Genomic DNA, 115343 nt, shown 5'->3' with positions numbered 1-115343 from the left:
GTGACCAGCGTGCACTCGCCTTTTTCCACGCGATCGCGCACCTCGCCCAGCAGGTCATCGATCTGCCCATCCGTCGGCCGCACAAAAATTTCTGGATCAAGCACCCCCGTCGGGCGAATTACCTGCTCCACCACCCGCCCGGTTCCGCGAAGGTAAACACTCGATGCGTCTTTGCCTTCGCCCGTTGTTTCAAATACGCCATCCGACACCTGCAACTCCCAGTCGCCCGGTGTGGCTGATACGAAAATGCACTGATTCACTTTTTGCCAGAATTCTTCGTCCTTAAGGGGGCGGTTGTCGGCAGCGCTGGGCAGACGAAACCCATGTTCGATCAGGACGGTTTTGCGAGCGCGATCGCCGTTATACATGCCCTTCAACTGCGGCAGCGTAACGTGCGATTCGTCAATCACCAGCAGCCAGTCCTTGGGGAAATAGTCCAGCAAACACTCCGGCGGCGACCCGGCCGGGCGACCTGCCAAGTGTCGCGCATAGTTTTCCACGCCGTTGCAATAGCCCACTTCCCGCAGCATTTCCAAGTCGTAGCGGGTGCGCTGCTCTAGCCGCTGGGCTTCCAATAACTTATTTTCGCTTTCCAATTCCGCCAGCCGCTCCTTGAGTTCATCCTGAATGGCAATGCAGGCCGCCTCCAGCCGATCCTCCGGCGTGACAAAGTGTTTGGCAGGGTAAATGTTCACCGATTCCATGCTTTGCAGCGTCGCACCCGTAATCGGATCGATATAGCGAATGGCATCGATTTCGTCCCCAAAAAACTCAATCCGAATGATTCGATCTTCATAGGCCGGGCCAATCTCCAGGACATCGCCTTTGACCCGGAATCGGCCCCGCCCCACGTCCAGGTCATTGCGCTCATATTGCACGGTGGAGAGATCGCGCAAGATCTGCCGCTGATCCGTCTCCATGCCCACGGCAAAGCGAACCGATGCGTTCAAATACTCTGCCGGAATTCCCAGTCCGTAAATGCAGCTAATGGAGGCCACTACGATCACGTCTTTGCGCTCAAACAGCGATCGCGTTGCAGAATGGCGCAGCATGTCGATTTCTTCGTTAATCGACGCGGTTTTGGCAATGTAAGTATCCGTCACCGGAATATAGGCTTCCGGCTGGTAATAATCGTAATAGCTAATGAAATATTCCACTGCGTTGTCAGGGAAAAACTCCCGCAGCTCATTGCACAACTGCGCCGCCAGCGTTTTGTTGTGGGCCAGCACCAGCGTCGGCTTGCCCACGTTCTGAATCACACGAGCGATGCTGTGGGTTTTGCCCGTGCCCGTTGCACCCAGCAGGGTTTGGTAGCGGTGTCCCTGCTGCACGTAGTCGGTGAGTTGAGCGATCGCCCTTGGTTGGTCGCCCTTTGGCTCAAACGGTGCCTGAATGTTGAACGATGACATACCCGTTGTTAAATTGCTGAGAACAAGCAGCCCTCTTACATCATGCCGGATTTGACCCTTTTCGGGGTTAGATGGGAACAATATATCTGGGCGATCGCTGAGAATAATTACCCATCCAGGGGGCCCTAAAATCCCACCCTCTGGGTTATATTAAAAAGAATTACAGAAACGCAAGCATGAATTGACAAAAGTGCAGGTTTCCCCATTTACTTTGTTAACCTTAGTTGCGAGTGTGAGGACAGTTCGGTGACGTTTCAGCCTTCTTTGACCACAACCGCAGGCGATTCCCAAATTGCCGAATTCTTTCAGCAGTCTGCTGGCGAATGGCGCTCTGAGCGGCGCTACTACACCCTGCCCGACGGCGAAACCAAGGAAATGGTCAGCCAGATTCAAGTCCGCTTTTTGTCCCAGGGCTGCGACGAACTGCGCCACCTCGCCCGCCTGCACAAACTGGAAGATGACACCTGCCTCACCTGCGGCACGGAGGTCGTCTGGAATAGTGCCGAGGCGCTATCAGGACGCACCCAGTCCAGAGGCTCTACCCTCTTCGGCGCAATGGGAAGTCTACTGTACCGCGATCGCGGCTTTGCCACCACCAAGCCTGTCACCGCGCTCTACTACTTCACCAACCCCCAAACCCTCTGCCTCCGCACCGAATACAAAGGCTCCTCCTTCGAGGAGGAAATCAAGCTCATCGGGCAACTCTACCGCACCCGCCAGACCATCATTACCCGCGAAGGCGAACAGCAGATGATTGGGCAATATCTGGAAAAGCGAATTGTTTAGAGACTGGGAATAGGGGCAGCTTTGAAGCAACCCTGGCCTATCTAGCTGCCAAGTTCACGCAGAATTGCACGTAGAGAACTAGCCGCTATATGGCTCAATACCCTGCTTATTCGAGAGAGGCTTCGAGCTGAGCAATAAGCGATGGCAAATTGTAGGTCACTGTATTCCAAACAATATTAAAGTTGACATCGAAGTAGGCATGAACGACGCGATTTCTCATGCCTATAATTTCACTCCAGGGAATATCTTGAAACTCTTCCCGACGCTCTGGAGATACGTTTGCTGCGGCTTCGCCAACAATTTCAATCAGCCGAACGATTGCCAGTGTTAGCACTTCGTTTGACTCCAAATCAGCTTGAGTTTTACCCTGTGTAAATTCGCAGGCTTTTCTGGAATAGTCCAGCATATGTTGCAGGCGAGTTGTATCGTCAATTTTGGTCATGTTCGCGCATATTGAGTAACAGCTTCATCAATTACTTCTTGCCGAAAATAACGGCTGAGTTCCTGAGGTGTTCTGAGATCCGCTTTTCTACCAATCATGGTAGATAGCTCATTTTCGATACGAACGATTTCAAAATATCCAATGCGAGCTTCTGGCAAAAATTCCACTAGGAAATCGACATCGCTGCGATCTGGATCAAAGTCGTCGCGCAGGATGGAGCCAAATAGCGAGAGTTTACGAATGCGGTGCTTCTGGCAAAAATCTGCAAGCTTGGCGCGATCGAGCTTGATGTACGTCAGGTTTGCTGCAAGGGCTGGAGCAATACGATCCGGCAACAAAGGAGAAGATGTCATAGGGCGAGATCTGGTGACAGTGGGGAGCGTGGAGAAATCGTCTGGGTTTTGGACTTACTTCTCATTTTCGCTGAGTCTTGCGCTTTGATGATGGCACCTCCGGCTTGCAATGGCTGCTAATCCTGAACCCCAGACTTGAAGTAATTTAGAGCGAATTAAAGCGAAAGCTTCTCAGTTGCGTTTCTTAACTCTGCCCTCCAACTCCGCTAGCGCCTGAGCTATCGTTGGGAAGAAACACTTCCTGGGAGTCGGAGCGATGGGACGGCTGTGGTGGATTGGGCTGTTTTTGGCGGGGCTGATCTTGGCGCTGGGTCATGTGCCAGGGCTGGGCAGTCGGGGCGAGTATGAGTCGATTGTGCTGGACTTTCGGGATGACCTGACGGCGGCAGAAGTGGAGCAGCAGCTAGGGGCGATCGCCCAACAGTTCAGCATCACACCCCAACTCAACAGCGCCTTTTCTCAGGCTGAGCAGGTTTACATTTTGCCAGGAGATCAGCGAACCCTGCGATCGCTCCGCCGCTCTGACCTGCGCCGCTATACAGAATCCATCGACCCCAACTATATCTATCGCACACTGGACGTGCCCAACGACCCCGACTATCCCAAACAGTGGAATCTCCAGACCCTTCAGATGGAATCTGCCTGGAACGAGAGCAAGGGCGCGGGCACGACCATTGCCGTCATCGACACGGGCATTGCGCCTGTGCCCGATTTGCAGCAGACCAAGTTTGTCCCCGGCTACGACTTTGTAAACGACCGGGAAGAGGCGATCGACGACAACGGCCACGGCACCCACGTCGCCGGGACAATCGCCCAATCCACGAACAACAATCTCGGCGTAGCGGGCATTGCCTACGAAGCCAGCCTGATGCCGCTGAAGGTGCTGGGCGCGGAGGGCGGCGGCACGGTGACGGACATTGCTGAGGCGATTCGCTTTGCTGCCGACCACGGGGCGGACGTAATTAACCTCAGCCTGGGTGGGGGTGGCGACGCGGGCGTGATGCGGGATGCCATCGACTATGCCCACGGCAAAGGCGTGGTGATTGTGGCAGCGGCAGGCAACGCCAACACCAACGCTGCCGGATTTCCCGCCCGCTATGGCAACGTGATTGCCGTGTCGGCCGTGGATGCCACGGGAGCCAAAGCGCCCTATTCCAACTTCGGCGCGGGCGTGGACATTGCCGCACCGGGCGGCGCGTTTGAGGGCGAAAACGACGCAGGCGGCATTTTGCAGCAAACTATCGATCCGGAGACGGGCGAACCCGTGTTTCGTGCCTTCCAGGGCACCAGCATGGCCGCGCCCCACGTTGCCGCCGTTGCTGCGCTGGTGAAATCCGTAGGCATTACGGAACCGGAGGCGATCGCCCAAATCCTCAAATCCTCCGCTCGCCAGGTTACGGAAGACCCGCTCAACCACTTCGGCGCAGGCCGGCTGGATGCCAACGCTGCTGTACGGTTAGCCCAGCAGGAAAATCTGGACGTGAAAGACTTCCTGCGCTGGCTGCACGACAATGGCTATCTCAACCTGCGCTTCTGGTTTGATGGCGGCGCGGTGGCGCTGTTGCCCAAGCTGGGCATGGTGCTGGGGTCATACCTGCTGGCGTGGCTGCTGCGGCGCTATGTGCCCGTGCTGAGCCTGTCGCTGGGGCTGGGCCTAGTCGCAGGCAGCAGCGGCTTTTTCCCGTTCCGGGGTTTCTATATTTACGACCTGCCGCAATATCCCTTCCGACTTTTGGGTAGCTCGATTCCTGAACTGGGCGGCGCAATATCCGGCAGCGCAGCACTGAACCCGCTCTTCGCCAGCGTGCTGATTCCGTTTGGGCTAGTGGCGCTGCTGCTGGGCCATGCCTGGGGCAAGTGGGTGGCCATCGGCGCAACGCTGGGTGTGGCGGCCTGTTTGGGCATTAGCGCGGTGGTCGATCCGCAGGTGATGGGATTGGGCGCAGGGGCGATCGCCCGTGGATACTTGGCGTTAAACGCGCTGCTCTGTGTGGGTCTGGCAACTCTGGCGGCCAAGGCGGCTGCCCGCGCCTAGTTCCCCACCTCCCTCTTTAGAATCCCTCTAGCGACTTACGCAGGGGGACGATTTCTCGCGGATGCAGCCCGTGAGAAATCGTCCAAAATCCAGAAAGCTTATTGCCAGCGTGTAAGTCCTGTCCCTCTTTGGAAAGGGATGGCAGCGACTGCCGACTGTTAATTTTCTTTCCTCAGATAGACCCTGCCAGGGTAGGCATCTGCGATGCTATAAACACTCGAAGTCAATCTGTCGATTGACTGGGTTTGCACTACGGATTTACACGGATTTACATAGGTTTACACGAACTTACAAGGGTTCTATGGCTGGGATCAATCAGTTCAAAACGCTGGCGCTGCTGGCCTTGCTCAGCGGCTTGATTGTGCTGGCGGGCTATTTGCTGGTGCGCGATGAAACGGGTCTGTATTACGGGCTGGCATTTGCAGCGCTGAGCAGCTTCGGCTCCTGGTACTATTCCGACCAGGCAGCACTGGCGGCGTTTCAGGCCAAGCCCACGCCGCGAGAAGAGGCTCCAGCGCTGTACGACCGCATTGAAAAACTGTGCGATCGCGCTGGGCTTCCTATGCCTGCGGTGTATATCGTGCCGTCAGAGTCGCCCAATGCCTTCGCCACCGGCCGCGACCCCAATCACGCGGCGATCGCCCTCACCAAAGGCCTCATCAAGCTGCTGCCGCCAGACGAGCTGGATGCCGTTATCGCTCATGAACTCACCCACGTCCGCAACCGCGATACGCTGACGCAAGCTGTGGCGGGAACCCTGGCCGGATCGCTCACCTACCTAGGGCGCATCCTGACGCTGGGCGCACTCTATTTTCCAGTGTCGCGGGCGGGGCGACGCGGCAACAATCCCCTGGCAATCTTGTTTTTGCTGGTGGTGGGGCCGCTGGCAGCGGGGCTGATCCAGATGGCGATTTCTCGCACGCGGGAGTTTGCCGCCGATGCCGGAGCCGCCGAGATCACGGGCGATCCCCTGGCGCTGGTTCGCGCTCTGGAGGCCCTGGAAGCGACAGGACAGAAGGTTCCCATCCACGGCAATCCTGCCTTTGCGCCGCTATTCGTCGTGAATCCTCTATCGCGGGAAGGGCTGATGACGCTGTTCATGACGCACCCGCCTGTTGAAGAACGGATTAAGCGGCTAAAGGAAATGGCCGCACGAGCCGCGAGTTCAGAGACGAATCCGCCGACCGCGTTGAGTCCGTCGGTTTAGGAAGGGGGAAGAGGGAAGAGGGAAGAACGAAGAGGGAATAACGAAAAACGAAGGACGAAGAGGGAAGGGTGACGGGCAATCCAAAATCACCAATCTAAAATCTAAAATCGACATCAGCCCAGACACTAGGATCGTTGATGCTGCTCAGATCAGCGCTTCCGCAGGCGAGAACACCCGACGTTCTGCCAGCACTTCGTGATAGAGCGCCACAATCTGTTCTGCCTTGTGTTCCCACTCAAACTGGCGGGCATGGGCGATCGCCCCTTGCGACAGGCGCAATCGCAGCGCCTCGTCTTCCACTAGCCGTTGAATTTTTTCTGCTAGCGTAGACACCAGATGCTCGCGGGAATGCAGCGGAAGGGTAAAGCCCGTGTTGGGGGTCATGTATTCGGCGATGCCGCCATTGTCGGCAACGATGCAGGGCAGTCCCGCTGCCATCGCCTCCAGCACCACCGCTCCGCCAAATTCCCGAATCGACGGGAAGCAGAAGATGTCCGCCTGACTGTAGTACCGATGTGTTTCTGAATGAGGAACCCAGCCTGCGAATTCTACAATGTCTTGCAGGTCAAGCCGCTGCGTTAGCGCTTCTAAATATTCCCGCTCGGCCCCATCCCCGACGATGGTTAGCTGAGTTTTCGATAATGCAAGGGGCTTAATCTTTGCCAGCGCTTCTAGCAAAATGTCTGCACCTTTGTAGGGCACCAAACGACCGACAAATAGCAGGTTGATGCGATCGCCCTTCTCTCGTTTTGCACCCCGCCCAAAGAACTCCGTCGGAATTCCATTTTCGTAAAACAATCGGAGGCGATCGCCCAATTGAAACCGCTTTTGCAGCATTCCAAAGGTATAGGATGACCCGGCTAAAACGCGATCGGCTTTTTGATAGGTTGCTCGATATCCTGGCAGCAGCAGACCCAGCCCCCGCAGAAAGTTAAAGTACGAAAATTCCCGGCGGGCGATCGCGCCGAACCCTCTGGGAAAAGGAACGCCGCCATTCACCGGGCCCAGAATAAACGGCGTTTGTCCGCAGGCCTGCGCCAGCTTCACCGGATAGCGCGGCATCATCGGCGTAATGGCGTGAACCAGGTCATATTTTCCCCGCCGGACATCGGTGTGAAACAGCCGATAAACTCGATGATTAAATTCCTCGTATAGCAAGTAAGCCAGCACGTTATGCAGCGGCCAATTCACTCGGCCGTTGATCACGGTCAGACGATCAACCAAGTGATAATATCGCCGCATCAAGCGGCTTTCGGAAATGTAGAAAATCTTCTGATCTGGCGCAACTCGCTCCAGCGCATCTCGGTTGCGGTCGTGAGTGATTAATGTCGCATCAACTCGGTCACAAATTGTCCTGAAATATTGATACCCCACGCTGGGCACAGACGGTAGATCCGGATTGCACTGCTCAATCAACAACAGAACTCGAAGCCGATCCGCTGACATACATTGCTCCCTGATCTGGTGGTCTTTGGGTTGATTGCTGGATAGTCATTTGCCCGCTGAATCTTTTTGAAATATTCCTGCGAGTCGCTGCCGAACCGTTTCTAGAGTTATTTAAGAGGGAAGCGCACGGTTGGCATAGTAGTGTGCAAAACGTTTTGTAGCCGTCTGTAACCATCTGAAACTCGGCTTGACGGGAGGGCGATCGCCCCAAAACTGGCTCCAAAATTAGGGCAGATGGGCGATCGCTCTTTCCGCGCTGTGCCTCCAATTCATCTCTACTTTATGAGGCTTCATTAAATCTTTACGAAAAAGCTGCCGAGACAGACCGGGAAATCCCTGAGAATCTAGCCAGAGAAAAGTCTTTAGAAGACTTTACATTGCCTCTTGGGTCAATGTTTTGTGTGGATGCTTTTCTGAGCTAATAAGCAGAAAAGCCATCTTGTTGCAAACTTTTCAAACACCATCATGACGCTGCTCAAACTCACTGCTGCCCAGCCCAACCAGGGTTCTCTCGTGCTGTTTCCCCAAACCATCAGCACGGGCACAGGCTTTTCCGTCAGCTTTGACCTCTACGCCTATGGCAGCAGTGGCGGCGATGGCATTAGCTTCTTTCTGGTGGATGGCAACGCCACGCCGACCCAGGCCGGCGGGTTTGGCGGCTCCTTGGGCTACGCGCCGCGAAACGCCGAGCCGGGTCTGGTCGGTGGTTACTTGGGCATTGGGTTCGACACGGTGGGCAATTTCTCGATTGCCTCAGAAGGGCGCGTGGGGGGACGGCGACCGCCGCTGCAAGATTCGGTCGGGGTGCGCGGCAGTGAGGCAAATAACTATCGCTACCTCACGGGCAGTCGGACGCTGCCCATCAGCCTAGACAATCCGGGGGGGAATCGCACCCAGGCGCGGCGGGCTGTGCAGATTGAACTGTCGCCGGCCGGATTGCTGTCAGTGTTTGACGATCTGAACGGCGATCGCGACTTTAATGATCCTGGCGAAGTGGTGGTTGATCGATTCAACGTGGTGCAGGCGGGCAATGGCCCCGTCCCTGCGACGTTCAAAATTGGCTTTGCGGCGGCGACGGGGGCGCTGACCAACAACCACGAAATCGACAACCTTACGATTCTTTCGTTTAATAAGCGGCCGCTGCCGGGGTTTTCGGTCGGCGGCGCAAACATCATCGGGGGCGATCGCAACGACGTGCTGACGGGCGGCCGGGGCAACGACACCATCGACGGGCGCGGCGGCAACGACACCCTGCGCGGCGAGGCGGGCAACGATACGCTGCTAGGCGGCCCGGGGCGGGACGTGCTGATCGGCGGCCCCGGAGCCGACGTGCTGACGGGCGATGCGGGAGCTGATCGCTTTGTATTTTCGGGACGCAACCGCACCCAGGCACTCCGAACCTCGTTGCTGCGGGCCCCCGACCGGATAACCGACTTTAACCCCACCGAGGGCGATCGCATTCAGCTTGATTTTGACAATCGGCTGAAAACGCGGGAATTGCCCAGAGCCTTGTTTAACGTCGGCGTAATCAACCAACCAGGCATCACCACGCTGGCCCAGGCCGTCAGTACTGCCTACGCCGACACGCGCCCCAGCCAGCCCGGAAATCAGCGGCTTAGGGCAAACCAGGCGCTATTCTTCGAGTTTCAGGGTCAGACCTACCTCTCGGTCAACGACAACAGAGCCGCCTTTCGCCCGAACAACGACCTGCTGGTAGAGGTGACGGGCATTCAGTTCCGTCCGGGGGATGAGCAGCCGGGTGTTCTGTCTGCAAGAAACTATTTTGCATGACGCTGCGTAATTCCTAGATAGATAGCCACGAGATAGATAGTCAGGGCTGTATCAATTCTCGAGCTTGGATTTGCGATTTGGATTGCCAGTCGAGCATCTGCGGGGCTTCTGGCAGCTTCCTTCGTAGCGCCACTTAGGGCATGGAAATGAGGCGCGGCATCGGGTGATCTGTTCTATGCGTAATTCAATCCATTTTTAGTGAAGACCTATAGGTATGGGGCAGATCAGTATCCCCAAACCCAAAGACTCTCCCCAGATTCCACAGGAGCAACGTGCCATATGTCTAACCCGTTCTGCCAAGATGGGCGCGATGAAACGCCCGCTCCCAGCGACCCGACTGAGGCGGCCTGTATGGCGATCGCCTGCCTGCTGCACGAATGGCTGCAAGAGGACATCATCGATGCCCAGGAATTTATCAGCGCGGTGGGACATCTGCCCGTCAGTCTGGCGGTGTTATTTCCTCCACATTTATTTGATGCAGAGCCGTTTGATGCAGAGCCGTTTGATGCAGAGCCGTTCGATGCAGAGCCGTTTGATGCAGAGCTGTTTGATGCAGAGCTGTTTGATGCAGAGCCGCTAGAGTCCGACGATCCACCCTTCGATAGACCCTAGAAGCCCTCCTTTTTACAGAAGCAAATGCCCAGAAATTCGGTGACAATCCCCTTACGCTGATCGACATCAGCCCTGTTGCCTAAACCTTTGCTTCATGGATTGGGAGGGTTCCTGTGTTTAATCTGGTCGAAGCGACGGTCACGCCCCTAGTGCTTAATCACCAGGTTTTGGAAGTGGCCTATGAGCTATATCTGCAAGCGGCGGAAAGCAGCCATCCGGTGATTAATCTGCGTGAGCTTTCTCGAAAGACGGGCAAGAGCGCCCTGACGTGTCGCAACGCGATTGTGGAAGCCAATCAATTAGGGCGATTCCCCAACTGCACACTGGAATCTTGAGGTCTGATCGGCCAGACGCGGGGGACAGCACATCGGGTATATCCCACTTTTGTAACCCTCACCCTAAATCCCCTCCCAAAGGGGGAGAGGGACTTCCAATCTGGCTTCCCTTCTCCCGTTTTGGGAGAAGGGGCTGGGGGATGAGGGTAAACTTGCATAACTGGGATGCGCCCGATAGTTACAGCACATCCCTCTCTTGCTGAGATTGGCAAGACTTGTAGATTAGCGACTCTTTAGACGCGCAACTCTAGACGCGCAACTCTAGACGCACAACTTTTCAGAGTGGCAGACTTTATAGCGCTCGGTAAAGCATAATCGCATCAACGCTTGCTCCGTCGGGTAGCCGAGCGGCTTGGGGAACGCGACCAAGAGTGGAAAAGCCGAGCGATCGCCACAGGTTGAGCGATGGCTCGTTGGTGGCAAAGACCAGGTTGAACATGACGGCGGTGTAGCCCTTGGTGGGGGCGATCGCCAGCATGGTTTCTGCCATCCAGCGGCCAATTCCCTGACCTCGCATGGCAGGTTGTACAATGAAGCCAGCATTGCAGATATGACTGCACCAACCGGGAAAGTTGGGCTTTAGGTAAAAAGCTCCCAAGACTTCCCCAAGCGCAGGCTTAGTAGGCGATGCGCGGTTTGGTGAAGTATCGGTTGAGGTCTTGTCTAACGATAGATTCTGTGGCAACGGGTCTTTGAGCGACATTTCTTGCGATATCGCTTCGACTAACATCTCTTTGGGTGACGTATCCTGAGATACAGGCGGCGGTGCATCCCCCACAGCCCGCACCACATATGCATCCCGGCTCAGCCAATAGGCCGCAAACTCTGACGGAGAGAGGGGCTGAGCATGGGGATAGGTTAATCCTTCGGTTCCTGATGACGTTACAAAATAGTTCAGCAGCGCCCGAACGACTTCGGTTTCTTCTGAGCGCAGGGTATCCAGTTCGGCGATCGCCCCATTGGGCAAGGTTTTCCGAATCGGCAGCGCTAGGGGTAGGGGTGAACCAAGCTCAGATTGCGCCTCTGGCTGCATTTCAATCCATGTCTCAGTCCTTGTCTCAATCTTCCCAGTTTCAGGCTTTCCCGCGTCTTGTCCAGCATTTTGTCCCAGTTCAGCACTGCTCATTGCATCGTTCTCCGCTCGCATGGCAATCTTACACGGTAGCTGGCTATTTCAGCCCCAGGTTTCCTCTCCAAACACCTCAGAATCCGGCAAATCATCAGCGCAGTCCGCAGGCGGGCAATTTTTGATCTGGGGTGAAACCTGGCGGCGGGTCGAAACGAATCGCCTTGGGGAGGGAGATACAGCCCGCAGTATTCTGCGCCACCCCTTTGCGCTGTCGCGGGCGGAGTTGTTGGATTTGTTGCGATCGCTCGACCAATCCCATCGGCTTACTTGGCCAGTCGCCGATGTGCCCTTGGCAGAACCCGTCCCCTCCGCTAGGGGGCGAGGACGCAAGCGCACCGCCACGCTAGAGCCGTCGCCCGCGATTCTCAAAGTCCGCTGGCAAACCCTGCGCCTCTTCTTGCCGACCTACGTGAACGAGAGCGAGGGCGAAACGTCTCGCCTGCCGCAGTATTCCGTTGCACTGCCCGATGGCGAAACAGACAGAACCGAGCGATCGCCCTCGCTGGAACTGCACCCTTGGCAAATCGAGGGGCTGCTGCTGTCGCCGCTAGAAGCGTTTCAATTGCTGAATTCGCTACCCCTATCTACGGTGGGCGATGCAGACTCTTTCATCAGCGGGGATTTGCGCTTTTGGTCGCACGCAGCACGATGGAGCCTGGATCTGCTGGCGCGGGCCAAGTTTTTGCCAGGGCTGCGGCTGCAAGATGGAGCGGCGATCGCCACCTGGCAAGTGCTGCTGGACAGCGAGGTCGATCAGACGCGCCTCCAGCAGTTCTCCCGCCGGATGCCGCCCGCCTGCCGCACCTACCAGCTTCCCCATAGCGCCCCAGACGATGCAGACGATGCAGAATCCCCCTTTCCGGCGGCGCGGCTGGTGCTACTGGATTTTCTCAACCGGGTGACGGAGGCGCAAATTCGAGAGGCGATCGCCGCTCAGCCCCTCCCTGCTGCACCCCTACCCAAAGACATTGCCCTGCGAGAATGGCTGCAAGCGCTGGGCGATGAGAAAGGGGCGATCGCCGCCGAGCCTGCCCGCATCGAGCGTCTGCAATCTGCGCTGACCCAGTGGACTGCACCCATCGCCCCGGTGCTAAACCAGCAAATCGCCGCCTTCCGCACCTGCTTCTACCTGCATCCCCCCGCCGCCGGACAAACGGACTGGACGCTGGAATACTTCCTGCAAGCCACCGATGACCCCGAATTCCTCCTCAGCGCCCGCACGATCTGGAGCAACCCGGTGGATCGGCTGGTCTATCTGGAGCGCACCATTCCCCATCCCCAGGAAACGCTGCTGGCCGGGCTGGGCCTGGCTTCCCGCCTCTATCCCGTCCTCGAACCCAGCCTGCAAACCTCCCAGCCACAGTCTTGCCGACTGAATCCCCTGCAAGTTTACGAATTCATCCGCTCGACCGCGTGGCGCTTGCAAGATAGCGGCTTTGGCGTGGTGCTGCCGCCGAGCCTGTCGCAGGAGCAGGGCTGGGCAAACCGTCTGGGACTAAGCGTCCGTGCCGAAGCCCCCAAAGGCAGCGCGGGCATGGGGCTAAAAAGTCTGCTGAATTTCAAATGGGAACTGACCATCGGCGGACAGCGCATTTCCAAGGCAGAATTTGATCGGCTGGTGGCGCTGAACACGCCGCTGGTGGAGATCAACGGCGAATGGGTGGAACTGCGCCCGCAGGACATCCGCGCCGCTCAGGACTTTTTTGCCAGCCGCAAAGACCAAATGGCGCTGTCTCTAGAAGACGCGCTCCGCATCAGCACGGGCGACACGCAGACCATCGAAAAGCTGCCCGTGGTGAGCTTTGAAGCCTCAGGCGCACTGCAAGATCTGATCAGCACCCTTACTACGGGCAACCAAAACCTATCGCTAATTCCTACGCCGAAAGGCTTTCAGGGCGAGTTGCGGCCTTACCAGCTTCGCGGCACATCCTGGCTGGCATTTTTAGAGCAGTGGGGTTTGGGCGCGTGCCTCGCGGACGACATGGGTCTGGGCAAAACCATTCAGCTCATTGCTCTACTGCTGCACTTGCAGGAAACGGAACAGTTGGAAAAGCCTGTCTTGCTTGTTTGTCCAACCTCTGTGCTAGGCAACTGGGAGCGAGAAGTGAAGCGGTTTGGCCCCAGCCTGCGCGTGTGGGTGCAGCATGGCGACAAGCGTCCCCAGGGCGCGGAGTTTGCCCGCACTGCCCAACGTTATCATCTGGTGATCACCAGCTATGCCCTGGTCTACCGCGATGAAAAAGACCTGAAGCGCGTTTCCTGGCAGGGCGTGGTGCTGGACGAGGCGCAGAATATTAAAAACCCGGAAGCCAAACAATCCCAGGCGGTGCGTCAGTTGGATGCTCAGTTTCGGATTGCCCTGACGGGGACTCCGGTAGAAAACCGCCTGTCGGAGCTATGGTCAATTCTGGATTTCCTCAATCCGGGCTACTTGGGCCCACGCAACTTCTTTCAGCGGCGGTTCAGCGTGCCGATTGAGCGCTATGGCGACACAGATTCGCTAAAAATCCTGCGATCGCTCGTCCAGCCCTTCATCCTGCGCCGCCTCAAGACCGACCGCGACATCATCCAGGATTTGCCCGAAAAGCAGGAAATGACCGTCTTTTGCGGCCTCACGGCGGAGCAAGCGGCGATCTATCAGCGCCTTGTCGATCGGTCTTTGGAACAGATCGAGTCTGCCGACGGCATCCAGCGCCACGGCATGATTCTGGCGCTCCTGACCCGGCTGAAACAGGTCTGCAACCATCCCGTGCTGCTGCAAATAGAAGAGGACGAAGATGATGGCGGGGTTCCCCCAGAGATGGAATCCCCCACGGCGTTTTTGGCTGGGTCGGGTAAGCTGCAACGGCTGACGGAAATGCTGGAGGAACTGCTGGCGGAGGGCGATCGCACGCTGATCTTTACCCAGTTTGCCAAGTGGGGCAAGCAGCTTCAGGCGTATCTAGAACAGCAGTTCAAACGGGAAGTGATCTTCCTCTACGGCGGCAGTTCCAAGAAGCAGCGCGAGGAAATGGTCGATCGCTTCCAGAACGACCCCCAGGGCCCGCGCATCTTCATCCTGTCGCTAAAGGCAGGCGGCGTGGGTTTAAACCTGACTCGCGCCAACCACGTCTTTCACTATGACCGCTGGTGGAACCCCGCCGTGGAAAATCAGGCCACCGACCGCGCCTTTCGCATCGGGCAAACCCGCAATGTCCAGGTTCACAAGTTCGTCTGCACGGGCACGCTGGAAGAGCGCATCCACGACCTAATTGAAAGCAAAAAAGCCCTCTCGGAACAGGTCGTCGGCACGGGCGAAAACTGGCTCACCGAACTCGACACCGATCAGTTGCGGCAACTCCTCCTGCTAGATCGGAGCGCCATTATTGATGAGTAGCCGTTTGGTTAGCGATTTTGGATTGGCGATTTTGGATTTTGGATTGCCAGTCCAGCGTTAATGGAACCTTCAGCACGCTCTTGGGATTTTCGGTTTTCGATTTTCGATCTTCAATTTTTGATTCCCATTCCAGGGTACGCGGGACTTTCAGCACACTCTTTGAATTTTCGATCTTCAATTTTCGATTTTCGATTTCCAGTCCAGGGTGCGCGGGGCTTTCAGCACGCTCATTCGGAGTGTGACTCAGGGGAATCGGGCCCACCGGACGCGCAGGCTACTGAGGCGATTTGGCTGCCTGCTGCCATTGGCACTTCCGCTACCAGCCGCACCTGCCCGCTGTCGTTGCGAATCCAGCCTTGGGCCTCGGTGAGGGGCGTTGGGGAGGGGAGAGTTTGGGCTGGGTTGGAGGGTCGGAGCGGTCGATTAGCGGAATAACCTGGTGATCCTGGATCAGCCCAATTTGCGGCGATCGCCCCACTTCCTTGCAAGTCCCCCGGTGCAGCAGGTAGCCCGCCCCACCCAGAGACGACAAATTCCCGCTGGGACAGGGCGATCGCTGTGCCTGCTGTACCGCACCCTCTGGCGATCAGCCGCGAGGCATCTACAGGTTGGGCGGGCAGTTCGACTAGACCCTGGCTGGGGTCAACCACTAACCCGTTGATCGTGACTGTGCCATCCGTCCCGAATCTGGAGTTAACAGTGATATCGCTGCGATCAGTTGGCGCTGGGCGAAAGACGATACCAAAGAGACCCTGAGTGGTTAAATCAACCGATCCACCCCGCCCATCGACAGCACTGGCATCAATGTCGCTGTTTTCCGAGGCCACCGCTGCAATCACATCCGCATTGATAAAAATATTCCCTCCATTGCTACCGCCAAGGCGTTCATCAATGTCAGCCCTGCTGGAGATTCTGCTGCCATTTCTGAGGAGGAGCGATCGCCCTTCTACAATCACATTTCCCCCCTGTCCTTGGGGAACAGAAACAACAGTCGTAATTTTACTTTTCTGATCAAGCAGAATATGGCTTGCTTGCAAACGGACATTACCTGCATTGCCAAAAAGACCAGGCTGGCGAGTATTTGCAAAGGAAGAGCTGTCGATTTGAGACATCCCGCGCATCACAATCGAGCCTGTTGCCTGCACTACTACATCGCCTGCGCTTCCGCTTCCCCCAGTCTGGGCTGAGAGGCGGCTCTGGTTGTCCAGCGTTAAATCCCCGCCGCTAAAGACTTCAATGTTGCCAAATTGACCATCGCCAGTGAACAAGTCAATGGCAGTGTTGTTGTCAATCTCTAGATAGCGTCCAGCCCGCAAAATGATGCTGCCAGAGTTTCCCCTGCTGCTTGACTGACAAAACTAAGAAGCTGGAATACGGCTGAGGACAGTGAATTCACGCTTTAGGGAGTCATCGTGTTGTCGCCTTGATGCGATGGCAGGTTGAGGGTCAGGTGAACAGGAGAGGAACTGATAAACGTGAATCTTCCACTGGTGAGTGATAGCCAGCCGAATCCAATTCCAGCCCAGCTTGAGATAACTCATGCCGCGCTTCCAGTGAGCATCGACTTGGCGACGCTTGCCGGATGCGACCACTTGCACCCCTTGGAGAACTAAGAACAGCATCGTCAAGGCGATTACCCCACACAACTGGGAAAGGGCAACCTTGTCTCTGAGTCTGGAGGCTTCGAGATTAAACCCGTTGGACTTCAAATCCAAAAACGACTCCTCCACCTGAAATCTCAGTCGATATTGGGCAAACGTCTGCAAGTTCGTCGGCTCATCACTCACAATTGTCCAATTCTCGCTGCTGAGTTTGTCGTGGGCAAAGGCAAGGTAAACATTGTCGTAGGGCTTTGTTCTACCCACCGACACTGCAGGCGTAAAGTAAGCTTGTCCTGGTTGCAATTGAACCGACGATACCTGGCGCCACTGCCCTTGGTGCTGAAATTGGAAGGAGCGTTTGATGCGGATGCGGAAATGCCAACCCAGATTCTCCCGGAGGTATTTCATCAACTTGCCATCGGCAAACCCTCGGTCTGCCAAAAGGACAATCGCGACACCCTCGGGCATCAGCCGTTGCGCTTGCCGCAGTACCCGTTGAATCGTCCACAACCTGACGGTGCTGCTTGATTGCGCCACCACTTTCCAAGCGACCGGAACCGTTCTTCCTCGGTACACCACTGCGACCCAGACGATGCAGAAACAATTCCATACGACCGTTGTATCGAGGCTTAAGTAGAGTCGTTGGGTCTGCCAGTTGGACAGAGCCTGCCCAATCAGCGCATGATGAGCGGACGCGACATTGATCCGCCGATTCGACAACCAGCGGCGAAACCGGCGTTGGTGGGATTGAGCCATTTGAGCGCGACTCCTCACATACACCCCAAATCCATTGAGATGAACGTTTTGGCTTCCAATCATGCCAATGATCATCCAGCACAGTGTTTGCAGATGGCGAGCATCCTGCCACTGAATGTCGCATTGACGCAGAAAATCATTCAACGCATCATAAAGACGGGAAGTCGGTGACATTGATTTGACTGGTTTGTGTGGTTACTTCTCAGCCTAAATCATGCTCTGCTTCCCGCATGGCTTTCGTTCCAGCTTTAACCTGTTTTGTCAGTCAAGCAGGTTTCCCCTGCCATCAACTTCACTGCGGAGTTGCGTTGAGTTGCGAAGAATTAGGGTATCGCTAGCTTGAATTCGCAGCGTTCCGGCGTTCCCTTCAATTTGTGTGTTGAAGAAAACGTAAGTGTTTGACAGGGTAATGTTTGGTGCTGAGAAGGTGATGTCTCCAGAGTTTCCGTTTGTGGCCTCCGTTGCAATGGCAGAAATATTTTGCAGATCAAGCCGCTCACTGGCAATCAGCGAAATTACGCCTGCATTGGCTCCGCTGCTGCCTGCTAAAAACTGTGCATTTCGAGCGGTTAATCGACGGGCAGCGATCGCAATTCCTCCCGGCTCCTTTATTGCTGGATTTAGCACCGTAGTCACAATTTGCCCATCATTCACCACGCGGACATCGGCTAGGCTGGCATCAGGACTCCATCGCAGGCGCGGCCTTGCAGAAAACGACTGTCCCGCCCGCTGCCACTGCAAGCCGACCTGCCCTGGCTGGCTTAGCCCGCCTATCTCAACTGCTCCCCCTAACGTGCTGAGAATGCCGCCGTCTAATATAACTCCTCCTCCTGCCAGCAACAGGCTTTGCGCTTCTCCAGTTTGCAAGCCTGTGAAACTGAAAAAGGGCGGATCTTCAAAACTTCTGGGATGGCGACTATAGACCTCGATAGGCGCAGGCGCAATCTGGCGATATAGCAGCGCTGAAGGGTTGATCGTCAAATCGGCAGGCACTTCTGTCGGTAGCGCGCTGAACAAGCCCTGATCACCAAATGCGATCGCATCTGCCGTCGTGCCCACAAACGACCCGGCTATGTTTAGCCGCGCATTGCGCCCAAACAGAATGCCGTTGGGATTCATTAAAATCAGATTGGCATCTCCCACAACCCCCAGTGTGCCGCGAATATTTGAGCGGCGATCGCCCGTCACACGAGTCAAAATCGTCCGCACCCCTGCATCGGGCACGAAGAACACGCTACCGCCCCGCTCGACATCCAGCCGCTGCAAGCTGTGAAATAAGTTGCGCCCCCGCTGTGCCCCGCCGTGAATCTGAAAATTCATCCCAGACACAGGCTCCACCCGTGAAGACTCTGTGCCGAGGCTGTTGTCGGCGATGGGGCGACCGAAAGCGCGATCGCCCAGCACCCATCCCCAAAAGACAAGGGCGATCGCGCTGCTCAGAGACTTGCGACTCAAAAGCCAGCGCAATTTCCAGAAGGGCATAGTCTGCTTCACCGGTTTTCCCCTTATTGGTTCTTATTGGTTGTTTAGAACCAACCGCCACAAACGCTTTTACTGCGGAATGTTTTCTTCTGGCGGCTTTTGATCGGTGTCATCATCTTCATCGTCATCCGACGGCACAAACAGCCGATTGCCAGGGTCAATAATCAGGCGAATCAGGCTGCCAGCAGCTTTAGAAAGTGTGATTAACAGACCCACGACCAGATCAACCAGGAAAAAGACAGGACGCAACAAGTAGCGAACAGGGCCCGGAGCAGAAAACGGCACAACCTGCTGGACATCGTATTCCACACGTGGCTTAATTCTATTTCCTGCTGTTGAAGGATTCACTGGGTTAAACCGCGCCACCTGACTGCCTGACACAAGTGGTTGAAAGAGTTGAGACCTCGTCAACAGAGGGAAAAGGTGAGCTGACATGAGACGCTGAAATTTGCGTCATCTCAGGGTCTGTATCATGCCAGCCACCACCTGCCTCTATGATCAAGTGCTGTCGTTATTGCGTCAATCCAGTAATGCCCGCGACCTGCGCCACCTCAAAGCGCTGGCGTGGATGGTGACGGCCCTGGTGTGCAGCGGTCGGTTGAGCCTGCCGCAGTGGGAAGCCTATGTGCCCAGTCGGGCCCGTCAGGCGCAAAGCACCGAACGCCGGTGGCAGCGCTTCCTAGGCAATCGCCGGGTGCGGGTCAAAAGTCTGTACGTGCCGCTGGTGCTAGCCGCCATCCATCGCTGGCAAGGTCGGCGGCTTTACCTGGCGCTCGATACGACGGTGTTGTGGAATCGCTACTGCAGGATTCACCTGACGGTTACCTGTTGCGGACGAGCGGTGCCGCTGCTGTGGCGGGTTTTGGAGCATCCCAGTGCCACCGTCAGCACGAAGCGATACCTCCCCATGCTGCGGTTAGCCCATCGGCTGTTGCAGTCGTACCCCGATGTGATGGTGTTAGCCGACCGCGGGTTTGCTAACCATGACCTGCTGGAGTGGCTAAGCCAAAGTCGCTGGCACTATTGTTTACGCTTGCCCAGTGACGTAGTGGTGCAGGGTCCGCGCCGTCATCCTGTTAAGGTAGGCTATCTGTGGCCTCCCAAAGGTGAAGCTCGACTCTATGAAGGGGTGGGAATCTGGAGCGAGGGGCGCTGGCGCTGCAATTTGGTGCTGGCTCATGTCAAAGGCGTCGAGGAACCCTGGGCGGTCATCACTGATGAGTCTCCCTCCCTCAATACCCTGTGGCAATATGCTCTCCGCTTTCGAGTCGAGGAGCTTTTCCTCGATTCTAAATCTGGTGTCTTTGAGTTAGAAGCTTCCGGCATCCGCTCCGCTCCGGCTCTCGAACGCCTCTATCTGGTCGCGGCGATCGCTATCCTTGATGGCACGACCCAGGGCATGGCGGTGCAACTCGATGGGCTACGCTGCCAGGTTGACCCGCACTGGAGGCGAGGGATTAGCTATCTCAACATAGGTTTGCGCTGGCTCAAGGGTGCCGTCAATAAAGGGCGAACACTGCTTCAGCTGATTGCCCTATTTACCGTTGACCCTGAACCCTGTTTTGCCTCTAAAAAAGCTGAAGCCCACTATTATGACCGCATTTGGTTTTCTAGAATTCAATCCTTGTGCTGCCAGCCGACACCCGGGCAGTCCGCATAAAAAGATGTGTCAGGCAGTCAGGGATTTGGCAGCAGATGCACGACCAACTCCGAGCAGACCTGCGGCAGAAAATGGGCAGAACCATAGACTCCAGTGTGGCAATTGCTGATTCCCAATCGGTCAAGACCACCGAAAAAAGGGGGGGCATCTACGGTTTCGACGGTGGCAAAAAGGTTAAGGGGCGTAAGCGCCACCTCGTTGTAGACTCCCAAGGGCTTTTAATTGGGGTATTAGTCACCGAAGCGAATGCCTCAGAACGGCTTGGAGCCGTGGTCACGCTCGATGAAGCCAGCGATAAACTCTCCCGGCTTGAGGTGGTGTGGGTAGACCAGGGGTATAGCGGCAAGAAGTTTGCCCATGCAGTCCAACAGGTCTGTGGGGAACCTGTCCGCGTAGAAGTCATCAAACGAACCTCCAAGTCGTTTGAAATTCTGCCTAAGCGCTGGATTGTGGAGCGAACTTTTGGCTGGTTGAATCGCTATCGACGCTTGAGCAAAGACTACGAATTGTATTGCGAAATGAGTGAAGCCATGATCTACGGTGCCATGATTCAATTGATGCTCAAGCGCTTGGCAGCTTAGCTACTTTATAAATCAGCTCTAATATCTCTTCAGTCGTTACTCCCTTCAGAAGATTCATAACCTTTCCTGCGATAAGGTTACGAGTCCTCTCAACCGCATCATGGTTTGAAGCAGATGGGCGATCGCAGCGAGTGGTTTGCGGTTTTGTTGCGATCGCGCCATATCTTCATGCAAAGCTGAAAACGACGCTGCTCCAATACAATGCCCCATAATCCTTCAGAAAGCTCGGCAAAGCTGAAACTACTCGTGTGTATAGGTTCTGGATTTTGGACTGACGAAATGATATGAAATCCTATGGCGATCGCCGAAAATGATGAAATCGTTTCAGAATAAAGATTCCACGCGATGACTTACAAGGCGATCTTGATTTCCTCGATGGTTATACTGATTTCTTCGCCTGTGAATATACGACATGGACGCAGACGCTCCTAATCCATCTATCACGCTTAGCAAAAAAGAGTTTTGGGCGCTCTGGCTGACGTTGTTTCTGATTGCCTACAACATCAGCGTCATTTCGCCCGTCATGCCCCTCCTGGTGCGGGAGTTGAACACCAGCATCGGCTATATCCAGAGTGCGCTGGTGCTGTTTTCCCTGGTCACTGCATCCTTTGCGCCGACGAGTGAAAACCTGTGTCGGTTCTATGGGCGAGAGCGAATCTTTTTGGGTGGACTGTTGCTCTATGGCCTCGGCATTGTGGCCATGGCCCTCAGCCCCACGATTGGGTTCTGGGTGGTCAGCTTTTCGCTGCTGACGGGGCTGGCGGCGACCCCCTTGGTCAGCGCTCCCTGGAGCATTATGGACTTTGCCTACGACGGCAAACAGGAGGAGCAGGCCACCGTTGCATTCATCCTGGCCTCGGTAATCGGCGGTCTGTCGGGGAGCTTGCTGGGCGGTTTCATCGCGTCTCATTTTGGCTGGCGCTGGTCGTTTACCCCGTCGCTGATTGTCTTTGTGCTGGTGATGGTGATGGGCAGAACCTTGCCCTCTACCTCGGTTCCCCGCAAGGTTCCGATCGATTGGGTGGGCGGTTTGGTGTCCTTTTTGGGCTTTGGCAGTATTTTGCTGGGCGTGGGGCTGGCGGGGGAGTATGGCTGGTGGAAGCCCAAGCAGGTCTTTTCGATTGCGGGGCTGGTGATTCCGCCCTTTGCGGTGTCGATTGTGCCGACGCTGATTTCGGTGGGGGTGATTTGCCTTGGCTTTTTTGCTGTCTGGCAGCGACAGCAGCAGCAGCCCGCTGGCATTCCGCTGATGCGCGTGGGGCTGCTGCGAAACGCTGTGTTTGTGAACGGTTTGCTGACGGCGATGCTGCATACGCTGGTCACGTCTGGCATTCAGTTCAACCTATATCAATCGCTGCCGATCATTCTGCCGCTCAACCCCTTTCAGACGGCGATCGCCGTTTTGCCCTACACCCTGACGATGGTGGTGGTCGTGGTGCTGCTGCTCAAGCGGTTGAAAATCGATCAGCAATTGTTTCCCAAATATCTGGTGCATATTGGGCTATCGCTGCTGATTGTGGGATTGCTGGCGATGTATTGGGCGATCGCCCCCGACATGACAACCCTCAGCATCCTGCCCGCGCTGATGCTCATGGGCATGGGGTCGGGACTATTTTCGGTCTATATTGGTAGGCTCACCTACGCCACCACCTCAAAGCGGGAAAAACCCGAAGGAACCGGGATCTATAACCCGTGCCAGCAGTTGGGCAGTTCTCTGGGGCGCGGCATTTTGGGCACGATTTTGATTACCTCGGCCTCTATTGATGTGGTGGATCAGGTCGCGCAACTCATGGGGCTGAGCCTTTCGAGCGAGCAGCGACTAAACGCCATTACCGCTTTGCAGCGGATGGTGCAGACCTTTTCCAAGCAGGAACGCCGAGAGGCGCTGGCTAGAGTGCTGCCCGAACCCGTGATGGCGCAGCTTCCCGAAGTGGCCCGCCTGGCCGCCGTCGAAGGCATGAAGATTGCGCTACTCGTCGCCATTGCCGTCAGCGTGGTCTGCCTGCTGCTTTCCACCCAACTCCCCAAGCGGGGCCGCCGCCGTCCCTGATTCTACGTCCCTCAGGCAACGTAGGTGAACTGGCTGCTCGTGAGGTTGAGCCGTGCGCCTTGCACAATGGCAATGAGTTCGTCGGGGCCGCTGCTTTGCCGCAGGAAAATTTGCGTGCTGATGCCCAGGTTTTGTAGGCGATAGTCGGCGGCTTTGCCCTTCAGTTGGAGGCGATCGCCCGTGCCAAATTCCGTAATCAGCGCGTAATCGTTTAGCCCTGCTTGGTTGGGGTTGCCGTCATCATAAAACACGCCCCTGGCGTTGCCCAGCAGGGATACATCGGGGCCGTTGCCGCCATTGAGAACATCCACCTCGCCCCGCCCGGGCCGCTGCGAGTCTGGGTTCACGCCAATCAGCGTATCGGCTCCGTTGCCGCCAATCAGCGTATCCCTGCCTGCGCCGCCGACCAGTTGATCGGCTCCGTTGCCGCCATTCAGCGAGTCGTTGCCATTGTTGCCCAGCAAGGTGTCGTTGCCCGCCCCGCCGAAGATCGTGTCGTTGCCTGCGCCGCCTTGCATCAGGTCGTTGCCGCCGTTGCCAAAGATTTGGTCATTGCCGCCTGCGCCGTTGGCCGTGTTGTCGGCATCGTCGCCCACCAAAAAGTTATCTTGCTCTGGAGCCAGGGCCGCCCGTGCGCCCAGCACCAGCCCCAAAAAGGAGAAGTTGGGCGAGATGCGGAGGGCTTCCACGCTGGCACGAGACACCAGTTGAGCCGCCAGCCCCGGATTGACAAAATTGAGCGCTGCCAGAAACTCGTTGAAATCGGAATCGCCAATGAAGCTAAACGTAGGGCTGCTGAGTTCGGCAATGGAGAGTTCTGTCGTGGTGTAACCTTCGGGCGGCGTGCTGAGCAGGCGGCGGATTTGACCATGCTTGTCGAGCAGGGTGATGGGGTTAATCGCAGGGTCGGTGTAGGCCTGCAAGACCACCTTGCCGTTGATAAACGCCTGCCCGCCCAGCGACACAAAATCGCCTTTGACCACGTAATGGGTGACGGTCTTGTCTGTGCCACCTGCGGCAAGGAACTGAGCGGCGATCGCCCCGCTGGTTCCTGGCGAGTTAAACGTGACGATTTCCCCCACCAAATCCGTTAGCTCAGCGGCCGCAATTTGGGCAATGCCGCCGCCCAAGCTGTGGCCGATAATATCGGGACGCACGCCCGTCGCCGCAAAGGTGGCTAGCAGCCCGTCTTCCAGGTCGTCTTGATTTGCTTGAAACTGGGCAAACCCAACCCCATTGGGATCTCGGTTGGCCAAATCGTCTAACAGTTCGTTCGTCTGCCGAAACACCAGCACGGGCGGCTTCCCCGGCGTGGTGGACTTCAGCCCCAATGCCTGAAAGCCCGTCGTGGGGTCGTTGAAAATTTGGTCAATGGTGTAGCCTGCCTGAGCTAGAGATGCATCAACCTGCGGCTGAAACTGGGGGTTGTCGGATACCGCGACGATTTCTTTAGCCAGAATTTCGTAAATCGGATGGAGAGGGTTCATGGTGTCGTGTGGTTGTAAAAGAGCCTAGGGCTGAGTTTTGAGGCTGAGTTTTGAGGCTGAGTTTTGAGGCTGGGTGATGAGGCTGGGTGATGGGGCTGGGTGATCGCCCGTCTGCCATCTGTGCTGCCATCTGTGCTGCCATCCGTTCTGCTATCTATAGCGCTGATTCTGGGCAGGTTTATTTTTTCTTTCACCCCGCCATGACCGATGAGACACGCACTGGGTTCCACTTTGTTACAAAATAGCCTGTGAGAATTAATTCATCCGGTTATCTGGCGAACTGTCTGAAATGGCAGACTAAAATAGCAAATTGCTCAGAGACATCCAGATGTCTGACTTTCAAGTTCTGGCGTTCAGCCTGCGAAATCCCCAGTTTTCTGTCTCCTTCGCCCCCCTAGCTTCCTCCCATGAGTCTTGTTAATCTTCTAATCATCTTTTTCCTGATTTCTTCCATTTCCCCTTTAATTCAGCGGTTTTTAACCGAGCAGCGGCGGCTGATGACGATCCAGGCGTTCGAGCGCAGTCGCGGCAGTCGGGTCATTTTGCTCATCCACCGCCAGGAATCCATCAGTTTTCTGGGCGTTCCCGTTTCTCGCTTCATCAGCATCGAAGACTCTGAGCAGGTGCTACGGGCGATCCGGCTGACCCCACCCAATGTGCCCATCGACCTGATCTTGCATACCCCAGGGGGACTGGTGCTGGCGACCGAGCAAATTGCCCGCGCCCTAGTGCGCCATCCGGCCAAGGTGACGGTGTTTGTGCCCCACTACGCCATGAGCGGCGGCACGATGCTGGCGATGGCTGCCGATGAAATCGTGATGGACGAAAACGCAGTGCTGGGCCCGGTCGATCCGCAGTTGGGCAGCACGCCCGCTGCCAGCGTGTTGAAGGTGCTGGAAGACAAGCCCATCAGCGATATCGATGACCAGACCATCGTGACCGCCGACATCGCCCGCAAAGCCATTCGCCAAGTGCAAAAGTTTGTCCGCACGCTGCTCGAAGACTGCGTGCCCAAGCGTAAAATCGAGCCTGAAAGAATTGACCGCATTATCGAAGCGCTGACGACGGGGCAGGTGACGCACGACTACCCGATTTCGGTAGAAGAAGCGCAGGAACTTGGGCTACACGTCGTTGTTGGGCTACCCAAGATTATCTACAGCCTGATGGATCTGTATCCGCAGCCGTCGATGGGCCGCCCCACCGTGCAATACATTCCGCTGCCCTACGAAAACCGCCCGATGCTGCCGGAGTCTATTAAGGAGTAGGGATTAAGACCGATACATCTGGGTGACTTCTCGCAGTTTTAGTCCAGGCGGGATGATTAGAGCTTAGGGAGATTGCTGCAAGCGTGTTAGTCCTGAGCGTAGGGATTGGTCGGGTCTTTCTGGAATTTCTGGAATTTTAAGGATGCGATAAAGCCCTTGAGAACTGGCGCGGATTGAGTCCCCGTGCGGATTAAGCTGGATTTCAGGTCGGTTTTCCAACTGACCTCTCACTCTGGCAAACAATCGCTAAAATAGTGGAAAGAATAGCCAAGAGCTATACTTAGTAACTTCGCCCTCTTCACAAGTGCAGACGTTCAGGCTTTAATTTGCATTAACGAGACCTGGCCTTGGGCATTGGTAAAGTTTAATGGTCTACCCCAACTCAAAAACCTTCTGGACTGGGCAAGTTCTCCATCCTCCTTTGCTTCCAAAGAATTTAAGCTCTTCGCGGCTGTTCTTTTTGCAAAACCGCATCGAGATTAACAGACAGCCCGTGATCAAAAGTTTTCAGATGGTAGGAATATCTAGCTGGGGTCTGCCCTTGGGTTCAAGTTTGAGGCTGTGCCTGCTTGACCTGCCAGCTTGATGTAGGGGCTGTGACCTAGAGATGAGGTCGCAGCAGGGTTACGGTTTGATTGTTATCAGTTCAGGAGAAGCAATTCATGCTACACCGCAAGATCTATCAACTCTGTTGTGATGGTCGGGAAGTCTGGATTTTCTTGCGGGATCAGCAGCGATGGATTGAGCGAGCGCGAATTCTCGACATCGAAGGCGATCTGGTGACGCTGCGCTACGAAACGGAAGAAGAAGACGAGATGTGTTCGTGGGAAGAGATGATTCGACTGGAAAGCATTGGCTCGGTGATGCAAAAGTTGGCGACGGTGCCGCGAGGCGATTCGGAACCGCTGGTGTCGGAAGATTGCCCTGAGGCGGAGCAAATCCGCAACCATCATCCAGAGTCAAACCCTGAGTAGAGCTTTGGGGGTTCTGGGCGATCGCCCCCAAATTGCCCCCAAATTGCCCCCAAATTGCCCCCAAATTGCCCCCAAATTGCCCCGAATGCACCTGAATCGCCCTGAGCAGAGGTTCGCAGTGTTGCCGTTGACTGGGCTAAAGTCCAGCACGCTGGGGCAGACTCCGTAGAACAGACTCAATAGAAAAGGTGCCGAATGGCGATCGCCCTGAGAGTTGCTCTTGGGGCGATGTCGTTTTGGGCAATGCCAGCTTAATTAGAGTTTAATTAGAGCGAAGCAAGTTTAAATGTCTTAATCTAAGTGGGATGCGGTATTCTGAATGATGTTTTAGCAAGTCCGTCGCTCAGCCTGTCTCTCGACCTTCTCAATGAGGGCGATCGCCCTCACCTGCCCTAACCTCACTTAGCCTCTAACCTCACCTAGCCTCTAACCTCACCTAATCAGTGCGTCCTGGCGGCGTTCACTCGAAAGTTTTTTGATACGCCCAGTTTTGGGGTACAACATTGCGTAGGTTAACCATAAGTCCTTTTGCACTTCGCCTCCCAAACTTCAGATGCCGCCTTATATTCACTATCATCTGATCGCGTTTCTCGTCGCTGTCGCGGTTGTTCTTGTTTCAACGCCGATCGTCAAAAACTTGGGCATCCGCAGCGGGCGAGTCGATATGCCAGGTGGCCGCAAGGTTCACAAGCGCCCGATGGTGCGGCTTGGCGGCGTGTCCATTTTTCTGGGGACCGTCGCCGCGCTGGTGGTGGTTTGGCTGATGGGCGGGTTTGGCGTGCTGCCGCCCGATAAAGAATACGAAGTATGGGGCGTGGTCATCGGCGGACTAGCCTTTTTCCTAATTGGGCTGGCGGATGACCTGTTCTGCCTGTCGCCCAGCGTGCGCCTGGTGCTGCAAGCGGTTTTTGCCACGGCAGCCTGGTTTGCAGGCGTGCAGATTGATTTCCTCTCGGTTCCCTTCGATGGGCTGGTAGGGCTAGCGCCGTGGGTGAGTCTGCCGATTACCGTCCTCTGGCTGGTGGGCATGGCCAATGCGATTAACTGGATCGACGGGCTGGATGGACTGGCGGCCGGTGTGGCGGGCATTGCCTCGATGGTGATGCTGGTGGTGTGTTTATTCATGAACCAGCCTGCGGCAGCGCTGATTGTGGCGGCTCTCGGCGGCGCGAGTTTCGCATTTCTCCGCTACAACTTCAATCCAGCGCAGATTTTTATGGGCGATGGTGGTGCGTATTTTATCGGCTTTACGCTGGCTGGCGTTGGCGTGATTGGGCTGGTCAAGAGCGTGACCACAGCGGCGGTGCTGCTGCCTTACATTATTTTGGCCGTGCCGATTCTGGATATGTCGGCGGTCATTTTGGATCGCATCCGCAGCGGCAAGTCGCCCTTTAAGGCTGACAAGCGCCACCTGCATCACCGCCTGCTGAAGGCTGGACTGCCTCACCGCATGACGGTATTGGTGATCTACGCGCTGACGTTTTGGGTGGGCAGTCTGGCGCTGGCGTTTTCTGGAATCCCCAGCGGTCTGGCCTATGCCATCGTGGCCACGCTGCTGCTTACCTATGCAGCGTGGCAGGCTCGCAAACACGCCCGCTCCCAAGGATAGTGTGGTTAAGGACGGTTCATGATTGACCTTTCGGCTGGTGCGGCGCATCCTGCCCAGAGTTTTGGGGCAGAGGTGATTTGCGTTGGCACAGAGCTACTGCTCGGCGAAATTCTTAACAGCAATGCCCAGTTTTTGGCTCAAGAACTGGCGGCGCTGGGCATTCCGCATTATTACCAGACCGTGGTGGGGGACAATGTTCGGCGGCTCCAGGCGGCGATCGCCATTGCCTGTGAGCGATCGCGCTTGCTGATTTTCACGGGGGGATTGGGCCCCACACCGGATGATTTGACCACCGAGGCGATCGCCGATTTTTTTCAGGCCCCCTTGGTGGAACGGCCAGAAGTCTTGGACGACATCACGCAAAAATACGCCGCCCGTGGCCGCGTGATGACCGACAACAACCGCAAACAGGCCCTGCTTCCCCAAGGGGCGGCGGTGCTGGCAAACCGCACGGGCACGGCCCCCGGCATGATTTGGGAGGCGCGTCCGGGGCTAATCATTCTCACCTTTCCTGGCGTGCCCAGTGAAATGCAGGCCATGTGGCGCGAAGTGGCGGTGCCGTTCCTCCGCAGTCGTGGCTTTGGGCAAGCGCCGATCTACAGCCGCACGCTGCGCTTTTGGGGCATTACGGAATCGGCGCTGGCGGAGAAAGTCGCCCCCCTGTTTGACCTCACCCATCCCACCGTTGCGCCCTACGCGGGCAAAGGCGAGGTGCGGCTGCGCGTCTCTGCCAAGGCCGAGTCTGAGGCGGCGGCAATGGCGGCGATCGCCCCCGTCGTTGAGCAAATCCAGCAAATTGCTGGGGCCGACTACTACGGTCAGGACGACGACACCCTAGCCTCGGTGGTGGGGCAGCGTTTGCAAAGGGCCGGCCAAACGCTCTCGATCGCAGAATCCTGCACAGGCGGCGGGCTGGGCAGCTTTTTGACCACGGTTCCCGGCAGTTCCCGCTACTTTTGGGGCGGCGTTGTTTCCTACGACAACTCGGTCAAAGAATCCCTACTGGGGGTCAATCCCGACGATCTGGCGAACTCTGGAGCCGTCAGCGCGACGGTGGCTGAACAAATGGCCCAGGGCGTGCGATCGCGTCTGGGCACCACCTGGGGCCTCAGCATCACAGGCATCGCCGGGCCAGACGGAGGCAGCACCGACAAGCCCGTCGGCCTGGTCTACATCGGCCTCGCCGGGCCCAAAAACCAAGTCACCAGCCACCGCTTCCTCTTCGGCGCGAGCCGCGGCCGCGAATGGATTCGTTGGCTAAGCGTATGCAGCGCCCTAGATCTACTGCGACGGCAGCTACAAGAGCCATAAAGAAGATAACCATCCCTTTTTATCTTTTCGTTCTTCGCTCTTCCCTCTTCGCTCTTCGTTTTTCGCTCTTCGTTCTTCCCTCTTCCTGCCATAGCCGAAACACCCGCGAGTCACAAAGATCTCGTAAAATAAGGATTCGCGCTGTTTGGAAAGTTGCATGTCTTCATTGTCCAAGTCCGCTGCCTCGGAGTCGCTGTCGCACCAAATTGAACAACTGCTCCACGACCTACCTTCTCTGGAGCATGGAGATTTGATCCAGCAGGCGCTCTCGACCATTGTGCAACTGTCCCGCACCGATGCCGATCGCCTCGATTGGAAGATCCTCAGCGCGGCGCTGCAAGACATGGGGCGAGCGTTTGAACTGTTTCACCCCTATCGCCACGTCCGCAAAATTTCTATCTTTGGCTCTGCCCGCATTAAGCCCAGCAGCCCGACCTATCAAATGGCGATGGACTTTGCTCGCTGCGTGACGCTCCACGGCTTTATGGTAATCACGGGCGGCGGGCCGGGCATTATGCAGGCCGGCAACGAGGGCGCAGGCACAGACAAGTCCTTTGGGCTAAATATCCAGCTTCCATTTGAGCAGGGGTCGAACCCAATTTTAGAAGGCGGCGACAAGCTGGTGAATTTCAAATACTTCTTCACCCGCAAGCTGTTTTTCCTGCGGGAAAGCGATGCGCTGGCGCTGTTTCCTGGCGGATTTGGCACGCAGGATGAGGCGTTTGAGTGCCTGACGCTGATGCAAACGGGCAAGTCGGGCTTGCTGCCGCTGGTGCTGTTGGAAACGCCGGGAGATGATTATTGGCAAAGCTGGGAAAGCTACATCAAAGATCAACTGCTGGAGGCAGGGCTGATCAGCGCCGACGACCTGCATCTGTATACGATTACCGACCGGGTGGATGCCGCCTGTGAGGCGATCGCCAGCTTTTATCGGGTCTATCACTCCAGCCGCTACGTCGGCCCCAACCTAGTGCTGCGGCTGAATCAGGCGCTTTCAGAAGAAGAACTGGACTATCTCAACGCAAACTTCAGCGATATCCTGGTGCGTGGCAAAATTGCCCAAATGTCTGCACTGCCCCAAGAAGCCGACGCAGTAGAAATTTCCCACTTGCCCCGACTGGTGTTTGAATTTAACCAGCGCGACTTAGGGCGGTTGTACCAGATGATCCGCACTATCAACCGCCTCGGCGCAACCCCACCCGAAAAAGCCCACCCAGAGCAAAAGTAACACCACCAGTGATGTTTAAGTAGATAGAAAGAACAGATCCTGAACCCTGTGCCGCCCGCTGCGCAGGCGGCACAGGGTCTTTGAGTTTTATATTTATTAATGTCCACCTACTTACCATTGGCTGGAGACTGCGCCCGAACAGTTCACCGCGCTATGCAAAAGGTTTGTATGGTCTAGCGCAAGCTGTCCTTCAAAGCGTCTGCAAAGCCTGTAGTTTTTCCTTGCACGGGGCGATCGCACTCACTGGGGTAGCGGGGTTCTCCGCAGCGGCGGCCTGCACCTGTAGTTTTTCCTTGCACGGGGCGATCGCACTCCTGTTCTTACTCGTTTGCGCTGGGGTTGCTGCGGATTTCGCGGTGGAGGTAGCGCAGCACTTCGCCGGGGCGACCGTCGAGGACGATGCCGTTGGGCAGGAGGTCGAGGGCGTGCGTCCACTCGAAGCGTTCGGCGTAGCGGAGCAGGTGCAAACGGTCAATCGCCAGTTGCGCGTCTTCGGGCAGGCCGATGATGCAGTGGCGCAGGCGGCGACGGTGGGGCAGTTCGCAGGTGAGCGGGGGCAGCGAAAACTGGGTCGCCTCCGAGAATGGGGACGACCAAGTGTATTGAATTGTCAGCATTTGGAGCTTCCTCCAGGAAACGAGGTAGGGAAACCCCGAAATGTTGGCCGCCCACGGACGTGAAGCGCTAGGACAGGGCGGCCTACAATGAACGCAGCCCTGAGACAGCCGTTACCTGTCAAGGGGTCAGGCGTTGGTGGGTGTTGGACGCACCTGCCAATACCGTAGGTGACTAAACGACCAAAATTTCGGGGGAAAGGCAAGCTGCACTGATAGGAATCGAATTGCAGCCTGATGGACGTTTGTACTGGATGCGATCGCCCTCGTCAATTGTCCTGCGCCAGGAGTCAGCACCTCGGCGATATTTGCAGTAGCGGCGGCCATCGGAGCTTGCTATTATCGAGCCGGACTGCATTTTCCAGAGCCAAGTTTCTGGGGCCCTCTCTATGGTGATTTCAACATTGCGAACGGCAACACCGGATGCAAGGCGGGCTATGACTGGAGGCGATCGCCCTTCTGGTCGGGCAAGACCATCTCGCCGCGGCGTTTGGGCCAGTGGACTGGCGATCGCCCTCCTCACCACAGGCTGTAGCGAAAGCAAGCTGGCTCAGTGCAATCGGCTATCGCAGGTGGTGAACGGCACAGTCGCGGAGGTGCAGGCGGTGGTGCAAGCCAATAGCCAACCCAATGACCAGGCATTCTCCGCCGTTGCCGACCGCTTCGAGCAGGGTAAGGCTGCCGTATCTGCTGTAGACCTCAGCGATGCCCAATTGAATGACTATAAGGGACAACTGCTGACCCTCTACGACCAGATCATCACCGCCGCCCGCAAAGTCTCCACCGCGCTTCAGCAGGAAAACTTTGAGGCTGCCAGAGCCGCCCATCAGGAGTTTCTCACCGCCGCCAATCAGGAAAGCCCGCTGGTGGATGAGGTCAACACCTATTGCCAGGTTTCGCCCTAGATGCGCCTTTGGGTCGTCAGCCACACCTACATCGTGGATCTGAATTGCGACAAGCTGAAGGTGATGGCGGCGCTGGCGGTTGATGGGGGCAAACCCTTGGATATTACTGTGATCGTGCCGCGCACCTGGAAACCGGGCGGCGTGGTGGGCGGCACGATTCGTCCCCAGGGCTATGACCAGGGCAACTTCCGCGTCGTGCCCGTGGGCAACTTTAGCCAGACGCATCAGGGCTTGCTCTGCTTTCGCACCGAATTGGTGTCCCTGCTGCGGCAGCATCCACCGGACGTGATTCAGGTGGAGCAGGGGACAAAGTCCCTGGCCTATGCCCAGTTGATTGCGCTGAATCGGCTGCTAAAGCTGGGCGCAAAGCGGGTGCTGTTTACCTGGTGGAATTTGCCCTACAGACTGCGGCCGCCGCTGCTCTGGCTGGAGCGTTATAACCTGCACCACACCGACGGGGCGATCGCCGGAAATCGGGATGCGGCGGCGATTCTGCGACAGCGCGGCTACTGTGGCCCAGTCACCGTGCTGCCCCAGCTTGGGGTAAATGAGCAGCAGTTTTGCCCCCGTCCCCAGCCGGAGTGGGCGGCGGCACTTGGCCTTTTGCCCAAAGACTGTCCCGAAGAATTTACCGTGGGCTATATCGGGCGCTTTGTGCCAGAAAAGGGACTGCGAACCCTGGCAGAGGCGCTGGCGGGGCTGCCTGAGTTGCCCTGGCGCTGGCTGTTGGTGGGGCGGGGCCCGCTGCGGGCAGAGGTGGTGGCGCGGATGCAGCAGGCGGGGTTGGGCGATCGCCTCCGATGGGTTGAGTCTGTGCCCCATGCCGACATTCCGCGCTATCTCAACGTCATGAATGCGCTGGTGCTGCCGTCGGAAACCACGCCCCACTGGAAGGAGCAGTTTGGCCATGTGCTGATCGAGGCAATGGCCTGTGGGGTTCCGGTAATCGGCTCCGACTCTGGCGAAATTCCCCACGTCATTGGCGATGCGGGGCTGGTGTTTCCTGAAGGCCAGGTGGCCGCCTTGCGCGATCGCCTCCAGTCCCTCATGCAGCGCCCTGCCCTGGCCGACGACCTGGCCGCCCGTGGCCACCAGCGGGCGATCGCCCACTTTACCAATCGCGTCCTAGCGGAAAAGCAGCTTGCGTTCTATGACCAAGTAATGATCGAGTAATGACCAAGTAATGATCGAGTAATAATCAAATAATGACCAGGTAATGATCGAGTAATAACCAGATAATGACCAAGTAATGACTAAGTGATGTTATCTGCATGACGTGATTTCATAATGTGATCTTGTGATGTGATTTCATGATGTGACCCGATTCCCCCATCCCTTAATGCGCCTTGTCCACATCATTCCTGCCATTTCTCCCGTCTACGGCGGCCCTAGCCAGATGATCGCAGGCTTATCGAAGGCGCTGGCGGCGGCCGGGGTGGCGGTGACGATCCTGACGACGGATGCCAATGGGGATTCAGGACAAGCGCCGCTGGCGGTGCCGCTGGGCGTGCCTATGGCGCAGGATGGGTATGAGATTCGCTACTTTCGGCGGACGGGCTGGCGGCGCTACAAGTTTTCGGCGGGGCTGCTGGGGTGGCTGGCAACCCAGACGGCGGCGTTTGACCTGGCCCATATCCACGCGCTGTTTTCGCCCGTCAGCTCGACCGCAGCGGCGATCGCCCGCACGCGACACCTGCCCTATGTCCTGCGGCCGCTGGGCACGCTCGACCCCATCGATCTGCAAAAAAAGCGGCGGCTGAAGCAGCTTTATGCCACGCTCATCGAGCGGCAAAACCTGGCGGGGGCGGCGGCAGTTCACTTTACCAGTCGCCAGGAGGCGGCTACTGCCGAGCGGTTTGGGCTAACCTTGCGGGACTGGATTTTGCCACTGGGGGTAGATCTGGCGGAGTTTGCCGCTGCGCCTGCCGAACGACGGGCGATTCGCGAAGCAATCTCTACGGGAATCGCCCAGACCGTGCGCGATCGCCTCGCCATTCCGCCCGATCGCCCAGTGGTGCTGTTTCTTTCGCGGCTCGACCCCAAAAAAGGGCTAGATCTGCTGATACCCGCGCTAGAGCAGGTGCAGGCAGCGGGCATCCCGTTTCACTGGATTCTGGCAGGCGGCAACCCCCAGAATCCCGATTACGAAAAGCAAGTGGGCGATCGCCTAAATGCCTCTCCGCTGCGGGCTTGCACCACCCAGACCGGGTTCGTGTCCGCCCAGGCACGGCGCGATCTGCTGCTGGCGGCAGATCTGTTTGTGCTGCCGTCCTACTACGAGAACTTTGGGATTGCCGTTGCCGAAGCGATGGCGGCGGGGCTGCCCGTGGTGGTGTCCGACGCAGTGCCGCTGCACGAAGACGTGACCCAGGCGCAGGCGGGCTGGGTTGTGCCCTGCGAACCTCGTGCCCTGGCCCACACGCTGGCGATCGCCCTGCAAGCCGCCGACCGCCCACAGCGCGGCATCGCCGCCCAGCACTGGGCCCGCGATCATTACGACTGGCGGGCGATCGCCCACCGTGCGATTCAAAAATACGAGGAAACTTTGCAGCAGGTTCGGTAGCGGGTGCAATGCCTTTAGGACTTACGCAGTTGGGCGATTTCGCGCAGGCTGTGGCCACGAGAAGTCGTCCGAAATCCAGAAAACTTATTGCAAGTGCGTAAGCCCTGGCGTTATTGACTTAGGGAATAGACAACGGGAATAGACAACTGGCGCGGCTAGTAGCGGGTGCCGCGCTTGCGGAGTGCGTCTAGCATTTGCTGGCGAACGGCGATCGCCCACTGGTCAAAATCAACTGGATCAACATCAACTGGACTGGTAACAGAATCGGGCTTTTGCTCTAACTTAACTCCGGTAGGCGGAGTGTCAACGCGCTTCGTGTCGGGCTGAGTGCTGTTCATGAGTCGAGCCGATAATGCCTCGGTTAGGTGACCTGCAATTTCTTTCTCATAGTTAACGTAAATAGCAGGGATTTGCCAGATCTGCTATGCAAAAAACGCATTGAAAAGTTGCGCTTTTTGCATAATCCCTCTTGCCATCGTTCAACAATTCCCCTTAGCCGCGATTGCTACAGCAGAATCAAACCCCATCGTCTACCGAGGATAACCGCTTCCGTTCAGCCAGACACCTGGAGCTGGGCGAAGAGGCAGATGACATGAAATTTAACAGTGTGTTTAGCAGGTGTTCCGACAGGTAGAGGCGCTGGGCGATCGCCATAACCCATCCACGCCTTGCGGGGCAGAGGACACAGCTCCGCCTGACAATTCCCTGCAAGGCTCCCAAGCATCTAATTTCCAAACACCTCTGCGGGGTCGGCCGATTGCACCTTGCGAATGGCGATCGCCCCCGAAATTAGGCACATCACCACTGTCGCCAGTAAGGTATTCAGCCCGCGCCCCAGCGTCATCTGCATCAGCAGCCCTGTGGCGTTGGCCGTGAGCCGATACAGCACCAGCGCAATCAGATAGCCAGGAATAAAGCCCATCACGCCCAGCAAGAGCGCCTGTTGAAACACCACACCCAGCAGATAACGATTGGAATAGCCGATCGCCTTCAGGGTGGCGTACTGCGTCCAGTGGTCGGCGACATCGGTGTAGAGAATCTGGTAGACCAGGATGATGCCGACGACGAAGCTCATGATGGTTAGCAGCGTGAACACAAAGCCGATGGCGGTGTTGTTGCGCCAGTAATCCAACTCCATGTCTACGAACTCTGGCTTGGTCAACACGGCCACGTCTTTGGGCAACTGGTCGCGCAGAGTGCGGGCGATCGCATCCACATCCGCCCCGGGCCGCACCCTCAGCAGCCCGATGTCCACCGTGTTCAGGTCGCGGCTCTGCTCCTCCGGCCCCAGGCTGGCAAAATAGCGCAAAAAGTTCTGATCGCTCATGATCACATTGCCATTGGCAGAGGCAAAGTCCGTTCCCAGCGCGTAGGTTCCCACAACCTGTACCTGCTGCTCCGCCAGTTCCGTCACTGTGCCCGTCGTTACGGTTCCCACCTCTGCGCGCGATTTCTCGTCCACAATCACCGTCCAAGGCAACTTCAGCGCCTCCTGGCTGGCCAACACTTCGGGAATCGTCAGCACGGGGTCATTGGGGTTAAACGCCAACACCCGCAGCGGCCGTACCGCCTTGGTTTCGGGATTCTTCCAGGCAGCGCCATCGCGGACATAGAGCGGATAGGCCGCCTCCACGCCGTCAAAGGCCTGCGCCTGATATAGCCGTCGCCGGGCAAACTGTGCCGGAATAAACATGGTGTATTTCAGCCGATTCACCACGATAATTTCGCCGTTTAGCACCTTGAGCAACTGCACTTGGCTGTCGTAGAGTGCGTTCTCAAATCCGCGAAACATGAACATCAGCAGCACCGCAAATGCCACTCCGGCGATCGCCGTTAGCAGGCGGCGACGTTCATAGGTCAGGTTTGACCAGGCAAGGGGTGTTCGCATGGGCCAGGGTGCAAGTGGGCAAGTCAGCCAGTCGGCAAATGAGCCAACTCAGGGAAACGCCGACTCTTTCCTAGGGCATGTTTTAAAACCCTTCTAAAACCCTCGATCCCCCCTAGCCCCCCCCTTAAAAAGGGGGGAACCGAGCCGAACCACTCCGGAAGTCCCCCTTATTTCTAGCGAAGCGGCGCGTAAGCGCGGGGATTTAGGGGGATCGACTCAAGGCAATCAACGACCTAGAAAGTTTTAAGACACTGCCTAGTCTTTTTAGTCTACAGACACTAGTGTGCGGCAGCGTGATGCAGCCGTTCATTCAGTCGCAACCGAACCATAAGCAAATTTAATTGTGAATATTGCTGTCTTTTTGTCTGAAAGGCTAGACAGAATGAAAAAGTTTTGGTACACCTGTTCTTTAAGGGTGTAGCTCCAAATCACTCCTCATCAATTCGCCTTTCTCCAAAGCGCTATGGAACCCTTAACCGAAGTCCAGCAGGAACTCTACGACTGGTTGGTGGAATACATCCGCGAAAATCAGCACGCCCCCTCTATCCGCCAGATGATGCAGGCAATGGGGTTGCGATCGCCCGCGCCGATTCAGAGCCGCCTGGAACATCTGCAAAACAAGGGCTATATCGACTGGACGCGGGGCAAGGCCCGGACGCTGCGCCTGCTCCACGGGGTTACCCAAGGCGTACCGATTCGGGGTGAGGTGTTTGCAGGGGGAGCGCTGGAACCCGCGACGGGCGATACAGAGTTCCTCGACATTTCTGGTATGCAGCTTAAGCCGCAGGATTATGCGCTGCGGGTGACGGGCGACAGCATGATCGAGGCCCTAATTGCCGATGGCGATGTGGTGATTATGCGTCCGGTGAAAGAACCAGACAAGCTCAAGAACGGCACGATTGTTGCAGCGCGGGTTGAAGGAGAAGGCAATACCCTGAAGTATTTCTATCGGCGCGGCAACAAGGTCACGCTGAAGCCCGCCAACTCCAAGTACGACCCCATCGAAAGACCCGCTTCAGATGTGCAAATCCAGGGAATGCTGATTGGCGTTTGGCGAGATTTTGGTGCTGGGGTTGGCTAAGACCTACTGCCTTCCTGAAGATTTCTGGATCAGCGCCGCGCTGCCAGTCGATGTGATAGAGAATCGAAAATGCATAGGACTTACGTAGTTGGATAATCGCAGTTGGACAATTTCTCGCGGGCTGCGCTCGCGAGAGAGGCTTTGCTCGAGAGAAATTGTCTAAAACCCAGAAAGCTTATTGCAAGTGCGTAAGTCCTAAAGCGAATAATCAGGCTGAAGGCTATCCATCGATTCTATGCAGACACGTTGGGACTGGTTCCTTATGAAAACCCGTAATTTTGGAGCGCCCTTTGGGTTGCCTAACCAGGCTAGGCTGGGGCCAGCTTCCCAGATCTGTGCCAAAGCGGGGCGAATGGCAGTGCATATAGGGGCGATCGCCCTCTCTCTCCTGCTCCTCAGCAGTTGCGCCAGCCCCGACCCCCAGGCTCGCCTTGCTGACACCAAAGAATGTATCGAGTGCGATTTGCAGGGCAAGGCGCTGGCCAATGCGGATCTCAAAAGTGCCAAGCTAAATCGCGCCAATCTCAGCGGCGCTGACCTAAACGGTGCCAATCTCAGCGAGGCGCTGCTCGACACCGCCAACCTCAGCGGCGCAAATCTGAGCAACGCAGACCTCAACCGTGCTGCGCTGCCCTCTGCAAACCTCAGCGGTGCAAATCTCTCCGGTGCCAGTTTGAAGAATACTTTCTTGCGGAACGCAGACTTTACCAATGCCAATCTCAGCAATGCCGACTTTAGCGGCAGCGACCTCAGCGGGGCCAAGCTAGACGGCGCAACCCAGGACGGCGCTGTTTTTCAGGGCGCGATTCTGCCCGATGGGACAGTGCAGCCGTAGTTGGGGCCCGCAGCAGCGTTCCTTGCTTGGATTCTAAAATGGAGCGATCGCCCCGCAGTGCTGACGCACAAACATAGGAAATTTCAGGCATGGGGTAAAATCCTGACAATGCTTTGCACTATCTGGACTAATGGTCTGGACTATCTGGACTAATGGTCTTGGCTATAGAGTCTGGGTTATAGAGTCTGGACTAACACTCTGGGCTATTAGTCTGAACCAATAGCCTGGACGCAGACTCGTAAGGGGTTCCAGCAGGAGGTTCCAGCAGGAGGTTCCAGAACGACGCACTTGAGCGGGTGATGCTATGCCTCCCAGGTTGCACATTAAATTGCTCGGAGACTTTGCCATCACCGATGAGCGACAGGTTTCGTTGGGTATTGGCAGCGATCGCCAGCAGGCTCTCCTGGCGTATTTGTTGCTGCATCGCCACACGCCGCAGCCTCGCCAGCGCCTTGCCTTTCACCTCTGGCCCGATTCCACCGAATCCCAGTCTCGCTCTAACCTGCGAAAGGCCCTTTCCCACCTGCGGCAAGCCCTACCAGAACCAGATACGGTGCTGCTGGCAGATGCCAAAACGCTGCAATGGTCGCCCAGCGCTCCCATTTTTCTGGATGTGGCGGAATTTGAGAATGCGGTAAAGCTTGCTGCCCAAGCGACCGAACCCGACATCGCGCGATCGCACTTAGAAGCTGCCCTATCTCTATACCAGGGCGACCTGCTACCTGGCTGCACAGATGAGTGGATTGAGCCAAAGCGCGATCGCCTCCAGCAAACTCACAGGCGGGCATTGCAGCAGACTATCGCGCTGTTCAAAGCGCGGCAAGACTATGGCACGGCGATCGCCTATGCTCAGCAGGTACTGCGGAGCGACCCGCTCAACGAAGCCGCCCACGCGACGCTGATGCATCTGCACTGGCTGAATGGCGATCGCGCCAACGCACTCCAGGTCTATCATCACTGTATGACGCTGCTGCGGGAGGAATTGGGCGTTGACCCTGGCCCCACCCTCCGCAAGCTGTATGACCAAATCCTCAATGCAGACGATGAGCCAGTTAGCAGTCTTGCAGGCAGTCTTGCAGGCAGTATCGCAACGGCTTCTGGGGGCGATCGCCCGCTGGACAGCGCCGCCCTGCTGTCTCCTGCATCGGCAGCGCAGCAGCCTAGCCCGCTGATTGGGCGAACCCACGAATGGGCCACCATCCAGCAGTGGATAAGGGCAGAGAATTCGCCGGATAATGTAGCTTTGGACACCCTGGGCGATCGCCCGGTACTGCTGCTGACGGGGGAGCCGGGCATTGGCAAAACGCGCCTGCTGCAAGCAATCCAGGAGCAGTTTCAGCAGCGGAATCAGTGCGTTCTGTGGGGGCGTGGCTTTGAAGCGGAAATCGTGCGTCCCTATGGCGTATGGATTGATGCGCTGCGTGCGTTTGTGACGAATGCCAACGTGCAAATACCAGAAGATTTGACTTACCTACTCAGTGAGTCGAGTCCTTCATCGCAAAGTTCCGATCGCAGTCCGTCGGATCGCAGCTATCTATTCGACAGCGTGGTTCAGTTTATTTCCACGCTCTGTTCCAGCCAGCGTTCCGTTCTGATTGTTTTGGACGATATTCAATGGATCGATGAAGCATCGTCATCGTTGTTGCACTATGCCATTCGGCTGCTGAGTCAGCATTCTGTCTTTTTTGCCTGCACCGCCCGCTCTAAAGAGCTAGACGACAATGCAGTCGTACTTCGGGGATTGCAGGCGCTGCGGCGAGAACGGCGCCTGCTGACGTTGGCGCTGCAACCGCTAGAGCCAAAGCAAACGGCGGCGCTGATTCGCAGTGTTTACGCGCTTCCAGATCTGGACTGGTCGCCAGAGAAAATGCAGCAGGTGTTTATCGACAGCGGCGGCAATCCGCTGTTTGCGCTGGAAATTGCGCGGGCGCTGTCTGTGGGCGAGGCGACCCACGCCGATAGTTTGGAACTGCTGATTGGCGATCGCCTGCAACGGCTGGACGACTATGCTCGCGAACTGATTCCCTGGGCGGCCGCACTGGGCAGAACCTTTGACCCCACCACGCTGTCTGAGATTGCCGATGCGCCGCTGTCTAAGCTGCTGACGGGTATCGAGCAGCTAGAGCGGGAAAGCCTGATTCGAGCTAGCGCGTCCCACGGGAAGGAAATGCGATACGACTTTGCCCATGACATCGTGCGGCAGGTGGCCTATCGGCAACTGTCGGAGCCCCGTCGTCGCTTGCTGCATCTCCAGATTTCCCAAAAGCTGCACCAGCGGGCAGGTCAAGACCCGGCTCTGGCGGCAGAAATCGCACATCACGCCGCATTGGGGGGCGATCGCGCTTTGGCGGCGGCGGCCTGTTTGGCGGCGGCCAATTATTCGCTCAAGCTGTTTGCCTATGCCGAAGCCGCAGAACTTGCTCTACGCGGAATTCAGCATTGTCAGGTGCTAGATCAGCGCACCCGCGTTCGGCTGCATATCGAACTGCTGCAAGTGCTGATGTTTGCTGGAGTTCCCGCTGATCGGGTAGCGCCCCTGGAGGCAGAAGTTCAAGAACTGGTGCAAGAAGCCCATCGGCTGGGCCTCTCGGAAGCGGAGATGGCGGGGCTGGAAGTGCTTATGATTCTGAACTTTCAGTACAGCAATTTTGCCCATGTGCAGCAGCATTCTGAGCGAGTCGTAGAAATTGGGCGGTTGGCCAGTCCCCTGATGACGGCCCGCGCCCTGGCATCCAGCGGTTCCTGTTTGGCGGAAGTGGGGCGGGAGATGGCGCGGGCAGAGGCGCTGCTGGAAGAGGCGCGATCGCTGGCGGCGCGAGTGGGGCAGGAGTCGGCGGATTTGTACGGCGGGCTGGGGCGCGTGCGGCTGCACACGGGCAGCTATGACGAAGGGCGGGAACTGCTGCAACGGGCCTACGAGATCGCGCAGCAGGAGCAGGATCATTGGCGCGAATGCTGGGTGCTGAGCTATCTGGCCATCACCGAACTGGAAGCGGGAGACCCAGCGGCAGCCCTGGCCTACAGTCAGGCGATCGCCTCCGTTGCTTCGCAGATCCAGGGGCAGGGCAGCGAGTCCGCCGTGGCAGATGCGCTTACCGCGCTAGCCCAATATCATTTGCAGGAACCGAATGCCGAAGCTGCAATCGAGCGGGCGATCATCGCCCTGCGACAGCTAGACAACCGACGAACGCTGTCTTATCTGCTGAGCAGCGCCGCCGAAGTGGATCTAGCGGGCGATCGCCCCGCCCAAGCCATTGAGAGAGCAGCCGTGGCGCTGTCCGAAGCCCAGGCAATTGATCAACCAGTCGATTTGGCACTGGCGTGGGCGCTGCTGGTGCAGGGCTGGCTGCGAGTTGCCGAAATTGCCCCCGACCCCAACGCCGTCGGCGCGGCTCAGCAGCAGGCAATGGATCTGTTCCAGCAGTTCTATCCGCAAATCAGCGTCGCCGATCTCAGCCGCCGCGCCCGCGCCGCCGTTGCCCAAACCCGACACCAGATGTCCCTGATGCATCCCCATGCCGTTGCTCTGAAAAAAGCGCCATGACCCTCATTATTGTTGAAACCGATCGCCCCGCTCCCATCACGCCAGAGGTTCTGGCAGACGAAGGAAATCGAGTGTTTCCCTGTTTGGCAGCGCGAAAGGCAACCTGGCGATATTCCCTGCTGTCAGGCGATCGCCGCCGCATGATTTGCAGCTTTGAGGCTCCTGATGCCGAAGCCGTCCGCATGTCCTACCGCACGGCTTATCTTCCCTTTGAAAAGATGTGGGTTGACCATCTCCGCGAACCGGAGGGTATTCCGCCTGTGGGGAACGAGTCTGCGCTGGTGGTGGCTGAGATCGCCTATCCAGCGGGACTTTCGGAGCCAGAGCAGCAGGCGCAGTGGCAAGTTATCACCCAGCGCTTGCTGCCTTGTTATGCAGAGCGGGGCGTGGAATGGGTGCGATCGCACGTTTCGCCAGACCAAACCCTGATCCTGTCGGAACTCAATGCGCCCGATCCGGCACTCATCGAGGCGGCCCATCGCCAAGTCGGTCTACCCCTTTCCCGCTTGTGGTCAGCCACGCTGCTGAAGCCCTAGTCCGGTTTCTATGGGGGCAATGCACTAAAAAGTGTGAATCCCCGCAAGGTTTTACCCAGCAGGGATTCTAAATCAGAGACAAAGATGAGAGACGAACCTGGCTTACAGACAGATTAGGATGCAAGGCGCTGCTGTTGCCATACCGTGTTGGGCACACGAGTAAAGCGGGTCTGCTGCTTTTGCGCGGGCTGCTCTGCTTTCAGGTTTTCCATCTGAGCCATCATTTGCTTCAGATGATTCAGCAAGTCGTCGATCTGAGCGGGGCTGTCCGCACCCTTTAGCGCCTGAGACACACTTTCGACCGTCGCTTCGAGAGAAGCAGGCTGAGCCGCTTCGGCAGAAATCGCATGGCGCTTGATTGGCTCAAGGCTGACTAATTCTGCTTGCTTGCTAACCGCAACCGTGGCTCGCTGTTCCACTTCGACCTGCGCCAGCGAGTGCTGAAGTAGTTCAGCCGCAGGAGAAACAGTCTCCACCTCATCCAGGAAAGACTCCAGACCTGCCGAAGCCAGCCGCGTCTCCGAAAATCGCAGGCTTTCCAATTCGTTTTCCTTATCTTTTAGCTGCTGACGTAGGTCAGACACTTCATCCTCTGCCTTGCTTAGCTTCCGAGAAGAATTGCTCCAGCTCATCAGCGCCAGAGCCGTCACACCAGCACCCAGACTGACTGCCGTTGCAAGCCCCAGGTAGGGCCCCGATAGCTCCTTAAGTTGCCCTGCGAAAATGGGCTGGTTCTCTAAATGAACCGTTAGGGGCTGAGAACCCATTGCAGCCATAGGAAGCGTAGCTGCCGAAAACACAACACCTGCGAGCAGTGACGAGGACAGTAAAGTACGTGGAAAGCTCATAGTTCAGGAACCAAAAAACAACAGAAATATAGAAGCGGCTAACTACGTGAAATCGTCATCCCTGTTAGACATGCCCACTTTCAAGTCGTGGTACAACCCGTGCTGCGTAACGATACCCTGGTGGCTAGAGTTTGGGAAGACATCTGCTTACTTACAAAACTAACCCGTAGACCAAGGGGCTTGGGTATGCCTTTCGTAAAGAGCACAGTCTTGCGTTTAAAGCTCAAGTAAACTTTCATATCGCGCTCTATATAAACACTCATTTCGCCACCTGAGACAGAAATGATCTAGAGCAAAGAACAGGCGCTTTAGTTAACTTATATCCGTACGTCTTTTGCTAGAGGCAGAGGTTTCTATGGAACAGATCCTTAACTGATATAGAGAGCTAACTATACGTAGCTATCCATAGAGTGACTGTAAACCTGATCATTTCGAGAAAAACTGTATAAGATTGGACAAAATACGGTTTTGAAGAACTTTCAATTTCCTGGCAAGAGGGGCGATCGTCCATCAATAAATGCTGGAACAATACCAGAATCGAAAATCCCATCTCTTGAATATTAACGCTTCAATTTGCTGGAGGCTTTTCGGATTCTTTTCCAATACTTTTCCAAAGCTTTATCAAATACATGAAAAATAAAGCAGGCATGAAGCACTAATTTTCAGAGAATTATTCGGCTCACCTTCAATCTCCACATCAGCCTTCAAAGCAATTGAGATTTCTGGATAAATACATGCCGCACAGAGAATTCTCCGAGATTCTTCCAAAGTATTTTCTGTGATGAAACCATCCGAAAAATCACCGAATTAGGTTTCTTTATCAAAACTTGAATCTTGCTTTAGGAAGAATTCAAGCTTCCCGGAGTTTTGCGGAAACCTATGTAGAGGAAAGAGGTCATTTTTGAATCAGGTGGTACATCTTCTGAGTGTCTTGCACTCTCCAATACGTCTTTCGATGGAGGACTTAACAACCATGAGCAGAAAACTCACGCAGATCTTTCGAGGTGGGTTTATCGATCGGGGAGGACGACGCCAGAGGGGACATCAAGACGCAGACGGTTTTTTGACCAAACGGCAATGGAGACTCGGCAAAGGCCTGAAAGGCTTCCTGCTGTTTGGTTTGTCACTGTTGCTCACCGTTGGCTTCACGCTCCGCCTGTTGCCGTCGGGGTTGTCGGGTTCACCCGTGGCGATCGCCTCTACAGTCGTGCAAACTCCGCTCTCGACCCGTGGCTCACAGATTCTCGACGCTTCGGGCAAAACGCTCCTGCTGCGCGGGGTGAACTGGTTTGGCATCGAGACAGAAACACACGCGCCGCATGGACTTTGGGCCCGCGACTATAAGCAAATGCTGGCGCAGATTCGCAGCCTGGGCTACAACGTGATTCGCCTGCCATTCTCGATTCAATCGCTGCGATCGCAAACCATCAGCGGTGTGGATTTTTCTATCGGCAGCAACCGCGAATTGCAGGGCAAAACGCCCCTTGAAGTTATGGATCTGGTGATTCAAGAAGCCCAGCGCCAGGGCCTGATGATCGTATTGGATTGCCACCGCCTAAACGACCAGCGCATTCCTGAACTGTGGTATGGCGATGGCTTTACAGAGCAGGACTGGATTAGCACCTGGACAATGCTGGCCAACCGTTATCGAAACCAAGCGAACGTCATCGGAGCCGACCTCAAGAACGAACCACACGGTCGAGCAAGCTGGGGTACAGGTGACCTGGCAACTGACTGGCGATTGGCCGCTGAGCGAGCCGGAAACAGCATCTTGAACGTGAACCCCAACTGGCTGATTGTGGTCGAAGGCGTGGAGAACAACGTGCCAGGTCAGCGGCTTGCAGTTCACTGGTGGGGCGGCAACCTGGAGGGCGTGCGAAACTTTCCTGTGCGCCTGACCCGTCCCAATAAGTTGGTGTATTCTCCCCATGAGTACGGGGCAGGGGTTTACAACCAGAGCTGGTTCAATGAACCCAGCTTTCCCCAAAATCTGTATGAGCGCTGGGAGATCGGGTTCAACTATATTGCCCGCGAAGGTATCGCGCCGATTTTTGTGGGCGAATTCGGCGGCAGACAGGTCGATACTCGTTCCAAAGAAGGGATCTGGCAGCGCCAGTTTGTCAATTTCATTGGGCAAAATCAGCTTCATTTCGCCTATTGGAGTTGGAACCCAAATAGCGGCGACACAGGCGGCATCTTGCAAGACAACTGGCAGACGATTCATGCAGACAAGCAGCAACTCTTGAACCAATTGCTGCCTGTGCCGGGGGTTGCGCCGGGGACGAGTCCGTCGCCTAGTCCCAGCCCCAGCCCGACTCCGAAGCCGAGTCCGTCACCCAGTCCGTCGCCGAGTCCCAGTCCGTCACCCAGTCCGTCGCCGAGTCCCAGTCCGTCGCCGAGTCCCAGTCCGTCACCGAGTCCCAGTCCGTCACCCAGTCCGTCGCCAAGTCCGTCGCCAAGTCCCAGTCCCTCATCTGGACTCAGCACTAGCTTGACGATGCAGTCAGACTGGCAAACTGGTTTCTGTACTGCCATTCGGGTGGCAAACCAGGGACGCAGCGCAGTGAACAACTGGCGACTGACGTTTGACATGAATCAGGCAACGATCAACCAGAGTTGGAACGGCACCTTTAGCCGCCAGGGTTCGCGGTATACCGTTGTGCCACCCAGTTGGGGACAGCGGTTGCAGCCGGGACAGTCGGTTGATTTGGGATTCTGTGCAAACAAGCAGGGATCGGATTATCGACCGAGAAATGCGATCGCCACTGCGATTTAGGCGATTTTGGATTTTAGATTTTGGATTGAAGCTCTGAGCTGAAAAGCCTTGATTGGTCGGGAAATTAGCCGCTTCCAAAATCAAAAATCAGCCTTCTAAAATCGACTCTCTTTGGGCGGCTTGATGCGAGGCTTTGCTGCATCAGCCGTCTATTTTTTGTGCCTGTTTTTGTGCCTGTCAGAACCTACTTTAGTTTGGACTAATGGTGAAGAGGAAGGCAGTCAATGAGAAGCACCGACTGCCGTAAGGTCAATGAAGTACAACCAACATTGACCCCATGATTTTCAACGAACTTCAGCAATTTCGCCAAACGTTGTATGCCAGCTTGGGAAACGCCAGAGATGCCCTGTTTGATCTGATGGATGCCGTGTTAGTGAGTGCGTGCATCGTGTCGTTTGTGAGGCTATCGCAGAGTCCTGTCTTTCGTCGCCAGTGGTCGAGCACCTATGAAGCGTTGCGCGATAGCCGCCTACCCCGATCAAAGGTGCTGAAGCTGTTGGTGCAGCAGATACCGACTCAGCAGCAACCGTTGTTGGCAGGTGATGCGAGTCGGTGGAACCGTCCTGCTGCCAGGCGTTTGAAAGACCGCACCTTATCAGGCAGAACAGGACATGCCCCGATAGCCGGACAAAACTACAGTACCTTAGCCTGGATTGCTGAAGACAGGGGCAGTTGGGCATTACCATTGCGGCATGAGCGCATCACCAGCTTTGAAACACCCGCCAGTAAAGCGGCATTCCAACTCAAACAAGTGACTCGGCAGTTAGCGGTGCGTCCGTTGGCGATCTACGACCGAGGGTACGGCAATGCCAGTTTTGTCAACCAAACGGCAGGGATTGAGGCAGACTTGCTGCTGCGGGTTACATCCAATCGATGTGTCTATGGCGCGCCCCCAGCGTATCGAGGGCGAGGCGCACCTGCCAAGCATGGACATAAGATGAAACTCAATGACCCTGACACTTGGAGTGTCCCGGTCGAAACCGTTGAAGTCGATGATCCCAACTGGGGACGAGTGCGGGTCAGTCGTTGGAGTGCATACCATTTCCGCAAATCCCCCAAACGGGCAATGGAAGTGTTGCGCGTGGAGGTGCTGGAGACACAGAGCAGCACGCGACGCTTGGCTCCTTTGTGGTTAGTTTGGCTGGGTGAGCAGATGCCTCCGTTAGAAACCCTGTGGTTGCACTACCTCCGTCGCTTTGCCATTGAACACTGGTATCGCTTTGCCAAGCAGAGGCTATATTGGACACATCCCCAGTTCAGTTCTGTATCGGCAACCGAACAGTGGAGCAGCCTGATGCCGTTGCTCAGTTGGCAGTTGTGGTTAGCGCGAAAGGACTGTACTGACCACCCCTTGCCCTGGCAGGCACCGCAAGAAACGTTGACTCCGGGTCGGGTCGCACAAGCGTTTGCAGGCATTTTGGCAGCGATTGGCACCCCTGCTCCTGCGCCTAAACCTCGTGGTAAATCGCCAGGACGAGGCAAGGGGCACAAGCCAACTCCTCGTCCCTGCTATCCGATGGTCAAAAAACGAGCCTCGAAACGCAAGACATCCGAACAATCCCTGAACAGTCCGGTTGCAACAGCAGCTTAACTGCGAGCAGGATTGTATCCAATTCCTTAAGTTCAACTGTTATGAACGGTTGAGCAGATTCTTTATGGCATCCTGTTGAGCATTATTGTGATGCCAGTTAGTCCAAACTAAAGGTCTAGTGGAACCGCTGAGCGGTGCATCGTGGATAGTCGAGTTTTCTCATCTCGACAGTTCCTGTTTTGAGGCGTTTTTGCACAGCTTTGCGGCTCAGTTCCCCGATGATTTACATCTGATTCAGGTGGATAATGCCGCAGCCCATACGGCTCAGACCCTGACGATACCGGACAATGTCATCTTGGTGTTTCAGCCGCCTTATTGCCCTGAGGTCAATCCCATTGAGCGGGTCTGGCGGGAACTCAAGCGGGAGCTAGCTTGGGTTCACTTTGATGATGTTTGCCAACTCCAGCACGCCATCAGCCAGTGGGTTTGTCGCCTTTCGGCGGAGTCGCTGCGATCGCTGACTCAGTGGGATTGGATTGTCGATGCTCTATGTGTAGTGGGTATTTAGAGAATTGATATTACGCACTTGCGATAAGCTTTTTGGGCTTTGAACGATTTCTCGCGGGCGCAGCCCGCGAGAAATCGTTCAACTGCGTAAGTCCTAATGTTGATAGATGTGTTGCCTAACCCGGTCTTTCCTCAGCGACCGCTGCGAACCAGCACTTCATAGCCACAGTCCAATTCCAGATCGGCAATTTTCTGCATCTGCTGGGGCGACATGACCGGGCCGCTGTGCCCATCTACCGATTCCCAAAAACAAAATAGATCTGTCCGTGCGCCCATCTTCTGTAGCTCTCTTAGCGCCTCAGACCGGGGTGCCAACTGCTGCAAAATCCAGTCGATGTGATGGCGCGAATCGTTGGAATCGACCGCATCTTTGGACGACAGAAACCAGCCGTTGAGCGAAGCAATGTGGGCCGGCTTGCCGGGGTGACGCAGTTTGCCCTGCCACTGGCACAGCGTCGGCTGAATGCCCAAACGTTCCGTGACTTCGGTAGGGTCTAGATCGCCGGGATAAATCCGTAGAATTGCGTAGGTTCGCTTACAGGGGGTAGGGGGAGCAGCATACATGGAGGAGGCTCAAAAAGGTCAAGGATGGGCTGAAGATCAACTGCATCGTAGATGTCCCTGAAGAGCGCCGGAGAACCGTTGCGGAAAAATGCAGGGGCTATATCTTTAATATTCTGCTAGATCTCTCCGTATTATTGCGGGGAAACGGGCGATCGCCATCAAATCGCAACAAAATAATTAAGAATCTGTAAAGAAGCGATCGCCCTTCCCGCCTGCGCTCATCGATTTGCCCCGATTCCTGCTCATAGCGGAGTTCCCAGCGCGATCGCGCTAGGGGTTCAGAAAAATGGAAAAACGAAGAACGAAGAACGAAAAACGAATGCAGAAGGTCTACAATCCAGAGCGCACTGGGGGTTATGCCAGAGGTATAGAGACGTGGCTCCAGACCGCGAAATCTCTGCCCTTTCACTACCCTTTCAAAAAGTCCACCAGTGCCTCGACCTTGGCCCAAGCGGCTCCGCTGCTGAGAATGTCCTTTGCTTGCACGATACCCAGTCGCAGCGTGTGATCGAGGTCGTCGGTTGCGTCAGCGATCGCATTGCCTACCTTCAGCGCCAAGGCTGCGTTTAGCGCCACCACATCCTGCTGTGCCGCAGTGCCTTTGCCCTGAAGCACGTTCCGCAAAATTTCTAGATTCTCCGCCACTTCGCCGCCGCGCAGGGCACTGGTGGGCGCAGATGTAAGGCCCAGCGCTTCGGGATTAACGGCGTGCGATCGCACGGTTCCACCCGACAGCACCGCCATGTCCGTCCAGTCTGCCAGCCCTGCCTCGTCTAGCTTTTCGCGCCCGTGCAGCACGATCGCCTCTTCCCGTCCAAGCTGCTGCAACGCCTGTGCCGCCGTTTCCACCAACTGCGGGCTGAACACACCCATCACCTGCCCCGTCGGCTGGAGCGGGTTTACCAGCGGCCCCAGCAGGTTGAACACGGTTCGTACCTTCAGCGTCTTGCGGATGGGCGCGACGGCCTTCATCGCCGGATGCCAGCCGGGGGCAAAGAGGAACGTAATGCCGACTTCCCGCAAGGCCGCCCGAATTCGCTCTGGCGGTGCGCCCAGGTTCACGCCCAGCCCTTCCAACACATCCGCCGACCCGACACGACTGGAGGCCGCCCGGTTGCCATGCTTAGCCACGGCCACCCCTGCCGCCGCCGCCACAAAGGCCACGCAGGTTGAGATATTAAACGTAGATGCACCATCGCCCCCGGTGCCGCAGGTGTCGATCAATGGCGCGGGCAAGCCTCCATCCACCGTCTTGCCGAGGGACTGCGCCTGAAGCACCCGCGCCATGCCGGCCAGTTCGCCTGCCGACACGCCCTTCGCCTGGATTGCCGCCAGAATCGCTCCGGACAGCGCGGGCGCAATCGACTCCGATAGCCAGCCCTCCATCAGGTCTGCGGCCTGGTCTGCATCGAGCGATCGCCCGTCGAGCAGTTGTTGCAGCAGGGGCGACCAGTCGCGGTCTGTGGCCAAGGGACTAGAGGAAGCATCGGTCGTGCTGGTTGAGGAGGGGGATGCAGCGTTGCTCATAAGTATCGTTCGGCGGTTGTCCTTGTGCAAACTAGATTACTTTACACCGTCATCCCAGGGGCGATCGCGGCTAATTTGTGGTGCAGCTTCGCAATACCGCAGCTTCGCGATGTAGACCCAATATAAGGAAGCTCAACCTTGAGAGAACAGTTTCCACATAGTGGCTTGTCTTACACTTATGGCACTTATGGCAAGTTCAAAATAACCAGTTCAAAATAACTAGTTCAGGACTTACGCACTTGCAATGAGTTTTCTGGGGTTTGGATGATTTCTCGCGGGCACCGCCCGCGAGAAATCATCCAACTGCGTAAGTCCTACAGTTCACAAAAGTAAAAATTCCTGGCGCTGTGATTCTGGCAAGACTTTGCTGGGTCTTATACGCTTCAAGATACGCTTCAAGATACATTGATATGCTTTGGGAGAAGCCTTTATGAGTGTATTTGTATTAGTTCACGGGGCCGGATCTGGCGCGTGGGTGTGGTACAAGGTAAAGCCGTTGCTGGAGCAGCACAGCCACACGGTGATTGCACCCGATCTGCCGGGACATGGCAAAGATAAAACGCCCCTTGCTGACGTGACGCTAGCCGCCTACGTGGAGCGAGTTTGCCAGATCCTGAACGAACAGCCAGAACCCGTGGTGCTGGGAGGGCACAGCATGGGCGGCGGGATTATTACTCAGGCAGCAGAATATTGTCCCGACCGGATTCGCACGCTGGTATATCTGGCGGGCTACTTGCCAGAGAATGGGCAGACTATGCTGGGTATTAGCCAGGAAGATACTGAAACGCTGCTTCTGGCAAATGCCGTCTTTTCAGAAGATCAGCTTGCGGTGTCGTTTCGTCCAGAGGCGCTGAAACAGGTCGGCTATGGCGATTGCTCCGACGAAGATATGGCGCTGGTTCAGGCGCTGCTAATTCCTCAGGCAGCGGCTCCCATGACCATACCGATATCCACCACGCCTGAACGGTTTGGGCAGGTGCCCCGTGTTTATATTGAATGTCTGCAAGACTATACGATCGGCCCGTCCACCCAGAAGCGGCTCTATACAGCGCTTCCCTGTAAAAAGGTGATCTCGATGGACACTAGCCACAATCCTTACCTGTCTGCCCCCCAGACGCTTGCTGAACACTTGCTTGCCCTGGCATAAGTTCGCGCTAACATACATTTGCAATAGCATACGTTTGCGCTGGAAGACACTGCCTCACCGCCATTGTGCATTGGTTGGGCGATCGCTCTGGAGATCGCTCTACTGTGCCTGCTTGTTTATCCCCTCAACCCTTCAACGAGTTGAGCAATTTCAGAAACAAATTAAGAGCTAATTTGTAAAGGAGCCTGAAAGCCTTGTTAATCAAGGATTTCCGAGAAACCGCTTTTCCTGGGCAAACATGACCTCAAAGCCACACATGCCAAGAGTTTCAGGCTTCTTAAGATTTGCTTCATAAATTAGCTCTAATGCCAATCCCGCGGCACTGGCTGACCATCTCTAGATGAAAAATCACCTAGACCCTGAAGAATAAAAGCGACAAGTTTCAACTTAGGCGAGGTTTAGAACCCGTACTGCCCTTATCCCTCCCGCGCAAGACTGGGCATGAGGGCATTTCAAAACCATCGTCAATAGCGGCCCGAATGCAGGATAATGAATAGGTTTTAGTTGGGGCATTCCGCACGATCTTTCCCGGTCTGCCCGACAATGCTGCAACCCTGATTCATCTATTCCTCTAAATCCTGACTTCCATGCGTACTCATTACTGCGGTCACCTGCGAGCAACTCACGTTGGAGACACTGTTACCCTTTGTGGCTGGGTGGATCGCAGACGAGATCATGGCGGCGTGATTTTTGTCGATTTGCGCGATCGCACGGGCATTGCCCAGATTGTCAGCGATCCAGAACGCACGCCCGAATCCTACAAATTAGCCGACAGCCTGCGAAACGAGTATGTGGTGAAGATCACGGGCCGCGTCACCCAGCGCCCGCCAGAATCGCTCAACCCCAAGCTGGCCACAGGCGAAGTCGAAATCTATGCCGACCAAATTGAAGTCCTCAGCGCGGTGCGAAAGCAGTTGCCCTTCCAGGTGTCTACTGCTGAGCAAGAACCCGTGCGCGAAGACCTGCGGTTGAAATATCGCTATCTGGATCTGCGGCGCGAGCGGATGAGCCGCAACCTGCAACTGCGCCATGAACTCATCAAAACCTTCCGCCGCTTTTTGGAAGACGAAGCCCACTTTATGGAAGTGGAAACACCCGTGCTGACCCGCTCTACCCCGGAGGGAGCGAGGGACTACCTCGTGCCTAGCCGCGTCAATCCGGGCGAGTTTTTTGCGCTGCCCCAGTCGCCGCAGTTGTTTAAGCAAATCCTGATGGTGGCAGGGTGCGATCGCTACTATCAAATCGCCCGCTGCTTTCGCGACGAAGACCTCCGCGCTGACCGCCAGCCCGAATTCACCCAACTGGACATGGAAATGAGCTTCATGACCCAGGACGAAATTCTGTCGCTGAACGAAGAAATGGTCTGCCAGGTGTTCAAAACCCTGAAGGGCATTGACCTGCCGCGCCCCTTCCCGCGCCTCACCTACGCCGAAGCAATGGGCCGCTACGGCAGCGACAAGCCCGACACCCGCTTTGGGCTGGAGCTGGTAGACGTGTCGGACGTGGTGCAGGATATGGGCTTCAAAGTCTTTGCCGATGCGGTGAGCAAGGGCGGCATTGTGAAAATCTTGCCGATTCCCGGTGGCAATGATGCGATTTCCAACGTCCGCATCAAGCCTGGTGGGGATTTGTTTAACGAAGCGACGACAATGGGCGCGAAGGGCTTAGCCTTTATCCGCGTTGGTGAAGATGGCGAAATTACAACGATCGGCGCGATCAAAGACAACCTCACCGACGAGAAAAAAACGGAAATTCTCCAGCGGACAAACGCGAAACCTGGACACCTGCTGCTGTTTGGCGCAGGCGACACCGATACCGTAAACAAAACGCTCGATCGCCTGCGGCAAGTAGTGGGCAAAGAACTGGGGCTGATTGACCCGGACAGGATTAATCTGCTGTGGGTCGTGGATTTTCCGATGTTTGAGTGGAACGCCGAGGAAAAGCGCCTCGAACCGCTGCACCATCCCTTCACTGCGCCCCACCCTGAGGATCTGGACGATCTGAAAACCGCCCGCGCTCAGGCCTATGACCTGGTTTACAACGGCTTTGAGGTGGCCGGCGGCAGCCTGCGGATTTATCAGCCCGATGTGCAGCAGCAGGTGTTTGAGCTGATCGGCATTGGGCCCGACGAAGCCCGCGAAAAGTTTGGCTTTTTGCTAGAAGCCTTTGAATACGGCACGCCGCCGCACGGGGGCATCGCCTACGGGATTGACCGCTGGGCCATGCTGCTGTCGGGCGAAGAGTCGATCCGCGATGCGATGGCCTTCCCCAAAACCCAGCAGGCCCGCTGCCTGATGACCAATGCGCCTTCGCCCGTGGACGACAAGCAGCTCAAGGAACTGTCGATTGCGAGTACCCACAAGCCCAAAAGTTAGAACTTTGGGCGCATCTGGCTGGATTGTTGCACCTAAGCTGCATCTAAGTTGCATCTAAGTTGCACCTAAAACGCTGCACCAAAAGTTGCACCTAAAACGCACTTAAAACACTTCCCTTAAAACACTTCCACCTAAAACGCCAGACTCAGAGCCGATCCCTGGTCTGTCTTTGTTACCTCGATGTGGGTTTGGAAGGCTTCCTTGAACCGGGGCATGTGGGTGACGGTGAGGATGCAGGCAAAATCGGGGGCGATCGCCTGAATCGCGGCAATCAGGCGATCGCAGCCTGCGTCGTCCTGCGTGCCAAAGCCTTCATCCACAATCAGCATTTGCATCGCCGTGCCCGACCGCTGCGACAACAGCCGCGCCAGCGCCAGCCGGATCGAGAAATTCACCCGGAAGGCTTCGCCGCCGGAATAGGTTTCGTAGGGGCGCGTGCCGTTGGCATCGGCAATCAGGATATCCAGCGTGTCGATCAGGCCTTGGGGACTGCTGGATTTCCCCTTCCGGCGGGCCCGCTGCGTCACAAACCGAATATGCAGTTGATGATTGCTCAGCCGTCCTAGAATCTGGTTTGCCTCTGCCTCTAGCTGCGGCAGCACATTTTCGATCATCAGCGCCTGAATGCCGTTTTTTCCAAAGGCTTGGGCTAGCTCGTGATAGACCTGGCGCTGGCGCTGGAGGTTGCGCTGCTGAATCAGCAAATCTGCCTGCTGCTGCTCTAGGGCTGCAAGTTGCTGAATCTGCTGTTCCAGCCGTCCCAAATTGGCCAGCCCCGCATCAAGCTGGGTGCGCCGCTGCTGGATCTGCTGTTCTAGGGTGGCGATCGCCCTTGCGGGGTCGGGCGTGGCCTCGATTTGCTGCACCAGCGCCCGGATGTCTGCGGAGAGCGTGTCTAACAAGTGCGATCGCTCTGTCAGCCGCGCCGCCAGATCCTTCACCTGCTGCTGCACCTGGGGATATTGCTGCTGCGCCTGCTGAAGCTCCTGATGGCGCAACTGCCACACCTGCGCCAGCCGCAGCGCGTTTCGCAACGTGGTGTGGCGCTTCAGGTTATAGGCGATCGCCTCGATTTGCTGCTCCAAGTCGCGAATCTGCCGCTGCAACACCGACTGGTTCAGCAATTCCGCCCGCTGCTGTTCTACGGTTGCCAGTTGCGCCTCCAACTCTGGCTGATGAGCGAGTAGCTGCTGGAGTCGCTTTTGCGCCTGCTTTAGCTCCGCGTGTTTGATCTCTGCCCAGCGCCAGCGATCGACCTCGCCCCGCGCCAGGGCATGGTCGCGATCATCATATTGAAGCTGCGCCAGGGTTTCATCCAGCAGGCGCAGCTCTTCGTGCAGGTCAGGAGCATAGTCGCCCGTTTGCAGCGATCGCCCCAGATCCGCCTCCTCCTGCGCCAACTGTTGCAGCCGCGCCTCAACAGCCGCCCTGTCCTGCACCTGCTGCTGAAGCTGGCCTTGCAGTTGCAAAACATCGCTATAGTCCGCCAGTTCCTTTTCTAGATCACGATATTCCTGACGCAACACCTGAATTTCGCGCTCCGAAACGGCAAGCTGTTCTCGAATCACCCAAAGCTGGTCATAAAGCTCCTGCTTTTCGGCGTGATGCCGCTCCATCACCACCGCCCAGTGATGCTCATCCAGCGGGCGATCGCACAGGGGACATAGCGGAAAACAGCCCTGGGAACTTGGCTGCTCCTGGCTATGAACCACTAACGCTGCATCCGGCAGCGCCTTGAGCGTCGTTCGCTTTGGCTTTCCGCGACGTTTTCGGATTCCCGCCGAATCAGAACGCTCCGACTCCAGGGGGACAGAAGAGAGTTCTGAAGATCGTTCAGAGGCTCGTTCAGAGGCTCGTTCAGAGGCTCGTTCCGCAGAAGTCCGCTGCGGCTCTAGAGAAGAGCCAGGCTGGGCGATCGCACCAGGCATCTGCTGCTGAAGCAACGCCATTTTATTGTCCAGCCCCGCCACCTGCGCCTCTAGTTCGCGCTGACGTTCCTGGAGCCGTTCCATAAAGGTACGCCGCTCCATGCCTTTCTCGCGCAATTCCTGCTGATAGCGACGGCGATTTTCCAAATACGCGCTCCGTTCCATGATCGCGGTTAGCGCCTGACAAGCCTGAGCCTGCTGACCCTGCTGCTGAAGAAGCTGTTGCCGTGTCGTTTGATATTCTTCTAAACGGGCCTGGAGCCGTGCCTGGGCGCGATCCAATGTGGCACGAATCTGCTGCTGGCGCTGCATCAGGGGGGCAGCCTGGGACTGAAGCTGGTCTAGCTGCGCCAGCCGCTTTCGCGCCATTCGTAAGTTTTCTAGAGCAGTGTCGAGGTCAGGCGCTTTTGCCAGAGTGTGCTGCAACTCCTGGATCTGCTGCTGGAGGGTGTCGCGCTGAGCCTGGAGGCGCAAGTGCTGATCTTGCAATGCGGCAAGCTGGGTATTCAGTTGCTGCTGGAGTTGGTCGCGCTGGGCGATCGCCGCTTGGTGAGCATGAAACTTGGCGGACTGGATCTCTTCCTCGGTTTGCAGGCTGTGAAACTCGGTATAGCCTGCGGTAATTTCGTCTGCCTTGGAGAGGGTCGCTTCGAGCGATCGCAACTGCTGCTGCGCCGCTGCCAAGTCTTGTTGGAGCCGCTGGCCGTCTTGCCGCAACCGCTGCTCTTGCTGCTGATGCAGGTGCAACTGCTGAGTCCAAGTGCGGCGCTGCTGTTGCACAGCTTGCAGTTGGTGTAGTGCATCGGTGTCGCTGGCTTGATCTCGCTGCCAGGTGTCGATAGTCGCCCTCAGCGCTTCGCACTCTGCCGATAGAGACGCGCCCGCCTCTAGCTGCTGTGCCAGGGTTTCTAGCGATCGCTCCAGCACGTCTAGCTCTGCTTTGGCCAGGCGCGATCGCTCTCGGGCCGTTTCCGCCGCCTCGTCATACTGATCCAGCTTCAGCAAGTCGGCAAGAATCTGCTTGCGCTCGCCTGGCCGTTTGAGCATGAACTCGTCTGCTCGCCCCTGTCGCAAATAGGCCGAGTTGACAAAGGTTTCATAATCCAGCCGCAGGTGTTGCAAAATCAACTGCTGCGTTGCCCGCATTCCCCGCTCCGTCAGCGGCCGGAACCCCGTCGGCGTTTCGATCTGAAGCTCCAGGCTGCTGGTCTGCCCGCGCACCCGCGTCCGCAGCACGCGATAGGTCTGCTGGCGACAGCTAAAGGTAAACTCCACCTGGGCTTCGGTTTCGCCCTGGTGAATTACGTCGTCTTCATGAGTTGCGCGGCTTTCGCCCCAGATTGCCCAGGCGATCGCCTCCAGCAGCGACGACTTGCCCGCTCCATTTTGCCCACACACGCACGCTACATGCAGCCCTCGAAAGTCGAGCGCCGCCTGCCGATAGCTGAGGAAATTCTTGAGTTTTAATTGCAGCGGAATCATGAACCCACGCCCAGCCCTGATCCCAGTGTAGCAGTACGGGCGATCGCAAGTACAGATGCTCAAAAATCACAGGTTCGGCAAGCCCCAGCTTAGCCCGACCAAAATCCGAAATCGCCAGTCCCAAATCGGATGTTGGCGGCCCCAGTCCTGCAATCCTGGCAGAAGCAGCATTGAGGAAACTCTGACTTGGGATAGTCGCGGCGATCGCCCTTTTCCCTCGAAATTCTGCCCCTATGGACAGTCTTGACAGTTTTAAGTTAAAGTTGTAGTGAGTTTGCATAAGAGGTGGGAGCCTGCTGAAAGCCTCACTGCCCAGACGTTCCTTGCTCAGCAAGTCAGCCCAGGTTAATGAGAATCGCAGGGCGGCTGCCCTCATAGGGTACGTTCCCCAGTAGATTTACCAGTAGATTTACCAGTAAATTTATCAGCCAGTTCTCCGCTCAGGTTCCTGATCAGCCTCCCAGTATGAGATGTATCAACAGCGACTCGAACCTCTGGACTAGAATTAAATAAAGCCGGATCAAAAAAGCCAGATCAAATCATCTCAAATTATCCATTCATCATCCGTTAACGCCATCTAACGCCATCTTGATAACCCGCTGGTTAAAGCTGCCACGTCGAGACTATGAATCCTGAAACTGCTGATCGCAAGCCCATTCGCTCGCTAGAAGACGCTCTCAATCGCTGTCAGCTTTTGGGAATGCGCCTCAGCAAGCAGCGCCGCTTCATTTTGGAGTTGCTCTGGCAGCAGCAGGAACACCTCTCGGCCCGCGAGATTTATGATCGCCTCAACCAGCAGGGCAAAGACATTGGCCACACTTCTGTTTATCAAAACCTGGAGGCGCTGTCTGAGCAGGGTATTATCGAATGCGTCGAGCGCTCCGACGGACGGCTCTACGGCAACATCAGCGATCCCCATAGCCACGTCAACTGCCTGGATACCAACCAAATCTTGGATGTCCATATCGAGCTACCCGCTGAGCTGATCGAACAAATTGAGCAGCAAACGGGCGTGAAGATCACAGGCTATTCCATCGACTTTTTTGGCTACAAGCAGCCCCAAGAGTCTTGAGTGTCGGGGTGTTGGGGTGGTGAGGCGAGAAGCGGAGAAAGAAAAAACGAAAAATGAAGACAGAAGAACGAAAAACGAAGAGAGAAAAACGGTATCTCTTCGTTCTTCGTTCTTCTGTCTTCATTGTTCTCTCTTCTCTCTTTCCTCCCTCCACCGCTCCGTTACTGCCAAGCCTGGGCGATCGCCCCTTTTTCTTCCTCACTCAGCATCCAGCCCAGCGCTCCGGCATTTTGGGCGGCTTGGCTGGCGTTCTTTGCACCCGGAATCGGCACCACATTGCCCTGAGCAATTAGCCAGTTGAGCGCCACCTGCGCCGGAGTGCGGTCATATTTCTGCCCAATCTCTTTGAGCAAGCCCACCTTTGGCGCGAGTTTTTCCAGACCCTCCCGGCTAAAACGCGGGTCGAGCCTGCGGGCCCCCTGGGGTGGCGTGTCGGTTTCGGGTGTGTATTTACCCGTCAGCAACCCCTGCGCCAGCGGACTGTAGGCCAGAATCGTCACGCCGAGTCGCCGAGCCGCATCCATCACACCGTTGCGCTCGATCTGCCGCGCTAGCAGGGAATATTGCACCTGGTTCACCGCTAGGGGCACGCCGCGCTGCGCCAGCAGGTCATACGCCCGCTGCATCTGCTCAGCGGAGTAGTTGCTCACGCCGACAGACTTGATGCGACCCTGCTGCACCTCATCAGCCAGGGCATTCATCAGCGTTGGCTGTCCCATCAAAAAGTCGAAGGGCCAGTGAACCTGATACAAGTCCACCGTGGGCACTTGGAGCCGCTTGAGGCTGGCAGTTAGAGCATCGGCTACTGCACTTCCCCAAATCCGCCAGGGCAGGGGAAAGTATTTTGTCGCTAAAACCACGGGCTGCTGGAGTTCCTTTGCAAAGCGCCCAATCAGCCGCTCGGATTCGCCAAACCCGTAAATTTCCGCCGTATCGAAGAAGTTCACACCAGCCTCGATCGCAGCTTTAAAGGCATCGCGCAATGCGGCTTCGTCGTAGTCGCCGCCATATCCCCAATAGAGCTTGTCTCCCCAGGCCCAGGTGCCAATACCAAGGGCAGGAACCGTGGGGCCGCTGGGGCCGAGGGTGAGGGTTTGCATTGCATCAGTCATGGGTTCAGGTCGTTTTAGGCTGGTTGCAGGCGTGGACTGGAGGCAAGATTCGGGGGCAAGATTCGGGGGCAAGATTCGGGGGAATTCTGCCAGCCCGTTATCTTGAGTGTATCGTTACATTTCGCAACTTCGGGGCAGTGGGATTTGAATAGAGTCGAGCATTTGTAAATGGACTTAACGTTTGAACTATTGAGCGGGGTTAAGCTGTGTAAAATTGGTGGAACTTAGGCGATGTGAATGGATGGGGCAATGAAGATCCTGGTTCTGGCATGGGAGTTTCCGCCGCGCATCGTGGGAGGAATCGCTCGCCATGTCTCGGAACTGTTTCCCGAAATTGTGAAGCTGGGGCATGAGGTTCACCTGCTGACGGTGGAGTTTGGGCAAGCGCCCCACTATGAGGTAGTGGAAGGGGTGCGGGTTCATCGCGTCCCGGTGACGGGTGGACACGACTTTTTTCATTGGGTGGTGAACATGAACGAGAGCATGGGCCGCCACGGCGGGAAACTGCTCTCAGAAGATGGCCCCTTCGACCTGATCCACGCCCACGACTGGCTGGTGGGCGATGCGGCGATCGCCCTCAAACACGCCTTCCGCATTCCCCTGATCGCCACCATCCACGCCACCGAAGCCGGTCGCCACAACGGGCTGCACAACCCCACTCACCACTACATCGCAGGCAAGGAAAAGCTGCTGGCCCACGAGGCCTGGCGGCTGATTGTCTGTACGCAATATATGCAGCGGGAAGTGGAGCGTGTGCTGCATTGCCCCTGGGACAAAACCGATGTCGTGTTCAACGGCATTCGCCCAGAGAAAAAGCCCGCCCGTGATGAGTTTGACTGGCAAACCTTTCGCCGCCGCTATGCCACCGATGACGAACGCATCGTCTACTACGTCGGGCGCATGACCCACGAAAAGGGGGTTCACAATCTGCTCAGTGCTGCACCCAAGGTGATTTGGGAGATGGGCGGCAATGCCAAGATTATCCTCATCGGCACGGGCTATACCGACCATCTGAAGCGGCAGGCGTGGGATTTGGGCATCTGGCACAAGTGCTATTTCACTGGGTTTATGTCCGATGCCGACCTAAACCAGTTTCAGGCGATCGCCGACTGTGCCGTATTTCCCAGCCTCTACGAACCCTTCGGCATTGTGGTGCTGGAGAGTTTCGCCGCTCGCGTGCCCGTCGTGGTGTCCGACACGGGTGGCTTGCCGGAAGTGGTGCAGCACCGCAAAACGGGCATCGTCACCCAGACCAACAACCCTGATTCCCTTGCCTGGGGCATTTTGGAAGTGTTGCGCCACCCCGAAGAATCCAAAGTGCTGGTGGAAAATGCCTACATCGACCTGGTGCAGCGCTTTCGCTGGGAAGACCTGGCCGCCCAAACAGAAGCCGTCTATCGCCGCGTCGTCCGCGAACGCAAGACGGTGCATTGGTAGGCGTTAGCACCTGCTGGCTGTCGGGAAACTTAGGGTTCAGGGGGTTAGGGTATGGGGCATATCTATTCTCGATTTCGGAGTTGGGATTTTAGAGTTGCGATTTTGGGTCTGCAATTTTGACTTGCGATTGCGATTTTGGAGGGCTGGTCAAGCGTCGGCAGGGCTTCCAGCAATTGCATTCGCAGCCCCACTTTCGCAGCGCCACTTCGGAGAATTGATAGGAGTCCTGCATCCCTGATCCCTGACACCGTTCAGGGGCATTTCGATGACACGATCCAAAAGACGCAAGCGCTGGCTGCTGCTGCTTCCGGCGGGGCTGCTGCTAGTGGCGGGGCTGAGCCTGTGGCGGCGAGGCGTGGCGCAGGCCCCGCTGCTGGAGCCGTTGCCGCAAGATCCGCTGATTCAGGCCTATTTCAACCAGTCGCAGGCGGCGCGTTATCGAGAACCCTATCGGGGCGTGGAGCGGCTGGGGGACGATCTGGAGCAGGTGATCGTGGACGGCATTCTGTCGGCGCGGCGATCGCTCGATGTGGCAGTGCAGGAATTGCGGCTGCCGCGCATTGCCGAAGCTCTGGTGCAGCAGCATCGGGCGGGGGTGCGGGTACGGGTGATTGTGGAAAACAACTATCGGCGGCCGCTGAGCCAGGTGTCGGGGGCAGAAACGGGGCGGATGTCGGAGCGCGATCGCACTCGGTATCAAGAGGCGCTGCGGCTGATGGACGAAAACGGCGACGGTCGCGTTTCGCCCCAGGAGGCAGCGCGGCGCGATGCCCTAGTGATGCTGGAAACGGCCGGCGTACCGCTGATCGACGACACGGCGGATGGCTCCAAGGGCAGCGGGCTGATGCACCACAAGTTTGTCGTGGTGGATGGTCAGGTAGTAATCGTCGGGTCGGCAAACTTCACGACCTCGGACATTCACGGCGACTTTGGCGCACCAGACAGCCGGGGCAATCCCAACCATTTGCTGCGGATTCAGAACATCGCGCTGGCGCAGATTTTCACCGACGAATTTAACCTGATGTGGGGCGATGGGCCCGGCGGCCGCCCCGATAGTCGCTTTGGGCTACAGAAACCCGCGCGATCGCCCCGTTCAGCGTTGCTTGCGCCGACCTCGCGGGTGACAGTACAGTTTTCGCCCACCTCGCCCACCCAGCCCTGGCAGATCAGCGTTAACGGGTTAATTGGGCGGGCCCTGTCAGCTTCGCGGCGACAGGTGGATCTGGCGCTGTTTGTGTTTTCTGACCAAAACCTGGGCAGCACGCTGGAAGCACAGCATCAAAAGGGCGTTCAGGTGCGGGCGCTGATCGACCCCGGCTTTGCCTTCCGCTATTACAGCGAGGCGCTAGACATGATGGGCGTGGTGCTGCCTGATTCCCAGTGTCGGATTGAGAAGGGGAATAAAACTTGGGAGAGGGCGATCGCCACCGTGGGCATTCCCACCCTGCCGGAGGGCGACCTGCTGCACCACAAGTTCGCCGTGATCGACCAGCAGCGCGTCATCACTGGCTCCCAAAACTGGAGCGCCGCCGCCAACCACAACAACGACGAAAACCTGCTGGTGATCGACAACGCCACCGTCGCAGCCCACTTTCAGCGCGAGTTTGAGCGGCTGTACGCTATGGCGGAACTCGGTATTCCTGGATGGCTTCGGCAAAAAGCACAACAGGAGCAGACCCGCTGTGGGCTTGCTCCTGCGAGTGCCAGACATCGCTCTGAAGAAGATTTAGATGCGGAATAGAAGCGGAATCAAAGCAATCTCTCAGAGACAGGCGTTAGACCCGATCAGGCCTTGTCGTCCTCTTCATCCAAGTCGTCTTCATCCAAGTCCTCTTCATCCAGGTCGTCGTCTAAGTCTTCTTCGTCTAGTTCTGCTGCAAGGTCAGCTTCATCTTCTGCCACCGAATCATCTTCTAGCTCGTCTTCTAGCTCATCTTCGGCTAGAGCAGCGGGTTCGTCGTCGGCTAGCTCGTCTACTGCGTCCTCATCTGCGGGGGCATCGGTTTCTGGGTCTGCTGCGGGGGCGATCGCCGCTTCCGTCTCCACAGCCTCTTCGACCTCTAGCGCTTCGTCATCGTCTTCTTCGTCATACTCTTCCTCTAGCGCTTCCTCTTCTGCCCGTTTGGCTGCGGCGGCTTCCTCTGCTAAACGGCGCTGTTCTGCCAGTTCAGCAATCTTCTGGTTTTCGGCTTCATAGTCATACTTCGCCGTGTCCTTGATGTCGATCTTCCAGCCCGTCAGCCGCGCCGCCAGCCGCACGTTCTGCCCTTCTTTGCCGATTGCCAGACTGAGCTGATCTTCCGGCACTAGCACATGGGCCTGACGGCTTTCGGGATCGACCAAGCGCACCTCATCCACCCGCGCCGGACTCAGCGCATTGGCAATGTACGTTGCAGGGTCGGGCGACCAGCGAATCACATCAATCTTTTCGCCGCGCAGCTCGTTCACCACCGCCTGAATCCGAGAGCCGCGTGCGCCAATACAGGCTCCCACTGGGTCTACGTCGCGCTCCAGGGTATCCACAGCAATTTTGGTGCGCGGGCCGACGGAACGCGAGGGCGGATTGGCTTCCCGCGCCACCGCCACGATTCGCACGATCTCGTCCTCAATCTCCGGCACTTCGTTGGCAAACAGGTCTACCACCAGCCCTGCGTCGGCCCGCGATACCAACAGTTGCGGCCCGCGATGGGACCCTTCCGACACGCGCTTCAGCAGCACCTTAAACACAGCATTGGCGCGATAGTTGTCGTTGGGAAGCTGGTCGCGCTTCAGCAGTTCCGCCTCCACCTCCGGCTGTCCAAACCCGCTGCTCACTGCCATAATCACCGACTGTCGCTCAAACCGCAGCACCCGCGCCTGGGGCAGCACGGTTCCTTCCAGGTCTTGGAATTCTTCCTGCACCAGCTTGCGCTGCTGATCGCGCAGTTTTTGTGCCAGGACTTGCTTGGTCTGGATCGCCGCCATCCGCCCAAACTCGTTCTGATCCGGCGTTACGTCCAGCACCACCGTATCGCCCAGTTGCGCTTCTGGAGCCACTTCCTGCACTTCTTCCAGGGCAATCTGGTGGTCGGGGTTGTCCACGGTTTCCACGATCGCCTTGGTGGCCAGCACTCGAAACCCTTCGTCTTCGATGTCTAGCTCCACCTCAAAGTTGTTGAAATATTCTTCGTCAAAAATCGACGTATCGGGTCGGTGCGTCCGGCGATAGCGCTCATAGCCCTTCAGCAGCGCCTCCCGCAGCGCCGCCTGCACTGCGTGTTTCGGCAGGTTGCGCTCGCGGCTGATGCCGTCAATCATTTCTTGTAAACCGGGCAGGGTAACCATGGACATGATTCAGTTCTCCGTGGGTATTAAGTTTTGGAAGTTTGAGTATTTTGGGAAGTTTGAGTATTTGAGGAGGAGACCGGCGGCTGAGTGTTCTTGTGTGTCAAGTACCAAAAGAATCCATCGCACAAATGGTAGATGCATACAGAACAGACGTTATCCTCGCTTCTCATCTAGCTGCACCTTGCTGACCAGATCGCGAGGAATGGCGATCGCCCGTCCCTTCTGGCTCAGGTGAATTGCGTCGTCGTCTCGCTTGATCAGTTGACCGTTCCAGGTAGTACGTCCCTCGTAGGGGGCACTGGTAGACACAATCACCGCAAAACCTTTGAAAGAGATAAACTCCCGGTCGGTGGTGAGCGATCGCGAGATGCCCGGACTCGACACCTCCAGCACGTAGGCATCGGGAATCAGATTTGCCTCATCCAGCGCCACCTCCAGCGCATGGCTCATGCGTTCGCAGTCCTCCAGCCCCGTGTCTTGCTCCAGGTTGCGGATATCGATCCGCAGCACGGGCGGGTTTTGGTTGGTGTGAAACACGGCTCCGACCACTTCCAGCCCTAGCGGTTCTGCGACTGGCGAGGCCAGGGCGAGAATGTCGGGGATGAGTGGGTGTGCCATAGGAAGGAGTAGGGGAATTGGGATTTTGGATTTTGGATTTTAGGTTTTGGGTTTTGGACTTTGAACCTTGGTTCTTGGTGTTTGAATTCCCGGGGAACTCAAAACGAACATAAAAAAAGCGGGTGCGGAACCCACTTCTGACAACGTTGCGTCCTGAAGATGATGCAGGACGTAACGCCTTCATCATGCTGCTAGTGTAGCGCAATTCAGAAATTGGCGGCAGACTTCGTTACCTAGCGCAAAGTCCTTGCCCCACGCGGGATTACTACGCCGCACAAGCTTGCTCACCCAGTCGATTGATGCAGAGCGCTTTTTCGGCGGCCGTTAGCTCCTGCAATTTCACGTCGCGCCGCAGTAGTAGCCCATTATGACCCACCAAAAATCGGGGCAGGCTTTCCGGTTTTAAGACCTGAAAGGCCTCCATGTCGTAGGTGGTGTAGGTTGTCTTTTCGGCGTTGTTAAAGTTGATGTCTACAACGGTCAGGGTTTTGCGGGGTGGCAGGTTGTGGTCGATGTATACGCGGCCACCCGACCCCAACAAGCCGGAGTAGAGCAGTTGCAGCTTGCCCCGGTGGGCGGGATAGTAGGCGTGGTGGTGGCCGCTGATGTAGGTGTGGACGTTGTATTTCTCTAGGAGCGATCGCAGTTGGTCGGCGTTATCCAGCACTTCACCGGGTTTGTCGCGGCCCTGGGCAATGCCATACAGCGGCAGATGTCCCAATACGATTCTTAACTGGGCAGACTGAGCCGCTTCGCTGGAGAGTGCCTGCTCGGCCCATTGCAGAGTTTCGGGCAGAATTTTGCTGCCAGAGCCGTCCCACACCAGGAAAAACACGTCGCCCTTCTCGCTACGAGTGGTAAAGCTGTAGGAGAAGGGATAGTCAGCGCGATCGCCAAATTTTAAGCCCGGACTGTGGGCCGGGTTTTTCCAATACTTTGCTGCCGCATCGCGCTCCCGCTGAAACCGAAACCCGCCCGCACCCTGCGCGTTTGACGCATCATGGTTGCCCAGGGTGAAGCCGAAGGGAACGCCAAACCGCCGCAGCGGAGCCGCCACATGTTGATCAAACGCCTGCCACATGGCAGGAAAGGCTTCGTCGGGCAGGGTCGCTTTTTGCCCGGCGATCATGTCGCCGCCGCACAGCACCAAATCGGGCTGCCAGAAGGGAACGAGGGCGATCGCCCGATCCACTTCCTTGGAGTAATGCGTCGAGCCGTAGGCCTCGTTCAAATCGCTGATCACCACCAGCCGCACATCGCCCCTCGGCGGGTTGGGCAAATCCGGCAGCCCATCCAGCACCGCCTGAGTTTCTACAGGCAGATCCGGCGAGTCGGATGGCACGGTCGAGCGGACAGGTGGCGAAACCCGCAGCGCACTAGGAACTTGCGTCGTTGGGGACTGCGTGGCCTGGAGCGACCTAGGCTGACAGGCATACAGCCCCAGCGCCACCCCCAATCCCAACAGAGCCAATAGCCCCCAGCGGAAGGGCAGGGTTCTCCAGCTTGCGCCGCGCCAAAATCTCATGTTCATCTCGTAGTTGGAGATTATTGCAATGGGATAAAGCCGCTCTGCTGCACGATTTGCTGCCCCGAAGACGACAGCGCCATGTCGATAAACTGCTTCACTGCGGGGCTGGTTTGCCGCCGAGCGACCAGAAAGACAATCCGACTGATGGGATAGGTGCCGTTTTTCACAGCGGCAATGTCTGTCGGCTGCACGCCGTCAATCGGCACAATTCGCACCGTTTGCTGATTCACCACCTGCTGCACAGTGCTATAGCCAATGCCGTTATTGCCCAGCGCCCGCAGCATTGGCGTGGTTTCGTCGCGAGGCAGCGTGGTGAAATTGGGTCCCTCTGGCGCAAAGTCGCCGCCCAGCAGCACCACGTCCTTAAAGAAGCTCTGGGTGCCGCTGTCGTTGGCGCGATTGATTACTTTAATCGGCGCATTGGGGCCGCCCACTTCCGACCAGTTGGTAATCTGCCCCTGATAAATCCGCTTTAGCTGGTCCAGCGTTAGCCCGCCGGTGTAGGGGTTGTCTCTGCCCACCACCACCGCCAGCGCATCACGAGCAATCGGCACGCCAACCAGCCCAGACTGGGCTTCCGCCGCGTTCAACGGGCGAGAGCTGGCCGCCAGGACAACGGTGCCATTAGCGAGATTCTGAATTCCCGCATTCGTTCCGTTGGGGCGGCCGTCGGGTACGCCGTAGGTCGTCGGCAAGCCCGGATTGGTCTGGGTATAGGCAAGCTGGAGCCGTTTCATCAGCGACACCATTGTCACGCTGCCGTCAATCGTCAGCACTGCCGGATCTGGGACGGAAGTCTCGAGATTTGTTGCACCGCCCGCAGCGGGCGGCGGAGAAGCGGGGTTCAGTGAGGCGGGATCGGGTGCATCAGGGCTAGTGGCTATGGGCGAGTTGCCGCCACCATTGCCGTTCAAAAACTGCCTGCCAAAGAACCAGAGTCCGCCGCCGATCAGCCCAACGGTAACCATCAGGGCGACGAGAAGTGCAGCAATATCGTTTTTCCCTTGAGACATAGATTGCGGGGATCAGGGATGAGGGGGACGTTGCGATTAAGGCTGGGAGAGGAATGCCGAGCTTTCTAGATGCTTAGAGTCCAGGTTATGGAATCTAGAAATGGCGATTCGCGAAGCGATCCCTAAGGGAATCGCCTCTAGTCTACTCAACGAATTCCACAACTGAACACGTCAATAGACTACAGCGACACATTACAGCGACATATTAGGGTGTATCCCACTTTTGTAACCCTCACCCTAAATCCCTCTCCCAAAGCGGGAGGGGGACTTCCAATCCGGCTCCTCTTCTCCCAAAAAGGGAGAAGGGGCTGGGGAATGAGGGCAACTTACAGAACTGGGATACGCCCGACACATTACGCGACATGGTATAGCAGCAGATCACAGCGACAGACTACAGCTACCTACAATCCCCTGCACCCCAATTCTGGAATGCTCCGCGTCCCTAGTCACCCCTGCCCTCCTCTACCGTCCATGCGTCGGACAAGGCGGTGCAGAAATCGACCGATCTAGCCAGCCCGCCGCCTGCTGCAACCTCGCCAGCGCTTCTTCCGGCTGATCCTTCAGTAGATATACCAGCGCGGTAGAAGCCTGCTCTAGGGCGCGGGCCTTGCGGTTTGCCTTGAGGCGATGCCAGTCATTGGGGGCGATCGCCATTCGCTGCAAAAGCGCCTGCGCCAGATCCAGATCGCTAAACTGAGCTAGGTCGCGAGTTGCAGGAGAGATCATCGGTTCATTAATCAGCGGCTCACCTGAGTGCAGCGGCTCCGGAGGGGTCTTTGTAGCGGTCTCAGTCTTCCCAGAATCAGACATCGCAAGTTTCCTGAACGCTTTATCTCCAGCCTAACCGCTTTGCGACCGCAAGACAGCGCAACTGGAACTGGTCAGCGTTGCCAAAACGCCAAAACCCAGTTCACGCTTCTGCACCAACCATCGCATCGAGGCGAAAGCGGGCGATTTTGAACACTTCCTGGAGGGCAGTTTGCAGTTCGGCTGCGCGGGAGTTTTGCAGCCGTTCCTCAAAGGCCGCGAGAATGCTGGCTTTGGTGTGCGATCGCACGGCAATGATAAACGGAAAGCCAAACTGCTCAGCGTAGGCTCGATTGAGCCGGTGAAAGCGGCTGTATTCCTCCGGCGAAAGGCGATCCAGCCCTGCGCTTGCCTGCTCTTGCACCGAGGCTTCGGCCATAGCGGTGCGGCTGCCCAGGTCAGGATGCGCCCGCAGCAGCGCCAGTTGCGCCTCGGTGCTGTCTGCCTGCACGACTGCGACCATTGCCTGATGCAGGTCGTCCACGGTGTCGAAGGGGCGCTGATGCCACGCTTTGGCGGCGATCGCCGGAGTGTTTTCAAAAATTGCCCCCAGCGCGGCTACAAACGCCTCCTGGGACATAGCGTTGAGTTCAGATAAAGACAGCATTTGGAGCGGTAGAGTGCGGAGCAGTGTGATGGTAGCACTGTTCGGGAGCGGTGGAGGGAGGAAGAGGGAAGAGGGAAGAGGGAAGAACGAAGAACGAAGAGAGAAGAGGTTCCGGTTTTCGTTCTTCGTTTTTCTTTCTCCGTTTCTCGCCTCCTCACTCCGTCACCCCATCACCTTCGCGTAGCTCAACCATGCAAACTGGGGCACAAATCCGACTGAGTGGTAAAGGTCGTAGGCAGCGTTGGGGTTTTGGGTATCTACGCCCAGCAGTGCTGTGTCCATGCCTTCGGCTTTGAGCCGATGCAGACCAGCAAGCAAGAGCGATCGCCCCAGGCCCCGCCGTCGAAAGCCGCGACGAGTTCCCAGCGAGCTGATCCAGCCTTCGCGACGGCCAAAGTGGGCGTTGGTGGGGATGCTGATGCAGCATCTGCAAAAGCCGGCCAGCGTGCCATCGGGCGACACGGCGATCAGATCCAGATCGGGTCGATAGTCCGCCTCGCCCAACCGATGTTCATGCTGCTCCACCGTCAGCGGGTGAAAGCCCCAGTGATCGATAAAGGTCTGGTTGTACAGATCCACCCAGTCTTGGGCAGGCACGCGGCGGGTATTGTCGATGATCTGAAACCCGGCGGGCAGTTGCGCGAGGGGAATAGGGTCGAGGAGCGATCGCGCTTCGGTGAGAAAGCGACGCTCGTATTCAAAGCCGCTGCGTTCAACTAGAGCGAGGCGATCGCCCTCCGTATCGCGGCTGTGGACATAGAGCTTGGTGGGCAGGTTGCGGGCCTGGCCGATTTGCAGCAAGCGGCTTTCGCCCCAGCGCAGCATTTCGGGTTCCAGTCGGCTGTGCCAGTCGGGATGCACCCGCAGTGACAAATGCCGCTCCAGAAAGCCGTCAATGGGTTCCTTCGCGCCCCAAAGCGAAGCCACACCCACCAACTGACCCGTTGTGTCTTCCCACAGGCGGCGATCGCCCACTGGGTCAAAGCTGGGATGGGTAGCATCGTGGGCCAGCTCCTCGGCGGTAAAGAAATACTCGCAATAGGTGGCGGCTTCGCAAAGATTAAGGAAATCCGCTAAGCGCTGATAGTCGGCCTGGCCGCTGACCGAGCGCTCCGTCAAAGTCATCATGTCAAAAACTCCGGGTGATGGTAAACAAAACGCCATCCATCCAGCAGGCTTTTTTCACAGGACTGACGCACTTGCGATCAGTTTTCTGGATTTTGGACGATTTCTCGCGGACTGCGCCCACAAGAAATCGTCCAACTGCGCCCGTTCTAGTTCAGCCAAAAGGTGGGCATTAGGAATGCCTGAGAGCCTGATCAACGCACGCATCTGGTACGTTAGGCATCACGCTAAAATGCAGGCTCTAGAACAGTCTTCGCTGCTGATAGTGAATGGCTCTGGGCCGGTTAACTAGCTCTCTGGTTTGAATGTGTTGCTGATGCTCTAGCGAATCGGGGGCTGCGTCAGGTCGAGCAGGGGCAGCGGGCGATCGCTCTGGTAGAGCCTTGTCTGGAGGCGGCGCAGCGACATCGGGCATCGCCGCCGAAATGGGTAAAGGTTGAGAGTCAAGAAACATCGGTTGCACCTCCGGTTTTTAGAAATTCTGTGGAAATGGCGTGAAATCGCGAGAAAACCGCGCAGTGCAACTCAAGGGTTCACCGCGCTCTCTTAGCCTGTAAAATTCATGGGTGCTTCAATACTACTTAAACTACAGTATGCTACAAGATTGGGCAGGTCTATCCCCCGATCGGGTAGTATGAGATTTTGGATTGGCGATTTTGGATTAGCGGACATCCGCCAAGCTGGCATCCATCCGCCGCGACTCAATCCGCGCCCTTGCAGACCAAAATCGGGTTCCGAGAGCGTCGCATCTACGACCCAGCCCAGAACCCGATTGAGACGGTATATTCAAGATGCTTGATTCGGACTTGTAGATTTAGGAAATCTATCGGTCTTGCTGAAAACCTATCGGTCTTGCTGACCCAAAAATTGATTCCAACGAATTGATTCCAACGAACGGCTCGACGAATCAAGCAGAACCCCGTCGCTTCAGGGAGGCAATCATCTGCTGCTTGACAGCACCCGCCCACTCGTCAAAGTTAAACTCTTCAGCCGGAGGGGTTGCAGGCACTTTTGGAGACAGCGGTTGCTTTGTGTCTTTGAGGTTTTGGCGGGCCATAAGGATCTCTCCAGCGGTAGCGATGTTAAATGAAATTACCAAAGCGGAAAGTTCTATACCTGTATCCGCAGGACGATCTGTAGCTATAGATACAGAACTTTTCTTCGATCATAACCCTATGCTGCCCAGCGGGTCACTGCCTCTAGCTTCTCAAATCTTCAAATACCCCAAATTCCCCCGACCGGGTGACTCCACGCCCCGCAGTGGCTAAACCTTGGCCGAACTTTGGCTGAACTTTCTTCGGCAGCTTGGCGGAGGGCGATCGCCCTGATTCCCCGCCAGCCAGCCTAGGCCAGGATTTCAGGCATCTATTAACCTGCTGCCCTTCAGCTTTCTCTAGAACCAACCTAAAACCGATTGAGAAAATGCCGCATCCGCACCTTGCTAGAGACATAGGGCGGAAACTGGTAATGCTCTGCTAGCAGCCAGGCCACCATCAGCAGGTGGGCGGTAAACGTAATGCTGACCCAGACCACCGGAAACCATGCCCAGGGGCTACCGGGCAGCGGTGGAAAGGTATAAGACGACAGCCAGACAATTCCTGTGGGCAACACCACCAGCACCACCGCCACCAGCCAGACAAAGGCAGTGAGGTTGGGGTCCGTTTGATAAGCAGATTGCCAGTTCCAGCCCGTCCAGCGCCAGGTCATGGGCTGTACGCTGTCTGCTACCTGCACCGACTGATCCGCCAGATTCGCCGTAAAAATATGCCGACAAAAGTTGCAGGCGAAGGCATCCATCAGCGCTAGCCCAGTGATTTCGCCATGCCGACAGACAGGACAGGTGTAGCGATCGCCAAAATCGAGCGATCGGGTGCGTGGGCCAGCCTTCTGGGAACTCATGGGCGATCGCTTGGAATGCCCGCTATCCGGCGAATTTAGACCTGGCATCATGGGCGACACTCCGGGCGACAGGTGCAGGGTTGAAGGCTGGAACGTGATGCTGGAACGTGATGCTTGAATGCTGAATGCTTGAACGCTAAACGTCGAAACCCAAACGCCTGTGATGACTGGCGCTCGTGATGACTGGATGCTTGCTAGATACTTTCTGGATACTTTAACGATAGCTCAACAGCGCCGTGCGATCGCCCACCGTGCGGACAATCTCTTGTCCATTGTGTTCCAAAATCACGCGGGGTTCTTGGCCATTCATTTCTACCCGCTTAATTAGCACTGTGCCACCCGCGAGGCGATCGCCCACCGACGCATAGCGGCTCCCCTCTCCCGGCACTTCGACGATAATGCTGTATCGACCGCCCATTTCCATCGCGCCCCTGATCTGGATGCTCTGGGGAATGCTGACGGGGGGCGCGGCGGGCACGGGCAGAACGGCAGGCGGGGCAGCAGCAACGGCGATCGCAGGCGGTACGGCAGGCACAGGCACCAGCGCAGGCAGTTCAGGGATAACCTGGGGCTGGGGTAGCTCCGCCGCGATCGGGCGATCCTCCGGCGGCACGGGCGGAATGGCGGGCTGCCGAATCACCACGGGCGTTTCGCCTAGCGACGCAAACGGGTCGCTACGCCCCGCGCTGACCTGGGGTAGGCGGCTGGGCACAGTGGTCGAGGAAATCAGCCCGGTGGCCAGCTGTCCTGGCGGTAGGGGCTTAGTGGCAGCGGCGCTGGGGGCAACGGGCACAGTGGGCGAGGCAAACATTTCAGATGGGGTTGCCGTGGGTGTTGTGTCTGCGGAACCCTCGGCGATGGGCGATTCGGCAACGAGGCCTGCTGCAGGGTCTGGGTTGGCTGCCTCAGGCGCAGAGCCTCTGCCGCAGCTTGCCATCAGCAGTCCTACACTGCCTGCGATCGCCCAGGCAACGCGCCCTGGTCGAAATCCATGCTGAACTATGCCTTGAACTGTGCTGTGCGGAGAACCCCTGTCTGAAGAAACGTTGCTCGCCGAATTGCTCATTGCCGAATCACTCCTCACCATTGCCCTGCCTGCTTGCAGATTCACAACTCCAAAGCATAGCGCCGATTTCTCTGGGGCGATCGCCTAAATTATTAAAGAATTCCAGCGCTGAAGAATTCCAGGAAACCCTTTTGCTGCAAGAGTGCCGTTGCACCGACCTTACCTTTTCGGAATGCGGCGCAAGTCGGAATGCGATGCAAGATCGCTACGAACTCGCGCCGTCCCTGCTTGTGTGGTATTAAATCGCTGTGGACACGTTTTGTGAGGCAGGGATGGCAGGTCAAATTCCAACCGATCGAAATCCAGGACATCCCGCAGACGAGGGAGCGCTGGAGGCCTGGGTGAGCTATGAACCCGTCGAGGCGGCCTATTTTCAGAAGCGACAGCTCCGCCGCAGCGTGGGCTGGGGGCTGCTGTGGGCGCTGGGGGTGGGCGCGGTCATTTCGGGCAATTTTTCGGGATGGAATTTTGGGCTGGCGGCTGGCGGCTTTGGCGGCATGGCGATCGCCACCCTGCTCACGGCAGTTCTCTACATCTGCCTGGTCTACACGATTTCGGAGTTATCTGCGGCGCTGCCCCACGCGGGCGGTTTCTATTCCTTTGTGCGCCACGCCTTTGGGCCGCTGGGCGGCTTCCTTTCCGGCATCACCGATTTGATCGAGTACCTGATTACGCCAGCGCTGATTGCATTTTTCATCGGCGCGTATTTAAACAGCCTGTTTCCCGCCGCGCCGCCGCCCATCTGGTGGCTGCTGTTTTACGCCATCTTTGTCGGCATTAATATCCTGGGTGTTGAACCCAGCCTGAAGGTGGGGCTGGTGTTCACGGTGATCGCCCTGGCGGTGCTGGTAGATTTCTACCTGGGAGCAGTGCTGAGCGGCAAGTTTCAGCCGGGGCTGCTGCTGAATATTGCCCCTACTGAGGGAAATCCCGCCTGGTTGCCCAACGGGGTCGGCGGCATTTTTGGCGCAATTCCCTACGCCATCTGGTTCTTTTTGGCAATCGAGCAGTTGCCCCTGTCGGCGGAGGAAGCGACCGACTCTCGCCGCGACATTCCCCGCGCCCTGCTATTGGGCATTGCGACGCTGCTGGTCTTTTCGCTGCTGACGCTGGTGCTGAATTCTGGCGTGCCCGCGACCCTGGTGACGGCGGATACCAACGAAACCTTTGTCGGCGCAGCGGCGATTGCCCGCACCACCGCCCCCCTGGCTGACGGACTGCGAGCCGTGTTTGGCGAAGGCACGGTGGCCACGCGCACGCTCACATTTCTAGCGCTGACGGGGCTAATTGCCAGTTTCCACGCCGTCATCTACGCCTACAGCCGCTCTCTGTTTGCCCTGTCGCGGGCGGGCTATCTGCCGCGCTGGATTTCCGTCACTAGCCAATATCGGACTCCGGCGATCGCCCTGCTGGTGGGGGCGGCAGTGGGGCTACTCTGCATCGGGCTGATTGAACTGGCGGGTCAGGCCATCGGCCCGGCACTATTGAATATGGTCGTCTTTGGCGCGGTGCTGTCTTACATTCTGGTGTTCGCCAGCTACCTCAAGCTCAAGCGCGATCGCCCAGAGCTCTATCGTCCCTACCTCAGCCCCCTGGGGTCGGCAGGCGCTTGGGTAGGGCTGATTCTCTCCATCGTGGCGCTGGTGGCCAGCCTGGCCGATCCAAACTATCGCCCCGGGATTCGGGGGGTGCTAGTGGTAATCGCCATCCTGCTGGCTTATTTTTTCCTCTATTCGCGCCGCAGGCTGGTGTCTCGTGCCCCAGAGGAGGAAACAGCGCTGCTGCTGCGGGTGCTGCATGAATTGCGATGAGGGCGGTTTTAGATTTTGGATTGGCGATTTTGGATGACTGGGCAAACTGGACAAGCCAGATTGAGACGATTCAGATTGAGACGATCCAGATTGAATCGTTCAGCCAGCCTAATCCGCATGGCGCAGGAGCAGGTAAGTTTTCATTTGCCCTTTGCCCTTCACGTAAATCGTGCCGCGTTCTTTGAATTCGTAGCGATCGCACAGCCGGACATACACCGCCTCTGTTACCTGGATCATGCCCGGAAGCCCCTGCGACTCCATGCGGCTGGCGGTGTTTACCGTGTCGCCCCAGAGATCGTAGATAAATTTTTTCACGCCGATTACGCCCGCCACGACGGGGCCCGTGTTAATGCCAATCCGCATGTTAAACGGCGTGTTGTTTGGCGTTTTGAACTGGGCGATCGCCCGCTGCATGTCCAGCGCCATATTGGCGATCGCCTCCAGATGGTCGGCCCGCTCTACGGGCAACCCGCCAACCACCATATAAGAATCACCAATGGTTTTGATTTTCTCCAGCCCATGCTGCTCTGCCAGCAGGTCAAATTTGGAAAACACCTGATTCAGCAGCCACACCATCTCCTCCGGCGGCACGCCCGCCGACAGTTCCGTAAACCCGACAATATCGGCAAACAGCACCGTCACTTCGGGAAAATGCTCGGCGATCGTGCGCTGGTCTTGTTTTAACTGCCGCGCGACCGACTCCGGCAAAATATTCAGCAGCAATCGCTCCGACTTTTCTTGCTCTGCCTCCAGCGCCCGCCGCGCCCGAAACTCCGCCCGCTGCAACTGCTCATAGAGAAACACCGACAGGTTACAAATCCCGCAAAACCAGAGCAAATAGAGCCACAGCGTTGCGTCCCACATTGACCCGGCGGTCTCACCCAGCCCCAACAGCGAGTTCACAATCAGGTAGTAGCCCAGCAAGCCGACTTGAGTTATCAAATGCAGCGGCCAGCGTACGGGCAACAGCGTCGCCTGCACCAAAAACACTAGCGTCCAGGCAAACACACCGGGAAACGCCACGCCTCGCAGCGTTGCCCAAATCTGCTCGATCAGCGTAATCGACCAGGAACAGCCCAAAAAAATCAGCGCCGGATAGCGCCGCCCAATCTTGCCCCGATGGAGAATCAGGCACAGCACCAGCCCTAATAAGGATGCACCCGCCATCGCAAACCAGCTTGGCGGAACCGTGCTGCGATTGACCAAAACCAAAAGCACCCGCAGCAGAATAAACGTGAGATAAGCCAGAATCCCAATTCGCAGCGACAAACTCAGCCGTCGCCGCATAAAGCCCTGCTGCCATTCCAGATAGGCAGGATCTTCATTGCCAAGGTCTGAGGGAAAGAGGGCTTCCCGAAATACGCTGGGCAGTTGGTGGAGGCGTTGAGTCAGCGACGAAAGGTTCACAGAACGCGGCTGGGGGAGGGGAGGTTCGGGGGACGGAGACTCAACAAAAACTTAATGAGTATTGGCAGATGAGTATTGGCAGATGAGTATTGGCAGTAGGTGGGCGGCCAAATCATAGACGCTTAAATCACAGACGCTTAAATCTACAGACGCTTAACTGTAAATGCTGATCCCAATTCGGTTTGGATGAGGAATTCGCTTGAGTTATTCGCTCAGTGGCATCAGCCGCAGGGCTTGCTGAAATTCAGCTAGTTCGTCACGATGCCCAGTCACCACCAGCAGCGGCCCACGAATTTCGAGATCGACCTCCGGGCCCGGTTCAGTAATTCTCAGGGATACTTGCTCAGAGCGGGTGGACTTTTTCCAGTAGAATACCCCAGCGAGTGGAGCCAGCAGCACCAATCCTAAAAACAGGTTGCCGACCGTGGGAAACAGAAACGAGAGGACGAGGGACAGGCACAGCAGCCCTACAGCCGCAAGCGCCGAGAGGAAAATGGCGAGAAATGTGCTGGCGCGAACCAGCCCCTCATAGGTCACCTGATTTTGAGCAGCATCTACGGCGGCGATGCGATAGGCCCGCTGGGTGAAGTATTGCTGGATCGCTTCGAGTAGGTCTTCCTCTGGGCGATCGCCCACCAGCCTCGCCACCTCAATCCGATCTTTGGTAGAAGCTCGAATAAAGAAAAATAAACCTATTGCGAGTAATACGGTCAGCAGCGCGGTAGACGACAAGACCGGAAGTTCCATACACCTTAGCCAGGTTCTCTCTAGGGACATTGCTGTGGGGATTAGATCCACCCCCTTTAATGTACGAAAGATTGTGCCTCGATGGGTGATCTGGCCACAGCTCGCAGTCGGGTTGACGTGGCAGGAGTCAAAACAAATGCAAAATGCAGAGTAGCCGTCTGTGCAGCCACTCTGCAAGCATTCTCGCAACCAGGCGGAATGTGTAAGAGCTAATTTGTAAAGGAGCCTGAAAGCCTTGTTAATCAAGGATTTCCGAGAAACCGCTTTTCCTAGGCAAACATGACCTCAAAGCCACACATGCCAAGAGTTTCAGGCTTCTTAAGATTTGCTTCATAAATTAGCTCTAAGAGATCTCAAGTAAAAATCGCAGGGGTAATGATGATTGCCTAACTAAGACATAAGCTGAATAAGAGCAATCAATTCATCATCAATCAATTCATCATCAGTCAACCCGCCAGACCCCTACACAGCGACGGGATGCTCTGCTGAACTAGTCGGATACGCCCACAGGAACGGTAGCGTTGTTCTGGGTGTAGCTTTCCCACAGGCGGGACAGTTCCTCAGCGCGATCGCGCCATTCTGGGGTAATTTGATACATCCGGCGAGGGCGACCCCGACCTTCTACCTTTTTCCAGTAGCCGATCACAGCGGCTCCATCTTCCAGAAACTTGAGGGCGCTGTAGAGGACTGTATCCGACAGCCGATAGGCCGGATATTCCGTCTCTAGCAGGCTAATGAGTTCCGTGCCGTAGGAGTCCTGCTTGAGCAGCACAGACAGCACGTAGCACACCGCCAATTCCTTATTTAGGTAGAACGGTGGCGGATTCTTGAAAAACTTGTAGATTTCGTCGAGTGTGGTTGTCATAAGGCTCAGCCCAATCACGCAAAACTAGGGTTGTGGATGACTCTCCTGAGAGAGCCTAAAGATACGTCGGAAGAGTGAAGTCTCGCTAAAAGAGACCAGTGGGAGTACGCTCGCCTTTGCCAATGCGCTCTAGGAACTAAAAGCACGTCGCCTGCCAAAACTACAGGCATAGACAAAGACCACAGGAGGGAAGACAGATGAGGGCGATCGCAGTTTGCCCATTGTTGTAGCCAACGTTTAAGTAGACAGCGTTTAATCCTCAGACAGTTCCAAAAAAACCGCTTTAGTGTCACAAGTTTATCGGCAATATCCGCAGGGCGGCTGTGCTTAAAGTGACTCAGTACAATCTCATCTGCGACCCCAATCATCGAGTAGAACAAAAATACAGACCTCGCTTGTACACCCCTCGCTAATAAAGTGTGAAGCCGTTTTATTACAGGCAGATTACGAGGTGTGCATACTGATGATTCTAGCCAGCCAGACAAAAATTGGCCCTCATTCTCCGGAGGTATTTGCTCTCAAGAGCAAGTATCTGGATATTGAATCTTAATATCATAAGATGACATCCTACAATTGGGTGATTTCAGAAATCTTAAGTATCAAATTTGCTACACCAGGCCGGCCCTAAGGGCCACAACTGCGGCCTGCACGCGATCATCCACCGCCAGCTTGTTCATAATGCCGCGTACATGGGTTTTCACTGTGTTAGGGCTAAGGTATAGCGCAGTGGCGATTTCAGGATTGCTCCGCCCTTCGACCATCAGCTTTAGAACTTCTAGCTCCCGCTGAGAAAGCTGGCCAACGGCGATCGCATCTGCGGCACTGGTGGGCGATTTGAGATGATCCATCACCAGTCGGGCCACCAGCGGGTCGAGATAGCTGGCACCTTCCCGTGCTGCCTCAATGGCCGCCAGCAGTCGCTCGACGGTCGTTCCTTTGACGCAGTAGGCATCGGCTCCGGCTGACAGCGCCGCGATTACCTCGTTTTCGGTGGTGTGCGACGTGAGCATGACGATCCGCACGTCGGGCAGGGATTCCTTAATCTTCTGCGTCGCGGCGATGCCGTCCAGACGGGGCAGCCCGATGTCCATCACCACAATGTCAGGCTTAAGTTTTAGCGCCTCCTCTACCGCAAAGTAGCCATCATCCGCTCGCCCCACGACCTGGATGCCTGGCTGGTTGCTCAAAGACTGTTCCAGCCCCAGTTGCATCATGGGATCATCTTCTACGATCAAAACCTGCACCAGTGTCTGACCTGATGCCTGACTTGAGGCTTCACTCACGCCAACTTCCTCCCTCAATCGCCAAAGTTCTTTGCCAAATTTCTTTGCTAGATTCCAAGACTAAGCCTGAACCCAGGCTGGTGACAGGCGGGCGTTCTCGTAAAAAGATTCTCGTAAAGAGATTCCCGCACAAACATTCCCGTACCAGTAGTTTAACGGCCTTAGCGCGAATTGAGGAACTTTAATAGTGCAGCGCGATCGCCCTCTGGCATAGTTCTAAATGCCTCACGAGCGGATGCTGCCTCGCCCCCGTGCCACAGGATGGCTTCTGCTAGCGTGCGGGCGCGACCATCGTGCAAATAGCCAGAATAGGGCAAAACTGTTTGCACCAGCCCAAGCCCCCACAAGGGCGGCGTGCGCCACTCCTGCCCCGTGGCCCGAAAATCGGGACGATGGTCGGCCAGCCCTTCGCCCAGATCATGCAGCAACAGATCGGTGTAGGGATGGATGGTCTGGTTTGCCAGCGCCGGAACTTGGTGCGTCCCGGTGCGCAGCGTTGGCACATGGCAACCCGCACAATTCGCTGCATTAAATAGGCGCTCTCCTCGCAGCACTTGGGGATCTTGTCGCTGCGTGGGTGCGGGCACTGCCAGCGTTTGCACGTAGACTGTATTGGCCTTCAGCGTGTGGGCATCAATTTCGTAGGAGCCGTCGGGTTCCGGAAACAGGGGATTGGTCACGCCCATATCGTTGATATAGGCAGAGGCCCCTTGCTGAAGCAGGGTTGGATTATTGGCTTTCCAGCCAAAGCGTCCTAGCACCTCAGCGTGTTGTTCCACATCCCAAACAGCATTCGGACGACCCGAAATGCCGTCCCCATCTCTGTCGTCGGGATCGGCTAGCGCCAGAATTTCTGCTTCGGGAACGGCTTCTAGCAAGCCCAATCCAAATACGGGCGACGGGATGCGGGGCGACACAAGGATGTGCGACGGCAGGGGATCGCCGCTGGGCAGCGTGATCTCAAACTGGGGCGATCGCAACGAGTAGGGCGTTCCGTCGGCATAGGTTCCGGGTTGCTCCTGCCAGCGCAGCTTGACCCGCGCTTCGGGCACGTAACCATACACTGCCTGATCCTGAATCTGCGTGCCAATGCCCGGAACAGGCGGCGCGTTGCCCAGGCTGACGGAAGCCTCCAGATGAGCGTTGGCACGTAGCACCGGCGCAGCCTCGGTCGGGGCAGGCAGCACAGGGTCCGGCGAATTGGGCAATCCCTGGCGAGGCAGGCTGACCCGCAGCAAAAGCTGTCCGGGAATAGGCATTCCCCGCCCATCTCGAATGTGGCACCCGGTGCAGGACGTGTTGTTGAACAATGGCCCCAGTCCACCATTGACCGGGGCGGGCGGCGTGACAAAGGCGGCCTCAAAATGGCGATCGCCCACTTGATGTAACGCCAGCCATTCGGGGCTGAGGTTGGGCGCAGGTTGCGAATAGCCCTGAGAGGTGCGGTTTTGAACCGTGGTGTCGCCCCCCGCCAGCAGCAGCGGCGACTGGGCCCAGCCAGCGCCATGCAGCAGCAGCGAGGCCAGTACGCCTGCAATGACAGAAAGGAGGGCGATCGCCCCAAATCGCCCCCTAGCACGACGCAACCCAGCAATACAAGCCATCAAACGAGCCATCACTCAAATCACTCCTGCACCAGCGGCATGATCCACTGCTCGAACACGCCTCGCAGCGTCAGCAGCGAATCTCGCGCCGCCGCGATCTGGGGCTTTGCGGCCGGGTCACAAAGAGTCGTCTCGATGGGGCCCGGAATGGCCTTGACTGCAGATTCCGCAGCCAGCAGATATTGCCGCACCTGAGTATCCAGGCTGGGATCAATGCTGGCGACATAGCGGCTGAGGCTGTGGCGGCCGGGGCGGCTGGCGCTGCCTGCAAAATAAGTCAACTCCACGCTGCGGAGGTTTTGATAAAAATCCTGAAGCGAACTGTGGCTAAAGCGGCTTTCCAGCAAGAAAGGATTCTGAGCATCCAGGGCTTCGCCAATTTTGACCGCGCCCAGCTCGTCCAGAATGTCGATGATGCCCTGCACCAGTTCGGTCGCCGCTGCTTGGGGCGTGGGATATGCAGTGCTGCGATCGCCCGCCTCCACAAACTCTTTGCGATAGGCCGGATAGCCCTCCACGCCCTCAGCCCAGCTTGCCAGCAAGTTCTCGGCTGTGGCTGCAAAATCTGCCCCGATCAACTGCAAATATTCCAACTCGCGGGGCGTGAAATCTGTCAGCCGCTTGTCGTTATTCCGCCCAAACAGCAAAAACTCGATGGTATGAAAGCCTTTTTGAGACGTTTGCAGCGTTTCCAAATACTCAGGCGTGAGGGCATCCTGGCTTTGCAAAATGGCCAGTACGTCCACTTCATTTACCGGCCAGTCATCCAGTCCAGCGTCATAACCCAGCGATGCCGCCGGGCCAAAGGCAAACGCTTCGCTGCTTTCCCAGGGCAAACGAGCCGCCAGCCAGGCCTGTCGGGTAGCCTGCAAGTTTGCCTGGGTGGGGCGGGCAGCAAACTGGGCGATCGCCCGATGTAGCCGTTGTGCTGCACGGTTCAACTCGCCATAGGTGGGCAGCAGCACAGTATCCACGAAACTGGTAAGTACCTGGCGATCGCCAAAGGGCAAGGCTGGCACCGTTGCCGCGTCATACACCCGCACAGGGCTGCTTACAGGCTGTGCCGCTCCCGATTCGCCCCCCTCGCCGCCGCCCTCCACAGCAATTGCAGCGCAAAAGCCGACCGACTGGGGCGCGATTCCCTCACCGCCTTCGCCCCCTTCACCGCCCGCCTGAGCCACACTCAAGGGAGCCGGGGCAACAGGATGAGGCTGCGTAGCGATCGGGCGATCGCCCGTGCTAGCTGACTCTGGGGTGGGGTCGGCAATCGCCTGAGTGCTAGCCTGTGTGATGACAAATGCACCAACGCCGACCCAAAGCTTCATCCGTCCGTTCATGTATCGATTCGTAAGGGCTTTCAACTGAGTAACTCCTATGTCATCTTCAGAAAAGGAGCAAAGATATCCTGAAATCGTTCTTCTGGGTTTATGCTCCAATGCTCAAACTGCAATCGCGCTCGCTTGCCCAACCTTGACCCCACCTTGACCTATCTGCTGCACCGCCATGATCCTTTGCATTGATGCCATATTGACCGATGAAGAGCTAGAAACCATCGCCACTGCATTAAAGGCAGCTTCATTTGTAGATGGCAAAATGACTGCTGGCTGGTATGCCAAACAGGTCAAACACAATACTCAACTCGAAGCTGGAGAAATCGCAGAAACCGTGCGATCGCTCGTTCTGGGGGCACTACGGCGCAACGCCCTGTTTCAAATGTCCGCCTATCCGAAAGTCATTCGTCCGCCGCTAATCAGCCGCTACGAGGTCGGCATGGGCTACGGCACACACGTAGACAATGCCCTGATGGGTAGGAGCGCCCTTTTCTCTGGTGATTCTCAACAAACAGACCTGATGCGAACGGATCTGTCGCTCACGCTATTTCTCAACTCGCCAGACGACTATGAGGGTGGAGAACTGGTCATCGAAGACACGCTGGGACATCACCCCTTTAAGCTGGCAGCGGGAGCAATGGTGCTGTATCCCGCCACAACACTGCATCGGGTAGAACCCGTGACACGGGGCACGCGGCTGGTTGCGGTAACCTGGGTGCAAAGCCTGGTCAGGAATGCGGGCGATCGCGAGCTGCTGTTTGAGCTAGATACCGCCCGCCACTCCCTATTTCGGCAGCACGGCAAAACGCCAGAATTTGACCAGATTACGAAATGCCACGCCAACCTGCTGCGCCGCTGGGCTGAGCCATAGCAGACAGCTAGCACAACCTGCAAACTGCCTGCTTAGAGTTCAAAAACCCCTATTTCCAGCCGCCCCGATCCATGATCCGCAGCGCTTCGGCGTTGTTGCGTCCATAGATAGCTGCGTTCAAGTTATCCTCCCTGAAACTGCCAAAACCCGCGACTACTGAATCCAGCGCCACGCCCGACAGCACGGGATATTCATTGTTGCCCTTAGCAAACACTTCCTGAGCCTGGGGGCTGGCTAGGTGTTCGATGAACCGGATTGCGCCTTCCCGATTCTTGGCAGTTCTCAGCACACCCGCGCCGCTGATGTTGATGTGAACACCGCGATCGCGCTGATTAGGGAAGAAAATGCCCACCTTGTTCACCACGTCCTGATCCGCAGGCTCGCTGGATTTAACCAGACGGGCAAGATAGTAAGTGTTGGCGATCGCAATATCGCCCTGCCCTGCTGCCACTGCTCGTATCTGAGCCGTGTCGTTGCCCTCAGGCTGTCGGGCAAAGTTGGCCACTAGTCCCCGCACCCAGGCTTCCGTTTCCCGCGGCCCATGCGCGTGCAGGATCGACCCTGTGAGCGATTGGTTATACACATGGGTCGAAGTCCGCGTCAAAATCTTGCCGCGCCACTTGGAGTTGGTCAAATCTTCGTAAGTAGAGAGATCAGCCGGATTTACACGCTCTTTGCTGTAGAACAAAACCCGTGCCCGCTTGGTCAACCCAAACCAATGGCCATCTGGCTCCCGCAAGTAGCCCGGAATCGCTGAATCTAGCACACTCGACCGAATCGGCTGCAATAAACCCTCTTCTTGAGCCCGCCAGAGACGGCCAGCGTCTACCGTGATCAGCACATCCGCGGGACTATTTGCCCCTTCACTCTTAATCCGCTCAATAAGCTGATCTGCTTCGGCTTCTACCAAGTTGACCCGAAAGCCTGTAGCTTCGGCAAAGCTCTGGTAGAGCGCGTCGTCAGTGTCATAGTGGCGAGACGAGTAAAGATTGACAACCCCTCGGCTTTGTTGAGCATTAGCACGGCGGCCAAATTGCCCAACAGTGGCGGCGGCTAGGGCGCTACCTGTGGCGATAAACACTCGCCGAGTCATTTTTCCCATAGAAACTTCTACTCCTGAAAGATGAACAGAGTTTGATGATGGCTGTATCAAGCTGTGGACCAGGGCTTTTTTATCTGTGGTCTGAAATCAGGCAAGCCAATGGACAATCTCTCTGCCTGGTTTTTCCTGCCTAGTCTTTCAACTGACTCGTTCTCTTAGGTCTGTCTTGGATAAATTGCCCTTCGAGAACGCTGGGCCCTGCCCCAAAAACAGACTGTATTGTACACTTAATGCAAGCAGTTCTCAATTGATCTCTAAAAATAAGCTCAGTAGATGCACTTTATTCTAGAGCAGATTTTTCAGCAAGTTGAAAGCAGTTGCCTAACTGTGCCCTTCTTGTGAAGAGTCAAGCCCGCATCCTTCCAAATGACCCTCTAATATTTATCGATTAGTTACTACAGCAAGCCATAAAGATTATCATTAACTGGCAGACCGTTTTACGGCAGTCTGCGGATTTACCTGCGATCGCCTCTCAGTCTGCACCTGTATCTGTGTCTGTATCTGCAACGAATATCTGCAAACAAATATCTGCAACGGATTTGTCGTATCTACCTGCTGCCTGTGTCTGTCACCCTTCCTATGCCTAAAACCCGCACCCAGCGCGATATGCCAGCACTGATGCGGGTTCTGTTTCGCCCGTGGCTGCTGATGTCGCTAGTGCTGCACGCGGGGCTGCTGGTGCTGCCGCTGCTGCCGGGTGGCTCCGGAGCCGATCCATCCCAATCTCTAGAAACCGACAACTCAGCCCCTGACCCGCCAGAGCTTTCAGTTTCCCTATCGCCTACGCCAGTGATGAATCCTTCGGTCACGCCGCCAGTAGCCCCGCCGTCTCCCTCGCCGAGCGCAACGCCCGCCCCCGTGCCCAGACCCGAACGGGTTGCCGTGCCGCGTCCGCCTGCCACAGCGAGATTCCCGCAGGAATCGCTGCGCGAATCGCCCGCCCCCGCCCCGGTTCCTGCGCCGTTGTCCCAGCCGACCACAGCCCCAACTGCTAGCCCTGCCGCACCCGCCGCCTCACCAGAACCCACTGCCGCCTTGCCCCCAACCCCTAGCCCGACTCCGTTGCCCACGCCCAACCCCGAAGCGTTACCGCAGCTTCAGGAGCCGCCCAGCCCAGTTCCCTACGCAAACTTTCCCCATCCAGCAGGGGCAAGCAACAACTGCAATGGGTTTCTGAGCTGCTGGCGGCTGTCGGATGCAGATGGGCGACCTGTGCAGGCGATCGCCCGCGATCTACAAGCCATGCTCCAAGAGCAGGGCTATCAAACTCAGCGACTAGAACCAGCCGACGACACGGGTTCTAGCCTGTATCGAGTAACCCCTCCCGACGAGCCGCCCTACTATGTCAACGTCATTTCGACGTTTAACCAGGGCACGGTCTATCTGCTGACGGATGAACCCATGACCGCTGCTGAAATTGCCGACGTGCGAGAGGGTCGCGCCCCTGCCCCCGAATCGCCCGATGCGCCGCTGCCCCCATCCAACTGAAATCCTCCCTTCGGGTGATTCCACCTTTGTCGCAAGACAGGCAGTATAAGGGCACCTTCCTCTCTTGCATGAGCCTTGCTACTCATGCTCCACATCCCCAGATACTTTTCAGTCCTTGCCTGAGGAGTGTCTGGGCTTTCCAATCTTTCCACATCACCTCAACTCAACCCTGCATCTAACCCTGCGTCTAACTCTGCATCTATGCACATCGACCCTGAGCAGGTTCCTGCAAAAACTGGAACCGTCTATCCAGAACCATTTAAGGCGCGGTTGGCAGGCCGCAGCAAGCGTCGCCTGGGAGATGCGGCGGGGCTAAAGAACTTTGGGGTGAACTGGGTAGCACTGGAGCCAGGAGCAATGTCGGCGTTGCGCCACTGGCATCAGCGCCAGGATGAGTTTATCTACGTGCTGACAGGCGAAGTGGTGCTGATTACCAATGCAGGCGAACAAGTGCTGAAGGCAGGAATGGCGGCGGGTTTTCCCGCAGGTGAGGCAAACGGACATCATCTGGTGAACCGCTCGGCGGCCCTGGCAACGTATCTCGAAGTGGGCGATCGCACGCCAGATGACCAGGTTACCTATCCCGACGATGATTTGGTCGCCGCTGCGGGGGACGCGGGCTGGATCTTTTTCCACAAAGACGGACAGCCCTACTCGTCTTCTATGTCCAGTGTTTAAGCGTCAAGTGTTTGAGCGAGTTCAACAGGGCGATCGCAAACCTTGTTAAACGAAATCTTTCATTTGGTTGCCAAGTACTGATTTTGGTAATCTCTGGGGAATGCTAATAGTTATAGCCATAGTCACTTTTATAAGGACAAGGTGTTGTTTTGGGCTGCACGACCATCCCACAACCATGTCCCAAGGTAGCTAGCGCCATACCCTAATTTTTCGGACGGTTCCCTGTGAAAACTGATTTACCAGACGCTTTCTTGCAGACGCTGCAAGATCCCGATACGCAGTGCAACCTGCTGCAATCGGTGGTGCTTCATGCCAACGACTCGATCGTGATTACCAACGCGGAACCGCTGGATGCGCCCGGCCCGCAAATTATATTCGTTAACGATGCCTTTTGCCGCATGACGGGCTATCGGCCTGAGGAGGTGATTGGCAAAACACCGCGTATTCTACAGGGGCCCAAGACCGATCGGGCTGCCCTTGATCGCTTAAAGGACTCGCTGCGGCGATGGCAGCCCTCTTTGGTGGAACTGCTGAACTATCGCAAAGACGGCAGCGAATTTTGGGTTGAAATGAGTCTGGTGCCTGTGGCCAATGCCAATGGCTGGTATACCCACTGGATTGCGATTCAGCGGGAGACGAGCGATCGCAAACGCCTGGAAACCGAACTGCTGAGAACGCTGCAAAAAGAGCGAGAACTCAGCGAACTGCGATCGCACTTTGTCACCATGACCTCCCACGAATTTCGCACGCCGCTGACGGCGATTCTGACGGCGGCGGAAATGCTGGAACACTACGGTCGCCACTGGACGGAGGACGATCGGCTAGAGCAACTGCGGCTGATTCAGGTAACCGTGCATCGGATGACGCAAATGCTAGACGACATCCTGCTGCTAGATCGGGCGGATACCACCGACCTGCAACCTGCACCCACCTGGTTTGATCCGGTAGCTTTTTGTGAGGCGCTGGTGAACGAATGTCAAACCACCAGCGGCCGCAACCATCGCTGGGAACTGATCAATCACCTGACCCAGCACAAGGTTTATCTCGATCAGGCGCTCTTGCAACAGGTGTTGCTCAATGTGCTGTCGAACGCGGTCAAATATTCTCCTGCCCATAGCCAGATTACGCTAGAGATGCGCGATCGCCCCGGAGGTATACAGTTTTCCGTCCGGGACGAGGGCATTGGGCTAGACCCACAAGACCCACCCCGACTGTGTGACCTGTTCTATCGGGGCAGCAACGTCGGCACGACTCCTGGCACTGGGCTGGGGCTGGCGATCGCCAAGCGATGTCTGGACTTGTGCGGCGGCGAAATCAGCTTTGAAAATCTGCCTGAGGGAGGACTTCGAGTGGCGATCGCGCTGCCCTTTCACAAAACACTGCAATCCAGCAGATAGAGCGTTAAAAAGCCTGGAATTTGGGCATCCTGAGAGAGTCTGAGTCCACACTTGGTTAACAATTTTAACCTTTATTTAACATTTGGTTTTCTACCGCTGAATGCTTAAACATTCAGCATGAATTGAAGTCTTAGAGGATGTTTGAAAAGTCCTACTGTTTGTAGCAAAGCGTGCAAGATCCCCCTAAATCCCCCTTAAAAAGGGGGACTTTAAGGCGGTTTCTCCCCTTTTTAAGGGGGGCTAGGGGGAATCTCTGAGTGCTTAACATTACAGGCGATACCTTTTCAAACACCCTCTTAAAGGGCAAATCTGAATCTGCCTGTAACCCATGAATCCGTTCTCAGCAGGGCTGAATCTCCAAACTGGGGCGATCGCCGATCGGGGTAAATCGGGCAATCACCGGGGCAATCATTCGGGGCAATCACCGGGGCAATCACCGGGCGATCGCTCTAGTTCGAGTCTGTTGGTCTGAACATTTGCTCTAAAACACTTGCACGGTTCAAGCATTTTGCATGGGCCGAGGCTGTGACACCGCTTTCGGCACAGGCAGCAGCCGATTGGACACAAACCCATCCAGTGTGCATCTCCAGTAATCCACTCGCAGGAATCCACTCGCAGTCACCCACTCGCAGCAACCTACAACATACCCCACTCATTCACTTAGGCCCTTCGGTTCAGTTATGGCAAAGATTTTGGTCATCGAGGATGACTTAACCATTCGCACTGCGCTCCTAAAGATGCTGAGCGCAGAAAATTACGAGGCGATCGCCGCTCCAGAAGGGCAAACCGGGCTAAGTCTCGCCCAAGGACACCGGCCAGACCTAATCCTGTGTGACATCATGATGCCCGGCTGCGACGGCTATGAAGTGCTGACCCAGCTCCAGCAAAATCCAGCAACGGCTGGCATTCCGTTTATCTTTCTTACGGCCAAGGCAGACCGTCAGGATATCCGCCAGGGCATGGCGATGGGCGCAGACGACTATCTCACCAAGCCCTTTACCCGGCAAGAACTGATGGAGGCGATCGCCACTCGGCTGAGCAAACACGCCAGCATCATTCAGCCCTACATCCAGGAAATGAAGCAGGCTGTTGATCGGCTCAACCAAATTGCCTACCGCGACCCCACCACCCAACTGGCCAACCGCATCCTGTTTCACCATCATCTTCAGGAGCATCTGGAATCGGCGGATGGGCTGGTGGCGCTGCTGCTGCTCAAACTCAACGCCAGTATGCCCGACGGTACACCGCTGGACGGAGCGATGACAGAATCCCTGGCCGCAGCGACAGCAGACCGCCTGCGTGAGGCGATTTCCCCAGAAGAGGCGATCGCCCGACTCAACAGCAACACCTTTGGCGTGTTTCAGGCTGTTGCTCACCGCCGCGATGCTGCCACGCTAGCCCAAACCCTGCTCAGCAGCCTGAACGAACCCTGCCTAATCGACAACGACACCTTGCAACCCCAGCTTTGCGCTGGCATCGCCCTCGCCCCCGACAACGGAGCCACCGCCAGCGAAGTGATGGAACATGCCCGCCAAGCCCTGCAAACCGCCCATCGGCAGCCCGGCCGCTATCAGTTCTATAGCCTGGAAGTCGATGCCTGGAACAGCCAGCGAATCTGGGTACTCCAGCATATTGAACAGGCGATCGAGCAAGACGAACTGCGCCTGCTGTACCAGCCCCAGGTCAACTTGATTAGCGGGCGCATCATCGGGGCAGAGGCGCTGATACGCTGGCAGCATCCCGACGTGGGCATGGTGCATCCTGCCCAATTTTTGGCGGTCGCAGAAGAAACAGACTGGATCGTGAAAATTGGCGAGTGGGTGCTGAAGACAGCCTGCGCGTCCGCTGTGCGGTGGAAAGAGGCCGGGCATCCTGGCATGAAGCTGTCGATCAACCTGTCGGCGCGTCAGTTTCGCAAGCTCGACCTGCCAAAGGCGATCGCCCAGGCGACGGCACAAACCGGGTTCGACCCGCATCTCTTGGTGCTGGACATCACCGAGGCAACGCTGCACGAAAATCGGGGCGTTGATGGAAAAACCATGCAGCAGCTTCAGCAGCTAGGGGTGCAACTGGCCCTGGATGACTTTGGCACAGGCTATTCCTCGCTTTACCATCTACGACAACTGCCCCTCGACTGCGTGAAAATCGACCGCACCTTTGTAGCCGATTTGGGAGAAGACGAGGATGCGCTGTCGATTGCAAAAGCGATTGTGGCGATCGCCCAGTCTCTCCAAACGCGGGCGATCGCCGAAGGAGTAGAAACCGACGCTCAGCTTAGCCTGTTGCGGCAAATCGGCTGCTACGCAGCCCAGGGAAATCGCTTCAGACCACCGCTCTCCGCCAGCGATCTCCAGCAGTTGCTCCAAACCAACCCGCGCCTCTAGACAAACGTGCAAGCAGTCTAGCGGAAATGGGTTAGCGCCAGGTAGCGCATCAAAACCCAACGGAGCAGTGCGTTACGGCTCTGCCTAACAGTTCAGGGTAGTCCTAAAAAACGTGAGTTTCGGTTAAGGAAAACGCCCCAAACCTGACTGGAAAGGAGCCTTAGCTCGTTGCCTATGTTTTCAATCTTCTCAATAAGGCTCATAGCTGAGAATTTTCTCAATTATGCCGCTTATTGACAGAGCCTCGATCGGTTGCAATATACAGAACTATTAGAAAACAAGGGTTTCGGCAATTTCTTATCCGAAACTCACGTTAAAAGCGTCCTAAAAACGTAGGAATGGGCGGCGAACCACGCTACCCGCCCCTATTCCCAAATTATCCTTCGAGCATTGCCAGCTTTGCCAACATCCAACAAGCTAGCGGGGCGTTGTGGCCAGGGGCAGACTTTCCGAAAGATCCTCCCCTTCACTTAGCCCCCGATCCTGAGCGGAGTCGGCCAATATGGCTCCTCCGCTTTCAGGAGCCTTAGGAGCCTCGCTAGCATGGGCAGCCCCATGATGAAAGCGAATGCCCAGAAACAGATCGTAGACAAAGTTTAGAAAATCCTTCACCTTGAGCAGCCCAAGGGACTGGTGACAGCCCTTCGCATCCAGCAGCGGCCGGGTCGCATAATACGCCGCTTGGTAATTATACCAGGGGATAGATGGCCAGAGGTGATGAATCAGGTGATAGTTCTGACCCATGATCAGCACGTTCAGCAGCGCCCCAGGATAAACCCGCGCATTTTTCCAGCGGTTGCGCTCCTGGAACGGACGGTGGGGTAGATAGTCAAAGAACAGCCCCAGAGCAAGCCCCACGACCAGCGCCGGAGAAAACCAGAAGTTCATCAAGTAGCTCAGAAACCCATACTGCACCGCGTAATAGATCAGCAGCGCAACCGTGAGGCGGGCTAGAAACCATTCCAGAAGCTCGTACTTGCGCCAGAGCTTCCGCTTGAAGAAGAAAATCTCGTGATAGAAGAATCGTGCAGCAATCAGCCACAGTGGTCCACCCGTAGACACGAAATGGTCGGGGTCATTCTCTGGGTCATTCACGTTTGCGTGATGCTGCATGTGCACTCGCGTAAAAACCGGGAACGAGAACCCCAGCATGAGCGCACTGCCATGACCCAGCACCGCATTCATCACGCGATTTCGATGCGCGACGTTGTGCGATGCATCGTGAATCACGGTTCCCACTAGGTGCAGCGCTACAACATTAAGCACAAAGCACACCCACCCCAACCAATGCCAGCGCCAATACCCACAAACCGAAAGCGTTGCCAAAGCCACTGCAAGCAAAAAGATGAGCAGGGTTGGGTTGAATTTGCCGGGTGGGCCGAGAAGCTCTCTCGGGACGGTCGCGATTGTCAGGGGCTTAACGGCCTCCGACATGATACATTCACTCCTCGATAAGTATCCTTCGGTAGTATAAGCCACCTAGCCGCAAGAATGAAGTTTTGTGAAATTAGCTCATCTGATTCATAGGTTAACCGCCTATCGCACTCCTTAATACGTATTGATTTAGTACATATTAATACATAGAAATACATAGACCCTGACCCTGCGAGTCGGCTCCTGCTAGTCCTCGCGTTTTCCAAGCGATCAAGAAAAAGAAGCCCAAATCGCCTGAAAGGGCTGCCCGAAAAAGTGCCTGAAAGGGCTGCCGCTGGCATGACAGCCGATACAGGGGTTACGCTGGGTGTAACTTGGCAGTTGGCTGAAGGTTGGAGGAAGTTTCGGAGGCGATCGCCCCCTGTTTCTCTTCTATCGCTCCCCCATCCGCCGAACAGGTCAGTTTCTCCAAGCTACAACGTGTAGCCGTGTAGCAAGGTCAGGACTTACGCACTTGTGATGTACTTTCTGGGTTTTGGACGATTTCTCGCGGGCTGCGCCCGCGAGAAATCGTCCAACTGCGTAAGTCCTAAAGGTGTAATAGGCTGTTTACAGTTGCCTCAAAGCCTTAATCCATAAAGGCTGGAGTGGTCAAGCAGTGAACAGGGGGCAACTGCAACGCAGGGCTGGTGCGCTACTAAACTGGCAGAACTGGCAAAGATAGCTATACTGAGTCTACTGCAAGCAGACTCTCCATATGGGAAAGCGCGGTTGGCTTAGTACTCGCCGATTACTTAGTATTCGCCGATTATTAGTATTCGCCGATTAAAGGTTGGTTTACACCCTTGGATGTTTCAAGAACAACGCGAGCAAATTTTGAACGGCAGATCCGTGGGCTACAGCGCGACGTACTTCGCATGGGCGCACTGGTAGAGCATTCCTGTCTGCTAGCCCGAAAGGCGATGTTTGAGCGCGATCTGGACGCCGCTCGGCAGATCGCCATTCAAGACAAGCAAATCGACCAGTTTTATCGACAGATCGAGCAGGATTGTGTCAAGCTGATGGCGCTCCAGTCGCCTGTCACGCAAGACCTGCGGTTGCTGAGTGCGCTGATGCAGTTGGTGCGAGATTTAGAGCGCATCGGCGACTATGCCAAAGATTTGGGTGAGGTGGCCGTCAAGCTATTTCCCTATCCAACCCATCCCTGTATGGGGCAAATCCAGATCATGTCCGACCGGGCGCGAGCCATGCTGGCCATGAGTCTGGCGGCGTTGTCGAACCTGGATGCTGAATCTGGGCTGGATGTAAAGCATCGAGATGATGCGGTGGATTCTGACTATGAAGAGGTGTACGACCTGCTGGCGCACCAAACCAATGTGCAGGGCGTGATTGAACCCTACGTACTAATGGTGCTGGCGATCCGCTATCTGGAGCGAATGGCGGATCATGCGACCAATATTGGCAAGCGGGTCGCCTATGTGGTGACGGGAAAACGCTGAATGCCCAAACCGCAGGATTGCTGGATCGAGCAGCGCCCAAGACTAGCGCCCAAGATTAGCGCCCAGAACCAGTACCCAAGACCAGCACCCAAAACCAGCGCCCAAAACCAGCACCCGAAATTTGTTTGACACATGCGACTTGATAGGAAAGTATAAATACAATAGGTGGAATGTGGAAAACAACGGAGTTTCCACGTTTGCATCTGTTCTCTACCTGAGCGAGCGTATGTTTGAAGCGCCAACGCTTTCCTCGCCCTGCGTTGGGTGATGTTGGCGCTGAGCATCTTGGGTGAACGCCTGGGATTGTTAGGCTTGGGCTATTCTGGCGGCTATCAAGTGAACGTTTTATGTCAGGGGCGATCGCGCTTTTAGGGTTGCGCTCTTAAGGTTGCGCTCTTAGTCTGACGGCCCGTTTTGCACCCAGTCTGCAAAATGTCTGGAATAGCTGGAATAAAATGTCTGGAATCTCTAGAGCAGCGTGGGCAGCCTGAGTGGACTGGCAACCGGACTGGATTGGCAAGCCGTTGCATAGGTCGCAGCCGCAGCCGCAGCGATCGCCCGTCAGCAGTTGCGTATCCATCGTATGGGTTCGAATCAGAGTTGCTTCAGGGCTTGTATAGGCTGTAGCCATCGCCAGCGCTATACTGCGGATGCCGTCTCCGGGTCATGAGCAGGTTCCTAAACTGCAAACCCGTTTCACGATGCGGTTGACGCAAGATGCAGAACGAAATGACCGCTAATCAGGCTTGAGGACTATCATTAACAGCGTTCGGTCGTGTTTGCCGCCGCAACCGGGCGTTTTGCTTGGAACGCCGAAGCGGGCTTCGACCGGGCAACGTTGCACCCTACCCCTCCCAGGACTAGACGCAAGGATTAAGACGCTACATGGACTTTTCGATCGCCTCACTGCTCTCCAACTTCCCAGACGACAAGCTGGTCGCTCCCAAGGCCCTGGAGAAAAAGCTGAACTGTGAAGATGATGCCAGCCTCCGCCGCTTGCAAATTGCGCTGGATGCCCTAGAGAAAATCGGCATTTTGGTTAAGGAGCGGGGCAAATATCGCCGCGTCTTTGAGGATGACGTGGTGGAAGGGAAGTTGCGCTGCTCTAGCAAGGGCTTTTGCTTTGCAATTCAGGATATTGAAGGGTCGGAGGATATCTACATCCGCGAGAGCCAATTGAATACTGCCTGGAATGGCGATCGCGTCTTGGTGCGCGTGACCAAAGAGGGCAGCCGCCGCCGCAGTCCAGAGGGCGAAGTCCGGCTGATTTTAGAACGCTCCAATTCCTCCGTGCTGGCGCGGGTGAAAAAAACCGAGGACGGGCAGTATCGCGCCCTGCCGCTGGACGATCGCCTCTTGTTTGAGCTAGAGCTAACGCCCGATGGCGAACCATTAGAGGAATCCGTCGATCAACTGGTGCATGTAGAAATTGCCCGCTATCCCCTGGGTCAGCATCCGCCCATTGGTCGAGTGGCTCAGATTTTGGGCAGCGATGCCCAGGCGGCCTCGGATATCGACATTGTGTGCTGCAAGCATGACCTGCCGCGCGGGTTTTCGGAAGCGGTGCTGGAGGCAGCCAAAGCACTCCCGACCAAGCTCCGCAAAACGGACTTGAAAAAGCGGCTGGATCTGCGGGAACAGTTGACTGTCACAATCGACGGGCCCGATCATCCCCATAGCCCAGCCATCGACGATGCCCTGAGTGTGGAAAAAGTGGGCGACGATGAGTGGCGCTTGGGGATTCACATTGCCGACGTGTCGTACTACGTTGCAGCGCGATCGCCCGTCGATCTGGAAGCTCAGAAGCGCGGCACTTCGGTCTTTTTGGGAGAACTCGTCGTGCCTATGCTGCCGGAACATCTGCACCGCTGCTGTTCGCTGCTGCCCGGTGAAGACCGTCTGGCGATTTCGGTGCTAGTGACCTTGAACGCAGCAGGCGAAGTGCAGGATTTCGAGATTCAGCCCAGCGTGGTGCGGGTAGATCAGCATCTCGACTATCAGCAGGCCCAGGCGGTGCTGCTGCGAGACGACCCAGAAGCCGCTGCCGAAGCCCGCTACCCGCTGCCCTCTGCCAAGGAGCTAAAACACCTGGAACCCGTGTTTGAACTGGTGGACAACCTGTTTGCCATCAGCCAGGCTGTGGCGGCGCAGCGGTTGGCGCGGGGCGCGTTTGACCTGAACCTGCCGGAGAGCATCTTTCCCGACGAACACAACCCCGAACTAGGCAAGTTCCTCTCGACCAATTTCCAATACGACGACGAAGGCGAACTGGGCGCAATGGTGGTGTCGTCGCTGCTACCCGCCCGCACGATCGTAACGGAACTGATGCTGCTGGCGAATCAACTGGTGGCGCTGCATTTACAATGCCTCCAGGTTCCCGCCATCTACCGGGTTCACCGCACGCCCGACCCCTCCGACGTGCAGGAATTGGTAAAGCTGGTCAACAACATGGACATCGAATACCAGCTTGAAGACGAAGAGGTCGTCCATCCCCGCGATTATCAGCGACTCACACAGCAATTTGCAGAGTCCTATGCCGAGCGGGTGCTGACCTATCTGCTGCTGGAGACGCTGAAGCCTGCGGTCTATAGCACCACGCCGGGGACTCACTTTGGGCTTGCACTGGACAATGGCTATACCCATTTCACCTCGCCGCTGCGCCGCTATCCTGACCTGCTGGTGCATCGGGCGCTGCACGCGGTGTTTGAGCATGGGCGCGATCGCAAATCTACCCGCTCCAAGGACAAGGTGAACCTGTTTAGCAGCGAATGTCACGGCGCAATCGACTGGAAGGTGCTGCCGCCAGAGGTTCACGACGAGCTAGAGGAATATTTCAACAGCATCGTCAACCACCTCACCGAGCGCGAAAAGCTGGCGCAGGAGGCAGAATCTGACCTAGAGGGGCTGAAAAAAGCCGAGTATATGCAGGAGCGCACCGGTGAGACCTTCCACGGGCTGATTACGGGGGTGCAGTCCTATGGTTTCTTTGTGGAAATCGAGGAACTGCTAGTGGAAGGGCTGGTTCACGTCAGTTCCCTGAAAGACGACTGGTACGAATATCGCTCGCGTCAGCAAAAGCTGGTAGGCCGCAAGAATCGCAAGCAGTATCGACTGGGCGATCGCGTCGAGGTGCAGGTCAAGAGTGTGGATTACTACCGTCAGCAGATTGATCTAGTCGCGGTCGGCGGTGGTAGCGAAGCCACCGACGACGACGAGGACTTGCTAGAAACCGAGGCCGACCTGCTGGAAACAGAAGATCTATCCGAGGAGGAAGAGTAGGTCGATGCACCGCTTTCAGCGGATAGCGATTGTTGGCACGAGCGGAACAGGCAAAACCACGCTGGCGCAGCAAGTAGGACGACAACTCGGCATCGCCCATATCGAGCTAGATGCGCTGCACTGGGAGCCTAATTAAACCGCTGCACCGTTGGAGGTGTTTCGGGCGCGGGTTGCTGAGGCACTGGCGGGCGATCGCTGGGTGGCTGATGGCAACTACAGTAGCGTCCGCGATCTGGTTTGGGGGCGGGCCGATACTATCGTGTGGCTGGACTATCCGTTTGGGCTGGTGCTGTGGCGATCGCTCCGGCGGGCAATTTGGCGCAGCGCTTCGGGCGTAGAACTCTGGAGCGGTAACCGCGAAACTTGGCGGCAAACCTTTTTCAGCCGCGACTCCATTTTGCTGTGGGTGCTGCGAACCTATCATCGGCGACGACGCGAGTATCCGCTGCTGCTTTCTCAGCCAGAATACGCCCACCTTAGCGTGGTGAGAGTGCGATCGCCCCAAGAGACCAGAAGTTGGTTAATCGGGTTAACAGGTGACGGAGTGATCGGTGGTGGATTGCAATGACTCCAGCATAACCACCTGACCACTGGCTCCCTATCGCTCCTCCAGCGCCAGTTTCACCAGCCGATTAACTAGTTCCGGGAACGGCACGCCGCTGGCGGCCCAGAGCATGGGATACATGCTAGTGGCGGTGAAACCGGGCATGGTGTTGATTTCGTTGATGAAGACCTCGCCCGTAGACTCGCAATAGAAAAAGTCCACCCGGGCTAGGCCAGCTGCGTCTACGGCTTCAAAGGCGCGAATCGACATATCCTGTATTTGGCGGGCGATCGCCTCTGGCAAGTTTGCCGGGATGTGCAGATCTGCCAGACCTTCGGTGTATTTCGTCTCGTAGTCGTAAAAGTCGCTGCTGTAGGTAATCTCGCCCACGACCGATGCCTGGGGATGGTCATTGCCCAGCACAGCGCACTCCAGTTCGCGGGGTGAGGGCGCGGCCGCTTCCACAATCAGGCGGCGATCGTAGCTGGCGGCACTGTCTAGGGCGGCCTCAAGCTGGGCGCGGGTGCGGGCCTTGGCAATGCCGACGGAGGACCCCAGGTTAGCAGGCTTGACAAAGCAGGGATAGCCTAGTTCGGCTTCGATTTCATCACACAGCTTGGGAAAAATGCAGGGGTTGGAATAGACCTGCGATCGCCGCACGACCTTATAGCCCACCTGCGGCAGCCCCGCCTGGGCAAACGCCATTTTCATGGCGATCTTGTCCATCCCCAGCGCCGACCCCAGCACCCCCGACCCCACAAACGGAGCCTGCATCAGCGTCAGCATTCCCTGCACCGTGCCGTCTTCGCCGTTAGGCCCGTGCAGCACGGGAAACCACACGTCCACGCCGCTCACCTGCGCCGTCGATTGCCAGCGTTCTACCGCCGCCACCGTTGGCGCTTGCAGGGCGCTGGTTTCGCCCGACGGGTCTGCCGGAGCGTCCGAACTGCCCAATTTCAGCGGCACCCCCGCTGATAGAACGTGAATGGCAGACTCTCCCGCCAGCCAGCGGCCGTCTTTCTGGATATACACGGGCGCAAGCTCGTAGCGGTCTGCGTTGGCGGGGTCGCTCAGTCCACGGGCGATCGCCTGCGCCGAGCGAATCGACACCTCATGCTCACCCGAACACCCACCAAACAGCAGCCCCACCCGCAACTTTGCCATTGCCCTGCCCTCGTTTGAAACTTGCAGAATCCATTAATCGGAGATAGCGTATCATCTTCGCGGCGGTTTTAGGGTGATGACGCGCCGAGCGGACGAGCGGATGGGTTACAGTAGACCTCCTGCATGAATCAGGAAGCGTGTGCCAGTTCGTAGTTGAGCAACCCTGCAATCAAGTTCAAGCGCAAGCCAAAGCGTCGTCTCCGGCTGCGATAGCGCCCTGAGAAGATGCGAAAGATCTTGAAGCGACGAATCACATGCTCTACTTTCACCCGCAGTCTCGCTAATGCCCGATTGTGTTGCTTCTCGTCCTCGGCTAACGGTTGGTTGCGCGGCTTTTGGGTGGGCGTACAAGCTCCAGCATGACGCTTGGCAAACCCTTGATACCCGCGGTCAGCTAAACATAACTGCGACGATACCCAGGGCAGGCGACTTCGTTTGAGCAGCTTGAAGTCATGCGTCTTGCCTTTGTCGATTGCAGTCGCAATCACCTGCCCGTTCTCAAAATCCACCAACAGTTGCGCCTTCAGGGTATGGCTCTTCTGCTTGCCACTGTAGTCACGTTTCTGTTTTTTTTGACGTTCAATTTCAACTTCACCTGCGTCTACGATAAACACTTTCCATTCCCATCCAGGCTGGTACCACTGCCGTTGGCTGGGCAAGCGAAACTTGCCGCACTTGATTAAGTAGTTGAGTGGACTACAGCCTTCAAACCCGCTTCCATCCAAATACTTCAGGCAAATCGCACCGGCAACTGCCCATGCTTTGAGTAATTGCCAGTCGGCTTGCTTGGCTTGCTGGAACTGAGGCGATTTTGGCTCAGGAGGGCAGTACCTCAGGCGTTTCCAAACATAGTCCTTTTTTTCAAGATACGTCCGAGTTGCTTGCTACTGAGGACTACACCTCGCTCGGCAGCCAAGCGTTCACACAACTGCACACTGGTGTAGCTACGCCGGTCTTGCAGTCAAGTTTCAACCGCTTCGATATCCGTGTTTTGCCACTTGGTTTTGCCCCCACGCCCTGCTGCTTCCCACAGCCCACCGAGGCCACCCTTGCTCCACCGTTGAAGGGTTTGGCGCACCGTATGCTCACACTGATGGAGGTGTTGAGCAATCTGTAGCGTTGTCCAACCACTGGCATTGAGTCGCAAGGTGATAACTCTAAGCTTAATCCGACGGGCAATCCCATCAGCCAAGCTCAACTCGTACAAGGTGCGGTCTTCTTCGGCACTCAGTTCAATGTGATGAGCCGCAGGCCTAGATGCACTCAAAATCAACTGACCGATCTTATAACTTTTCCTGTGCTAGCTACTTAGCTCAAACAAAATAGCTGAGACAAAATAGCTCAGAGGCGATCGCCCCTGAGCAGTGAAATCTCCTAAATCTCATCAGAATGCTGCGACTCAATACCGCAAAGCACTACACCCGCAGCAATTCTGCATGTTCAATGCGAGTGCCCAGCACCTTGAGAAACTCCGCCAGCCAGCGCGGATGGGCAGGCCAGGCAGGAGCCGTTACCAGATTGCCGTCTACGACGGCCTCCGTCACGGGAACGTCAACATACTGACCGCCCGCAGCAGTCACTTCTGGGCCGCAGGCAGGATAAGCCGAGCAGCGTTTGCCACGCACGGCTCCAGCAGCAGCCAAAAGCTGTGCCCCGTGGCAGATGGCGGCAATGGGTTTGTTGGCATTGGCAAAATGCTGGACGATGTTGATGACATCCGCATTCAGCCGGATGTATTCTGGAGCGCGGCCGCCGGGAATCACCAGCGCGTCGTAGCTGGCGGGATTTATCTCGGCAAAGGTGGCATTGAGGGTGAAGCGGTGTCCTGGTTTTTCGGAATAGGTTTGGTCGCCTTCAAAATCGTGAACCGCCGTGCGGACAAACTCCCCCGATTTTTTGTTGGGGCAGACGGCATGAACCGTGTGCCCAATCATTTGCAACGCCTGAAAGGGCACCATGACTTCGTAATCTTCTACAAAGTCTCCCACCAGCATCAGAATCTGCGCGGCCATGGTCTGTCCTCCTGAAAGCTGTTCGATATTGTTCGATATGGACATATTTTTGACCTTACGACGTTGATCTGGTTCTGTGTCGCTAGGGCAACAAAGCGTAATTCACAAAATGTATCGCTGTATTGCTACATGCATGGCCACATGTATCGCCTATCGCCATGTATCGTCTATCGCCACATAGCGCCACGTAGCGCCATGTATCGCCTATCGCCATATATCGCTATGTAGCGCCATGTAGCGCCGCTCAAGTCCGCGCCTTGCTTGCCAAATAGCTTACTTGCCAGCCAGACAATCTGTTTGCTAGCCAGACAGCGCATTCAAGAAGCCAGGTTTGGGCACCAACACCGTTAGACCGTTTGGAATTGTTTCGACTTCAATCGGCGTGGTGCCAATGATTTCGCCATCGAGAACCACTTTTTGCGGCGGATTAGTGGTCACTTTCAGGCGAGACACGCGCCCATGCACCACATTGGGGCGCTGCGGAGTGCCGCCGACCAGTGCCGTTCCAAAGATTTGCAGCATGGTGGCAATGCCCTGGATCTTGTTCTGCGCCGAGGCGATCGTCACGTCTAGCAGCCCGTCATCGAATACCACTTGCCCTGCGCCCTGCGCCAAGACGGAGGTGGGCGGCGCTGCATTGGCGATGGTAATGGCGTGCGCCTGAAAAGAATAGACCTGTCCATCAGCTTCCAGTTCAGCATCGAAGAGGGATTGCTGATCCATCGCTTCCCAGCCCGCCATCAAATAGGCCAGCACGCCCCACTGGTCTTTGAGTTCACGACTGGAGCGCTCGATGGTTAGCGCTTCGTAGCCCACGCCTGCTAGCAAAATCATTGGCAGCCCGTTGCAGCGGGCGACATCGACCGTGCGGGTGTATCCGCCTGCGATCGCCTGACAGGCACTCCGAATGGGAAACACTCCGGGCAAACCCAGCGCTGTGGCGAAGGCATTAGCTGTGCCTTTGGGAATCACGCCCAGGGGAATCCCTGTGCCAATCAGCGCCTTGGCCACCGCTGACACGGTGCCATCGCCGCCCGCTGCAATGATGACATCGGGATGGCTGGCGATCGCCGCTTCGATATAGTCCGCCGGGTCTTCCTGTTCCGATGTGGTGTACACATGCAGCGTCATGTGTGGCTCTAGCAACTGGCGAATCAGCATCAGGTCTTGGTCTGGAGAGCCGCGTCCTGCTGCGGGATTAAAGACCAAATGAGCAACGGGAATCTTGGTGAGGTGGAGGGCGATCGCCTCGGCCGTTGCCAGATTCGTCGCCAGCGGCACATTGTGAACGTTGCAAATCCGCAGGAGCGCCTGAATATCCGGCTCATGGGGCTGGGCATAGAGCGGATCGACTAGAAAAATCACCGCCAGCACCTTGCCCTCACATACCTCCGCCGAGATCTGCGCGTCGCCGCCTAGCGGCCCCGACAGCATTCGCTCCACCATCAGACTCGTTGCGTCCTGAATGCGCTGCCCCGTCGTACCCGTGGCAACCAGCCGATGCCGACTCAGCATAGCCTGATGCCGCTGAGCAAACTGAACGATGTCGTCTTTTTTGGAGTCGTGGGCAATGAGGGCGATCGTGTTGGGCATTGATGAAGTGGATGAATTGCTGGAGCGATGGCGCGAGGGAGTGTTGGAGTCGCTTCCTCAATTTACCGTGAATTTACCGTGTTACTCCAATTTACCGTGCTACTCCGCTCCCCCATCACACTGTCACTTTGTCACTCTATGAGGACTTACGCAGTTGGACGATTTCTCGCGGGCACAGATCGCAAGAAATTGTCCAAAACCCAGAAGATTTAATCGCAAGTGCGTAAGTCCTATCTATGTCCTCCATCACGTCCAATTCTCACTACGGCACTTGCACCGGAATCAAGGCATTCTCCGGCAGGTTTGCCACAAACCGGCCCTCGTCTGCTAGAAACACCACCACGCGCAGGGCCCAGTCGGGTTCTACGTCGCGCAAGTCGGCCCAGGGCACAGCGACCTCCAGGCAGGTGTCGAGGGCAACCTGGGCCTGGGTGGGGCAGTTGTGCCACTGGAAGTGGTCACTGGCTTCTTGCAGCCAGCGATCGCCCGTCCGCAGGTTGATCCCCAAATGATGGTGGAACAGATAGTTCATCGGCGCTTCGTCGGGCAGATCAGCCAGTGGTGCAGGGCTATTGTGCATCGTGCGATTGGGATAGAACCACAGCAGGTGTAGCTCTGGCGGAATGTCCACGCCGATCTGCGTACCGCTGGCAAAGTCTACCCGCAGGTAAAAATTCAGATGATCTACGCCATACCAGAGGCGTTGCACCTTGCTGCTGCGGTGCATGGTGCCGCGTGCGCCGCCGACCTCGATGCGCCCCGCCTTGTCCCAGTCCTGTTCGTCGGCGCGGCCGTCAATCATGGGGCTGATGAAGCTGTCGGGGCCGTGGCTGCGGGCGCGGGCGTGGTCTTCGACAGGGCGGCGCACGTCTGGCGGTACGGGTTCGTTCAGGGCGACATACAGCGCTGTCAGGTGTTCGCGAAACAACTGGTCAAACATGGCATCCTGATTGGAGGAGTGCCCCTCGCCAAACCACCAGAACCAGTCAGATCCTTCGGCGGCGTAGAGCGCTTCCCAGGCTTCAGGGTTGGTTTCTTCGGTGGCTTCGGGATGGGCGGCCAGCACAGCGCGAGCCTGAGTCAGCAAATCCCAGGCGCGATTTTTGGCAGGGTCGCCAATCCAGGTCGTGAAGTTGCCGTCTACCCAGGAGCCGCTGTGTAGTGTATCGGCGGGCAGGGTTTCTGTCGTGGGGAATTGGTCAAGAAATTCAGCGACGGTAACGAGTTCGATTTCGCTGTGGTCGCTCAGCTTTTGATACAGCGCTTCCAAAAAGGGCTTGCCGTCGAGCGGGTAGTATTCCCAGCAGTTTTCGCCATCCAGGGCAATGGTGACAAGCCAGGGCTGTTCGAGGGTCGTTGTGCCGTCGGACTGGTGGGATTTCAGCGTGTGGGCGATCGCCTCTAGATGGCTCACTAGGTCGTTTGCGGCCGCGTCTGGCTCCATCACGCCATAGGTAAAGCCGATCAGGTCAGACAGACGGTGATCACGGAACACAATCGAAAGATCCCCATTGGGCGTTTCCAGGCGATAGGGGCGGTAGAGTTTTTCCGGTTCCAGCACGTTGCCATGCCCGTCGCGATGGAAAAAGTGCTTCAGCGTCCAGCCCAACACGGCTTCATCCGACACCAGCCATTCAAACTCCTGCGCCGCCACCTCCGGCAGAATTGCGGGACTGACCGACTGCTCCGACGGCCACAGCCCGCGAGGTTTGCAGCCAAACCGTTCCCAATACATCTGCTTGGCCCGCGCCAGGTGGCGGGGAATGTCTTCAGGCCACTGAAAGCGAAAGTTGGGCAAGGTCATATCGGGCACGGCCACCCGACCCGCATTGGTATCCGCCAGCAAAGGCAGGATGGGATGCGTGTAGGGCGTGGTGATCACCTCAAGCTGCCCCGTTTCCTGCATCTTGCGGTGGTGGGGAATAATGTGGCTGAGGATTTCCTTTTGCTTGGAATAGATTCGCTGGCGATCGCTCAGGGTAAACCCGCGCCCTTGCTCTAGCCACTGTGAAATGTCTGGATCGCCCCAAAACAGCGGATCAATCCACGCCAGGTTATGCCACGCCAGCAGGTCGCTATAGTCCTGCAAGCTCCAGTGTTCCAAGCACCACTCGCGCCCGTTGTCCTGCCGCTGATAATACAGTTCGGCGTAGCGCGGATGCGGGTCAATCAGCGTGCGGTGGTTGCCATCGAAGAAATGCTCGATAATAAACTGCTTCTGCTCTTGATCGAGGGTGTCTTCGGGGGATAGCGCCAGCGTCAGGTACGGGTCAAACGCCGTTCCCGCTACATAGTCTTCGATCTGCATCATCAGCGAAGGCACCAGGTTCACCGTTTGATGGAGCTTGGGAAATTGCTCCAAAATCAGGATCAAATCCAGGTAATCCTTTGTGCCGTGCAATCGCACCCAGGGCAAACGATATTGTCCGGCAGTGCGGCTTTTGTAGAGCGGCTGATGCTGATGCCAGATAAAGGCGACGTAGAGAGGGTAGGGCATATCAACGTTCAGTAACGTTTAGTAACGTTCGGTAATGTGCGGTGGCGAATCGGCGCGAAAGCAAAAGGCAGGGAACCCGAATCGTCCCTGCCTCAGAGTCTACCAACACCTGGATCGGTGCGGTGTAGCAAATTTTCAGAATTTTTTTATGGTTTTAATTCAAGGTGTTACAACACCTGTTCGACTTCAACAATTTCGGGAATGCTTTCGCGCAGCTTGCGCTCGATGCCCATCTTCAGCGTCATTGCAGAGCTGGGGCAAGAGCCGCAAGCCCCCTGGAGCCGCAGCTTGACGATGGGCCCGTCCAGTTCTACCAGTTCTACATTACCGCCATCGGACATGAGGTAAGGGCGCAGTTCGTCCAGCACCTTTTCTACGTTGTCGGTTGTCAGTTCCATAGTTGTCACTCGTTTTTACCTGAAGAGGCGATCGCCCAGAAGTATTTATCTTTATTGTAGGTGACTGGAGGAAGTCGCTTCTGTATCTTTCTGGCGCAACTGCTGCTCTCCAGACACCCACTCAGGTTTTCAACCAAGGGGGTTCAACCCCTCATCTCCGTAGATCTTCAGAGGCTTCTATCCTTCCGGGTTTTCTAAAACTATTAATAAAGGGAGTCATTTGAACTCCCAGGTGCGATAGTAAACACGGAGCCTGCCATCGATGATTTCAAGCGTGTACAAGATGGAAAACCGCTTCGATATCCAATTTGAAGATGGCGCTGTGGCGGCTGTTCTGCGGGCTGAGGCAGATCGCGAGTTGCCTCTGGTGCTTGACCAGTTGGGCTTAGTCAAAAAGCGGCCTGTGCTGGTGGTGGTAGGTGGCGCAGGCAAGCTTAGCCGCGAAGATCAGGCACAAGTGCGATCGCTCTTTGTAAAAGTTTTAGCGCCCCTAGCGGAAACCCTCGGTGCAGCCGTGATTGATGGCGGCACAGACACAGGCATTATGCGGATGATGGGGCAGGCGCGTCGCCGCACCCACGGCAGCTTTCCGCTCATTGGCATTGCGCCAGAGCAGATGGCGATTTTGCCGGGGGGACGTGCGTCCCACCCTGATGCCGCCAATCTAGAGCCAAACCATACGCATTTTGTGCTGGTGCCTGGTCGCTATTGGGGCGACGAGTCTGCCTGGATCGCTCGACTGGCCAGCGCCCTGTCCGATGGTTTTCCTTCGCTGACGGTGCTGATCAACGGCGGCGAAGTCACCTGGAGTGATGCGTCGCACAACGTGGGGCAGGGCCGTCCGTTGCTCGTTGTGGCAGGTAGTGGCCGCACCGCCGACGCGCTGGCCGATGCGCTGGCTGGAAAAATCACTGATGAACGCGCCCGCAAACTGGTGGCATCGGGGCTGATGCAAGCCGTCGATCTGCGTAGCTCAGAAAAGTTGTCCTGTGTGATTCACGAGATTTTATCGAGTAAAATCCTCTCATGAGGACTTTAGCTCCACAACCCAGGGTGCATTATGGCTAGCAAAGACCCCTACCGCGAGCAGCTTAAGCAAGACTTTGGGAGCTTGTTTAACACCTTGGAGCTAGACGAAGCCCAGCAGCACTACCTGCGATCGCGCTGGCTGGATCAGGTGCTGTGGATGGAGAACAAGGCCGGCAGGGCACGCGATCGCTACTATCGGCTGCGGCTGACCACGATTATTGGCGGCGTGCTGGTGCCAGTGCTGGTGAGCCTGAATAACGTTGATAACCGCAGGGCGGATGCCATTATCCGCTGGTCTACGGTAGGCATCAGCACAGTGGTTGCGGCCTGTGCAGCAGTCGAGGAATTTTTCAAGTACGGCGAGCGCTGGCGACACTACCGCCGCAGCGTAGAGTCGCTGAAAACACAGGGCTGGCAGTTTTCTCAACTGACCGGGCTATACACACAATACCCGACCCATGAAGAGGCGTTCGACTTCTTCGCCAGCCAAGTCGAGGATATTATCCAAAAAGACGTAGAAACTTACTCAACGACCGTTGCCACTGCCAAGAGACACGAAGACTCTGCCCAACAGAGAGGGTTCTAAGAGCGAGTTTGAAAAGGTATCACCTGTAATGCTATAGCACTCAGAGATCCCCCCTAGCCCCCCTTAAAAAGGGGGGAAACCGCCTTAAAGTCCTCCTTTTTAAGGGGGATTCAGGGGGATCTTGCACGCTTTGCTACAAACAGTAGGACTTTTCAAACATCCTCTAAGAGCGATTCTCGGTTTTAGATTTGCGATTTTTGGGATTTTCGATTGGGATTTTCGACTGGATGGAGCAGCCATACAGCTCGCAATGTAGCCATGTGGAGAGGGGCTATTCCCGCTTCAGCCAGATGCCCCGCAGCCCCGCCCGCGTCGCGCCTTCATAGTCTTCTCTGAAACTGTCGCCGACGTGCCATGCGGCATCCGGCGGGCAGTCGTGCTTTTTCAGCGCCAGTTGAAAGATTTGGGCATCTGGCTTGGATACGCCTGCTTCGGTGGAAATCGTGACTGAGGAGAAGTAGCTGGCCAAATCCAGCGCTTCCAGCACGCTGTGAATCCGGGAGTCAAAGTTGGACAGCACACCCAGTTCCACACCGCGATCGCGCCACTGATCTAGCGTGGCCAGCGTGTCGGCATAGACAAACCACGGGTCTGCGGCAGCGAAGTGGTCGTAAAGCGCACTGAAGAAAGCAGAAAAATCCGCAAACTGGTTCAGCACGCCAACTTCTTGAAACGTCTCAGCGGCGATCGCCCACCACCAGGCATATTCGCGGTCGGGAATCTCCGTCGGGTCGGTTCCTGGAAACGCCATCGGGGTTGCTGCCTTAAAGCTTTTGAAAAACGCCCGATCCACCGCCGCTGCATCCACCGTCACCCCAAACCGCTTGGCCAGATCGGCATACACCGCACCCACACTGCCGCGAACACCAAACAGCGTACCAACTGCATCAAAGAAAATGACCTTGGGGAGGGGCATTGGGGGAGGGGAGGGGGGGATGAAAGGAGGAAGAACGAAGAGGGAAGAACGAAGAAGGAAGAACGAAAAAGGAAGAGGGAAGAACGAAGAGGGAAGAAGGAAGTGTGAAAGTTGGGGGTTGGGGTTGGCGGATTAATGCGCTGGGGAGAGACGAGCGAAGCAGCCCCAAGGGGCGCTAAAGCAGGAGCTGGAAAGAACACAGAACAGAATCTCTTCTTTTTTCGCTCTTCTCTCTTCGTTCTTCCTTCTTCCTTCTTCCCCTTCAGCTTGCCAGCAGATCCCGAATCGGTTTCGTGATCCAGTTCAGCCCTACTTTGATTTGATGGTCGAAGGTGGGCATTCGATAGAGGTAGGCAAGGCGACGAAAGAGATGCGCGGCGGGGCCGTCGAGGGAAACGCCGAGGCCCGTGAGGGTGGCTTCTGTGGTGCCAAGAGAGAGCATCTCGCCTAAGTGCTGATAGAGGAAGGGCAACAGGGGGCGATCGCTCAGAGAGGCCCACACATTCCACCCCGCATAGTCTGCTGCCTGAAACGCGGCCTGAGCCGTTGCAGGCACTTTTTGCCCGTCGGCATCCTTCATCTCGGCCAGGTCGCCCAGCGCAAAGATTTCAGGATAGTCTACCACTTGCAGGGTCGGGGTGACGAGGAGTTGCCCGCGCTCGGTCTGGGGCAGAGGCAGGCTTTTCACAAAGTCTGGCACTTTGTTGCCCACCGTCCACATCACAATGTCTACCGGAAGGGTGTCCACCTTGCCGCGATAGTCTAGCGAGATGCTGTCTGCGGTCACCTCGGTCACCTGGGTTTCCAGATCGATCCAGACTCCGCGCTTTTCCAATGCTTTTGTCGCAGCGTCGCGGTTAAAGCTGGGAGAGTTTCTCAAGATCTGGTCGCCCAACTCCACGAGGCGCACCCGGCCGCGATCGCCCAGCCGGTCTGCCAGCTTGCAGGCCAGTTCCACGCCGCTGTAGCCCGCGCCCACAATGGCCACACGAACCCGGTCAGCGGGAGAGGCTTCGAGGATTCTTAGCCGCTCTTGCAGCCGATAGGCATCGTCAATCGAGCGGAAGGGAATGGCGTGTTCTGCTACGCCAGGAGCCATCGTCAGGGGCGTTTCGCCGCCCAGCGCCAGCACGAGGCGGTCATAGTCCAGCGTTGCGCCATCCTGAAGCTGAACCTGACGCGCGGTGACATCGATGTGGGCAACGGCTCCCTGGCGAAACTGGATGCCTGTGTTGGCCAGCAGTTCAGAAAACGGAGGGGCCACTTCCCAGGTTTGCAGTTCCCCAGTCACCAGTTCGTAGAGCAGCGGCAAAAACAGGAAGCGATCGCGCTGATCTACCAGCACAATCTCTGGCTTTGCGTCCGTCCAGGGCAACTGGCTGAGGCGCAGGGCAGTGTATAGCCCTCCAAACCCGCCGCCCAGAATGCAGATTCGATCGGAACGTTGGGTCATACGTAAACGTTAAAATCGGGCATCACCCTTAGGATATCGCAGGTTAGGATTTTAGCCTGAATGCCCAACCGCTTATTCCCTGAGCGCGGTTACCGGGTCGAGGCGGCTGGCGCGCAGGGCAGGAAACAGACTAGCTCCGATGCCAACGAGCAGGGCAGAACTCATGGCTACCGTAGCAGTGCGGGGGTTGAATTGGTAGGGCAGATCAAACTGTTGGGCGACGAGTAGCGTGAGTCCGTGAACCGAGGCGATCGCCACCAGCCCCCCCATCGAACTCAGCAGCACTGCTTCCAGCACAAACTGCACCAGAATCTCCTGCTGGGTTGCGCCAATGGCACGGCGGATGCCAATTTCCGATGTGCGCTCGGTTACGGCAGCAATCATGATATTGGCAATGCCAACCCCGCCCACCAGCAGCGAAATTGCGCCGACAGCCGCTAGGGCTCGGGAAGTCAGCTTCAGCAGGTCTTGCTGCTGCAAGATCTCTTCAACGTTATTCCAGGTGTAAAATCGATGCCCCCCGTAGCGCTGTTGCATCAGCGTCTTCATCTGATCTTCCAGCGGTTTGATCTGGTCAAGCTGCTTGGGACGAACGCGCACGGCATCCATGCCGCGATCGCCCGTGAGCGCACTATAGAACGATAGCGATACCAATAACAGACCGTCTCGATTCGTGCTTTCGGGATTGACTTTGCGATGGATTACGCCGACTATAGTGAACGGCTGACGATTCACATAAACCTGCTCTCCGACCGCCGGGGTGTCTTGAAACAGGGATGCCGCTAACATCTGATCGATCACGGCAACCGGACGGTAAGCCGCCAGATCAGCGGACGTAAAAAATCGCCCTGCCTGCAACCGATTGCCAGAACTGCGGAGATAGTCGGTGTCTACTGCAACGAAGCTGGGCCGGGCGCGGCGATCGCGGAATAGCGCCTCTCTCGGCCCGTCCCACTTTAGCCCGCTGACCACGGCCGCCTGAGGCAAGCGCTGCTGCAAGTAGGCAATATCGCTCTGCTGAAGCGACACCCAATCATTGCCACCCATCCACTCTGGAATCGCCGTCACCTGGGGAGCTTCCTGGTCGGTCAGGCGGCGGGCAATCACGGCGCGGCTAATGTCGCCGACGTTTAGCGTGGCACTAACGGCAGCAACACCCATCAGCGTGCCCAGGGTCGTCAGGAGCGATCGCACGGGGTTGCCGCGCAGCGATCGCCAGGTCAGCATCAGCAAATCTCCTGGCGCAAGGCTCACGGTTCATCCTCCGTCGATTCCGGTTCCGCGTTGCCGCCAGATGTATCTAACGAGTTTGCAGGCACAACGGGCATTCCCGGAGTCAGCAGCACGTCCGGCGGCGGCACAATGACGCGATCGCCCGGCCGCAGTCCCCTCGTCACTTCTACCTCCGTCAGTCCCTCCAGCCCCAGTTCCACGGGCTGCTGTTGGGCCCGCCCGTTGCCGTCCATCAGCCAGACGAACGAATTTGCGCCATTGCGCTGCAACGCCTCGATCTCCAGCGTCACGGCATTCTGGCGCTGTTGTAGCACCAGTTCCACATTGACCGAACTGCCAGGAATTAGGGTTCCTGTTGGGCGATCGAGGCGAATCGTCGTCGGCACGGTGGTCTGGGCAGATTGGGAATCACCAGACTCAGAGGCGATCGCCTGCGGATACAACTCCACCACGCGCCCTAGATACACCGTTGGGTCGGGCCCAATCACCGTCACCCGCGCCATTTGTCCGGGTCGCACCTGCGTCGCATTCAACGTGGAAAGCTGCAACTTCACCAATTCCTGGCGCGGATCGCCCAGCGTCAGCAACTCCGTCCGGCGCTCTACGCCGTCCCCGTCTTTCACGCTCAGCCCCAACACCACGCCGTCCCTCGGTGCCGCAATGATGGTGTCCTGAAGTTCCTGCTGGGTGCGCCGCTGCTGCAACTGCAAACTCTGGAGTTCTAATCGAGCCGTCTTTACGGCCGTTTCTGCATCCCGCAGCGCTGCCAGCGATCGCCGCACCTCTGTAGCTTGCTGCTGCACCCGTTCCCGCGAAATTGCGCCTGCGTTGGCCAGCCCTTGCAGCGTCGTCAATTGCTCCTGGTCGGCGCTCAGTTGTGCCCTGGCTTCGTCAATCTGCATCTGGCTGCGGGCCAGGGTTTCCGCCTGCTTTGCAGCTTGCAATTCCTGCTCTAGCAGGGCCGTTTGGCGATCGGGATTCCGCAACACGATCAGCGTTTGCCCCTGCTCGATGCGATCGCCCGGAGCCACTAGCACTTGCTCTACTGCCCCTTCCAGCGGCGACAGCAGGGTTTGCTGCCCGCCCAGCTCCAGCGTGCCGCTTTCGTTAATGACGGTTTCTACGGTATCCCGCTCTATCGTCAACAGGCGCACCGCTACTGGCTCGGCCCCCCGACTGGTCACCCAGGCATACACTGCCCACCCGCCCAAACTCAGCAGCGCCAATGCGCCCGAAGTTAAAATCAGACGCGATCCAGTTTTGAAGCGATAAACCGACTTTTCAGGAGGGGTAGACCGGGCGGGAGATGCAACCGGAGGAGGCTGGAGCATAGCTGTAAATCTAAAGGGCGATCGCTCTAATGATATCTCTATCCGATATCACACGAGAGTATTTACTAACTACACAAAAAGCAGCCAGGATTCCGGAGCTAGGGCCAATGGACGGAAGGGGGTAGAACCAGAAAGCCGCGTCCTCCGGCAATCCTGCTACGATCCCACGCCCTCAAGATCCTATCACCTCAAGATCCCATCACCTCAAACCCACTCACCTCCAAAACCGGGCCAATCATGGCAATCGACATCACATCGTCGCGTACCTTGCCCGTCACGCGCACCTGCTGACCCGCCTTCAGCAAGCCCTCTGGCGCGTTTTTCATGATCTCATAGGTGCCCTGCTCGGTCTTCAGCGCCCACGCGCCCATGCCGAGGGTAGATTTTTCAACAGTTCCTTCCAGGGTCAACATGATGGCTTTAATGATGGCTTAGATAACTAGGTCTCTTAACGGGGAGGGTGCAGGTCTAGACGGGGCATTCGGCGGCGCGAATCAGGCGGATTTGGGCCAGGGTGAAGACGACAGGGATGACGCGGGCATAGTTGGTGGCGATCGCCCGCCAGCCCAAATCTGCAAAGAACCAGGCCCACAGCGCTGGCCCCAGCACCGCCAGCACCGAGCGCACAGCCCCATATCGAGCAGCGCTGGCGGCCATGCCGCGATAGGCAGCCCGCACCGCAACCTGATTGGCGATCGCCCCGCCGGCCTGTTTTGCTGCTTGATAGGTCGCCGCGTGTAGCGTAAACTGACGCGCCATCATTTGCAGCAGCCACGGCCGCACCACCGCACTCAGCGCCAGCGCACTACCGCCCTTCATCAGCAGGCTGGATGGGTTGGTTTGCAGCGACGGCGGAAGTTGGCGAGTTAGCTCAGAATGGGACAGCGACTCCTGCAATTCGCTGTTTAATACCCGCTGCTCAGCCGGGGGCAACTGCTGCCACGCCCGCTGGAGCAACGTCAGAAAAATCTCCGCTTCTAGCTCAGCAGTAGACAGGCTGAGGGAATAGGGGATTCGCAGATAGCGGCAGATCTGGATCAAGACCTGGCGATAGGTGACGTGGCGCGTCTTGCCCTGCAACACCGTCATCCCGTCCGCCGCCAAAAACCGAAAGCGCTGCTCCAAATCGCTCAGCCAGCGATCGCGCTCCTGGCTACACACCGCCACGGGGTCGGGCGTATACACATAGTCCAGCGGGTTCAGCTTGCGGCAGAACAGGATCTCAGTCAGCACTTCCAATTCCTCTTCGGTCGCCAGTTCCAACGCTGCCCTTAGCTCGTCCACGCTGCCTCCTCCCCCACGGTTCAACAAAGAGTCCGACAATACAAAGTCTGACAAAGAGTTCTACAAAAAAGAGCCTGACAAAGAATCCTAACTAAAGAATCCTAACTGCGGTTGCACTGACCTGATTCTATCTGGCAGGCTCCGGTTTTGGCGTAGTTCTATGAAGAATTGCCAAACCCCTGGATATTAACCGTGCTGCATGGGACGATTCCTCCCTCACCTCCTCGCGCCCTAAGTATGCGTCTGCCCTGAGCTAGGGAAGGGGGCGATCGCGCTGGGACACATCCCAGTTCTGCAAGTTTGCCCTCATCCCCCAGCCCTTTCTTCCCAAAAGGGAGAAGGGGAGCCGGATTGGAAGTCCCTCTCTCGCTTTGGGAGGGGATTGAGGGTGAGGGTTACAAAAGTGGGATGCACCTTCGCGCTGAGATTGCTAGTAGTGACTCCGCTCATAAAGCCAGTCGATTCCGTTCAGCCAGTCAGTCATGCAAGTAAGCGGAGATATCTGCCTCAGAAGCTATCTTGATGCACCGATCTTAAGCCGGTTTCTGATTGCTACCCCCAGGCTGCCCACGGTCCTCCTGAAGATGACCAAACGGGTTAGATTCAATTTGCCTACAAGCCCTGTCAAAAAAGTTGGTTCCAAACTCGTTATTTGATATAAACTCATCGTCTATGTAGATGGGTTAATGAATGGCTCATCTATATGGACAACTGCTGACAAGCAATGGTTTGGCTAAACATTTAGCCGCGATCAGAAGGTGAAATCGCTCTAGCGCCAGAGTGAAATGAGCTTTCTCGAACGCTGCTTAGAAAAATGTATGGCTTTATCTATCTCGTTGTAACATGGGGGCAAGCTACAGCGTTTCTGAGGCATGTCTAAAGCAAGTGAAGGATGTGAATATCATGATCCTTGCACAGGGCATAGAGGGTATGCTTCAGCTAGCAGGCAAACGCTGTGAAGTCAAAAGCTAGAGCAATGTCCTGAATAGAAGTACCAGATGAATGGGGTCTTCGGCTAGGCAAGGCGCAATGTTTCTAAGTCGCTCGTTTTAGAGTTTAAGTGAATGAGTAGAAAAAAGAAGATCGAGCCACTGACAGGAGAATCTCTGTTGGCTAAGGTGAAGCAACTGGAAAATCTTACCAAGGAAGAGAAGGCTAGGGAGTGCGGATACTATACCGTCACTAAAAATGGTGTAGAGCGGGTCAATATGATGAAATTCCTGAATGCGTTGATTGATGCTGAGGGAATTGAGCTAGACAGCAAATCTGCGACAAATGGTCGCGGCGGACGCAGCGCTAGCTATCGCATTACGGTGCAGTCTAACGGAAACTTGCTGATTGGCTCTGCCTACACTAAGCAGATGAATTTGCAGCCCGGAGACGAGTTTGAGATTTCTCTTGGGCGAAAGCATATTCGCCTAAAGCAAATCGATGAAGACGGCGTAGTTGAAGAGTAGCCACAGGTTAATCAATCAGGGTTTCCTGACACCGAACTTCCTGACCGTGAATCCTCTACCCAAGATTTCGGGTCGTCAGGCAGTTAGGTCAGGTGCTCTCTATGCACACTTCGATCGCATACTTCGATTGATAAAGGGTTGATAAAGGATTGATGTGATCAGGCGCATTCCAGTTCTGCAAGTTTGCCCTCATCACCCCAGCCCCTTCTCCCTAAAATGGAGCAGGGGAGCCGGATTGAAAGTCCCTCTCCCGCTTTGGGAGAGGGATTTAGGGTGAGGGTTACAAAAGTGGGATGCACCCGATGTGATCAAGGGTTGATCAACAAGGTTTCGGCAATATACCTTGCTCAATACCCTTTGTTCAGTCGTCCCTGGGATCGTTTCTATTAGTGCGGCAGATGAGATTTCTCTCGCTCATTTGCCGCATTTTCATTGCCATCATTGCGAGGCGATCGCCGCCCTATCTAATGCGCCCTATCTAATGCCCGATCTGATGCCCGCTGATGCCCCAATCTTGATGCACGAATCGTCTTCAGGCTGCACTCAGCAAAACGGATCTGCCCAGCAGTCGATACAGGCGGACTTGCTGCTTAGTTGCTTGGGTAATCGCAAATAACTCAATGCCCCAATGGGCGGCGTATTCTTTTGCGAATCGTCTTGCTTGCTTGGCAGATTCGGCTTGAATGAGCAGTTCATCGGCTAGCTCGGTTGTGCCCAAGTAGGCAAACTCTGCCAGATACACTGCGGCTGGCTGTTTGACGCTGGGTTTAACACTGGGTTTGACACTGGATAAAAGCGTTTGATGTTGGGGCATGGCGTGTATTGCAGAACTGTGGGGGTTATCTTCAAAGATGCACTTTGACGCACTTTCAAAGGTGAATCTCTAAGGATGCAATGTACGCTAGACCAGATCAGTTGGGTCTAACATCCTGGAACCAGAGAGTTTGAACAGAGTTTGAGCGGATTCAGGCTCTAGATTTCCTGAACCTGTGTCATGAGAAGCCAGTAGGATTGCCCAGTAGGATTGCGAATTTTACAGTTTGGCTGTAACGAATCTCTAGGTCTAGTGTGCCCGGTTTCCCGGAGATGGCAACAGGGGCGATCGCCCTCCTCCACCCGAAATTTACAGAAGGCGATCGCCCTGCAGGCCGTTACTTTACACAGACGGGCTTCACAAATCCGATAAACCGCTGGAAAAACTGCTGTGAACCCCACAACGCTCTCAGATTAGGGCTGGGGCGATGGCCAGGGAATACTCGGATCTTGGGCTAGGTGACGAGCGACCGCTGCGGCACCATCTTGATTCAGGTGGCTGGGGTCGGCGAAGTATTGATTGCGCGTGGGCCAGAGTAGGCTCAGGTCGCGGAAGAGAAACCGCTGCTGGGTGGCGATTTGCTGCATATGCTGGCGAAACTGCTGCTCGCGGCGACGACGCAGCGGGTCGAGGTAGTCCTGAGTCAGCGGCAGGCTGACGAATAC

The 115343-nt window shown here is 56.5% G+C and carries 98 protein-coding genes and 1 pseudogene (2 of these 99 cut by a window edge); 44 read left to right on the top strand and 55 right to left on the bottom strand.

Going from position 1 to position 115343, the window contains the following annotated elements; translation table 11 throughout:
* Positions 1 to 1409, bottom strand: the 5' portion of a protein-coding gene (gene uvrB / locus HPC62_RS17745) for an excinuclease ABC subunit UvrB (RefSeq protein WP_172357795.1). It extends 652 nt beyond the left edge of the window; the window shows 1409 of its 2061 coding nt (coding positions 1-1409); the start codon lies at positions 1407 to 1409; its stop codon lies beyond the left edge, outside the window.
* Positions 1410 to 1655: 246 nt separating this feature from the next.
* On the opposite strand from uvrB, the gene HPC62_RS17740 reads away from it, so the two are divergent.
* Positions 1656 to 2195 carry a phycobiliprotein lyase gene (locus HPC62_RS17740; protein WP_172357793.1) on the top strand — a complete coding sequence of 180 codons (540 nt, stop codon included), beginning with the start codon at positions 1656 to 1658 and terminating at the stop codon, positions 2193 to 2195.
* Positions 2196 to 2301: 106 nt separating this feature from the next.
* Here HPC62_RS17740 and HPC62_RS17735 read toward each other — a convergent pair whose 3' ends face one another.
* Both HPC62_RS17735 and HPC62_RS17730 read right to left on the bottom strand, forming a co-directional pair.
* A complete protein-coding gene (locus HPC62_RS17735) occupies positions 2302 to 2637 on the bottom strand; it encodes a HepT-like ribonuclease domain-containing protein (RefSeq protein WP_172357791.1) in 336 nt (111 codons plus the stop codon).
* The gene (locus tag HPC62_RS17730; RefSeq protein WP_172357789.1) at positions 2634 to 2990 is read right to left on the bottom strand and encodes a nucleotidyltransferase family protein; all 357 of its coding nucleotides are present in this window, start codon (positions 2988 to 2990) and stop codon (positions 2634 to 2636) included. Before HPC62_RS17730 ends, HPC62_RS17735 begins: the two co-directional genes overlap by 4 nt.
* 256 nt (positions 2991 to 3246) lie before the next feature.
* On the opposite strand from HPC62_RS17730, the gene HPC62_RS17725 reads away from it, so the two are divergent.
* Both HPC62_RS17725 and HPC62_RS17720 read left to right on the top strand, forming a co-directional pair.
* Complete coding sequence (locus HPC62_RS17725; protein WP_172357787.1) at positions 3247 to 5025, top strand: S8 family peptidase; 1779 nt, start codon at positions 3247 to 3249, stop codon at positions 5023 to 5025.
* Positions 5026 to 5326: 301 nt separating this feature from the next.
* On the top strand, positions 5327 to 6232 hold the full coding sequence (locus tag HPC62_RS17720) for a M48 family metalloprotease (RefSeq protein WP_172357785.1): 906 nt from the start codon (positions 5327 to 5329) through the stop codon (positions 6230 to 6232).
* A gap of 144 nt (positions 6233 to 6376) precedes the next feature.
* Here HPC62_RS17720 and HPC62_RS17715 read toward each other — a convergent pair whose 3' ends face one another.
* Positions 6377 to 7678 (bottom strand): glycosyltransferase family 4 protein, encoded by a 1302-nt coding sequence (locus HPC62_RS17715; RefSeq protein WP_172357783.1) that lies wholly within the window; start codon positions 7676 to 7678, stop codon positions 6377 to 6379.
* Positions 7679 to 8143: 465 nt separating this feature from the next.
* Here HPC62_RS17715 and HPC62_RS23535 point away from each other — a divergent pair, with 465 nt between their 5' ends.
* From HPC62_RS23535 to HPC62_RS17700, 3 genes are all read left to right on the top strand, one after another.
* Complete coding sequence (locus HPC62_RS23535; RefSeq protein WP_172357781.1) at positions 8144 to 9469, top strand: bluetail domain-containing putative surface protein; 1326 nt, start codon at positions 8144 to 8146, stop codon at positions 9467 to 9469.
* 279 nt (positions 9470 to 9748) lie between these two features.
* Positions 9749 to 10081 carry a hypothetical protein gene (locus HPC62_RS17705; RefSeq protein WP_172357779.1) on the top strand — a complete coding sequence of 111 codons (333 nt, stop codon included), beginning with the start codon at positions 9749 to 9751 and terminating at the stop codon, positions 10079 to 10081.
* A gap of 113 nt (positions 10082 to 10194) precedes the next feature.
* Positions 10195 to 10416, top strand: a complete 222-nt coding sequence (locus HPC62_RS17700; protein WP_172357777.1) for a hypothetical protein — start codon at positions 10195 to 10197, stop codon at positions 10414 to 10416.
* A 292-nt stretch (positions 10417 to 10708) separates the two neighbouring features.
* On the opposite strand, the gene HPC62_RS24330 is transcribed toward HPC62_RS17700, so the two are convergent.
* On the bottom strand, positions 10709 to 11449 hold the full coding sequence (locus HPC62_RS24330; protein ID WP_390820382.1) for a GNAT family N-acetyltransferase: 741 nt from the start codon (positions 11447 to 11449) through the stop codon (positions 10709 to 10711).
* A 112-nt stretch (positions 11450 to 11561) separates the two neighbouring features.
* Here HPC62_RS24330 and HPC62_RS17690 point away from each other — a divergent pair, with 112 nt between their 5' ends.
* Entirely contained in the window at positions 11562 to 14921 is a 3360-nt protein-coding gene (locus HPC62_RS17690; protein ID WP_172357775.1) for an SNF2-related protein, read from the top strand.
* A gap of 227 nt (positions 14922 to 15148) precedes the next feature.
* On the opposite strand, the gene HPC62_RS17685 is transcribed toward HPC62_RS17690, so the two are convergent.
* The 4 genes from HPC62_RS17685 to HPC62_RS17670 all read right to left on the bottom strand — a co-directional run bounded on the left by HPC62_RS17685 (position 15149) and on the right by HPC62_RS17670 (position 19069).
* Positions 15149 to 16237, bottom strand: coding sequence for an S-layer family protein (locus HPC62_RS17685; protein ID WP_172357773.1), 1089 nt, complete (start codon positions 16235 to 16237; stop codon positions 15149 to 15151).
* Between the two features lie 42 nt (positions 16238 to 16279).
* A complete protein-coding gene (locus HPC62_RS17680) occupies positions 16280 to 17452 on the bottom strand; it encodes a transposase (RefSeq protein ID WP_172353422.1) in 1173 nt (390 codons plus the stop codon).
* An 87-nt stretch (positions 17453 to 17539) separates the two neighbouring features.
* On the bottom strand, positions 17540 to 18760 hold the full coding sequence (locus HPC62_RS17675) for a filamentous hemagglutinin N-terminal domain-containing protein (protein WP_216655279.1): 1221 nt from the start codon (positions 18758 to 18760) through the stop codon (positions 17540 to 17542).
* Positions 18761 to 18829: 69 nt separating this feature from the next.
* Complete coding sequence (locus tag HPC62_RS17670) at positions 18830 to 19069, bottom strand: hypothetical protein (protein WP_172357769.1); 240 nt, start codon at positions 19067 to 19069, stop codon at positions 18830 to 18832.
* 163 nt (positions 19070 to 19232) lie between these two features.
* Here HPC62_RS17670 and HPC62_RS17665 point away from each other — a divergent pair, with 163 nt between their 5' ends.
* The 3 genes and pseudogenes from HPC62_RS17665 (at position 19233) to HPC62_RS17655 (ending at position 23051) form a co-directional block, all read left to right on the top strand.
* Positions 19233 to 20420, top strand: coding sequence for a transposase (locus HPC62_RS17665; RefSeq protein ID WP_172354921.1), 1188 nt, complete (start codon positions 19233 to 19235; stop codon positions 20418 to 20420).
* An 11-nt stretch (positions 20421 to 20431) separates the two neighbouring features.
* A pseudogene (locus tag HPC62_RS17660) lies at positions 20432 to 21001 on the top strand (IS5 family transposase); the annotation flags it as partial.
* A 412-nt stretch (positions 21002 to 21413) separates the two neighbouring features.
* Complete coding sequence (locus HPC62_RS17655; RefSeq protein WP_172357767.1) at positions 21414 to 23051, top strand: MFS transporter; 1638 nt, start codon at positions 21414 to 21416, stop codon at positions 23049 to 23051.
* Between the two features lie 11 nt (positions 23052 to 23062).
* On the opposite strand, the gene HPC62_RS17650 is transcribed toward HPC62_RS17655, so the two are convergent.
* Positions 23063 to 24538, bottom strand: coding sequence for a calcium-binding protein (locus HPC62_RS17650; RefSeq protein WP_172357765.1), 1476 nt, complete (start codon positions 24536 to 24538; stop codon positions 23063 to 23065).
* A gap of 407 nt (positions 24539 to 24945) precedes the next feature.
* Between HPC62_RS17650 and HPC62_RS17645 the strand changes: the two genes are divergently transcribed.
* From HPC62_RS17645 to HPC62_RS17625, 5 genes are all read left to right on the top strand, one after another.
* Positions 24946 to 25803, top strand: a complete 858-nt coding sequence (locus HPC62_RS17645) for an SDH family Clp fold serine proteinase (RefSeq protein WP_172357763.1) — start codon at positions 24946 to 24948, stop codon at positions 25801 to 25803.
* 662 nt (positions 25804 to 26465) lie between these two features.
* Positions 26466 to 26777, top strand: coding sequence for a DUF6679 family protein (locus HPC62_RS17640; RefSeq protein WP_068509782.1), 312 nt, complete (start codon positions 26466 to 26468; stop codon positions 26775 to 26777).
* Between the two features lie 553 nt (positions 26778 to 27330).
* A complete protein-coding gene (locus tag HPC62_RS17635; protein ID WP_172357761.1) occupies positions 27331 to 28386 on the top strand; it encodes a glycosyltransferase family 4 protein in 1056 nt (351 codons plus the stop codon).
* An 18-nt stretch (positions 28387 to 28404) separates the two neighbouring features.
* Positions 28405 to 29697 carry a competence/damage-inducible protein A gene (locus HPC62_RS17630; protein WP_172357759.1) on the top strand — a complete coding sequence of 431 codons (1293 nt, stop codon included), beginning with the start codon at positions 28405 to 28407 and terminating at the stop codon, positions 29695 to 29697.
* Between the two features lie 157 nt (positions 29698 to 29854).
* Positions 29855 to 30925 (top strand): LOG family protein, encoded by a 1071-nt coding sequence (locus tag HPC62_RS17625; RefSeq protein ID WP_172357757.1) that lies wholly within the window; start codon positions 29855 to 29857, stop codon positions 30923 to 30925.
* Between the two features lie 173 nt (positions 30926 to 31098).
* Here HPC62_RS17625 and HPC62_RS24000 read toward each other — a convergent pair whose 3' ends face one another.
* The 3 genes from HPC62_RS24000 to HPC62_RS17615 all read right to left on the bottom strand — a co-directional run bounded on the left by HPC62_RS24000 (position 31099) and on the right by HPC62_RS17615 (position 31866).
* Positions 31099 to 31224, bottom strand: a complete 126-nt coding sequence (locus HPC62_RS24000; RefSeq protein ID WP_267313415.1) for a hypothetical protein — start codon at positions 31222 to 31224, stop codon at positions 31099 to 31101.
* Between the two features lie 21 nt (positions 31225 to 31245).
* Positions 31246 to 31542 (bottom strand): hypothetical protein, encoded by a 297-nt coding sequence (locus tag HPC62_RS17620; protein ID WP_225906644.1) that lies wholly within the window; start codon positions 31540 to 31542, stop codon positions 31246 to 31248.
* 126 nt (positions 31543 to 31668) lie between these two features.
* Positions 31669 to 31866, bottom strand: coding sequence for a hypothetical protein (locus tag HPC62_RS17615; protein WP_172357755.1), 198 nt, complete (start codon positions 31864 to 31866; stop codon positions 31669 to 31671).
* 62 nt (positions 31867 to 31928) lie between these two features.
* On the opposite strand from HPC62_RS17615, the gene HPC62_RS17610 reads away from it, so the two are divergent.
* The 3 genes from HPC62_RS17610 to hpsP all read left to right on the top strand — a co-directional run bounded on the left by HPC62_RS17610 (position 31929) and on the right by hpsP (position 35007).
* Entirely contained in the window at positions 31929 to 32444 is a 516-nt protein-coding gene (locus tag HPC62_RS17610; protein ID WP_172357753.1) for a hypothetical protein, read from the top strand.
* Positions 32445 to 33617, top strand: a complete 1173-nt coding sequence (locus HPC62_RS17605; protein WP_172357751.1) for a glycosyltransferase — start codon at positions 32445 to 32447, stop codon at positions 33615 to 33617.
* A 166-nt stretch (positions 33618 to 33783) separates the two neighbouring features.
* The gene (gene hpsP / locus HPC62_RS17600; RefSeq protein WP_172357749.1) at positions 33784 to 35007 is read left to right on the top strand and encodes a hormogonium polysaccharide biosynthesis glycosyltransferase HpsP; all 1224 of its coding nucleotides are present in this window, start codon (positions 33784 to 33786) and stop codon (positions 35005 to 35007) included.
* Positions 35008 to 35162: 155 nt separating this feature from the next.
* On the opposite strand, the gene HPC62_RS17595 is transcribed toward hpsP, so the two are convergent.
* Together HPC62_RS17595 and devC are read right to left on the bottom strand one after the other, a co-directional pair.
* A complete protein-coding gene (locus HPC62_RS17595; RefSeq protein ID WP_172357747.1) occupies positions 35163 to 35345 on the bottom strand; it encodes a hypothetical protein in 183 nt (60 codons plus the stop codon).
* A gap of 386 nt (positions 35346 to 35731) precedes the next feature.
* The gene (devC, locus tag HPC62_RS17590) at positions 35732 to 36895 is read right to left on the bottom strand and encodes an ABC transporter permease DevC (protein WP_172357745.1); all 1164 of its coding nucleotides are present in this window, start codon (positions 36893 to 36895) and stop codon (positions 35732 to 35734) included.
* A gap of 463 nt (positions 36896 to 37358) precedes the next feature.
* Here devC and lexA point away from each other — a divergent pair, with 463 nt between their 5' ends.
* The 4 genes from lexA to HPC62_RS17570 all read left to right on the top strand — a co-directional run bounded on the left by lexA (position 37359) and on the right by HPC62_RS17570 (position 42891).
* Entirely contained in the window at positions 37359 to 37976 is a 618-nt protein-coding gene (gene lexA / locus HPC62_RS17585) for a transcriptional repressor LexA (RefSeq protein ID WP_172357743.1), read from the top strand.
* Between the two features lie 352 nt (positions 37977 to 38328).
* Positions 38329 to 38811: a pentapeptide repeat-containing protein gene (locus HPC62_RS17580; protein ID WP_225910570.1), complete on the top strand. Its 483-nt coding sequence runs from the start codon at positions 38329 to 38331 to the stop codon at positions 38809 to 38811.
* Positions 38812 to 39115: 304 nt separating this feature from the next.
* Positions 39116 to 42355: a BTAD domain-containing putative transcriptional regulator gene (locus HPC62_RS17575; RefSeq protein ID WP_172357740.1), complete on the top strand. Its 3240-nt coding sequence runs from the start codon at positions 39116 to 39118 to the stop codon at positions 42353 to 42355.
* On the top strand, positions 42352 to 42891 hold the full coding sequence (locus HPC62_RS17570; protein WP_172357738.1) for a nickel-binding protein: 540 nt from the start codon (positions 42352 to 42354) through the stop codon (positions 42889 to 42891). The genes HPC62_RS17575 and HPC62_RS17570 overlap by 4 nt, the downstream gene beginning before the upstream one ends.
* Before the next feature lie 113 nt (positions 42892 to 43004).
* On the opposite strand, the gene HPC62_RS17565 is transcribed toward HPC62_RS17570, so the two are convergent.
* Positions 43005 to 43658 (bottom strand): hypothetical protein, encoded by a 654-nt coding sequence (locus HPC62_RS17565; protein ID WP_172357736.1) that lies wholly within the window; start codon positions 43656 to 43658, stop codon positions 43005 to 43007.
* Positions 43659 to 44712: 1054 nt separating this feature from the next.
* Here HPC62_RS17565 and HPC62_RS17560 point away from each other — a divergent pair.
* From HPC62_RS17560 to HPC62_RS17550, 3 genes are all read left to right on the top strand, one after another.
* Entirely contained in the window at positions 44713 to 46515 is a 1803-nt protein-coding gene (locus tag HPC62_RS17560; RefSeq protein WP_172357734.1) for a cellulase family glycosylhydrolase, read from the top strand.
* Between the two features lie 277 nt (positions 46516 to 46792).
* Positions 46793 to 48106, top strand: coding sequence for an NF041680 family putative transposase (locus tag HPC62_RS17555; RefSeq protein ID WP_172353244.1), 1314 nt, complete (start codon positions 46793 to 46795; stop codon positions 48104 to 48106).
* A 118-nt stretch (positions 48107 to 48224) separates the two neighbouring features.
* Complete coding sequence (locus tag HPC62_RS17550; RefSeq protein WP_172357732.1) at positions 48225 to 48614, top strand: transposase; 390 nt, start codon at positions 48225 to 48227, stop codon at positions 48612 to 48614.
* A gap of 131 nt (positions 48615 to 48745) precedes the next feature.
* Here HPC62_RS17550 and HPC62_RS17545 read toward each other — a convergent pair whose 3' ends face one another.
* Both HPC62_RS17545 and trpD read right to left on the bottom strand, forming a co-directional pair.
* Complete coding sequence (locus tag HPC62_RS17545; protein WP_172357730.1) at positions 48746 to 49177, bottom strand: DUF4279 domain-containing protein; 432 nt, start codon at positions 49175 to 49177, stop codon at positions 48746 to 48748.
* A gap of 408 nt (positions 49178 to 49585) precedes the next feature.
* Positions 49586 to 50704 carry an anthranilate phosphoribosyltransferase gene (trpD, locus tag HPC62_RS17540; protein ID WP_172357728.1) on the bottom strand — a complete coding sequence of 373 codons (1119 nt, stop codon included), beginning with the start codon at positions 50702 to 50704 and terminating at the stop codon, positions 49586 to 49588.
* A 430-nt stretch (positions 50705 to 51134) separates the two neighbouring features.
* On the opposite strand from trpD, the gene HPC62_RS17535 reads away from it, so the two are divergent.
* Both HPC62_RS17535 and aspS read left to right on the top strand, forming a co-directional pair.
* The gene (locus HPC62_RS17535) at positions 51135 to 51851 is read left to right on the top strand and encodes an alpha/beta fold hydrolase (RefSeq protein ID WP_172357726.1); all 717 of its coding nucleotides are present in this window, start codon (positions 51135 to 51137) and stop codon (positions 51849 to 51851) included.
* Between the two features lie 587 nt (positions 51852 to 52438).
* Entirely contained in the window at positions 52439 to 54226 is a 1788-nt protein-coding gene (aspS, locus tag HPC62_RS17530) for an aspartate--tRNA ligase (RefSeq protein ID WP_172357724.1), read from the top strand.
* A 131-nt stretch (positions 54227 to 54357) separates the two neighbouring features.
* Here the strand turns inward: aspS and HPC62_RS17525 are convergent, their stop codons facing one another.
* Positions 54358 to 57636, bottom strand: coding sequence for an AAA family ATPase (locus HPC62_RS17525; protein WP_172357722.1), 3279 nt, complete (start codon positions 57634 to 57636; stop codon positions 54358 to 54360).
* A gap of 625 nt (positions 57637 to 58261) precedes the next feature.
* Here HPC62_RS17525 and HPC62_RS17520 point away from each other — a divergent pair.
* Positions 58262 to 58708 carry a Fur family transcriptional regulator gene (locus HPC62_RS17520; protein ID WP_172357720.1) on the top strand — a complete coding sequence of 149 codons (447 nt, stop codon included), beginning with the start codon at positions 58262 to 58264 and terminating at the stop codon, positions 58706 to 58708.
* Between the two features lie 161 nt (positions 58709 to 58869).
* On the opposite strand, the gene HPC62_RS17515 is transcribed toward HPC62_RS17520, so the two are convergent.
* Positions 58870 to 59808 (bottom strand): aldo/keto reductase, encoded by a 939-nt coding sequence (locus tag HPC62_RS17515; RefSeq protein WP_172359019.1) that lies wholly within the window; start codon positions 59806 to 59808, stop codon positions 58870 to 58872.
* Between the two features lie 261 nt (positions 59809 to 60069).
* Between HPC62_RS17515 and HPC62_RS17510 the strand changes: the two genes are divergently transcribed.
* Both HPC62_RS17510 and HPC62_RS17505 read left to right on the top strand, forming a co-directional pair.
* Positions 60070 to 61257 (top strand): glycosyltransferase family 4 protein, encoded by a 1188-nt coding sequence (locus HPC62_RS17510; protein ID WP_172357718.1) that lies wholly within the window; start codon positions 60070 to 60072, stop codon positions 61255 to 61257.
* A 265-nt stretch (positions 61258 to 61522) separates the two neighbouring features.
* Positions 61523 to 62998 (top strand): phospholipase D-like domain-containing protein, encoded by a 1476-nt coding sequence (locus HPC62_RS17505; protein WP_172357716.1) that lies wholly within the window; start codon positions 61523 to 61525, stop codon positions 62996 to 62998.
* Between the two features lie 44 nt (positions 62999 to 63042).
* Here the strand turns inward: HPC62_RS17505 and nusA are convergent, their stop codons facing one another.
* The 11 genes from nusA to HPC62_RS17455 all read right to left on the bottom strand — a co-directional run bounded on the left by nusA (position 63043) and on the right by HPC62_RS17455 (position 73247).
* Positions 63043 to 64587, bottom strand: coding sequence for a transcription termination factor NusA (gene nusA, locus HPC62_RS17500; RefSeq protein WP_172357714.1), 1545 nt, complete (start codon positions 64585 to 64587; stop codon positions 63043 to 63045).
* Positions 64588 to 64737: 150 nt separating this feature from the next.
* A complete protein-coding gene (gene rimP / locus HPC62_RS17495) occupies positions 64738 to 65202 on the bottom strand; it encodes a ribosome maturation factor RimP (RefSeq protein WP_172357712.1) in 465 nt (154 codons plus the stop codon).
* A gap of 265 nt (positions 65203 to 65467) precedes the next feature.
* On the bottom strand, positions 65468 to 66733 hold the full coding sequence (locus HPC62_RS17490; protein ID WP_228721643.1) for a metallophosphoesterase family protein: 1266 nt from the start codon (positions 66731 to 66733) through the stop codon (positions 65468 to 65470).
* A 14-nt stretch (positions 66734 to 66747) separates the two neighbouring features.
* Positions 66748 to 67743: a phosphate ABC transporter substrate-binding protein gene (locus HPC62_RS17485; RefSeq protein ID WP_172357710.1), complete on the bottom strand. Its 996-nt coding sequence runs from the start codon at positions 67741 to 67743 to the stop codon at positions 66748 to 66750.
* 462 nt (positions 67744 to 68205) lie between these two features.
* Entirely contained in the window at positions 68206 to 68469 is a 264-nt protein-coding gene (locus tag HPC62_RS17480; protein WP_172359017.1) for a DUF6439 family protein, read from the bottom strand.
* Between the two features lie 184 nt (positions 68470 to 68653).
* Entirely contained in the window at positions 68654 to 69157 is a 504-nt protein-coding gene (gene uraD / locus HPC62_RS17475; protein ID WP_225910569.1) for a 2-oxo-4-hydroxy-4-carboxy-5-ureidoimidazoline decarboxylase, read from the bottom strand.
* Between the two features lie 162 nt (positions 69158 to 69319).
* The gene (locus HPC62_RS17470) at positions 69320 to 70285 is read right to left on the bottom strand and encodes a GNAT family N-acetyltransferase (protein WP_172357708.1); all 966 of its coding nucleotides are present in this window, start codon (positions 70283 to 70285) and stop codon (positions 69320 to 69322) included.
* A gap of 318 nt (positions 70286 to 70603) precedes the next feature.
* Positions 70604 to 70729, bottom strand: coding sequence for a hypothetical protein (locus HPC62_RS23995; RefSeq protein ID WP_255548878.1), 126 nt, complete (start codon positions 70727 to 70729; stop codon positions 70604 to 70606).
* 460 nt (positions 70730 to 71189) lie between these two features.
* Positions 71190 to 71339, bottom strand: coding sequence for a hypothetical protein (locus HPC62_RS17465; protein ID WP_172357706.1), 150 nt, complete (start codon positions 71337 to 71339; stop codon positions 71190 to 71192).
* Between the two features lie 347 nt (positions 71340 to 71686).
* Entirely contained in the window at positions 71687 to 72232 is a 546-nt protein-coding gene (locus HPC62_RS17460) for a hypothetical protein (RefSeq protein ID WP_228721642.1), read from the bottom strand.
* A 163-nt stretch (positions 72233 to 72395) separates the two neighbouring features.
* Entirely contained in the window at positions 72396 to 73247 is an 852-nt protein-coding gene (locus tag HPC62_RS17455; protein ID WP_172357704.1) for a hypothetical protein, read from the bottom strand.
* Between the two features lie 272 nt (positions 73248 to 73519).
* On the opposite strand from HPC62_RS17455, the gene eat reads away from it, so the two are divergent.
* On the top strand, positions 73520 to 75058 hold the full coding sequence (gene eat, locus HPC62_RS17450) for an ethanolamine permease (RefSeq protein ID WP_172357702.1): 1539 nt from the start codon (positions 73520 to 73522) through the stop codon (positions 75056 to 75058).
* A gap of 108 nt (positions 75059 to 75166) precedes the next feature.
* Here eat and HPC62_RS17445 read toward each other — a convergent pair whose 3' ends face one another.
* The 6 genes from HPC62_RS17445 to HPC62_RS17420 all read right to left on the bottom strand — a co-directional run bounded on the left by HPC62_RS17445 (position 75167) and on the right by HPC62_RS17420 (position 82301).
* Positions 75167 to 76465: an adenylate/guanylate cyclase domain-containing protein gene (locus HPC62_RS17445; RefSeq protein WP_172357700.1), complete on the bottom strand. Its 1299-nt coding sequence runs from the start codon at positions 76463 to 76465 to the stop codon at positions 75167 to 75169.
* 204 nt (positions 76466 to 76669) lie between these two features.
* Complete coding sequence (locus HPC62_RS17440; RefSeq protein WP_172357698.1) at positions 76670 to 77212, bottom strand: cofactor assembly of complex C subunit B; 543 nt, start codon at positions 77210 to 77212, stop codon at positions 76670 to 76672.
* A gap of 490 nt (positions 77213 to 77702) precedes the next feature.
* Positions 77703 to 78077, bottom strand: coding sequence for a PadR family transcriptional regulator (locus HPC62_RS17435; protein ID WP_068514009.1), 375 nt, complete (start codon positions 78075 to 78077; stop codon positions 77703 to 77705).
* Positions 78078 to 78685: 608 nt separating this feature from the next.
* Positions 78686 to 79291 (bottom strand): response regulator, encoded by a 606-nt coding sequence (locus HPC62_RS17430; RefSeq protein ID WP_205371283.1) that lies wholly within the window; start codon positions 79289 to 79291, stop codon positions 78686 to 78688.
* 230 nt (positions 79292 to 79521) lie between these two features.
* On the bottom strand, positions 79522 to 80976 hold the full coding sequence (locus tag HPC62_RS17425) for a di-heme oxidoreductase family protein (protein ID WP_225910568.1): 1455 nt from the start codon (positions 80974 to 80976) through the stop codon (positions 79522 to 79524).
* A gap of 8 nt (positions 80977 to 80984) precedes the next feature.
* Positions 80985 to 82301: an imelysin family protein gene (locus tag HPC62_RS17420; protein WP_225910567.1), complete on the bottom strand. Its 1317-nt coding sequence runs from the start codon at positions 82299 to 82301 to the stop codon at positions 80985 to 80987.
* A 166-nt stretch (positions 82302 to 82467) separates the two neighbouring features.
* Here HPC62_RS17420 and HPC62_RS17415 point away from each other — a divergent pair, with 166 nt between their 5' ends.
* Positions 82468 to 83166, top strand: coding sequence for a Fe2+-dependent dioxygenase (locus HPC62_RS17415; RefSeq protein ID WP_172357696.1), 699 nt, complete (start codon positions 82468 to 82470; stop codon positions 83164 to 83166).
* A 49-nt stretch (positions 83167 to 83215) separates the two neighbouring features.
* On the opposite strand, the gene HPC62_RS17410 is transcribed toward HPC62_RS17415, so the two are convergent.
* On the bottom strand, positions 83216 to 84268 hold the full coding sequence (locus HPC62_RS17410; protein ID WP_172357694.1) for a Fe(3+) ABC transporter substrate-binding protein: 1053 nt from the start codon (positions 84266 to 84268) through the stop codon (positions 83216 to 83218).
* A 579-nt stretch (positions 84269 to 84847) separates the two neighbouring features.
* On the opposite strand from HPC62_RS17410, the gene HPC62_RS17405 reads away from it, so the two are divergent.
* The 5 genes from HPC62_RS17405 to HPC62_RS17385 all read left to right on the top strand — a co-directional run bounded on the left by HPC62_RS17405 (position 84848) and on the right by HPC62_RS17385 (position 90215).
* Positions 84848 to 85756: a hypothetical protein gene (locus tag HPC62_RS17405; RefSeq protein ID WP_172357693.1), complete on the top strand. Its 909-nt coding sequence runs from the start codon at positions 84848 to 84850 to the stop codon at positions 85754 to 85756.
* 201 nt (positions 85757 to 85957) lie between these two features.
* Complete coding sequence (locus tag HPC62_RS17400) at positions 85958 to 86434, top strand: cupin domain-containing protein (RefSeq protein ID WP_172357691.1); 477 nt, start codon at positions 85958 to 85960, stop codon at positions 86432 to 86434.
* A gap of 224 nt (positions 86435 to 86658) precedes the next feature.
* The gene (locus HPC62_RS17395; protein ID WP_172357689.1) at positions 86659 to 87831 is read left to right on the top strand and encodes a PAS domain-containing sensor histidine kinase; all 1173 of its coding nucleotides are present in this window, start codon (positions 86659 to 86661) and stop codon (positions 87829 to 87831) included.
* A 328-nt stretch (positions 87832 to 88159) separates the two neighbouring features.
* The gene (locus HPC62_RS17390) at positions 88160 to 88303 is read left to right on the top strand and encodes a hypothetical protein (RefSeq protein ID WP_172357687.1); all 144 of its coding nucleotides are present in this window, start codon (positions 88160 to 88162) and stop codon (positions 88301 to 88303) included.
* Positions 88304 to 88511: 208 nt separating this feature from the next.
* Entirely contained in the window at positions 88512 to 90215 is a 1704-nt protein-coding gene (locus HPC62_RS17385) for a two-component system response regulator (RefSeq protein WP_172357685.1), read from the top strand.
* 417 nt (positions 90216 to 90632) lie between these two features.
* Here the strand turns inward: HPC62_RS17385 and crtR are convergent, their stop codons facing one another.
* Positions 90633 to 91649, bottom strand: coding sequence for a beta-carotene hydroxylase (gene crtR / locus HPC62_RS17380; protein ID WP_172357683.1), 1017 nt, complete (start codon positions 91647 to 91649; stop codon positions 90633 to 90635).
* Between the two features lie 785 nt (positions 91650 to 92434).
* Between crtR and phoU the strand changes: the two genes are divergently transcribed.
* Positions 92435 to 93088: a phosphate signaling complex protein PhoU gene (gene phoU / locus HPC62_RS17375; RefSeq protein ID WP_172357681.1), complete on the top strand. Its 654-nt coding sequence runs from the start codon at positions 92435 to 92437 to the stop codon at positions 93086 to 93088.
* Positions 93089 to 93470: 382 nt separating this feature from the next.
* On the opposite strand, the gene HPC62_RS17370 is transcribed toward phoU, so the two are convergent.
* On the bottom strand, positions 93471 to 93668 hold the full coding sequence (locus HPC62_RS17370; RefSeq protein WP_172357679.1) for a hypothetical protein: 198 nt from the start codon (positions 93666 to 93668) through the stop codon (positions 93471 to 93473).
* A 305-nt stretch (positions 93669 to 93973) separates the two neighbouring features.
* Here HPC62_RS17370 and HPC62_RS17365 point away from each other — a divergent pair, with 305 nt between their 5' ends.
* Genes HPC62_RS17365 through HPC62_RS17360 form a run of 3 tightly spaced genes read left to right on the top strand, consistent with a single transcriptional unit; the run spans position 93974 to position 96935 of the window.
* Complete coding sequence (locus HPC62_RS17365) at positions 93974 to 96367, top strand: ribonuclease R family protein (protein WP_172357677.1); 2394 nt, start codon at positions 93974 to 93976, stop codon at positions 96365 to 96367.
* Between the two features lie 4 nt (positions 96368 to 96371).
* Positions 96372 to 96503 (top strand): AAA family ATPase, encoded by a 132-nt coding sequence (locus HPC62_RS23755; RefSeq protein WP_205370744.1) that lies wholly within the window; start codon positions 96372 to 96374, stop codon positions 96501 to 96503.
* 18 nt (positions 96504 to 96521) lie between these two features.
* Positions 96522 to 96935, top strand: coding sequence for a P-loop NTPase family protein (locus HPC62_RS17360; protein WP_205370746.1), 414 nt, complete (start codon positions 96522 to 96524; stop codon positions 96933 to 96935).
* Between the two features lie 30 nt (positions 96936 to 96965).
* Here the strand turns inward: HPC62_RS17360 and HPC62_RS17355 are convergent, their stop codons facing one another.
* From HPC62_RS17355 to HPC62_RS17325, 7 genes are all read right to left on the bottom strand, one after another.
* Positions 96966 to 98075 (bottom strand): D-alanine--D-alanine ligase family protein, encoded by a 1110-nt coding sequence (locus HPC62_RS17355; RefSeq protein ID WP_172357675.1) that lies wholly within the window; start codon positions 98073 to 98075, stop codon positions 96966 to 96968.
* A 128-nt stretch (positions 98076 to 98203) separates the two neighbouring features.
* Positions 98204 to 98689, bottom strand: coding sequence for a transposase (locus HPC62_RS17350; RefSeq protein WP_172357673.1), 486 nt, complete (start codon positions 98687 to 98689; stop codon positions 98204 to 98206).
* A gap of 347 nt (positions 98690 to 99036) precedes the next feature.
* Positions 99037 to 99342: a helix-turn-helix domain-containing protein gene (locus HPC62_RS17345; protein WP_172357671.1), complete on the bottom strand. Its 306-nt coding sequence runs from the start codon at positions 99340 to 99342 to the stop codon at positions 99037 to 99039.
* Between the two features lie 148 nt (positions 99343 to 99490).
* Positions 99491 to 100087, bottom strand: a complete 597-nt coding sequence (locus tag HPC62_RS17340) for a DJ-1/PfpI family protein (RefSeq protein WP_172357669.1) — start codon at positions 100085 to 100087, stop codon at positions 99491 to 99493.
* A 300-nt stretch (positions 100088 to 100387) separates the two neighbouring features.
* A complete protein-coding gene (gene mgsA, locus HPC62_RS17335) occupies positions 100388 to 101680 on the bottom strand; it encodes a methylglyoxal synthase (RefSeq protein ID WP_172357667.1) in 1293 nt (430 codons plus the stop codon).
* A 262-nt stretch (positions 101681 to 101942) separates the two neighbouring features.
* The gene (locus HPC62_RS17330) at positions 101943 to 104177 is read right to left on the bottom strand and encodes a glycoside hydrolase (RefSeq protein WP_172357665.1); all 2235 of its coding nucleotides are present in this window, start codon (positions 104175 to 104177) and stop codon (positions 101943 to 101945) included.
* A gap of 167 nt (positions 104178 to 104344) precedes the next feature.
* Positions 104345 to 104575 carry a NifU family protein gene (locus HPC62_RS17325; protein WP_068511468.1) on the bottom strand — a complete coding sequence of 77 codons (231 nt, stop codon included), beginning with the start codon at positions 104573 to 104575 and terminating at the stop codon, positions 104345 to 104347.
* Positions 104576 to 104837: 262 nt separating this feature from the next.
* Between HPC62_RS17325 and HPC62_RS17320 the strand changes: the two genes are divergently transcribed.
* Both HPC62_RS17320 and HPC62_RS17315 read left to right on the top strand, forming a co-directional pair.
* On the top strand, positions 104838 to 105605 hold the full coding sequence (locus HPC62_RS17320) for a hypothetical protein (protein ID WP_205370748.1): 768 nt from the start codon (positions 104838 to 104840) through the stop codon (positions 105603 to 105605).
* Between the two features lie 30 nt (positions 105606 to 105635).
* Positions 105636 to 106190, top strand: coding sequence for a DUF4231 domain-containing protein (locus HPC62_RS17315; protein ID WP_172357663.1), 555 nt, complete (start codon positions 105636 to 105638; stop codon positions 106188 to 106190).
* Between the two features lie 271 nt (positions 106191 to 106461).
* On the opposite strand, the gene HPC62_RS17310 is transcribed toward HPC62_RS17315, so the two are convergent.
* The 6 genes from HPC62_RS17310 to HPC62_RS17285 all read right to left on the bottom strand — a co-directional run bounded on the left by HPC62_RS17310 (position 106462) and on the right by HPC62_RS17285 (position 112407).
* Positions 106462 to 107106 (bottom strand): HAD-IA family hydrolase, encoded by a 645-nt coding sequence (locus tag HPC62_RS17310; RefSeq protein ID WP_172357661.1) that lies wholly within the window; start codon positions 107104 to 107106, stop codon positions 106462 to 106464.
* 262 nt (positions 107107 to 107368) lie between these two features.
* Positions 107369 to 108559, bottom strand: a complete 1191-nt coding sequence (locus HPC62_RS17305; protein ID WP_172357659.1) for an NAD(P)/FAD-dependent oxidoreductase — start codon at positions 108557 to 108559, stop codon at positions 107369 to 107371.
* A 72-nt stretch (positions 108560 to 108631) separates the two neighbouring features.
* Positions 108632 to 109813, bottom strand: a complete 1182-nt coding sequence (locus HPC62_RS17300; RefSeq protein ID WP_172357657.1) for an ABC transporter permease — start codon at positions 109811 to 109813, stop codon at positions 108632 to 108634.
* Positions 109810 to 111123, bottom strand: a complete 1314-nt coding sequence (locus HPC62_RS17295) for an efflux RND transporter periplasmic adaptor subunit (protein ID WP_172357655.1) — start codon at positions 111121 to 111123, stop codon at positions 109810 to 109812. The genes HPC62_RS17300 and HPC62_RS17295 overlap by 4 nt, the downstream gene beginning before the upstream one ends.
* A gap of 188 nt (positions 111124 to 111311) precedes the next feature.
* On the bottom strand, positions 111312 to 111536 hold the full coding sequence (locus HPC62_RS17290; protein WP_228721640.1) for a hypothetical protein: 225 nt from the start codon (positions 111534 to 111536) through the stop codon (positions 111312 to 111314).
* Between the two features lie 55 nt (positions 111537 to 111591).
* Positions 111592 to 112407: a YaaW family protein gene (locus HPC62_RS17285; protein WP_172357653.1), complete on the bottom strand. Its 816-nt coding sequence runs from the start codon at positions 112405 to 112407 to the stop codon at positions 111592 to 111594.
* Between the two features lie 1064 nt (positions 112408 to 113471).
* On the opposite strand from HPC62_RS17285, the gene HPC62_RS17280 reads away from it, so the two are divergent.
* Positions 113472 to 113864 (top strand): AbrB family transcriptional regulator, encoded by a 393-nt coding sequence (locus HPC62_RS17280; RefSeq protein ID WP_172357651.1) that lies wholly within the window; start codon positions 113472 to 113474, stop codon positions 113862 to 113864.
* A 532-nt stretch (positions 113865 to 114396) separates the two neighbouring features.
* On the opposite strand, the gene HPC62_RS17275 is transcribed toward HPC62_RS17280, so the two are convergent.
* Both HPC62_RS17275 and HPC62_RS17270 read right to left on the bottom strand, forming a co-directional pair.
* Positions 114397 to 114678 carry a hypothetical protein gene (locus tag HPC62_RS17275; protein ID WP_172357649.1) on the bottom strand — a complete coding sequence of 94 codons (282 nt, stop codon included), beginning with the start codon at positions 114676 to 114678 and terminating at the stop codon, positions 114397 to 114399.
* Positions 114679 to 115091: 413 nt separating this feature from the next.
* On the bottom strand, positions 115092 to 115343 hold the final stretch of the coding sequence (locus tag HPC62_RS17270; RefSeq protein ID WP_172357647.1) for a hypothetical protein. 1347 nt of this gene lie beyond the right edge of the window; the window shows 252 of its 1599 coding nt (coding positions 1348-1599); its start codon lies beyond the right edge, outside the window; the stop codon is at positions 115092 to 115094.

The sequence above is a fragment of the Thermoleptolyngbya sichuanensis A183 genome (genome assembly GCF_013177315.1).
Lineage (GTDB): Bacteria > Cyanobacteriota > Cyanobacteriia > Elainellales > Elainellaceae > Thermoleptolyngbya > Thermoleptolyngbya sichuanensis.
Note: the sequence above shows the minus strand (reverse complement) of the source record. Positions and strands in the feature narration are given on the sequence as shown.

What these genes read in the sequence shown, in the direction of transcription:
- HPC62_RS17735 (WP_172357791.1), bottom strand. Translation starts at nt 2,637, where the DNA reads ATGACCAAAATTGACGATACAACTCGCCTGCAACATATGCTGGACTAT.
- HPC62_RS17730 (WP_172357789.1), bottom strand. Translation starts at nt 2,990, where the DNA reads ATGACATCTTCTCCTTTGTTGCCGGATCGTATTGCTCCAGCCCTTGCA.
- HPC62_RS17725 (WP_172357787.1), top strand. Translation starts at nt 3,247, where the DNA reads ATGGGACGGCTGTGGTGGATTGGGCTGTTTTTGGCGGGGCTGATCTTG.
- HPC62_RS17720 (WP_172357785.1), top strand. Translation starts at nt 5,327, where the DNA reads ATGGCTGGGATCAATCAGTTCAAAACGCTGGCGCTGCTGGCCTTGCTC.
- HPC62_RS17715 (WP_172357783.1), bottom strand. Translation starts at nt 7,678, where the DNA reads ATGTCAGCGGATCGGCTTCGAGTTCTGTTGTTGATTGAGCAGTGCAAT.
- HPC62_RS23535 (WP_172357781.1), top strand. Translation starts at nt 8,144, where the DNA reads ATGACGCTGCTCAAACTCACTGCTGCCCAGCCCAACCAGGGTTCTCTC.
- HPC62_RS17705 (WP_172357779.1), top strand. Translation starts at nt 9,749, where the DNA reads ATGTCTAACCCGTTCTGCCAAGATGGGCGCGATGAAACGCCCGCTCCC.
- HPC62_RS24330 (WP_390820382.1), bottom strand. Translation starts at nt 11,449, where the DNA reads ATGCAGCCAGAGGCGCAATCTGAGCTTGGTTCACCCCTACCCCTAGCG.
- HPC62_RS17690 (WP_172357775.1), top strand. Translation starts at nt 11,562, where the DNA reads ATGGCAATCTTACACGGTAGCTGGCTATTTCAGCCCCAGGTTTCCTCT.
- HPC62_RS17680 (WP_172353422.1), bottom strand. Translation starts at nt 17,452, where the DNA reads ATGTCACCGACTTCCCGTCTTTATGATGCGTTGAATGATTTTCTGCGT.
- HPC62_RS17675 (WP_216655279.1), bottom strand. Translation starts at nt 18,760, where the DNA reads ATGCCCTTCTGGAAATTGCGCTGGCTTTTGAGTCGCAAGTCTCTGAGC.
- HPC62_RS17665 (WP_172354921.1), top strand. Translation starts at nt 19,233, where the DNA reads ATGCCAGCCACCACCTGCCTCTATGATCAAGTGCTGTCGTTATTGCGT.
- HPC62_RS17655 (WP_172357767.1), top strand. Translation starts at nt 21,414, where the DNA reads ATGGACGCAGACGCTCCTAATCCATCTATCACGCTTAGCAAAAAAGAG.
- HPC62_RS17650 (WP_172357765.1), bottom strand. Translation starts at nt 24,538, where the DNA reads ATGAACCCTCTCCATCCGATTTACGAAATTCTGGCTAAAGAAATCGTC.
- HPC62_RS17645 (WP_172357763.1), top strand. Translation starts at nt 24,946, where the DNA reads ATGAGTCTTGTTAATCTTCTAATCATCTTTTTCCTGATTTCTTCCATT.
- HPC62_RS17640 (WP_068509782.1), top strand. Translation starts at nt 26,466, where the DNA reads ATGCTACACCGCAAGATCTATCAACTCTGTTGTGATGGTCGGGAAGTC.
- HPC62_RS17635 (WP_172357761.1), top strand. Translation starts at nt 27,331, where the DNA reads ATGCCGCCTTATATTCACTATCATCTGATCGCGTTTCTCGTCGCTGTC.
- HPC62_RS17630 (WP_172357759.1), top strand. Translation starts at nt 28,405, where the DNA reads ATGATTGACCTTTCGGCTGGTGCGGCGCATCCTGCCCAGAGTTTTGGG.
- HPC62_RS17625 (WP_172357757.1), top strand. Translation starts at nt 29,855, where the DNA reads ATGTCTTCATTGTCCAAGTCCGCTGCCTCGGAGTCGCTGTCGCACCAA.
- HPC62_RS17620 (WP_225906644.1), bottom strand. Translation starts at nt 31,542, where the DNA reads ATGCTGACAATTCAATACACTTGGTCGTCCCCATTCTCGGAGGCGACC.
- HPC62_RS17615 (WP_172357755.1), bottom strand. Translation starts at nt 31,866, where the DNA reads ATGGCCGCCGCTACTGCAAATATCGCCGAGGTGCTGACTCCTGGCGCA.
- HPC62_RS17610 (WP_172357753.1), top strand. Translation starts at nt 31,929, where the DNA reads ATGGTGATTTCAACATTGCGAACGGCAACACCGGATGCAAGGCGGGCT.
- HPC62_RS17605 (WP_172357751.1), top strand. Translation starts at nt 32,445, where the DNA reads ATGCGCCTTTGGGTCGTCAGCCACACCTACATCGTGGATCTGAATTGC.
- hpsP (WP_172357749.1), top strand. Translation starts at nt 33,784, where the DNA reads ATGCGCCTTGTCCACATCATTCCTGCCATTTCTCCCGTCTACGGCGGC.
- HPC62_RS17595 (WP_172357747.1), bottom strand. Translation starts at nt 35,345, where the DNA reads ATGAACAGCACTCAGCCCGACACGAAGCGCGTTGACACTCCGCCTACC.
- devC (WP_172357745.1), bottom strand. Translation starts at nt 36,895, where the DNA reads ATGCGAACACCCCTTGCCTGGTCAAACCTGACCTATGAACGTCGCCGC.
- lexA (WP_172357743.1), top strand. Translation starts at nt 37,359, where the DNA reads ATGGAACCCTTAACCGAAGTCCAGCAGGAACTCTACGACTGGTTGGTG.
- HPC62_RS17580 (WP_225910570.1), top strand. Translation starts at nt 38,329, where the DNA reads ATGGCAGTGCATATAGGGGCGATCGCCCTCTCTCTCCTGCTCCTCAGC.
- HPC62_RS17575 (WP_172357740.1), top strand. Translation starts at nt 39,116, where the DNA reads ATGCCTCCCAGGTTGCACATTAAATTGCTCGGAGACTTTGCCATCACC.
- HPC62_RS17570 (WP_172357738.1), top strand. Translation starts at nt 42,352, where the DNA reads ATGACCCTCATTATTGTTGAAACCGATCGCCCCGCTCCCATCACGCCA.
- HPC62_RS17565 (WP_172357736.1), bottom strand. Translation starts at nt 43,658, where the DNA reads ATGGGTTCTCAGCCCCTAACGGTTCATTTAGAGAACCAGCCCATTTTC.
- HPC62_RS17560 (WP_172357734.1), top strand. Translation starts at nt 44,713, where the DNA reads ATGAGCAGAAAACTCACGCAGATCTTTCGAGGTGGGTTTATCGATCGG.
- HPC62_RS17555 (WP_172353244.1), top strand. Translation starts at nt 46,793, where the DNA reads ATGATTTTCAACGAACTTCAGCAATTTCGCCAAACGTTGTATGCCAGC.
- HPC62_RS17545 (WP_172357730.1), bottom strand. Translation starts at nt 49,177, where the DNA reads ATGTATGCTGCTCCCCCTACCCCCTGTAAGCGAACCTACGCAATTCTA.
- trpD (WP_172357728.1), bottom strand. Translation starts at nt 50,704, where the DNA reads ATGAGCAACGCTGCATCCCCCTCCTCAACCAGCACGACCGATGCTTCC.
- HPC62_RS17535 (WP_172357726.1), top strand. Translation starts at nt 51,135, where the DNA reads ATGAGTGTATTTGTATTAGTTCACGGGGCCGGATCTGGCGCGTGGGTG.
- aspS (WP_172357724.1), top strand. Translation starts at nt 52,439, where the DNA reads ATGCGTACTCATTACTGCGGTCACCTGCGAGCAACTCACGTTGGAGAC.
- HPC62_RS17525 (WP_172357722.1), bottom strand. Translation starts at nt 57,636, where the DNA reads ATGATTCCGCTGCAATTAAAACTCAAGAATTTCCTCAGCTATCGGCAG.
- HPC62_RS17520 (WP_172357720.1), top strand. Translation starts at nt 58,262, where the DNA reads ATGAATCCTGAAACTGCTGATCGCAAGCCCATTCGCTCGCTAGAAGAC.
- HPC62_RS17515 (WP_172359019.1), bottom strand. Translation starts at nt 59,808, where the DNA reads ATGCAAACCCTCACCCTCGGCCCCAGCGGCCCCACGGTTCCTGCCCTT.
- HPC62_RS17510 (WP_172357718.1), top strand. Translation starts at nt 60,070, where the DNA reads ATGAAGATCCTGGTTCTGGCATGGGAGTTTCCGCCGCGCATCGTGGGA.
- HPC62_RS17505 (WP_172357716.1), top strand. Translation starts at nt 61,523, where the DNA reads ATGACACGATCCAAAAGACGCAAGCGCTGGCTGCTGCTGCTTCCGGCG.
- nusA (WP_172357714.1), bottom strand. Translation starts at nt 64,587, where the DNA reads ATGTCCATGGTTACCCTGCCCGGTTTACAAGAAATGATTGACGGCATC.
- rimP (WP_172357712.1), bottom strand. Translation starts at nt 65,202, where the DNA reads ATGGCACACCCACTCATCCCCGACATTCTCGCCCTGGCCTCGCCAGTC.
- HPC62_RS17490 (WP_228721643.1), bottom strand. Translation starts at nt 66,733, where the DNA reads ATGAACATGAGATTTTGGCGCGGCGCAAGCTGGAGAACCCTGCCCTTC.
- HPC62_RS17485 (WP_172357710.1), bottom strand. Translation starts at nt 67,743, where the DNA reads ATGTCTCAAGGGAAAAACGATATTGCTGCACTTCTCGTCGCCCTGATG.
- HPC62_RS17480 (WP_172359017.1), bottom strand. Translation starts at nt 68,469, where the DNA reads ATGATCTCTCCTGCAACTCGCGACCTAGCTCAGTTTAGCGATCTGGAT.
- uraD (WP_225910569.1), bottom strand. Translation starts at nt 69,157, where the DNA reads ATGCTGTCTTTATCTGAACTCAACGCTATGTCCCAGGAGGCGTTTGTA.
- HPC62_RS17470 (WP_172357708.1), bottom strand. Translation starts at nt 70,285, where the DNA reads ATGATGACTTTGACGGAGCGCTCGGTCAGCGGCCAGGCCGACTATCAG.
- HPC62_RS17465 (WP_172357706.1), bottom strand. Translation starts at nt 71,339, where the DNA reads ATGGCCCGCCAAAACCTCAAAGACACAAAGCAACCGCTGTCTCCAAAA.
- HPC62_RS17460 (WP_228721642.1), bottom strand. Translation starts at nt 72,232, where the DNA reads ATGATGCCAGGTCTAAATTCGCCGGATAGCGGGCATTCCAAGCGATCG.
- HPC62_RS17455 (WP_172357704.1), bottom strand. Translation starts at nt 73,247, where the DNA reads ATGAGCAATTCGGCGAGCAACGTTTCTTCAGACAGGGGTTCTCCGCAC.
- eat (WP_172357702.1), top strand. Translation starts at nt 73,520, where the DNA reads ATGGCAGGTCAAATTCCAACCGATCGAAATCCAGGACATCCCGCAGAC.
- HPC62_RS17440 (WP_172357698.1), bottom strand. Translation starts at nt 77,212, where the DNA reads ATGGAACTTCCGGTCTTGTCGTCTACCGCGCTGCTGACCGTATTACTC.
- HPC62_RS17435 (WP_068514009.1), bottom strand. Translation starts at nt 78,077, where the DNA reads ATGACAACCACACTCGACGAAATCTACAAGTTTTTCAAGAATCCGCCA.
- HPC62_RS17430 (WP_205371283.1), bottom strand. Translation starts at nt 79,291, where the DNA reads ATGATGCAACTGGGGCTGGAACAGTCTTTGAGCAACCAGCCAGGCATC.
- HPC62_RS17425 (WP_225910568.1), bottom strand. Translation starts at nt 80,976, where the DNA reads ATGGCTCGTTTGATGGCTTGTATTGCTGGGTTGCGTCGTGCTAGGGGG.
- HPC62_RS17420 (WP_225910567.1), bottom strand. Translation starts at nt 82,301, where the DNA reads ATGAACGGACGGATGAAGCTTTGGGTCGGCGTTGGTGCATTTGTCATC.
- HPC62_RS17415 (WP_172357696.1), top strand. Translation starts at nt 82,468, where the DNA reads ATGATCCTTTGCATTGATGCCATATTGACCGATGAAGAGCTAGAAACC.
- HPC62_RS17410 (WP_172357694.1), bottom strand. Translation starts at nt 84,268, where the DNA reads ATGGGAAAAATGACTCGGCGAGTGTTTATCGCCACAGGTAGCGCCCTA.
- HPC62_RS17405 (WP_172357693.1), top strand. Translation starts at nt 84,848, where the DNA reads ATGCCTAAAACCCGCACCCAGCGCGATATGCCAGCACTGATGCGGGTT.
- HPC62_RS17400 (WP_172357691.1), top strand. Translation starts at nt 85,958, where the DNA reads ATGCACATCGACCCTGAGCAGGTTCCTGCAAAAACTGGAACCGTCTAT.
- HPC62_RS17390 (WP_172357687.1), top strand. Translation starts at nt 88,160, where the DNA reads ATGAATCCGTTCTCAGCAGGGCTGAATCTCCAAACTGGGGCGATCGCC.
- HPC62_RS17385 (WP_172357685.1), top strand. Translation starts at nt 88,512, where the DNA reads ATGGCAAAGATTTTGGTCATCGAGGATGACTTAACCATTCGCACTGCG.
- crtR (WP_172357683.1), bottom strand. Translation starts at nt 91,649, where the DNA reads ATGTCGGAGGCCGTTAAGCCCCTGACAATCGCGACCGTCCCGAGAGAG.
- HPC62_RS17370 (WP_172357679.1), bottom strand. Translation starts at nt 93,668, where the DNA reads ATGGATACGCAACTGCTGACGGGCGATCGCTGCGGCTGCGGCTGCGAC.
- HPC62_RS17365 (WP_172357677.1), top strand. Translation starts at nt 93,974, where the DNA reads ATGGACTTTTCGATCGCCTCACTGCTCTCCAACTTCCCAGACGACAAG.
- HPC62_RS23755 (WP_205370744.1), top strand. Translation starts at nt 96,372, where the DNA reads ATGCACCGCTTTCAGCGGATAGCGATTGTTGGCACGAGCGGAACAGGC.
- HPC62_RS17355 (WP_172357675.1), bottom strand. Translation starts at nt 98,075, where the DNA reads ATGGCAAAGTTGCGGGTGGGGCTGCTGTTTGGTGGGTGTTCGGGTGAG.
- HPC62_RS17340 (WP_172357669.1), bottom strand. Translation starts at nt 100,087, where the DNA reads ATGGCCGCGCAGATTCTGATGCTGGTGGGAGACTTTGTAGAAGATTAC.
- mgsA (WP_172357667.1), bottom strand. Translation starts at nt 101,680, where the DNA reads ATGCCCAACACGATCGCCCTCATTGCCCACGACTCCAAAAAAGACGAC.
- HPC62_RS17330 (WP_172357665.1), bottom strand. Translation starts at nt 104,177, where the DNA reads ATGCCCTACCCTCTCTACGTCGCCTTTATCTGGCATCAGCATCAGCCG.
- HPC62_RS17325 (WP_068511468.1), bottom strand. Translation starts at nt 104,575, where the DNA reads ATGGAACTGACAACCGACAACGTAGAAAAGGTGCTGGACGAACTGCGC.
- HPC62_RS17320 (WP_205370748.1), top strand. Translation starts at nt 104,838, where the DNA reads ATGATTTCAAGCGTGTACAAGATGGAAAACCGCTTCGATATCCAATTT.
- HPC62_RS17315 (WP_172357663.1), top strand. Translation starts at nt 105,636, where the DNA reads ATGGCTAGCAAAGACCCCTACCGCGAGCAGCTTAAGCAAGACTTTGGG.
- HPC62_RS17310 (WP_172357661.1), bottom strand. Translation starts at nt 107,106, where the DNA reads ATGCCCCTCCCCAAGGTCATTTTCTTTGATGCAGTTGGTACGCTGTTT.
- HPC62_RS17305 (WP_172357659.1), bottom strand. Translation starts at nt 108,559, where the DNA reads ATGACCCAACGTTCCGATCGAATCTGCATTCTGGGCGGCGGGTTTGGA.
- HPC62_RS17295 (WP_172357655.1), bottom strand. Translation starts at nt 111,123, where the DNA reads ATGCTCCAGCCTCCTCCGGTTGCATCTCCCGCCCGGTCTACCCCTCCT.
- HPC62_RS17290 (WP_228721640.1), bottom strand. Translation starts at nt 111,536, where the DNA reads ATGTTGACCCTGGAAGGAACTGTTGAAAAATCTACCCTCGGCATGGGC.
- HPC62_RS17280 (WP_172357651.1), top strand. Translation starts at nt 113,472, where the DNA reads ATGAGTAGAAAAAAGAAGATCGAGCCACTGACAGGAGAATCTCTGTTG.
- HPC62_RS17275 (WP_172357649.1), bottom strand. Translation starts at nt 114,678, where the DNA reads ATGCCCCAACATCAAACGCTTTTATCCAGTGTCAAACCCAGTGTTAAA.